Origin of the sequence: Helicobacter cinaedi CCUG 18818 = ATCC BAA-847 (assembly GCF_000155475.1) — a bacterium.
Taxonomy (GTDB): Bacteria; Campylobacterota; Campylobacteria; order Campylobacterales; family Helicobacteraceae; genus Helicobacter_C; species Helicobacter_C cinaedi.
The window spans coordinates 623,201-705,796 of sequence record NZ_DS990392.1; the positions used below are offsets into that span (position 1 = coordinate 623,201).

Annotated in this window: 88 protein-coding genes, 1 tRNA gene and 1 pseudogene; 26 read left to right on the forward strand and 64 right to left on the reverse strand. The window is 39.5% G+C overall.

Annotated features, from left to right (window positions below):
- Positions 1 to 1,055: 1,055 nt before the first annotated feature.
- Positions 1,056 to 1,190 carry a hypothetical protein gene (locus HCCG_RS12840; RefSeq protein WP_268257956.1) on the reverse strand — a complete coding sequence of 45 codons (135 nt, stop codon included), beginning with the start codon at positions 1,188 to 1,190 and terminating at the stop codon, positions 1,056 to 1,058.
- A 52-nt stretch (positions 1,191 to 1,242) separates the two neighbouring features.
- On the opposite strand from HCCG_RS12840, the gene HCCG_RS07455 reads away from it, so the two are divergent.
- The gene (locus HCCG_RS07455) at positions 1,243 to 2,658 is read left to right on the forward strand and encodes an alanine/glycine:cation symporter family protein (protein ID WP_002956870.1); all 1,416 of its coding nucleotides are present in this window, start codon (positions 1,243 to 1,245) and stop codon (positions 2,656 to 2,658) included.
- Positions 2,659 to 2,711: 53 nt separating this feature from the next.
- Here the strand turns inward: HCCG_RS07455 and HCCG_RS07460 are convergent, their stop codons facing one another.
- The 37 genes and pseudogenes from HCCG_RS07460 to HCCG_RS07640 form a co-directional block, all read right to left on the reverse strand.
- Complete coding sequence (locus HCCG_RS07460; RefSeq protein ID WP_014666621.1) at positions 2,712 to 4,346, reverse strand: tetratricopeptide repeat protein; 1,635 nt, start codon at positions 4,344 to 4,346, stop codon at positions 2,712 to 2,714.
- Between the two features lie 112 nt (positions 4,347 to 4,458).
- Positions 4,459 to 5,217, reverse strand: a complete 759-nt coding sequence (locus HCCG_RS07465; protein WP_002956874.1) for a hypothetical protein — start codon at positions 5,215 to 5,217, stop codon at positions 4,459 to 4,461.
- A gap of 90 nt (positions 5,218 to 5,307) precedes the next feature.
- On the reverse strand, positions 5,308 to 6,639 hold the full coding sequence (locus tag HCCG_RS07470; protein ID WP_230197920.1) for an apolipoprotein N-acyltransferase: 1,332 nt from the start codon (positions 6,637 to 6,639) through the stop codon (positions 5,308 to 5,310).
- Between the two features lie 51 nt (positions 6,640 to 6,690).
- On the reverse strand, positions 6,691 to 7,461 hold the full coding sequence (locus HCCG_RS07475) for an enoyl-ACP reductase (RefSeq protein ID WP_372449648.1): 771 nt from the start codon (positions 7,459 to 7,461) through the stop codon (positions 6,691 to 6,693).
- Between the two features lie 26 nt (positions 7,462 to 7,487).
- Positions 7,488 to 8,369 (reverse strand): 4-hydroxy-tetrahydrodipicolinate synthase, encoded by an 882-nt coding sequence (gene dapA, locus HCCG_RS07480; protein ID WP_002956877.1) that lies wholly within the window; start codon positions 8,367 to 8,369, stop codon positions 7,488 to 7,490.
- Between the two features lie 21 nt (positions 8,370 to 8,390).
- Positions 8,391 to 9,686 (reverse strand): M16 family metallopeptidase, encoded by a 1,296-nt coding sequence (locus tag HCCG_RS07485; RefSeq protein ID WP_015453534.1) that lies wholly within the window; start codon positions 9,684 to 9,686, stop codon positions 8,391 to 8,393.
- Positions 9,687 to 10,094: 408 nt separating this feature from the next.
- Positions 10,095 to 11,150, reverse strand: a pseudogene (locus HCCG_RS07490) (quinone-dependent dihydroorotate dehydrogenase); the annotation flags it as partial.
- Positions 11,151 to 11,212: 62 nt separating this feature from the next.
- On the reverse strand, positions 11,213 to 12,139 hold the full coding sequence (locus HCCG_RS07495; protein ID WP_015453535.1) for a glycosyltransferase family 9 protein: 927 nt from the start codon (positions 12,137 to 12,139) through the stop codon (positions 11,213 to 11,215).
- The gene (locus HCCG_RS07500; RefSeq protein ID WP_015453536.1) at positions 12,136 to 13,461 is read right to left on the reverse strand and encodes a TIGR04372 family glycosyltransferase; all 1,326 of its coding nucleotides are present in this window, start codon (positions 13,459 to 13,461) and stop codon (positions 12,136 to 12,138) included. The genes HCCG_RS07495 and HCCG_RS07500 overlap by 4 nt, the downstream gene beginning before the upstream one ends.
- Positions 13,462 to 13,496: 35 nt before the next feature.
- Positions 13,497 to 14,231, reverse strand: coding sequence for an O-methyltransferase (locus HCCG_RS07505; RefSeq protein ID WP_034548281.1), 735 nt, complete (start codon positions 14,229 to 14,231; stop codon positions 13,497 to 13,499).
- A gap of 24 nt (positions 14,232 to 14,255) precedes the next feature.
- Complete coding sequence (locus tag HCCG_RS07510; RefSeq protein ID WP_002956883.1) at positions 14,256 to 14,906, reverse strand: SDR family oxidoreductase; 651 nt, start codon at positions 14,904 to 14,906, stop codon at positions 14,256 to 14,258.
- The gene (locus HCCG_RS12200) at positions 14,878 to 14,991 is read right to left on the reverse strand and encodes an SDR family oxidoreductase (RefSeq protein ID WP_148271589.1); all 114 of its coding nucleotides are present in this window, start codon (positions 14,989 to 14,991) and stop codon (positions 14,878 to 14,880) included. The genes HCCG_RS07510 and HCCG_RS12200 overlap by 29 nt, the downstream gene beginning before the upstream one ends.
- On the reverse strand, positions 14,991 to 16,064 hold the full coding sequence (locus HCCG_RS07515) for a class I SAM-dependent methyltransferase (protein WP_002956884.1): 1,074 nt from the start codon (positions 16,062 to 16,064) through the stop codon (positions 14,991 to 14,993). The genes HCCG_RS12200 and HCCG_RS07515 overlap by 1 nt, the downstream gene beginning before the upstream one ends.
- Positions 16,061 to 17,281: a class I SAM-dependent methyltransferase gene (locus HCCG_RS07520; protein WP_002956885.1), complete on the reverse strand. Its 1,221-nt coding sequence runs from the start codon at positions 17,279 to 17,281 to the stop codon at positions 16,061 to 16,063. The genes HCCG_RS07515 and HCCG_RS07520 overlap by 4 nt, the downstream gene beginning before the upstream one ends.
- On the reverse strand, positions 17,274 to 17,576 hold the full coding sequence (locus HCCG_RS07525; RefSeq protein ID WP_014666611.1) for a hypothetical protein: 303 nt from the start codon (positions 17,574 to 17,576) through the stop codon (positions 17,274 to 17,276). The genes HCCG_RS07520 and HCCG_RS07525 overlap by 8 nt, the downstream gene beginning before the upstream one ends.
- 1 nt (position 17,577) lies before the next feature.
- Positions 17,578 to 18,513 carry a methyltransferase domain-containing protein gene (locus tag HCCG_RS07530; RefSeq protein WP_015453544.1) on the reverse strand — a complete coding sequence of 312 codons (936 nt, stop codon included), beginning with the start codon at positions 18,511 to 18,513 and terminating at the stop codon, positions 17,578 to 17,580.
- 12 nt (positions 18,514 to 18,525) lie between these two features.
- Positions 18,526 to 19,593, reverse strand: coding sequence for a radical SAM protein (locus tag HCCG_RS07535; protein WP_002956887.1), 1,068 nt, complete (start codon positions 19,591 to 19,593; stop codon positions 18,526 to 18,528).
- Positions 19,594 to 19,621: 28 nt separating this feature from the next.
- Positions 19,622 to 20,281 carry a class I SAM-dependent methyltransferase gene (locus HCCG_RS07540; protein WP_002956888.1) on the reverse strand — a complete coding sequence of 220 codons (660 nt, stop codon included), beginning with the start codon at positions 20,279 to 20,281 and terminating at the stop codon, positions 19,622 to 19,624.
- A gap of 33 nt (positions 20,282 to 20,314) precedes the next feature.
- A complete protein-coding gene (locus HCCG_RS07545) occupies positions 20,315 to 21,436 on the reverse strand; it encodes a radical SAM protein (RefSeq protein ID WP_002956889.1) in 1,122 nt (373 codons plus the stop codon).
- A 52-nt stretch (positions 21,437 to 21,488) separates the two neighbouring features.
- Positions 21,489 to 22,343, reverse strand: a complete 855-nt coding sequence (locus HCCG_RS07550) for an SDR family oxidoreductase (protein WP_015453546.1) — start codon at positions 22,341 to 22,343, stop codon at positions 21,489 to 21,491.
- A 17-nt stretch (positions 22,344 to 22,360) separates the two neighbouring features.
- On the reverse strand, positions 22,361 to 23,272 hold the full coding sequence (locus tag HCCG_RS07555; RefSeq protein ID WP_002956891.1) for a transketolase family protein: 912 nt from the start codon (positions 23,270 to 23,272) through the stop codon (positions 22,361 to 22,363).
- Entirely contained in the window at positions 23,269 to 24,204 is a 936-nt protein-coding gene (locus tag HCCG_RS07560; protein WP_002956892.1) for a transketolase, read from the reverse strand. The genes HCCG_RS07555 and HCCG_RS07560 overlap by 4 nt, the downstream gene beginning before the upstream one ends.
- Positions 24,204 to 25,640 (reverse strand): 1-deoxy-D-xylulose-5-phosphate synthase N-terminal domain-containing protein, encoded by a 1,437-nt coding sequence (locus HCCG_RS11530; protein ID WP_002956893.1) that lies wholly within the window; start codon positions 25,638 to 25,640, stop codon positions 24,204 to 24,206. Before HCCG_RS11530 ends, HCCG_RS07560 begins: the two co-directional genes overlap by 1 nt.
- The gene (locus HCCG_RS12590) at positions 25,637 to 25,810 is read right to left on the reverse strand and encodes a hypothetical protein (protein WP_014666604.1); all 174 of its coding nucleotides are present in this window, start codon (positions 25,808 to 25,810) and stop codon (positions 25,637 to 25,639) included. Before HCCG_RS12590 ends, HCCG_RS11530 begins: the two co-directional genes overlap by 4 nt.
- A gap of 47 nt (positions 25,811 to 25,857) precedes the next feature.
- Positions 25,858 to 26,349 (reverse strand): class I SAM-dependent methyltransferase, encoded by a 492-nt coding sequence (locus HCCG_RS07580; protein ID WP_002956894.1) that lies wholly within the window; start codon positions 26,347 to 26,349, stop codon positions 25,858 to 25,860.
- Between the two features lie 10 nt (positions 26,350 to 26,359).
- A complete protein-coding gene (locus tag HCCG_RS07585) occupies positions 26,360 to 26,971 on the reverse strand; it encodes an SPASM domain-containing protein (protein ID WP_002956895.1) in 612 nt (203 codons plus the stop codon).
- Positions 26,968 to 27,444, reverse strand: coding sequence for a radical SAM protein (locus HCCG_RS07590; protein WP_015453551.1), 477 nt, complete (start codon positions 27,442 to 27,444; stop codon positions 26,968 to 26,970). Before HCCG_RS07590 ends, HCCG_RS07585 begins: the two co-directional genes overlap by 4 nt.
- Before the next feature lie 11 nt (positions 27,445 to 27,455).
- Positions 27,456 to 28,547, reverse strand: coding sequence for a radical SAM protein (locus HCCG_RS07595; protein WP_002956896.1), 1,092 nt, complete (start codon positions 28,545 to 28,547; stop codon positions 27,456 to 27,458).
- Positions 28,544 to 29,452, reverse strand: a complete 909-nt coding sequence (locus HCCG_RS07600; RefSeq protein WP_014666602.1) for a radical SAM protein — start codon at positions 29,450 to 29,452, stop codon at positions 28,544 to 28,546. The genes HCCG_RS07595 and HCCG_RS07600 overlap by 4 nt, the downstream gene beginning before the upstream one ends.
- Positions 29,453 to 29,546: 94 nt before the next feature.
- Positions 29,547 to 29,622, reverse strand: a tRNA-Ala gene (locus tag HCCG_RS07605).
- An 84-nt stretch (positions 29,623 to 29,706) separates the two neighbouring features.
- The gene (locus HCCG_RS07610; RefSeq protein ID WP_002956898.1) at positions 29,707 to 30,435 is read right to left on the reverse strand and encodes a 1-acylglycerol-3-phosphate O-acyltransferase; all 729 of its coding nucleotides are present in this window, start codon (positions 30,433 to 30,435) and stop codon (positions 29,707 to 29,709) included.
- Positions 30,419 to 31,513 carry an SH3 domain-containing protein gene (locus tag HCCG_RS07615; RefSeq protein WP_002956899.1) on the reverse strand — a complete coding sequence of 365 codons (1,095 nt, stop codon included), beginning with the start codon at positions 31,511 to 31,513 and terminating at the stop codon, positions 30,419 to 30,421. Before HCCG_RS07615 ends, HCCG_RS07610 begins: the two co-directional genes overlap by 17 nt.
- Before the next feature lie 25 nt (positions 31,514 to 31,538).
- Positions 31,539 to 32,198 (reverse strand): phosphoribosylformylglycinamidine synthase subunit PurQ, encoded by a 660-nt coding sequence (purQ, locus tag HCCG_RS07620; RefSeq protein WP_002956900.1) that lies wholly within the window; start codon positions 32,196 to 32,198, stop codon positions 31,539 to 31,541.
- A complete protein-coding gene (purS, locus tag HCCG_RS07625) occupies positions 32,195 to 32,437 on the reverse strand; it encodes a phosphoribosylformylglycinamidine synthase subunit PurS (RefSeq protein WP_002956901.1) in 243 nt (80 codons plus the stop codon). Before purS ends, purQ begins: the two co-directional genes overlap by 4 nt.
- 18 nt (positions 32,438 to 32,455) lie before the next feature.
- Positions 32,456 to 33,169: a phosphoribosylaminoimidazolesuccinocarboxamide synthase gene (purC, locus tag HCCG_RS07630; protein ID WP_002956902.1), complete on the reverse strand. Its 714-nt coding sequence runs from the start codon at positions 33,167 to 33,169 to the stop codon at positions 32,456 to 32,458.
- 25 nt (positions 33,170 to 33,194) lie between these two features.
- Complete coding sequence (locus HCCG_RS07635) at positions 33,195 to 34,547, reverse strand: S41 family peptidase (protein WP_014666599.1); 1,353 nt, start codon at positions 34,545 to 34,547, stop codon at positions 33,195 to 33,197.
- A gap of 165 nt (positions 34,548 to 34,712) precedes the next feature.
- Positions 34,713 to 35,711 (reverse strand): hypothetical protein, encoded by a 999-nt coding sequence (locus HCCG_RS07640; protein WP_230197921.1) that lies wholly within the window; start codon positions 35,709 to 35,711, stop codon positions 34,713 to 34,715.
- Positions 35,712 to 35,850: 139 nt separating this feature from the next.
- Between HCCG_RS07640 and HCCG_RS07645 the strand changes: the two genes are divergently transcribed.
- The 11 genes from HCCG_RS07645 to HCCG_RS07695 all read left to right on the forward strand — a co-directional run bounded on the left by HCCG_RS07645 (position 35,851) and on the right by HCCG_RS07695 (position 44,428).
- Positions 35,851 to 36,369 (forward strand): peptidylprolyl isomerase, encoded by a 519-nt coding sequence (locus HCCG_RS07645; protein ID WP_002956905.1) that lies wholly within the window; start codon positions 35,851 to 35,853, stop codon positions 36,367 to 36,369.
- Positions 36,370 to 36,414: 45 nt separating this feature from the next.
- A complete protein-coding gene (locus tag HCCG_RS07650; RefSeq protein ID WP_002956906.1) occupies positions 36,415 to 37,743 on the forward strand; it encodes an MFS transporter in 1,329 nt (442 codons plus the stop codon).
- Positions 37,744 to 38,064 (forward strand): hypothetical protein, encoded by a 321-nt coding sequence (locus HCCG_RS07655; RefSeq protein WP_002956907.1) that lies wholly within the window; start codon positions 37,744 to 37,746, stop codon positions 38,062 to 38,064. It begins immediately after the preceding gene.
- Position 38,065: 1 nt separating this feature from the next.
- Entirely contained in the window at positions 38,066 to 38,977 is a 912-nt protein-coding gene (locus HCCG_RS07660; RefSeq protein WP_014666595.1) for a tRNA 2-thiocytidine biosynthesis TtcA family protein, read from the forward strand.
- Between the two features lie 57 nt (positions 38,978 to 39,034).
- Positions 39,035 to 39,295, forward strand: coding sequence for a hypothetical protein (locus HCCG_RS07665; protein WP_002956909.1), 261 nt, complete (start codon positions 39,035 to 39,037; stop codon positions 39,293 to 39,295).
- Complete coding sequence (locus HCCG_RS07670) at positions 39,277 to 39,639, forward strand: CiaD-like domain-containing protein (protein WP_002956910.1); 363 nt, start codon at positions 39,277 to 39,279, stop codon at positions 39,637 to 39,639. The genes HCCG_RS07665 and HCCG_RS07670 overlap by 19 nt, the downstream gene beginning before the upstream one ends.
- Positions 39,640 to 39,986: 347 nt before the next feature.
- Entirely contained in the window at positions 39,987 to 40,667 is a 681-nt protein-coding gene (gene arsR / locus HCCG_RS07675) for an acid response regulator transcription factor ArsR (RefSeq protein ID WP_034548291.1), read from the forward strand.
- 8 nt (positions 40,668 to 40,675) lie between these two features.
- Entirely contained in the window at positions 40,676 to 41,938 is a 1,263-nt protein-coding gene (locus tag HCCG_RS07680; RefSeq protein ID WP_002956912.1) for an ArsS family sensor histidine kinase, read from the forward strand.
- The gene (hemB, locus tag HCCG_RS07685; RefSeq protein ID WP_002956913.1) at positions 41,939 to 42,904 is read left to right on the forward strand and encodes a porphobilinogen synthase; all 966 of its coding nucleotides are present in this window, start codon (positions 41,939 to 41,941) and stop codon (positions 42,902 to 42,904) included.
- 17 nt (positions 42,905 to 42,921) lie between these two features.
- Positions 42,922 to 43,617, forward strand: a complete 696-nt coding sequence (locus tag HCCG_RS07690) for a hypothetical protein (protein WP_015453560.1) — start codon at positions 42,922 to 42,924, stop codon at positions 43,615 to 43,617.
- 88 nt (positions 43,618 to 43,705) lie between these two features.
- Positions 43,706 to 44,428 (forward strand): YebC/PmpR family DNA-binding transcriptional regulator, encoded by a 723-nt coding sequence (locus tag HCCG_RS07695; protein WP_002956915.1) that lies wholly within the window; start codon positions 43,706 to 43,708, stop codon positions 44,426 to 44,428.
- Between the two features lie 149 nt (positions 44,429 to 44,577).
- Here the strand turns inward: HCCG_RS07695 and HCCG_RS12845 are convergent, their stop codons facing one another.
- On the reverse strand, positions 44,578 to 44,712 hold the full coding sequence (locus tag HCCG_RS12845) for a hypothetical protein (protein ID WP_002956916.1): 135 nt from the start codon (positions 44,710 to 44,712) through the stop codon (positions 44,578 to 44,580).
- Positions 44,713 to 44,749: 37 nt separating this feature from the next.
- Positions 44,750 to 46,519, reverse strand: a complete 1,770-nt coding sequence (gene traF, locus HCCG_RS07700; protein WP_230197922.1) for a conjugal transfer protein TraF — start codon at positions 46,517 to 46,519, stop codon at positions 44,750 to 44,752.
- 161 nt (positions 46,520 to 46,680) lie between these two features.
- On the opposite strand from traF, the gene HCCG_RS07705 reads away from it, so the two are divergent.
- The 3 genes from HCCG_RS07705 to HCCG_RS07715 all read left to right on the forward strand — a co-directional run bounded on the left by HCCG_RS07705 (position 46,681) and on the right by HCCG_RS07715 (position 48,497).
- Positions 46,681 to 47,592: a tetratricopeptide repeat protein gene (locus HCCG_RS07705; RefSeq protein ID WP_014667542.1), complete on the forward strand. Its 912-nt coding sequence runs from the start codon at positions 46,681 to 46,683 to the stop codon at positions 47,590 to 47,592.
- Positions 47,592 to 48,200 carry a tetratricopeptide repeat protein gene (locus HCCG_RS07710; RefSeq protein WP_002956921.1) on the forward strand — a complete coding sequence of 203 codons (609 nt, stop codon included), beginning with the start codon at positions 47,592 to 47,594 and terminating at the stop codon, positions 48,198 to 48,200. Before HCCG_RS07705 ends, HCCG_RS07710 begins: the two co-directional genes overlap by 1 nt.
- Positions 48,201 to 48,305: 105 nt before the next feature.
- Entirely contained in the window at positions 48,306 to 48,497 is a 192-nt protein-coding gene (locus HCCG_RS07715; RefSeq protein WP_002956922.1) for a hypothetical protein, read from the forward strand.
- A gap of 108 nt (positions 48,498 to 48,605) precedes the next feature.
- Here HCCG_RS07715 and HCCG_RS07720 read toward each other — a convergent pair whose 3' ends face one another.
- The 8 genes from HCCG_RS07720 to HCCG_RS07755 all read right to left on the reverse strand — a co-directional run bounded on the left by HCCG_RS07720 (position 48,606) and on the right by HCCG_RS07755 (position 53,706).
- The gene (locus HCCG_RS07720; RefSeq protein ID WP_002956923.1) at positions 48,606 to 48,974 is read right to left on the reverse strand and encodes a hypothetical protein; all 369 of its coding nucleotides are present in this window, start codon (positions 48,972 to 48,974) and stop codon (positions 48,606 to 48,608) included.
- A complete protein-coding gene (gene hisG, locus HCCG_RS07725; RefSeq protein WP_002956924.1) occupies positions 48,949 to 49,557 on the reverse strand; it encodes an ATP phosphoribosyltransferase in 609 nt (202 codons plus the stop codon). Before hisG ends, HCCG_RS07720 begins: the two co-directional genes overlap by 26 nt.
- Before the next feature lie 30 nt (positions 49,558 to 49,587).
- Positions 49,588 to 50,208, reverse strand: coding sequence for a type III pantothenate kinase (locus HCCG_RS07730; protein ID WP_002956925.1), 621 nt, complete (start codon positions 50,206 to 50,208; stop codon positions 49,588 to 49,590).
- The gene (locus tag HCCG_RS07735; protein ID WP_002956926.1) at positions 50,208 to 51,212 is read right to left on the reverse strand and encodes a hypothetical protein; all 1,005 of its coding nucleotides are present in this window, start codon (positions 51,210 to 51,212) and stop codon (positions 50,208 to 50,210) included. Before HCCG_RS07735 ends, HCCG_RS07730 begins: the two co-directional genes overlap by 1 nt.
- A gap of 4 nt (positions 51,213 to 51,216) precedes the next feature.
- The gene (locus HCCG_RS07740) at positions 51,217 to 51,930 is read right to left on the reverse strand and encodes a tetratricopeptide repeat protein (protein ID WP_002956927.1); all 714 of its coding nucleotides are present in this window, start codon (positions 51,928 to 51,930) and stop codon (positions 51,217 to 51,219) included.
- A gap of 24 nt (positions 51,931 to 51,954) precedes the next feature.
- Complete coding sequence (dut, locus tag HCCG_RS07745) at positions 51,955 to 52,398, reverse strand: dUTP diphosphatase (protein WP_002956928.1); 444 nt, start codon at positions 52,396 to 52,398, stop codon at positions 51,955 to 51,957.
- A 3-nt stretch (positions 52,399 to 52,401) separates the two neighbouring features.
- A complete protein-coding gene (greA, locus tag HCCG_RS07750) occupies positions 52,402 to 52,890 on the reverse strand; it encodes a transcription elongation factor GreA (RefSeq protein ID WP_002956929.1) in 489 nt (162 codons plus the stop codon).
- A gap of 150 nt (positions 52,891 to 53,040) precedes the next feature.
- A complete protein-coding gene (locus HCCG_RS07755) occupies positions 53,041 to 53,706 on the reverse strand; it encodes an HAD family hydrolase (protein WP_015453564.1) in 666 nt (221 codons plus the stop codon).
- Positions 53,707 to 53,960: 254 nt separating this feature from the next.
- On the opposite strand from HCCG_RS07755, the gene napA reads away from it, so the two are divergent.
- From napA to HCCG_RS07790, 7 genes are all read left to right on the forward strand, one after another.
- Complete coding sequence (gene napA, locus HCCG_RS07760; RefSeq protein ID WP_002956931.1) at positions 53,961 to 56,774, forward strand: nitrate reductase catalytic subunit NapA; 2,814 nt, start codon at positions 53,961 to 53,963, stop codon at positions 56,772 to 56,774.
- Between the two features lie 9 nt (positions 56,775 to 56,783).
- The gene (gene napG, locus HCCG_RS07765) at positions 56,784 to 57,605 is read left to right on the forward strand and encodes a ferredoxin-type protein NapG (RefSeq protein ID WP_002956932.1); all 822 of its coding nucleotides are present in this window, start codon (positions 56,784 to 56,786) and stop codon (positions 57,603 to 57,605) included.
- Entirely contained in the window at positions 57,605 to 58,534 is a 930-nt protein-coding gene (gene napH, locus HCCG_RS07770; RefSeq protein ID WP_002956933.1) for a quinol dehydrogenase ferredoxin subunit NapH, read from the forward strand. Before napG ends, napH begins: the two co-directional genes overlap by 1 nt.
- The gene (locus HCCG_RS07775) at positions 58,531 to 59,070 is read left to right on the forward strand and encodes a nitrate reductase cytochrome c-type subunit (RefSeq protein ID WP_002956934.1); all 540 of its coding nucleotides are present in this window, start codon (positions 58,531 to 58,533) and stop codon (positions 59,068 to 59,070) included. Before napH ends, HCCG_RS07775 begins: the two co-directional genes overlap by 4 nt.
- 2 nt (positions 59,071 to 59,072) lie before the next feature.
- Positions 59,073 to 60,110, forward strand: a complete 1,038-nt coding sequence (locus tag HCCG_RS07780; protein ID WP_015453567.1) for a WD40 repeat domain-containing protein — start codon at positions 59,073 to 59,075, stop codon at positions 60,108 to 60,110.
- A gap of 1 nt (position 60,111) precedes the next feature.
- A complete protein-coding gene (locus HCCG_RS07785) occupies positions 60,112 to 60,471 on the forward strand; it encodes a chaperone NapD (protein ID WP_002956936.1) in 360 nt (119 codons plus the stop codon).
- Positions 60,472 to 60,540: 69 nt separating this feature from the next.
- Positions 60,541 to 61,212: a YiiX/YebB-like N1pC/P60 family cysteine hydrolase gene (locus HCCG_RS07790; RefSeq protein ID WP_014666582.1), complete on the forward strand. Its 672-nt coding sequence runs from the start codon at positions 60,541 to 60,543 to the stop codon at positions 61,210 to 61,212.
- On the opposite strand, the gene HCCG_RS07795 is transcribed toward HCCG_RS07790, so the two are convergent.
- From HCCG_RS07795 to HCCG_RS07805, 3 genes are read right to left on the reverse strand one after another with little or no spacing between them, the layout of a single operon-like run.
- Entirely contained in the window at positions 61,209 to 62,213 is a 1,005-nt protein-coding gene (locus HCCG_RS07795) for an alpha/beta hydrolase (RefSeq protein ID WP_230197923.1), read from the reverse strand. The two genes, HCCG_RS07790 and HCCG_RS07795, sit on opposite strands and share 4 nt — an antisense overlap.
- On the reverse strand, positions 62,158 to 62,562 hold the full coding sequence (locus HCCG_RS07800; protein WP_002956940.1) for a group III truncated hemoglobin: 405 nt from the start codon (positions 62,560 to 62,562) through the stop codon (positions 62,158 to 62,160). The genes HCCG_RS07795 and HCCG_RS07800 overlap by 56 nt, the downstream gene beginning before the upstream one ends.
- Positions 62,563 to 62,587: 25 nt before the next feature.
- Positions 62,588 to 63,025 carry a hypothetical protein gene (locus HCCG_RS07805; protein ID WP_002956941.1) on the reverse strand — a complete coding sequence of 146 codons (438 nt, stop codon included), beginning with the start codon at positions 63,023 to 63,025 and terminating at the stop codon, positions 62,588 to 62,590.
- Between the two features lie 107 nt (positions 63,026 to 63,132).
- On the opposite strand from HCCG_RS07805, the gene HCCG_RS07810 reads away from it, so the two are divergent.
- A complete protein-coding gene (locus HCCG_RS07810) occupies positions 63,133 to 63,705 on the forward strand; it encodes a Crp/Fnr family transcriptional regulator (protein WP_034548297.1) in 573 nt (190 codons plus the stop codon).
- Between the two features lie 72 nt (positions 63,706 to 63,777).
- Here the strand turns inward: HCCG_RS07810 and HCCG_RS07815 are convergent, their stop codons facing one another.
- The 9 genes from HCCG_RS07815 to HCCG_RS07855 all read right to left on the reverse strand — a co-directional run bounded on the left by HCCG_RS07815 (position 63,778) and on the right by HCCG_RS07855 (position 73,711).
- Positions 63,778 to 65,211 (reverse strand): MATE family efflux transporter, encoded by a 1,434-nt coding sequence (locus HCCG_RS07815; protein WP_034548300.1) that lies wholly within the window; start codon positions 65,209 to 65,211, stop codon positions 63,778 to 63,780.
- Between the two features lie 15 nt (positions 65,212 to 65,226).
- Positions 65,227 to 65,955, reverse strand: coding sequence for a 3-deoxy-manno-octulosonate cytidylyltransferase (gene kdsB / locus HCCG_RS07820; RefSeq protein WP_002956944.1), 729 nt, complete (start codon positions 65,953 to 65,955; stop codon positions 65,227 to 65,229).
- A 1-nt stretch (position 65,956) separates the two neighbouring features.
- Positions 65,957 to 66,358, reverse strand: coding sequence for a GtrA family protein (locus tag HCCG_RS07825; RefSeq protein ID WP_230197924.1), 402 nt, complete (start codon positions 66,356 to 66,358; stop codon positions 65,957 to 65,959).
- Between the two features lie 99 nt (positions 66,359 to 66,457).
- On the reverse strand, positions 66,458 to 68,116 hold the full coding sequence (locus tag HCCG_RS07830) for a hypothetical protein (RefSeq protein WP_002956946.1): 1,659 nt from the start codon (positions 68,114 to 68,116) through the stop codon (positions 66,458 to 66,460).
- A gap of 53 nt (positions 68,117 to 68,169) precedes the next feature.
- Complete coding sequence (locus HCCG_RS07835) at positions 68,170 to 69,024, reverse strand: DUF6056 family protein (protein WP_002956947.1); 855 nt, start codon at positions 69,022 to 69,024, stop codon at positions 68,170 to 68,172.
- Entirely contained in the window at positions 69,025 to 70,167 is a 1,143-nt protein-coding gene (locus HCCG_RS07840; protein ID WP_002956948.1) for a methyl-accepting chemotaxis protein, read from the reverse strand.
- 88 nt (positions 70,168 to 70,255) lie between these two features.
- Entirely contained in the window at positions 70,256 to 70,810 is a 555-nt protein-coding gene (locus HCCG_RS07845; RefSeq protein WP_002956949.1) for a glycosyltransferase family 2 protein, read from the reverse strand.
- A gap of 474 nt (positions 70,811 to 71,284) precedes the next feature.
- Positions 71,285 to 72,262: a glycosyltransferase family 2 protein gene (locus HCCG_RS07850; RefSeq protein WP_002956951.1), complete on the reverse strand. Its 978-nt coding sequence runs from the start codon at positions 72,260 to 72,262 to the stop codon at positions 71,285 to 71,287.
- 240 nt (positions 72,263 to 72,502) lie between these two features.
- Positions 72,503 to 73,711, reverse strand: coding sequence for an HD domain-containing protein (locus HCCG_RS07855; protein ID WP_002956952.1), 1,209 nt, complete (start codon positions 73,709 to 73,711; stop codon positions 72,503 to 72,505).
- Positions 73,712 to 73,836: 125 nt separating this feature from the next.
- Here HCCG_RS07855 and HCCG_RS07860 point away from each other — a divergent pair, with 125 nt between their 5' ends.
- The 3 genes from HCCG_RS07860 to gmd all read left to right on the forward strand — a co-directional run bounded on the left by HCCG_RS07860 (position 73,837) and on the right by gmd (position 77,199).
- Positions 73,837 to 74,022, forward strand: a complete 186-nt coding sequence (locus tag HCCG_RS07860; RefSeq protein ID WP_002956954.1) for a hypothetical protein — start codon at positions 73,837 to 73,839, stop codon at positions 74,020 to 74,022.
- Positions 74,023 to 74,024: 2 nt separating this feature from the next.
- On the forward strand, positions 74,025 to 76,013 hold the full coding sequence (locus HCCG_RS07865; protein ID WP_002956955.1) for an FUSC family protein: 1,989 nt from the start codon (positions 74,025 to 74,027) through the stop codon (positions 76,011 to 76,013).
- A gap of 76 nt (positions 76,014 to 76,089) precedes the next feature.
- The gene (gmd, locus tag HCCG_RS07870; protein ID WP_002956956.1) at positions 76,090 to 77,199 is read left to right on the forward strand and encodes a GDP-mannose 4,6-dehydratase; all 1,110 of its coding nucleotides are present in this window, start codon (positions 76,090 to 76,092) and stop codon (positions 77,197 to 77,199) included.
- 54 nt (positions 77,200 to 77,253) lie between these two features.
- Here the strand turns inward: gmd and HCCG_RS07875 are convergent, their stop codons facing one another.
- The 4 genes from HCCG_RS07875 to nikA form a co-directional block, all read right to left on the reverse strand.
- Positions 77,254 to 78,003 carry an ABC transporter ATP-binding protein gene (locus HCCG_RS07875; protein WP_015453574.1) on the reverse strand — a complete coding sequence of 250 codons (750 nt, stop codon included), beginning with the start codon at positions 78,001 to 78,003 and terminating at the stop codon, positions 77,254 to 77,256.
- On the reverse strand, positions 77,997 to 79,790 hold the full coding sequence (gene nikC, locus HCCG_RS07880) for a nickel ABC transporter permease subunit NikC (RefSeq protein ID WP_002956959.1): 1,794 nt from the start codon (positions 79,788 to 79,790) through the stop codon (positions 77,997 to 77,999). The genes HCCG_RS07875 and nikC overlap by 7 nt, the downstream gene beginning before the upstream one ends.
- Entirely contained in the window at positions 79,787 to 80,743 is a 957-nt protein-coding gene (locus HCCG_RS07885) for an ABC transporter permease subunit (RefSeq protein ID WP_230197925.1), read from the reverse strand. The genes nikC and HCCG_RS07885 overlap by 4 nt, the downstream gene beginning before the upstream one ends.
- Before the next feature lie 69 nt (positions 80,744 to 80,812).
- The gene (nikA, locus tag HCCG_RS07890; RefSeq protein ID WP_034548305.1) at positions 80,813 to 82,399 is read right to left on the reverse strand and encodes a nickel ABC transporter substrate-binding protein; all 1,587 of its coding nucleotides are present in this window, start codon (positions 82,397 to 82,399) and stop codon (positions 80,813 to 80,815) included.
- Positions 82,400 to 82,596: the final 197 nt, after the last annotated feature.

An 82,596-nucleotide genomic window follows, 5' to 3' on the forward strand; every position in this document is an offset into this window, starting at 1 on the left:
AAGGGGATTTGTATCACTCTAATGTTTTTACTTGTTGTATCAAAATGTCTATCTTATGTCATTACTAGGGCTTTGCCAAAGTAGCTTTTTTATTCAATACAAAAACTACCAAAAATCACTATGTTAGATTCTAGAATCTGTTTTTTCTTTCTTAGTCTTGTTTGTTGTTTTCTCTCTTTGTCATATTGAGCGTGAGCGAAGTATTTATGTTTTTTTTTAGATTCTAAGTTTTTTATTTTTTTTATAAGGGGGAGAGATTTAAATTTGCAAGTGTGGATTAGTGCTTACGCACGAATGCGAAGTCGGCTCGTAGTCGTGCCACTCGCTCCCCCTTATATATCGTTCGCAATCGTGTCGCTCACCCCTACAACGCTTTTATAGGTTTACATTTCACGCAATTTAATTTAACACGCTTAAAGTCGTACCTTAAGCGTAAAACTAGCTAAACAACATTTTCTCGTAGAGATTCTGCGTTAGCAGAATCTAAAAAATCAATGTTACACACAAAACGTGAATCCTTACTCTCGCCTACTTTGTGGTGCATAAAATCGGATTCAAGGCGGGCAGAAGTGTCCCGCTGCCGATTTTATGCTAGAAGCAGAATAGCGAGGCTCGCCCCTTGATTGCCGATGTAGTCTCGCAAATCCCATAAGGGTAAAAAGCGGAGATTTTTTCGGGGCTAAGGGGTGAGCGGTATATCTGTAAACGGGAGAGGATAAACCTTTTTTCTTTTTGCGGAAGTGATAGAGAATATTTTTTATATTTGTGAATCTTGATAAGTAGATTCTATTGTTTTAATCCACACTTAGAATTTTTATAAAAAAGGGGAATGAGTGGCAAGATGAGCCGACTTCGCATTCGTGCGTAAGCACTAATCCACACTTGCAAATTTAAATCTCTCCCCCTTATAAAAAAACAAAAACTTAGAATCACAAAAAAAATATAGATACTTCGCTGTGGCTCAGTATGACAGAAAAAATAAATAAAAAATCTAAAAGTCAAATATTTCAAGCAAAGACACTTCACCTAACGCTAAAAACGAATATTGCTTCTTTCTATCCTTTTGCCTTGCTTTGATTGTTATATGTTACATTTTGTATCTTATTGATATGTTTAGATTCTAAAAATGATACAAATCGTAGCATATAAGATTCTTTTTTTGTCATTCTACCGCTATGCCACATACGCAAACTACTCTTTTATGAAAAAATACGCTTTTACATTTATTTTCAAAGGATTAGAATGGAAAGTTTTATTGACATTTTTCATAGCATTGTTGATAGCACAAGTGGCTTTCTATACACTTATTGGCTTGTATTTGCACTGATTTTATGTGGTTTATACTTAACTATCCGCACAAGATTCATTCAGCTTCGCTTTCTTAAGGACGCCTTTATGGTGCTAAAAGAAAAAAGCCACGAAAAGCATATCTCGCCATTTGGAGCGTTGATGATTTCTACTGCTTCACGCGTGGGGATTGGCAATATTGTGGGTGTTTCTGTGGCTATCGTCGGCGGTGGCGTGGGAGCTTTATTTTGGATGTGGCTCACTGCCTTAGTGGGTGGGGCAAGTGCATTTGTAGAATCTACTCTCGCTCAAGTATATAAACGAAGTGATGGAGAGCATCGCTACAAAGGCGGTCCAGCTTATTATATAGAAACAGCTCTCAAGTCCCGCGCACTTGGCGTTATCTTTGCTATCTCACTTATTTTGTGCTTTACTTATGGATTCAACGGATTGCAGTCCTATACACTCACTTCCGCATTTGAAATTTTTGTAGGTAGCGAAAGCTTTAATAAAGGCTATTTTACATTTTTTGTAGGCTTTATCCTTGCCGCACTTGTGAGCTTCTTCTTTTTTGGCGGTGGGAAAAGCTCAGCAACCATCTCCACCGTGCTTGTGCCTGTAATGGCATTTGGCTATCTTGTGGTGGCTCTTATTGTCATCGGTATGAATCTTGACAGGCTTCCTGCTATCTTTGGCAATGTTTTACAAGAAGCGTTCAACTTCCAAGCTATCTTTAGTGGTTTCGCAGGAAGTGCCATTGTCATTGGCGTAAAAAGGGGGCTTTTTTCAAATGAAGCCGGTATGGGTTCTGCCCCAAATGCCGCAGCTGCCGCACACACAAGCCACCCCGCCAAACAAGGTATGGTGCAAACACTCTCCGTCTTTATTGATACGCTTATTATTTGCTCGGCAAGTGCGTTTATGGTGCTATGTGCGGATTTAAGCACCTATGCAGACGCAAAAGGTATGGCACTAATGCAAAATGTAATGCAGGGCTATTTTGGCTCTTTTGGTTTGCTTTTTGTGAGTGTGGCTATCGTGCTTTTTGCCTTTACTTCATTGATTGGGAATTATTTTTATGCTGAAGCAAATTTTAAATTCATCACGCACAATAAAACCGCATTACAAATCTTTCGCTTTTCAGCAGTGGCAATGGTCTTTGTAGGTGCACAGCTCAATCTCCAGCTCGCTTGGGACTTGGCAGATGTGTTTATGGGCTTTATGGCGAGTATCAATATTGTGGTAATTTTGCTACTTAGCAATATTGCTACAAAAGTGCTAAAAGACTATGAAAAACAACGCAAAGAAGGTAAGAATCCTGTGTTTAAAGCTGCAGATGTTGGTATCCACGATACAGAGTTTTGGAAATAGCAGAGTTTTTGAAATAACATTGTATGCTAGATTCACCTAGAATCTAGCTAAAGCTAAATATAGCTTCCCAAATATGATTTAAGATTCTGCGTTACATCGCTCCACTGCCCCATTTTGCTTTGTGTCATACACAGCACATTCTCATACCACGGCGTACTTATACCATTACCCCACCGCCAATCATAGCGTTTATTGAGTAAAACAAGCGTATGTTTCCCCATACTCCCACTTAAATGTGCCACAGCAGTATCAATACTAATGACTAAATCTAGCTCTTTGATAATCTCATAAGTTTGTAAAAAATCATTCATTGGCTTTTGGATAATCCCAAATTTATCTAGATTCTCACAATGTGCCTTATTAATGGAGTAAATCTCAACACCCAACCTTTGAGCATCTCGCAACGCACTCATCAGCACTTCAAGGGGAATATTCTTATTCGCAGATTCAGGAAAAGCAGAATCTGTGCTAAAGCAAATGCCGATTTTTTTGACCCCATAGGTTTTGATCTTGTGAGTTTCCATTCTAGGCGTATCGCAAAAAGACAAAGATTCTAGCTCTTGCTTATGGGACACACCTAACGCATAGGGCAAAGATAGAAGGGAGATTGCCACATCATATTCTAAGTCCTGTGCAATGCCACAAACACAAGGCATATGAAACTTTTTAAAAAGTGGCAAAAGCGGCTCTTGTATCAGCACAAGCACATTTTTAGCAACCTTTTGCAATAGTGGCACAAAGCGACTAAACATAATAGAATCTCCAAGCCCCTGCTCGTGATAGATAAGCACATTTTTATCACTCAAACACTCGCCCTTTTCCCAAAGCTTTGTAATGCCCTGTGGAAGCATATTTGGGAGCTTTTTACGCTCTTCATAGATTCTAAATCCATTTACTAAATCTAAATGCTTTAATAAAAAATGTGCGTAGTTAATGCAATACTCGCTTTTTTGTGGATTAAGCCCTATGGCTTGTTGATAGAGTGTTTGCGTATCTTGGGGCAGAGCATTTGCGTAATTTAACGCATTAGCATAGTTAAACAAAAAATCACTATCATCTTTGTAGTATTGATAAATGCCACGATACACCTCCAATGCCTCGCTAAAAAGCCCAATTTGCACATAAGTATTAGCCAGATTCACACCCGCATCAAGATAGCCTTTGCTTAAAGCGTTCAAATACAGCTCAATTGCCTCCCCAAAATGCTTCAAGCTCACTTGTGCGTTGGCGAGATTAAACATCGCTCCCAAATCGTTGGGATCAAGCTTAATAGCGATAGTGTAGTGTTTAATGGAGTTTTGTGAATCTTCAATATCAGAATAGGCTTTTGCAAGGTTAAAATGCAAGGTTGGATTATTTTCCATTACCTTTTCTTGCGTTAAAAGTAAGCTAAGTTCAGCAATACTCGCCTGTGGATTCCCACCGCGGCGGTAGGCTTCTGCGAGATTTATCCTATGGCTAAAGTCATTTGGGGCAAAATTTGAGGCTTGGGTAAAGTATTCCACCGCTTTTTCATACATTTCAAGCTTTAGCATAACAATACCTGCCAAACTCCAAATGTCTGCACGCGTGCAATCTATACCTAAAATCTGAATGCAAATATCCATACACTCGTGATATTGGCTTTCCTCATAAAGCCTAAAGGCTGAATGCACGGCTGAAGCGATATTAAAACTTTGTTGAGACATAGGCTACCTTTAGAAATTTTCCAAAGATATGAAGCAAAAAAAATGCCACCCTCTAGCGAGAGCGGCTACCAAAAGCGATTGTCTTGTAGAGCTTCTCTACAAAAATAGAATCTTAGAACACTACACCAAAGATAATAGACATACGCTGATAGTCGTTTTTAAAGTCTTTGGACCGCACAGAATCTGTGTTGATTGATGGACCCGGTGTGCGTGAAGAGCTTGTCATCTGCCCCATTACATAGCGTAGCCCTACGCTAAATACATTTGACACTTTCACACCCATACCGATACCATAAGTCAAGCCGTGATAGACATTATCGAGCGAAGTGTCATTTTGTGTATCGCTGATATAGAAATTATCCTTTATACTATGATAGGCATAGCCCACCATACCTTGGATATAAAAATATCTTGCTTGCACTCCCACAATCACAGGCACTTGCACACCCCAACCATTAAAACCTAAATCCGTCATTACCTTTGTCCCACCGGGTAAACCTGTATTTTGTCCGGGCCAAAAAGCATTTGAATTCCCAACGGATTTAACATAAATTGGAGCGGTGATTTCAGTCCCAACATACGGACGCAACCCACTTGCAGACTTAATAGATGTGATATACATAGAATAACCCACATCAGCTGAATGCAGATTCAAATCGCCAAGCATTGAATAAGAATAGCCCAAATGCCCCTCGCTAAAAAGATACCAGCGTTGAACATTCCCAGCCTTATTTGAACCATTGAGAATTGACCCACTTGCAAAATTCCCCAACAACTGCTTTTTGATGTCATTATTGTTTTTAGCTGGAGCAGCAAACACCACACCCCCAGCCAAAGCAAGTAACAAGAAAATTCTTTTTACACGAATCATTTTTAACTCCTTATGTTTGATTCTAAAATGCGTATAATAGCATAATAAGTTGATATCGGCTTAAAAACGCAAAACTTTAAACACTTAATTTCAAGGTGTGATAATGGCGGCTTTAGAAAGATTTGTAGCGTGCAAAATCGTGCTATTATGTAATCTCGCATAATATTTCATAAGATTTTTTTGCAAAATAGGTTCAATACTTGGCACAAACCACGCATTATTGCTTGTTACAATTACTAGTCTAGGATTATCCGCATAAAAATCACTATTTGTCCCTTCATAACAAATCGCATTTTTAAACCTAACACCCTTAATGTCAAAATACCCAAACTCACGCCCCGGGCTAAATCCCCCAATGCCTTCAAAAAATACATTCACAATGGGCAGTAAAAATTGTGGCAGACGCTCCCCAAAAGGCACAAGTAGCACTTTATCAAGGAATGTCATCTCACCATTTTCAAACTTATAAGTGCTATTAAAATACAACACTTCACCATTTTCATTTTGCTCTACACGCAACGCCCCAACAATGATGACAATATCCTTACTCATCTGCAGAATCTTGTCAAAGTGGGAAAAATATTTAGAATCCAAAGGCACATAAAAGGCACTTTCAGCTAAAACAACAGCTTCATAGCCTTTATTTTTTGCTATCTCTATTTGCTCTATATAGTTTTGAAAAATACTCTCCATTTGCTCCATACGCCAAGTAATATCCTGACTGACTTCACTTTGTATAAGCTTAATTTTTAGCGGAATATGTGGCGGATTTTCACTAAAAGTTTTAGAATCTAGAGCAAAAACAAGACATAAAATCCCTACAATCTTCCACCAACGCTCATATTTGATAGCAACCCACAGCCCAAGCACAATAAGCCCTAAGCTTAATTTATCCACTCCAAAATAGCTAAAAGCAAATACACTCTCAAGCATAATCCAATCAAACCCAAGGGGTGTAAAAAAGCTTAAAAGCATTATAAAGCCAAACCGCCACAGCAGACATTCACACCATAATCCAACATAAAATACACACGCTATAAGCAAGGCTTCAGCCACCACCACAAGCGGAATAAGCACACTCATATCAAAATATCGTAACCCCAAACTTATCCAATAAAACCACAGCACCCCAACGAAAAATCCCACACTAAAGCGGCGATTTTTAGGTGTGAAAAGCACACTTGCGATACTTAGCAACCCAAAAATAGAAAGCAGAATCTTAGGAGATTCCACATCACAAAGCTCAAAAATCCACTGGATATAAAATGGAGCTACACAAAAACTTGCGAAAATAAAAGAGATAAAAAGCCACATAAAAACTTTTTTGTAGCTTTGTCTATCACGCCAAGAAAAAGGAGTGTAAGGCGTATCAAGCATAGCTTTTATACGCCTAAAAGGATTTGAAACTTGAAGATTCAGCATTTAAAATTTTAGCTTTGAAGACTTGAAAACACCATACCCGTTGGATTTGACTTATTTAAAAGTCGTTCCACCATCAATAACAATAGTCTGCCCAGTCAGCCAAGCACTCTGTGTCTCATCACATAGGAAAAACGCTGCACCCGCCAAGTCTTCAGGCGTCCCCATACGATTAAGTGGGGATTGCTCCTCTACCTTTGCCTTAACTTCCGCATAATCAGGGAAAGCTTTAAGTGCATCAGTATCAATAGGACCGCCACTTACAGCATTGACGCGTATGCCCCATTCGCCAAGCTCCGTTGCCGCATACTTTACCATTGTCTCTACCGCATTTTTAGAATTCCCGTGTCCAGCATAATTTGGCATATATACAAGATTTCCCGTTGAGCTAAGAGAGACAATCGCCCCTCCACCCACTTCTTTCATTCTTTTTGCCGCTTCTTGTGCGCCAACGACAAATGCCAAAACCGTTGCAGTATAAATATTATTTAGCCCCCTAGGTTTTAAACGCATAAATGGTGCAAAGCCACCTGCCACGCTCTTACCATAAATGATCGCATTTGACACAAAAAAGTCAATGCGTGAAAAATCTTCATCAATCTTTTTAAATAACTCAACATACTGCTCTGGCTCAAGCACATTTAAAGGATAGAATCTTGCCTTGATACTAAACTTGGATTCAACATCTTGTGCGATTTTTACCGCCTCTTCCTCATTTTTATTATAGGTAAATGCGATATTCACGCCATTTTGTGCAAATTTATACAAAATCGCTTTACCAATCCCACGCGTAGCACCGCTAATCACAAGCGTTTTGCCCTTCATAAAACTTGTAGTGCAATTTTGATTATTCATTGTTTCACCTCGTATTTTTGTAAGATTTTGTGTATTTTATCCATATTTTCCTTAGAAGGTGCTACTAATGGCAGACGATATTCCAAATTTTTTAATAATCCTGCCAAAAACATCGCCGCTTTTATGGGTATAGGATTACTCTCACAAAACAAAACCTTATTTATTTCATAAAGTTTTGTGTTTATCTCATAGCTTTTTTTCATATCCCCTTGCAATGCGTAATGTGTCAAATCGGCAATTTCTTGTGGCAAAAGGTTGCCTGTAACTGAAATCACACCCCTGCCATTATTGGCAAGAATGGGATAATTAATCGCATCTTCACCACTCAAAAGCATAAGCTCTGGCACTTCCGCACCAAATGCCACTACCCTATCCATAAGTCCAGCAGCTTCTTTAATCGCATAAATATTGCTACACTCTTTATGTAATCTCTTTGCTGTCTCTATCTCAAGATTCACGCCCGTGCGAGAAGGCACATTATAAAGCATAACAGGAATCTCCACCGCATTTGCCACAGCTTTATAATGCTGAAATAAGCCCTCTTGTGTGGGTTTATTATAATAAGGCGTAACACATAACGATGCGTCCGCTCCACATTTTTGTGCAAATTGTGAAAGCTCAATGGCTTCACTTGTAGAGTTGCTCCCTGCCCCAGCAAGCACCTTCACCCCACTCCCTTTGCAAACTTCCACCGCAACTTCAATACATTCCATATGTTCCTTATGTGAAAGCGTGGCAGATTCTCCAGTAGTGCCAACAGGCACACAAGCGTCCATTCCATAAGCGATTTGCCGCCTAATCAAAGATTCATAAGTTTCAAAATCTACTCTCCCCTGCTTAAAAGGTGTGATTAACGCACTCATCGCTCCTTGCACCATTGCCTACTCCTTTATCTCTGCCTACTTAGTATCTTTTAAGATTACCACACTCAGTGAATCTTGCGTAAAATATGTATTTGCCACTTCTTTGATTTTTTCAATACTTAAAGTATTGATTTCCCTTTCATACCGCAAAAGTGGGCTAATATCCCCACGCACAAGATAGCTTCCAAATAGTCCTGCTACATCTCCTGCACTCTCCAAGCTATATATAAAACTCGCACGAGTATTGATTTTAACCTTTTCTAGCTCTTCTTGTGAAATCTCGCCTTTTTTCAACCTATCTAATATCGTATAAATCTCTTTTTCCACAGATTCTGCACTCACACCCTGCCTTGCTGCGGCAACGATTAAAAACACGCTCTCATCTTTTAAATCCATATTATACGCATACGCACTCGTAGCGATTTGTTGTCTGTCTATAAGCTCGGTTTGAAAGATACTTGACTTCCCGCTGCTTAGAATCTCCCCTATGGCACTTAATGCCACTTGATCCTTGCTTAAATAATTTGGAATCTTATAGCCCATTGTGAGATACTCAACTTGTGAATCTTTTTTCACAATCACGCGTCGTTCTCCATCTTGCTTTGGCTCTTTTGCAACAACTTGCGGAATAGAATCTGTCCTATTTTTCAATGCCCCAAAATGTTTTGTAGCACTCTCAAACACTACATTTGGTTCAATATCCCCACTCACAAGCACTATGGCATTTTGTGGCTGATAATAAGTCTCATAAAATGCCCTAATATCCTCAATTTTCCACGCTTTAATATCCTCCATAAAGCCAATGGGCGTCCAATGATAGGGGTGATATACATAAGCCGTATTAAAAAAGCGAAAATACAAATAGCCCATAGGCGAATTATCCGTCCGCCATAATCGCTCTTCAGCCACAACATTCCTTTCAGGCTGAAACTCACTATCTTCCAACGCAAGATTGCTCATAAGCTCGGCAAATAGCTCTAAAGACTTATCCATATTCTCCGCACTTGATTTAATAAAATACCGCGTGTAATCAAAGCTCGTAGAAGCATTATTCACCCCGCCAAAGCCTTTCACAATCTCATCAAACTCCCCAGCCCTAAGATTCTTAGTAGATTTAAAGCTTAGATGTTCCAGCATATGGGCTATGCCACTTTTTCCCATACTCTCATTGCGACTGCCGACTTTGTAAAACACATTTGTCTCAATCACGCCACTTTGATTATGCAGGGGGACAACCACAATTTCTAGCCCATTTTCAAGCATTTTTGTGTAATGCTTAGGCAACACACTTTGTGTTGAAAATGCTGAATTTATGCTCGTTACAACACTCATCAAAACTCCTAAAATTAGAATCTTCACTTGCTATGCTCACTCTTTGGGTGAATTTGCTTTAGAATCTTGCTGTGCTTGTGATGCCTCTATTTGCGATGTTGGCAAATCTTTATCCGCTAGATTTTGTGTAGAATCTAGCTTAGATTCTATTGCTTTTGTGCGAGAAGCTTTACCCTTTGTTCCATTTGTAGAATCCGCCTTTTTTGCCCTTGTTTTTTTAGGCTTAGATTCTGTTTTTTTAGATTCTGTCTTTTTGGGGCTTGGTGTTTTTTGGGTAGATTCTGTGTCCTTACTAGAATCTAGCTTTTTCTTTCTTGTTTGTGTTGGCTTTGTCTTAATGACAATTTTAGAATCCTGCTTATCCTGCGTTTTATCTGCATTTGACTTTTTGCGTGTTTTTGGCTTTGTTTTAATATTCTGCCCTAATGCTTCATATAAATGTGTGAATCCATCTGCTTGGAGGCATTGTAACAAGCCTTCATTAATGCTCCTACACAAGCTTGGTCCTTGAAACACAAGCCCACTATACACCTGCACCAAACTCGCCCCTAGCTTAATACGCTCATAAGCCTCCTGTGCGTTATCAATCCCGCCAACAGAGATGAGAGCTATCTTGCCAAAAAAGCTTTCACTTAAGATTCTTAGAATCTCTTTTGATTTTTGCTTTAACGCCACTCCGCTAATGCCGCCACTATCTTGTGGATTCTGCACGAGCGTGTGATCAATAGTCGTATTTGTTGCGATAATCCCACTTGCACCGTTTTTGATACTTATCTCTACAACTTTTAGCATCTCATCTTTATCCATATCTGGCGAGATTTTCAAAAAAAGTGGCTTTTGCGTATGCGTGTGTGCCATAGCAAAAAGCTCCTGCACGAATGAAACATTTTGCAAATCACGCAAGTTCGGCGTATTTGGCGATGAAAGATTGAAAGTGAAGTAATCCCCAACCTCCAAGCAATCAAGCAAAACATTTTCATAGTTTTTCAAAGAATCGCTTTGAGCGATGATTTTATTCTTGCCAATATTTACGCCAAGCGGGATAGTATAGGGGTAAAATGCTTTTAATCTTTTTGAAATAGCAAGTGAGCCTTGATTATTAAAACCCATAGCATTTTGGAGACTTTGCTCTTGTGTGTGGCGAAAGAGACGCGGTTTTGAATTGCCTTCTTGTGGGGCTTGAGTGATTGTGCCAATCTCCAAAAACCCAAATCCAAGAGTGGTAAGCCCCTTTATCATCGTAGCATTTTTATCAAATCCAGCCGCCAAGCCCACAGGATTATAGAATCTCATACCTGCAACTTCAACGCCTAATGCCTTATCCACCACACAATTTTTCCCTGCCACATAGTCCTGCACCAAAGGCAAAGGTAAGACACGCTTAATAAAAGATTCAGCTAGATTGTGAGCTTTTTCAGCATCAAGTTTGAAAAGATAAGGAGAAAGCATTTGATACAAAGACATAAAAACACCCCGAGAAATTAAATTAGAAAGTTAAGTTGTGTATTGTAGCAAAAAAAATAAATCTATTTTAAAATATACTCCACTATCTTATCAATCTCTATAAAATCCATACAATGAGAATCCATTTCACAATAAGGCTTATAGCAAGGCATACAGGCTAGTTTAGCATTAGGATATAAGGCTATGCCTCTATCATAGAGATATATCTCTTCCCCACTTGTTGGACCAAATAGCACCACCACTCTCTTTTTCATAGCCAATGCCAAATGCACACCCAAGCTATCATTACTTACCAGCACATCACACCCAGCAATCCAATCCATATAATCATAAAGATTATTCATTCCTTGCTGCCAACTATATGTAAGCTTAAGCGTATCTAGCCTTTGAGCTAACTGCTCCCATTTATTCTTTCCCATAGCTTTAGTAGGCCATTTACTTCCCACAAAATGATTCAGCCCCACGACAAAATGCTCTTTTGGCTTTGGCACATAGCCTAGAGAATATTCTTGATTACGCCAAGTGCAGCCTACCATTTCCACAATGATTTTCTGCCAAATATCGTGCGTTTTACTCCCACTTTCCTTATCGCGTATATAGTTCTTAGCGACAAAGCCCTGCATATAAGTGTCATATTCCCCACTTTGTGTATTAAAGCGAAAGCCCACCTTCTCCCAAGCCTGTATTATATCAGCCAACGCACAGATTCCGTGTAATTTTTCAAGATTGACTACCATATCGTATTGCTCTTTCATCAACACAAATGGCACAAACTCATCCCACACAAGCACCCTATCAATATACTTATTCTGTGCCACTAGTGGCAGTGCTTCTTGAGCGACAAGCCAAGTGATATGAGAGTGTGGATATTTCTCTTTAAGTGCCTCTAGCACCACTGAGCAACGCACCACATCACCCAAACTTACAATTTTACTAATCTCAGGATCAAGTGTCTCAGAATAGCCAAGCTTTAGGATTAAAATCTTCACTTGTAATTCTCCAAAAACCAAGGATTTTTTGCTAAAAAGTCCCTGCCGTAAGGATTCTTACATTCTTTTACCGGAAGATAAGTAGCATTAATAGCAAGGTATTTTTCTTGCCTTTTTTTATCCTCATCGCTTTGTGTAAAGCTTCCATCAAGTCGCTCAAACATCTCTTTTGTAAGTTCCAAAATCTCTTCAGGCGTGTTATTGATGATTTCAAGCTCGTTTTTTGCATAAAAACCAGAGTGCCAAATGCTAAGTTGTGTAGGATCTTCATAATCACAGCCATAATGGCGATCTGCTTTTTGTGTCTCAACAAGCTTGATCCACTCTTGTAAGCCTACCATTTTTCCATTATGTTTATGACGATATATTTTTGGAATTTGAATGGCATTTTTGTAGGGTATATTCCAATAAGCAGGTGTATTTACCCCACAATATGGCGTATCAAAAAGCGAACACACATCGGTAGCCCCAGAAGTAGAAGATGATAGGACAAATTTTGCCCTATACTGCAAATAAATATCCATAAAATCACTTCGCCATTTACTTAGAGGATAGTCAATCACTTTGTCGTGTTTATAGCTCATCGCCTTAGCCACAACCTTACCAAGTCGCACTACAAATCCACCACGAGCTAAAATCTCATCAATGGCTAGATTCAAGCTGTCAATATCACTATCGCGGTAGTCGTGATATGACCATCCTCTTTCTCCAGTGTCGTGATTCACAGAGTATTCAAATGTTTGATCCAAATATGCACTATCTCTTGCAAAAACGCAGACAAACCAATCATTTTTGCCTATACCCATTTCCTCCAAGATTCTATCGCCATCTTGTTTCTCAGAATCTGTAAAATAAAAACTGCTCTTTGTGTTGAGATATATGTCATATTCATTGCCCTCATATGGCAACTCAAAAGCATATTTAGATTTGAAAAACAATAATAGAGACAAGCAGCGAACATAAAAAGGATGTTTGGATAAACTAACAACCTCTATTATCTCACTCCACCTTTGTAACAAAAACTCATTGCTCACTGGCAATGGTGCAAGAAAAATTATTCTCTCGTTAGTATCATTTTTTCTTTGTCGCACAAATAAATCCGTATTAAGTGCCAAATGCCCAATCCTACAAGAAATAAGTGTTGTTACCCTTGTGGGTTGTTTGAGATTCAAAACCCACATATACGGCCATACAAATGGAAATAAAATCAACTTCACAGCAAATTTTATATAACCCACACATCTAAAAATCCCTTCACGCAATACACCATACACCGAAGTTGGTAGTATCGCCTTTACTAAATCCTTACACTTTTTAAACATTTTCTTACTCCTTATTATTTTTATATTTCACTTATCTAGCCCTGCTTCAACACAAAGCCAATTCCCACGCCCAAAGGTAAAAGCACAGGAAAAGCCTTATCCTTAACACGCACAGATTCTAAAAACCTTAACACACCCTGTCCCTTTTGTGTGGTAGGCACATCGTTTAAAATATCGCCTTGAAACAGCCCATCATCTACCATTAAGATTCCACCCACACGCAAGAAATCCCATAAAATCTCAAAATAATCCGCATAATGCTCCTTATTCCCATCTAAGAAAATAAAATCAAAGGAAGCAGGTAAAGCTACCCCCCCCCCCGCACTATGGAGCGAAGTTTGCAATATCTCAAATGCATCACCCTCAAGCAATGTGATATTTTTCACACCATTTTTCTCAAAATTTTTCCTAGCAATCTTGGCAAACCTGTCATACTTCTCAATACTCCACACACGCCCATCTTCACCAATAGAGCTAGCCATACTCATCGTAGAAGCCCCCACAAAAGTGCCAATCTCTAGCACATTTTTAGCTTTAATACTCTGCAACATAAGTTGCTGAAATCTCCTTACGATAGGATCTGCTCCCATATACTGCTGTCCGGGAAACTCCTCTGGAAATTCCAAAGAAAACTCTTCAATCTCATCACATCTAGAATACTTATGACATCGCTCAAAGATTCTCTTGTTTATCTCATCTTCACTCGCCTCATAATAATCCAAAATATGATGTGACACCATTCTATCGTGCATTTCAATTTTGTTTAACATTGTGTTCTCCTTTGTTTTTTACTCCTATACACCACCTGTAAGTGTATAGATAGCCCCATTGCAGAGGGGATTATTCATTACAATCAATGAAGCGACAAACTCTCCTATCTCAATAGGATAGGCAAATCTCCCAAGCGGTTGCTCTGCCTTTCTTTGCTCTACATATTGCGGATTTAGTTTTGCTTTATCCTGCCACACTTCACTTTCAATGATACCGGGCATCACGGCAAAAATACGCACATTATCCTTTGCATAAAATCTTGCACTGCTTTTGACATAGGCATTTATCGCCGCCTTTGCGGCAACATAGCCGGGTGCTCCACTGCCATCAATAGCTGCATTTGAACTGATATGACAGATAATACCGCCTTTAGCCTCTGCAAATATGGGGAGTAATATTTCATTCACACGCACACTTATCCCCATATTAAATTCCATACTTTTTCTCCAGCTCTCATAGCTTAAGGCTTGATTATCACAGGCTAATCTCCCTCCAATGTTATGCACAATAACATTAGGAGTATCCTTTAGTAAATACTCTTTTAATTTTTCAAACTCACTCATCACATCAAGGGCTAAAATCTTAAATCCATACTTTTCTTGCAAAACCTTAAGTGTTTTTTCACAACGAGCCACAAGCGTAATATCACACGCATTCACCCCCCCCCCCCCCACTATGTAAAGCCTTAGCTATCTCTAAGCCAATCCCTCTGCTTCCACCAAGTATAAGCACCTTTAGCATTTTGAGATTTATCTGCATTATGACAATCCCACACATTCCACATAAGGATAGCTATTCTGCATTCGTTGGGTAAGTGTATCACCCAAAGGAATGATGCATTTCACATCTTTATAAGCATTTTTAAATCTCTCTTGTGGTGTCATAATAGGCTTATCCAAATGCGTTTTGCCAACCTTGCGTTCATCTTCATCAATAAAACACTCTAGCCTATCGCCCAAAATCCCCCCTATCAAAGTGCTGCGGTTTGTTGTGCCAAAGACACTCAAAGCAGAATCTTCACTTTTGAGATTCTCTAAAACTTGAATATGAGAAAGTAAGCTAGGGATTGAAAGTTTGCATTGAGCCTTTTTACCCACTATGGTAATCTGCCTATCAATCTGCATTTGTGGAATATATACATCAAATCCACAGCTCTCCAGCAACGCCCTTAGCGTAAATGGCGAAAAGTGATGGCAATGATCATAAGTAAAAATATCCCACTTATCTTGGCTCACATCAGGCACTTGAATGAGTAGCACACCATTTTCACTAAGCAATGTCTTTAATCGCAGCAAAATCTCCCTCACATTTATAATATGCTCCAAACAATGAATAAGGCTAATGCAATCAAAACGCTCATTAATAGAATCTAGCTCATCATAAAACGCCACAAACTGCGGAAGATTCTCAAAAATATGCTTATTATGGCTACTCACATCATATGCATATAACGAGCTTTTTGGATAGGCTTGGGATAAGCTATTTAGCATTGCCCCCCCCCCCGCACCATAATCAAGCACTTTCATCTCCTGTGATAAAAAACAAGAGCAGTTTTCTATCACTCTCCTGCTAATGCTTTTTGCACCATCATCGCCAAATTTTACCTGCTCCACATAAGGCAGAATAGAATCTATTTGATAGTTTTTATAAATATGAGATAGCACAGATTCTTTTGGGAATTTCTGTATATGTGTGCAGTCTTTACAAACATATACTTCAATATCTTCATTAACAATCGCATTTTCACTACTCACACTGAACCCATAGCTTGAGTGATATACACTTATTATCTCGCCACCACAAAGCAAACATTTTTGAGATTCCACACTCATATCCTATTCTCCTCTATCCTTTTTACAAAGCTCACATATTGCTGTCCCCTACCCCACGCATTTTTAAAAGTAGGCATAGACGCAATAGATTCTGCATTGAGTTCTGCCACACCATCAGCATAATCTCGCAAAAGCCCCACACATTCATTCACACTTTGTGTAAAAAACTCACCCAAATCTTCATTTTCAGCAATAATAGAATCTAAAATATCACATATCTTTTTTACACTCTCCACACTCTCACTCTCCCTATAAGCCTTAATAAGCTCTCTCAAAGCACTTAATCGCTCTAAAAGCAAAGTATTCTTCCTATCCTCACGCCAGAAGAATCCAAACTCCGTGCAAAGCAAAATATGTCTAAACCGCTCAAAAGATTCTAAAATAACCTCCCCATAAGAGTAGCTCATATCCTTATACCAGCTCAAATTCCCAATCATATTAGGCGAACTTCCTAGCACTTCCAAAGTGGCAGGATTGATAGAGATTTTTTCTTGCACAGAAGGAGAATACCCCCCCCCCGCAACAGAGGCAAACTCTTCTACACAACCTTGAATACTCAAAGGCTTAACATCAGCAGCAGGATTTAAAATATTATCAATTACCCAATCCGCAATAGGACGCGAAGCAAAGCCCAAAGTCTGCAGATGTGAGACAAAAGCCTTGCTTAACATTTCTACTTTTTGTTTAAACTCACTCACCCTACGCACAAGCACAAGCCCTAAAATCCTACGCAAATCTTCTAAGAAAAATGAAAACTCACATTGCGTTGTTACAACAATCCCCGCGTCCTTTTTCGCATAACGCCAAAGCTGTGTGATAATGCCCTTTCTTTGCTTTTTATCCACCCAAGGTAAAAAGCCCTCTGCAATAATAAAGTCATATCTTTCCGCACTATCATAAGATTCTATGGTGCAAGGGTGAATCTTATACTGCTCTTGTGGAATCTTATACTCCGTAAAAAGCTTTATCATCTGCTCTCTTCCCGCAGCATTAGGCTCTACAATATCAACAATCGCTCCAAGCTTTAAAAACAAAAGCGTGTTGTATCCACTCCCCGCTCCCACTTCAAGCATTCTAGCCCCTCTAAAAGCAAAAGGGTGGATATTCACAAGTTCATACAATCGTTTGCGTCTTGCTAAATGCCTTTCAAAATCGCTAATATCCTGACTCACAGGCGAGATATGATGCTCGCCATAAAACTTCAAAAATTCATTCATTGTTTGCTCCTTTATGTAGATTTGATATAGATTGAAGAGATGATGGAGTATAAAGTGGAATATACATCACATCTTTTGGCAAAACATTCCTACATTTACCTAAAATATTCTCCTCATTTTCCTTATAAGTCCCAAGTAGCACAAGCCCCACGCTTTTAGCTTCTACTTGTGAGAGCATATCAAAGCCTATAATCTCCTTGCCACAATCTGGCAAAATATAGCCCTGCTTTTGCCTCTCATCATCAATAACATAATCCACATACTTTTTAGCATAGAGATTAATAAAATCTATCATACTATGCCCCCCCCCCATAAGCTAAAATGCTTCTATTTTGTGCCTTGATACTTTGCATAATTGATAGAAGAGAATCTAGTCTTTTTGTGGCTATGTGTGAAAAGCCCAGAGCCGCTTGTGTATAAGGGGCAAAATGAGAAGTAAAGTCCATAGATTCTATATTTTTAGAATCTCCACTTTCACGCACCCTAGCAAAGCACACCAAGCTCTCCCCACTAAACTCATATTCTCTACTTTCCATAATAGAAAATCCATATTTTTCAAGTGTATATATCAAATGTGCGGGAGTAAAGTAGCTTAAATGCTCTTCCCAAAAAATGCTTATATCGCCAGATTCTATGGCGTTTTGACAATTTGGCACTTCAATCATCACAACACTTTGCTTATGGCAAAGCTTCTTTATCCCCTCTAAAAATGAAGCCAAATCCTCTATATGCTCAAAAACGTGGCGAGAATAAATCACATCAAAGCTTCCATATTGAGAGCAAAGAGAATCTGCTAAAGAGAGATTGAAAAAATCATTTATAACATTAAGCCCCCTATCTTTTGCGAGAGTATAGACATCTTTTGAAGGCTCAATGCCCACTGCCACCTCACTTGCCAACGCACTTTGTAACTCATACAAAAACGCCCCATCATTACAGCCTAGCTCACATATCTTACTACCACTTGGAGCTAACTCACATAGCCGTGCTAGAAGGCTTTTTGCGTGTGGGTGGAGCTTCCACGAAGTGGGAAAAAGATAATTTGCATAAAGCACCTTAGCACTCAAAGGCTCACTGATTTGTAAGAATCCACATTGCTCGCACGCATTTAAACGCATATCCCACTGGCAATATTGCTCTTGCTTTTGTTTAAAAAGCTGCTTACTTGGCGTATGCCCTAACATCTCCCACACGCATTTTATATTCTGCCCTTCGCACACTCTACATTTCATATCCATAGCTCCCTACACAAATCCCAAATGCTCTTTATCTGCATTCAAATATTCTAAAATAACCTTATTTTTATTATCACTCACGCAGTGATGATTACATACCTTACTAGGATTAATCTTAAAAAACGCCTCCTTATTCTCTGCCCACCATTGTTTAAAGCTAATATCCTTTAAACTCCCAAGCAACGCCTCTTCAATGTTATACGCCTTATCCTGACAAGGATAAATCCCCAAATCCGCCCCTATAACCATAAGCATTTGAGAATAAGGACACCAAGTATATGACTTTTCAAAACTCTCAAGCTGATAATGATAAGAATCATAGATCTCTAGCCTAGAGCCAAAATCCGCCTGAGCACGAGCCACCTGCTCTTTTACCTCATTATAAATTTTCGCGTGATAGGCGTTTGTCGCCTCACTCTCATTACTTGTAATCGTAGGCGAGATTTTAAGAGAATCCACACCAATTTCACTTAGAATCTTACTCATCGAATAGATAGCGTGATAATTTTCCTGCCCTACAATAAAGCTCACCCCAAGATAGCATTTCCCGCCAATTTTCTTAAACGCCTCCATATTAGTAATAATCTTATCAAACTCGCCCTTACCTGTTGAGCGGAATTTTTGATAACTTTCATTATCATATCCATCCATACTCACTCTAACCCAAGTGCCGTATTTTGCAAAAAGCTCTGCCACTTCCCCTTTGAGCCTAGCACCATTTGTCAAAGTCGCAAAGGCAATGGGCGTCTCCACGAGCTTACGCAGCGTTTGAGGCATATATTTATACACAAGCGGTTCGCCCCCACCACTAAAAGTAATCGCCTTTACACCCATTTCCGCACAATCATCAATAATCTCAAGCATTTTAGATTCAGGGATAAAATCACGCTCCACCATATCTTTGCCTAACTGCATATTAGAATCCTTATACGCACAAAACCAGCAGTCGTGATTGCAGACATTTGTGGGTTTGATTCGCACATGTAGCGGGGGGGGGGCAGTAACTAATTCTCGTGGGAGAGAATCTATCTTATCCTTAAAATGAAACATTTTGTATTGTGTATAAAGCAATCCCATTATTTTTCTCCTTTTTTATCACTTTTTTTTAAAAATAAATAAATTCATAATCCCCGCTATACCCAAACTCGCCAAAAAGCCAAATCCATTCATCAGGACGGAAAAAACTCTCACAAGTCAAAGCCCAACATTCCAAATTAAACAATTCTTGATTATTACGATACCCCTCTACCATTACAAACTTTTCTTTTCCCACGCGTTGCATTTCTTGCAAAGCGGTTTTGAGATGAAAAATAGGCAGATTATGCAAAGTGCCAAGCGATAAAATAAGATCAAATTCATTATCACCAAAAGGCAAAATATCCTTTGCATCATAGACAAAAAGACTATCTTTAATCTCCTCTTTCGCATTAGCAATGGCATAAGAAGATATATCTAGTCCCACCACTCTTGCTTTAGGCAAAAGCTTTTTTAACTCATAGAGTAAAAATCCTTTTCCACAGCCTATATCAAGGATTGAAGCATTCTCTTTAAGATTATATGTAGAGATTAACGCATCTGCTATGGCTTTTTGCCGTCCATCATAGGCATAGCCCCCATAGCCATACCGCCTATCTCCGTCCCAAAAGTCTTTATCAAACTTTTTGGCAATCTCCATACACTCCACTTTAGAATCCATCATTCGCCCCAAGCAATCTCTTTGCGTGGCTTTATGCAATGAAGTAAAAATATCTCTCATCTTTCCCATATTTTTCTCCCTACGCAACCTTAAGCGGCGTTCTCAAATAAAGTTGATATGCTGCGGGGGGGGGGTGATAGTAGAATTTGGAGCAGATTCCAAGCTCATCTCGCCTTTTTTGAGTTTATCTAAAATCTCATTGCTCTTATGCTGAAGACATAAGCTCCCGCACATACTTCTTGCGTCAAATGCAGAGCTACCCAAAGTCCCCATAACTTCCCAATATCTCTCACTTGCCACAATATCCTTAAAACGCGTTTGCGTGATATTGCCAATATGAAATTTAGAATATTTCTCATTAAAGAGCATTCCACAAGGTGCAACAAGCCCAGTGCCGGAAATCTGCAAATGCAAAGGTGGTCCATAGCATTTAGAATAGCTGCGATTTGCCCCACTTCCAGAAGTGATTTTGCTCCATTTTGCTTTCACAAGATAGTCTTTCGTGCTATAACTCTCCGCCTCTCTTAACAAATCAAAGCACTCCTTATACGCGTCATAATCCACGCCCAAAGCCCCAGATTCATCATCGCTACAATGTTTAATCACAACATAATCTACGCCTAGCTCTTTACCAAGCTTTGCCAAAGGCACAATTTGATCAGAATCCTGAGGTATAAGCACCATTTGCATACCAAGCGTTACTGAAAGATTTCGCTCTTTTTTGATTCTCACAGCTTCTTTGATATTTTCACATACCTTTTCAAAATGTGCGGGAGTAACGCCCATAATCTCCGCATATCTCTGTGCTTCGCCACCAGAAAAATTAAATCGCAAATATGTCAAATGAGGTAAAATCTCATAGAGCGGTTTAGAATCTAGCACATAGCCATTGCTCGCCATAGCCACATCAATGCCATTTTGCTTAATATAGGCAATAACTTCCTTGTAGATGGGATTTGCTGTGCTTTCTCCATCGCTTACCAAAGAGATTGCCTTTACACCCATTTCCGCACAATCATCAACAAAGTCTTTCATCACCTGCATCGTGATTCTATGCGGTTTATTGCGTTGAAGCTGTGCATAGCAAAACTTACAGCTATACTGGCAAGCTTGAGTTAAAGCCATATCTATGGTAATAGGTGCTACCCTTCCTCCATTAAACCACTTTGCTACTCTATCCTTGTGCCACAGCACCTTTGATGCGTCTAAAATAATTTCAGCCATTTTTACTCCTTTGATTTAAGATTAAATGTATTTAAAAATCCAAATGTTCCTACTAAAAACTATCTCCTGCACGGATATAGCCACCACCATTAAGCAAAAACTCCGCTCCACTTGTAAGCATATTTTTAGATTCACAAAGTGAAACTACAAAAGATGCCACCTCTTCTGGCGTGCCAAACTCACCTCTAGCCAAATGAGCTTTGCGTATATGATAGGCTTGTGTATGAGACTTTTTTTCCCAAGCACTCCCTTTAAAATTAATAATGCCGGGCATTACACTTTGAAAGACAATCCCATCTCTGGCATAGAATCTAGCACTACTTTTGACATAGGCATTGATAGCCGCTTTTGCGGCAACATAGCCCGGCGGAGAGTAGCCATCAAGCACACAATCTGATGAAATATGAATGATATGTCCATCACGCTCAGTCTGCATATAAGGGATATAGGCTTCATTTAACGCCACACTTACGCCAAGATTAAGCTGAATAGATTCTATAAGGGCTTCTTGCGATAGGGGCTGTCTATCATTATATGCGTGTCCGCCAAGAGAGTGGATAATGACATTTGGCACAAGTTTGTGTATCTGCAAAAAGTGAGTAAATGCTTTTAAACTCCCATTTTCAAGCAAATCACACGCATATACAAAACAAGACTTTGGATATTGCAAACCTATCTCTTTAAGCTTAGATTCACTTCTTGCTACAAGCACACACACTATCCCCTTTTGTAAGAATCTATAAGCGATAGCCCTGCCTATACCCTTACTTGCACCGGTTATAAGTGCTATCTTAGACATACTTTCTTCTCGCATACGCAACGCCAAATACCACAGAATCTGCCCTTGCCACATTAGATAATGCCAAAAGAGCATAAAAAGATAAAAGTTCATCTTGTGAATCTTCATTTCTTCTCTTTCTCTTTTTATTTACTGCGGGGGGGGGGTGAAGATAGAATCTTATCTCTAATTCCCTCACAGGAAAGCCCAAAATGTGCTCTTCCATATTCTTGATTCCCAATGAGATGGATATAGTCATTTTCTAAACCAATCACCTGCACTTCCCTATTTACTCTCTCTTTTGCCAATCTCTCTTTGAGTAATGTTCCTAGCCCTCCATAGCTATAATGCTCCTCTATCACAACAATGCGTTTATAGCTACCAAGCAGCTCTATAATCTGTGAATTCATAGAATTAATAAAAGGCATACTTACAACACTTGCGTTCAGCTCATCTGCTACTTTTAGCACTTCACTTATGATACTGCTATATGTAACAAGCACCATATCGCTATGAGATTTTCTTAGAATCTGTGCTTGTGTTACATCATCTAAAGGTTTTGTATGAAAAATAGGCTCTCCCGCTTTTGGAATCCTTATGTAGCTTGGATTTAAAGAAGTATAAGCATACTCAAAACACGCCTTTGCCTCTAAGGCATCACAAGGAGAAAAAATATTAAGATGAGGCAAACTTGAAGCTAAAAGTATATCTTCTACCGCATAGTGCGTCATACCACTTGGCATATAGGTAAGCCCACTACCCGTGCCGATAAGTATAACAGGCAATCCTTGATAGCAAATATCATTTCGCACCTGCTCATAAGGACGCATAATGACAAATGGAGCGATATTGTAATACACCACCTTTTTGCCACACATCGCCATACCCGCTGCCATTCCCACACATAAAGCTTCATTAATGCCCGGATTCACATATTGATGTGGATACTCTTGTTGATAAGTATCCCATACGCCAAGCCCCGCATCGCCTGTGATAAGGAAAAAATCTTTATCCACACTCGCTTTTTGTGTGATAGATTCGGCAATAGCATTTCTCATTGCAGCTCCTTTAGGGCATTATGATACACTTCATCACTCACAAGGTAATAATGCCACTCTAATTTATTCTCCATAAATCCCACACCCTTACCCTTTGTCGTATCACAAATCAACACAAGGGGCTTGTGTGTTTGGCTTAGGCAATGTGTCATTATGCTTTCTTTCATCATCTCCATATTATGTCCATCTACCCTTTTGCATTCCCAGCCAAATGCACTCCATTTTTGTTCCAATGGCTCATAGGAAAGCAGCTCACTTGCTCTACCATAGCCTTGTAAATCATTCCTATCAATAAGCACCATAAGATGACTCAGATTCTGTTTTGGGGCAAACATTGCCGCTTCCCACACGCTCCCCTCTTGCACCTCGCCATCTCCCATAAGCACCACAACCTTGCGTTGCTTACCTTGCGCGTTTTTTTGCCCCCTTATACTCATAGCCATACCCACAGCAATAGGCAACCCGTGTCCTAGGCTACCTGCTGACATTTCAATATATGGACTACTTGTTTTATCCGTATGTGCTGGGAGTGTGCCTCCATTGCTATAATAGCCCTCTATCTGCTCCTTACTCATATAGCCATAATGATATAAACTCGCATATAAAGCCATAGCAGAATGTGCTTTAGATAAAAGAAAAATATCTCTGTTTTTAAAGTCCACTTCATTTGCATAAGGCAGATAAAGTATCTCTCCATAAATCAAACTTAATATATCCGCGCAAGAAAGTGCAGAGCCGATATGCGGACTTTTTGCACGATTAGCAATACCAAGAATCTGCTTTCTTATCTCAAGTGCCGCATTACGCATACGCCACCTCCACAGACAAACCCGCAGATAAATCCGCAGAATCCGCAAATGAATTAATGTAAGCAAACTCATTTGCAGCACGAAGTGCTGCGGATTTTTTTGCGTTGTTACATACCCTAGCATTATATGCTCCTGATATACAGCGGGGGGGGGGGCGATGAAAGATTTTTAGCAGAAAAATACCGCTCCAACGCCATTTTTACGCCATTTTCATCTAAAGATACAATTTGAAGTTGTGGCAGTATCTCCATTAATTTTATATCATCACTATCCATACAATGACTCCTTCCCAATGCTTTAAAATAATTATCCGCACCCACACCTATTATAATCACGCCCAAGTAATGCTCACACACATCATATCGTATCTGCTCATAAGCCCTCATACTCAAAAATGGAATCTGCGCATACACAACAGGCTTTAATCCGCTAAGATACATACCCGCTGCCATTCCCACCATAGCTTGCTCGGCAATGCCGACATTAAACACGCGATATGAAAAATGCTCAAAATAAGAATCAAGCACAGCAAAGCCCATATCACCAACAAGCAAGACCATTTTTTCATCATTAGCAAAATACGGATACAAGGCGTCCATAATCTGCTTTTTATTTGCTAGAGTTTGGGGGCCACTGATTGTGGCATTTTGTTTAGCATTTGTGGGAGTGTGAGCCTCAATCCAAGTGGGAGTGGAAGTCTGTGTAGTGTGGCTTTTCTCCTGCTGAGCGATACTTGCCCTACTTATATCCATTGCCTTATCTTGCCATACAAAGCCATCTTGCAAAGGGCAGCGATAGTGATATTTCGCATTAGATTCTATCATTGCTACACCCTTGCCCTTAATCGTGCGTGCAACGATAATACTTAAGCCTTTAGCATCGTCAAAAAAATGCCTATAAGCCTCTCTCAAAGCATTTTCATTATGCCCATCAATATCATAAAAACACTCTTCATCTACATACGCCCTTAAGACGCGTGAAAGCGTATCATTTGGAAGCCCAATATGCTCAAGCCTATCCATCGCACTCAAATCATTTGCATCAATGATGATAAGTAAATTATCAAGCTTAAAGCGATATGCAGATGCCAAGGCTTCAAAGTTACTTCCCTCCTGCATTTCGCCATCGCCTATGATACACACGACTTTATTATTTTTTCCCTGCATTTTAAGGCTTTGAGCCATACCCACAGCAATAGGCAATCCGTGTCCCAAAGAACCCGTTGAAGCTTCAAGCATAAACTCGGGCGTATAGCTCACGCAGCCCTTTAACACACTAGATTCTGTGCCAAAAGAATAAAATACATCATCAGGTATAAATCCCAAAGCATTTAAGATCACATAATACGCATAACAGCCGTGTCCTTTTGAAAACACAAGTCTATCACGCGATGAATCTTGTGGATTTTCCACATTAAAATGTAAAAATTCCCTAAAAAGTGTCGTTAAAATTTCCACACTGGATAACGATGAGGCTAAATGTCCAGCATTATGCCTACAGGAAAATGCTATACTCTCTTCACGCACAAATTGCGAAGTAAGTTTCTCTTTTTTAATCATAACTCTTTTGCTCCCACACATAAAGCTAATAAATAATGTGCCATAGGATAAAAACCTGTATGCACCACTTCATCATTCATACTAAAGACAAAACAATGATGAAAATACTTTTGACAAAACTTTTTCAACTCATCTCCATTTTTACAATTAATATGTTCAAGTTTGCTCATTCTACTTGCATAGACTTGACTTTCAAGACTAGGTATGCCAAATATGGCTATACCCCCCCCCCACCACCAGAAACAGAATCCGCACCATTCTTTTTCAATGCGCGTGTAATATTACGCATAAAGGCATCTTCATCTTTTGGGTGGATATGCTCAAGCACATCAAGAGCATATACCCCATCAAACTCATTCTCACAAGGCTCTTTGGTCAAGTCAAGCACTCTAAGCTCCATATTCTTAGCCCTACCTAGTTCCTTTGCCTGTCCAATAAACAATTCATCAAAATCACTCGCTACAAGTGTGCCAACCCTATCAGCTACGATTTGTGAGTAAAAGGCATCAGCACAGCCAAGCTCTAGCACCTTATCAAGCCCACTCATCATCTTTGAAACAAACTTATAACGAGAAGCACTTATTGCTACACGCACAGGATCGTGCCAATACACATACGATGAGATATAGCCCATATCGCCTTTTTTGCCATCATTATAGGATTCTACGCATTCGTTGAATGTTTTTGTTTTGGATTTAGCGTTTTGCATTTTCACTCCTTTAGATAAAATTAATATGCTTGACTTTTGCTTCTAAAATGTCTTCCAAAAATTCATTAATCGCATTAGGACGACAATTCTTAGGACAAGTCCCAACATCAAGCTTTGTTTCTAAAAAAGTTTTAATTTTGGCTCTTTTCTCACCATTCCATATTTCATAAAAATTCTGCTTATAAATATTGCCATAGACAAATTCCTGCTTATCCCAATAAGGCAGACAAGTCGCCATATCTCCAGCGGAATTTAATGTGGTAATAAAACTGCACCCACGACAATGCTTGTATTGACGCTCTTGATGGGTATTTTCAAAAGCATTCTCTCTAAAAATAACCTTAAAATTATCCGTCTCATATACCTTTGCCCTTGCAACAAGAGAAGCAATCTCTTCAGAATCTAAGTCTTGCTTGGAGCGATATTTTTGTTGCTCATTTTGAAATACAAAAGGCTTAATAGAGATAAAATCCACACCGCATTCCCTAAGTGTCTGCACCCCTTCAAGCAAGGAATCTTTATTTTCTTCAAGCAACACAAACTGCGAACCTAAATCAAGCTCTAGATTCTCTTCTTTGCGTAATTTTGCTGCATAGGCGATATTTTGAATAACTTTACTCATAAGGTTGCCCCCCCCCCCGCATTTGGTTTGTGAATCTTGGCATAAATTTCAGCATTCCCACCATTAAAGCTAAAACGCAAAAACTTTAAATATGGCAACACACCACGGGCTTTCTTTTCGCTTAGCATTTCACCATTACTAAACATACCTGCATCTATACCAAGCTCATTTGTTCTTTGCACAAACTCCCCAATATGCGGGTGCAAGAGTGGCTCTCCCTCTCCTGCGTATAATATACTTTTAATACCTAGTCCAAGTGCCTCATCAAGAAAGCTTAAAAATCTCTCTTTATCCAACTTGCGATTTGGATAGTTAATATAATCATATGCACAAAACACACACCTATGATTACATAAGCCAACAGGAGATACTTCCATATATATGGGGTAACAATCCCCATTTTTTGCATACTCCGCAACGCGTTCAAAATGATAATGCAACTTGTGTGAATCTAAAACAAACTTCTTATTCATCATTCTGCCTTTTAGATAAAATTAATATGAGAATTTGGGTGAGAAAGCTCCCACAAATAACGATTGACGGAATCCATACGGCAATTCACCCTACATTGTGATATATTCAGCTTTTCTCGTATAAATTTTGCATTTTCAGCCCGTCTATCGCCCTGCCAAATAGATTCAAAACTTCCACTATTGATATTTCCATAAGCAAACTTTTCCTGTCCTAAATAACAACTACACCCATACACATCGCCATTTGAAGAAATATATCCCCAAAAATATGGTGTAGAGTAGCATTTCTCATAAGTTTGTTTTGTTTGGAGTTTTTTCATTGTTTGTGCCCTAAACACCACTTGAAATTGCCCATCATTAAGCGTATCAAGCTGCTGCTCCAAAGCAAGATAAGCGGTATAATCAAGCCTTTCATATTCTCTTGTCTTGCTAAATAAATGCTGTGAATAGGGCTTAATCACAAGATAATCAACGCCTATTGCCTTAAGGCGAGAAGCAAGTATAAAAGTGGTATGATAGTTTTGTGGTAAGAGTAGCATTTGTGCTCCAATTGTGCAAGAAGAGCCTTGCTCCTGCCTCAAACGCACAGCCAAGCTCAGATTCTCAAGCACTTTTTCAAAATCCGCCTCTTTAGTGCGATGAATTCTGGCATAGCTTTCTTTGTCCCCAGCATTAAGGCTGACTTTTATCCAACTTGCATATTTAAGTATAGTAGGTAAATTCTTTTCATTTGCCATTACAAAATTTGTAGTGATGCCTACATCAACGCCAGAATCTTTACTTAATGCCACCATTTGCGGTAAATCTTTATGCAAAAATGGCTCTCCCTCCCCAGCAAACATTACACTTTTAACACCAAGTCTCCCCATATCTGCTATTGCCCTAGCATACACATCTACATCAATCTTAATACTCTTATAGCCCATATAATCAACCCCGCAAAAAGTGCAGCGATGATTACAGCCCCCATAGGGTGAGACCTCCACATAAATGGGATAGATAAGCTTTTCTTTTTCCCAATCTCCATACGCCTCTTGCCACTGGCTTACACGCTTAGGATGAAAAAGCAATTTATGAGAATCTATACGAAATTTATCGCTCATTTTTCTATCCCCAAGCCATAATCACCATTTGCAAGGGCATTAGATTCTAAAGGTGTTAAATCCCTTATATGCTTAATATCAACTGAAGTATGACCAAACTCTTGAAAACGATTTGTTTTTACCTTTATATCGCAAGGATTGCAGTGTCCATATACAAAGCAAGGGCGGTATATGTCTTGAATCTGAAACTTTGGATCCAAAATGCTGCCAATAGGTGTGCGAGATTCATATAAATCTGAATGACATCTATACACTCCACCATTTGGGGCGATAAGCAACTCACTTGTTTTGCACTCGCAAAAACGATTGACATTTTGAGAAATTGCCTCTGGATATTTGTATGTCCCGTGCCACTCCTTACCATCAAATCCAAGGTATTCTTTCAACCGAAAATCAATACCTTCTTTTAAACAAATATCTTGAACTTCCTTGATATGTGCAAGATTCTGCGGTGTAGCAACAGAGTAGATTCCTACATAAAACCCAGCGTCACGCATTTTATGATGCTTTTGTATCAAATCTTCTATCTTATTTTGCCCGGGGTGATAACTCACACGAATGGCGGCATATTTTGCATCACGGGTAAATTTTGAAGCTGGAATCTTGTCTATAAATTCATCGACATTAAACATAAAATTTGTAAGTAAATCAAGCTTAAACTTATTTGGAATCCCATTTACAAGCGTATAAAAACCTTTATAGGTGGTAGGCTCTCCACCTTGCAAGGTTAGTGGCATATCCTCACGCCACACTCCATTTTTATCATAAAGCTCTAATCGTGCAATAAAATCCAGCCACTTCTCCGGCTCAATATGATTGCGGATAACACTTTTTCTACTAGAATTCGCTTCGTTGAGATTAATACAATATGGGCAAGAAAGATTACAATGAAGCGTGAGAAACAAAGCTACATAATTGTATGTGGGGGGGGGGGGTAATAATACTTTTATTCTCAAGTTGTATCATAACAAACACCTTTTAAACTAAAAAATAACCTAATGGTGGAGTGTAGGGGGGTCGAACCCCTGACCTCAACGCTGCCAGCGTTGCACTCTCCCAACTGAGCTAACACCCCAAAAAAATAAAGAAACTTTCAAAAAAAACATCGCAAAAAAGGACAAATTTACCAAACAAGCAAAATCTCGCAACCAAAAAGAGACTAACATTGTGCCAAATTGTTGCTTAAATCCATCTTATTTAGCTCGTGGTAGTGTTTAAGATACACTTCCTGCATACTCACTTCAAGCTTTTTATACCAATTTTCATCATCAAAGTCTGGTGTAAAAGCCTCCATAAGCACCACTCTAGCCTTATTTGTTTCAATAGACAAAGGCGAAGTATTATACAACTTACGCGTGTTAATAAGCACCACAGGCTGGATTCTAAGCTTCAACTTAGAAGCTAGAATCCTAGCCCCGGGCTTAAAAGGCAAAAACTTCTCTCCCCCCTTACTTCTCGTGCCTTCTGGAAAAATAGCAATAGGGCGATTTTGTGCTAGTGCCTTCTTAGCTTCTTTTAGCAAAAATACAATCCCATTCTTATCTTCCCTATCAATCAAAATCATATCAGGAGCTTTGAGTGCGTGTCCATAAAGTGGAATCTCGCCAAGCTGTTTTTTAGCTACCCAGCACAAATTAGCCGGATGGAAGCCTTCAAAGTAAATGATATCCGTAACACTTTGATGATTCATCGCCAAAAGCTGTGCATCCTTATCATAGTCCCCCACACGCTCAACCGATAAACCATTTAAGCTAAAAAACCAACGACACTGCCGTCTAGCCCACCTACCATTTTCCTTAAAACGCGTCAAATAAATCTGTGCGATAATAATAGGCAGATACAACGCAATGGAGAGTGTCGCAAAAATCGCTCTAGTTTTTGCCCACATATTCTTTCCTTATCCAGCCAACTTTAGAATCTATAATAATCTTATAATACTCCTCATACTCGCCTATAATATCCACTTTTGTGGGTGTTTTGACCACTTCCATAATCGTAGAATTATGCGATGGGATAATGCTAATATTCGCCCCAGTTTGCACCACACCTGAAGTCGCACTAAAAAAGATATTGTATGCCAACAATAAAAGAAGCGCAACAAGCACAACGAGACTTATCTTACGGATTTTTTTAAACACAACCCACACTAAAACCACAAAAACAATAAGCCCACCAAGCAATAGATTCTTAAACATCAAAAAAGTATTGCGTGGTTTAATATCCCCGCCCTCATCAATGCTGTTACGCGTGAGATTAATAGGCAGAGTGATATTCACAAACTGCTTTTTACTCAAACTAAAATAATCAAACGACAAAGAACGCAAAGCCTTATCTAGCACAACATAATAGATTCCATAAGTTACACCATCAACCACCTTGCTATCTTCCAAGCCCTGCTTGGCATACTGCCCTATTTTCATACTTTGAAATGTGCCGCCTCTGCTTTCAATTTGAAAAATAACTACATTATTTTGCTCATCATATTCTTTCACACGATAATCCACAACTTCCATTGAATCTGCAATGACATTTGCATAGTTTGGATTATTATTTAGCTCCACAGCCTGAAACTTCGCTCCATTAGCGACCACCTCTTCTTCATAGCTCCCATCAGCTGAAGCTACTTTCACACGCAAAGGGGGCAAGATGACATTTTTACCTTTAATCTTATACACATAAGTATTTTGCAAGATTCCATTGCTACCCTCTTGCCAACTCGCGGATTTATTTTTTAGCTCCACATTATTTTTTTGACTAAAATTTAGAAACTCAACACCCACAAGTTTAGCTTGAGAAAGCAGGGTTAGGCTATACTTCACAGCAATATCCTGCCCCACATACAAGCTTGTATCATTACTTGGAAATTCCACATTGAGATAAGCAATTTTTGAAGGCGTATCAGCATAGGCAAAATTTAGTCCAAAAATAAACAACAACACCCATAAAAGATTTTGAAGCCTACCCATTCTCTAACTCCTTAAACTTCTTTGCTTAAACTTTTTGCAAAAGGTTATCAAGCATCGCCACCCCATCACAGCCACCAAGCACCATTTCAATCGCTCTCTCCGGGTGGGGCATAAGCCCAAAGACATTTTTAGCTTCGTCACACACCCCAGCAATTCCGCCAACCGAACCATTAGGATTATCCACATACTCAAGCAGAATCTGCTCATTTGCCCTCAATGCCTCTAAACCACTCTCATCAATAAAATAATTGCCATCGGCGTGTGCAATAGGCAGGGCTATCTCTTGATTTTTAGCATAAGAACGCAGAAAAATATTATTTTTATTCACCACACGCAATGTTTGTATTTTTGAAATAAAGTGCAGATTCTCATTGCGTTTTAAGGCTCCGGGTAGCAATCCTGCTTCGCACAGAATCTGAAAGCCATTGCAGATTCCAAGCACCCTGCCACCTTGCAAAGCATACTCCCTAATCGCTTTCATAATCGGCGAAAATTGTGCAATCGCCCCACAACGCAAATAATCCCCATAGCTAAAGCCACCGGGCACAACCACAAGCTGTGTATCTGCTGGAATCTCACTCTGTTTGTGCCAAAGAATACATACTTCCGCCCCAAGCTTTTCAAAGGCATACTGCGTATCAAACTCGCAATTTGTCCCCGGGAATCTAACCACAGCTACTTTCATTGAACAATCTCAATATTATAATCTTCAATCACAATATTGGTAAGCAACTCTTCACACATATTTTTTGCAATTTCATAGGCTTTATCCGCATTATCTTCCTGCAAATCTAGCAAAATCTCTTTTGAAAGCTTAACACCCTTTAAAGATTCAAATCCGTGTGCATTCAAAGCGTGAAAAATAGCCTTTGCCTGTGGGTCAAGCACCCCATTTTTAAGTGAAACAAGAACTCTAACCTGCATACACTCCCTTTCTTACTCTTAAGATTCTAAAATGCGTTTTAGCACTTCTTCATACGCCACCTTGACACTGCCTAGATTCTGTCTAAATCTATCTTTATCTAGCTTTTGATTTGTCTGCTTATCCCAAAAACGACAGCTATCTGGGCTAATCTCATCAGCCAAAATAATTTTAGAATCTTTATCCCACCCAAATTCAAGCTTAAAATCAACAAGCTTTAAGCCCCTTTTATCAAAAAAATCTCTCAAAATCTCATTTATCTTTCTTGCTTCAGCCTTAAGCACTTCTAGCTCACCTTGCTCTTTGACTAAACCTAGAATCTTACAATGCTCATCATTGATAATAGGATCGCCTAATGCGTCATCTTTATAATAAAACTCCACCAAAGCAAAAGGCAACACACTCCCTTCACTTATGCCTAAACGCTTTGTGAGTGAGCCTGTGGCAATATTTCGCACAACCACTTCAATGGGAATAATACTCACTTTTTTACAAAGCATATCAATGTCATTTAAGCGTTTGATATAGTGGCTCTCCACGCCATTTTTTGATAAAAGCTCAAAAAGCAAAGAGCTAATTTGACAATTTAAAGCACCTTTGCCAGATTCAACACCTTTTTTCTCGGCATTAAAAGCTGTTAAATCATCTTTAAATTCCGCAATCACCACATTTTCATCACTCGTGGCAAAAAGTTTCTTACCCTTTCCTTCATACAACATTGCTTCTTTTTGCATAGTTCTCCTTTGTTTGACTTGATTTTTATTTTGCTTTATTCGTGCCGAAAGTGCCTATAACACCCCACGCCTTTAATACATCAATGGCAGTTTTAAGCTGAATATCTTGGTATATCATACTCTGTGTAACAAGCTTTTTATCATCTTTTGGAGCTTCAGCTTTGTTTGTTTGCTGATTTGTCTTATCCGCATTTGCCTTATCTAGCTCCCCTTGCAAGTGTCGCTTCAAATCAGATTCTTTAATACTAAAGCTATTTTCATTCTCTGGCGCCACACCCGGATATACGACAATATCTGGGGTAACGCCCACCGCCTGAATCGTCCTGCCACTAGGGAGATAGTATTTGGCAGTTGTGAGCTTTAACCCCTCATTTTGATCCAGCTGCATTACCGTTTGCACACTACCTTTTCCAAATGTCTGCTCCCCTATTAGCACCGCTCTTTTATGATCTTGCAACGCCCCTGCGACAATCTCACTTGCACTTGCACTTCCGCCATTTATCAGCACAACCACAGGCACATCTCCATACGATGCACCTTTTGCCTTATATTCAATATTTTCTTGCTTTGTGCGTCCTTTTTGTGAGACAATCACACCACTTTTAATAAACAATCGGCTTAAATCCACCGCTTGATCAAGCACACCACCGGGATTATTACGCAAATCAAGCACAATTCCATCAACTTTCCCCAATTGCTTTAATCCGCTTGTTACATTACGCGTTACATTTTTATCAAATGACGCCACACGCACATACGCAAAGTTACTCTCCTCAATTTTACGCACTTTGACAGAATCTATTTTGATAATATCACGCACGATATTAAACACCAAAGGCTTAGATTCTCCCTTACGAACAATTGTAAGCTCTACCTTTGACTTAGGCGCACCACGCATAAGATTCACCGCATCATCAATACTCATATCAATGGTGCTTTGATCATTTACTTTGATAATCACATCGCCGCTTTTTAGCCCAGCCTTATCGCCGGGTGTATCATCAACAGGTGCAATAACGGTCAATGCACCATCTTTTAACCCAACGGTGATACCAATCCCGCCAAACTCGCCATCGGTATTTGCACGCAAATCATCAAATTTCTTTTTGTTTAAATAGTTTGAATGTGCGTCCAAATTGCTTAAAAGCCCATCAATAGCCTTATCTACAATCTCATCAAAACTCAACTCATCAACATAATATTCCTCCACAATCCCCATAATACGGCGGAGTTTTTTAAAAGATTCTACCTTATTGACTTCTTGCACTTTTGGCTTTGACTTTTGAGCCTCATCGGCTGATAGCCCAACAAATAAAGCCGAACTTATTAGCAATGATGCAATGATACCCGCCAAAACAACACGCGATTTACTCATCATAATTATGCCTTTAGTGATTGATTGTTTTTGGATTTTACAAAAGCTGTATTCTACCCAAAAAAATATATATATTCCTAACAGATTCTACTTTAAGCAAGATCCTCTCCAAAATGCTATCGTTGATTAAGATGTTAAAGACTGGCTTAAACAGAATCTAAGCTAAGCCTAATAAAAGATTGTGCGTCCTTTCATATCAGTAAAAAATCGCTCTCTTTTGTTCCCTAGTTTCTTACACGCATTACGCACAAACTCTTCATTGATAATCTCCTTATCCTGCACATCACATAAAAAATCCTGAATCACATTGCGATTAATAAACACCGGCAAATACCCAACCCCTGCTCTACTCATAATGCCCAAAAACACGCCATTTTTATCATAAAATGCCCTGCCATAGGTAAATTCCTCATAAGAATCCCGCCCCATCTCAAAGCCATACACCTGCTCAACCCTTCTATCAAAGTCATAATATGTTGCAAATTTGGTGAGCTTCAAACTCTGCTGAATAAACACAAATTCATCATCAAGATAAGGATAATATACCTCTGTCTGTAGCTTAATCCTAACACTTGAAGCAAAAACATTTACCCCAAAATGTTTGTAGATTCTATCTTGATAATAGCTCTTTATGGGACGCATTTGACAATAGCTATCCACATATTTTGCCACCTTTAGAAGTGCAAGTCCCGAATCTAAGTCTATTGCCTTAATGCTAAGCTGTGCCACGCACATTATATTTGCATTAAAATCATCTTGCATCTTTGCATAAATCTTTGTGGGGGTAATTGTGCCATCGTAGATGACTTCCGAAGATGTAATATAAAAGCCATTTTTCAGCAATGTCCCCAAACCCTTTTTAAACGACCCATCATTAAAAGAAGATTCAATAATGGCTGTGCTGTAAATCCAATCGGGCAATTTTGGGAGCTTCATATCTCGTGGGGAAATGCCTTGAGATTGTGGATTATGAGATATGGAAAGTGTGTTAGAATGAGAATCTTTGCCACTATGATTTTTTGTATCTTGTGGCATAAAAAGCTTTTGTGGGCTTTCATACCCCTCCATAACTTCTTGCAGAGAATCTTCGGAGCCATAAAGCAAGGTAGGATTCACCATATACATTAAAGCCACAAATATGGTAAAAACAACACTCTGCCTAAACACCGCCAACACCTTTCATTGAAATATTATTAAACTAATATCGGTAAAATCCCCACACTTTCTACATTACAATGTAGAATCTGTATCAAAGCCAATATCGGCTTTCATTCTATAAATCTTAAATAACCTTAAGGAGCAAACAATGTTTAGAGAGGAACTCAAAGTATTTGATGTAAATCAAGATGAGCTAGAAAAGCTACAATATGCTTTCATAGCGGTAAAATCACCAAATGGAGAGGGCAAAGGCACAATGACCTTAAAACTCTTTAATACCGATGCACCACAGAGTGTTACAAATTTCGCCACTCTAGCCCAAAGTGGATTCTACAATGGTTTAACCTTTCATCGTGTGATACAAGGCTTTGTCGCACAGGGCGGTTGTCCTATCGGTAATGGCACAGGCGGACCGGGATATAGAATCAAATGTGAGCTAGATAACAATCCACACAAGCACAAAAAAGGTGTGCTATCAATGGCACACGCTGGTAGAGACACCGGCGGTAGCCAGTTTTTTATCTGCTTTGCCCAGCAACCTCACCTTGATGGAGAGCATACCGTTTTTGGTGGAATTGAAACGGGAGATTTAGAATCTTTTAAAGTGCTTAATAGCATTAAGCAAGGGGATATTATAGAATCTATTAGCATTGCTTCATCACGCTAGATTTTCATCTCTAGCGGCACATTTTAAGACATCATAAGGAATCAAATGAAAGCTGTTTTTCCTCTTGCTTTAATTTCTAGTCTGCGGTTTTTTGGACTTTTTATTGTTTTGCCTATCATTGGGCTTTATACTGATGAGTTTCACACCACGGCGTTTTTGGCTGGACTTGCCGCTGGTGGCTATGCCTTAACGCAAATCATTTTTCAAACACCCTTTGGAATCTGGAGTGATAAATACAACCGCAAACATATCGTAGGTATTGGGTTTTTTATCTTTTTATTTGGCTCTTTGGTTTGTGCGTTTGCGGAAAATATCACTATGCTTATTATTGGACGATTCTTGCAGGGAGCGGGGGCTGTTGGCGGTGTGGTGAGTGCGCAAATTGCCGATTTAGTCAAAGAAGAAGAACGCAACAAAGCAATGGCGATTATGGGAGCTGGGATTTTCATAAGCTTTGTTTTAGCTATGCTTCTAAGCCCCATTGTGGCAAGCACCTTTGGGCTGAATGCCCTATTTCTCATCACAAGTGCCTTTTGTGTGCTGTCCTTGCTTATTTTATATTGGAAAGTCCCTGATACACCAAGTGTAAAATATCACTTCAATGACACGGATACAAGCAATGTGCTAAAGGATAAGAATCTGCTGATTATGAATCTCAGTGCATTTTTGCAGAAGTTTTTAATGATTTTTGCCTTTGTATGTATAAGCCTTGCTTTAACACATCATTTTAATTTAACAGAAGGGGATTTATGGAAAGTCTATGCTCCTGCGGCACTTGTAGGCGTTTTTGCGATGGGTCCTTCATCAATCTTTGCACAAAAAAAGGGGCAGTTTAAAGCCGTTATGCTTTTTGGAATCTTTGCTTTTGTGTTGTCTTACTTCCTTATGGCATTTGCCACACCACAAGAAAACCTTTTGCTTTTTGCTGCAGGGGTTTTAGTCTTTTTTATCGGCTTTGCTATCCACGAGCCTATTATGCAATCCCTTGCTAGTCGCTATCCTAAAGCTCATCAAAAAGGTGCAGCCCTTGGTGTTTTTACCACACTTGGCTATGTGGGTTCAGCCCTTGGCGGAATGTGCGGTGGGTGGCTGTATGAAGAGATAGGATTGTTTCATCTTTCACTTATCATTGCTGCGGTATGTGTGGTATGGGCTGTTATTTTGGCAATATTTCTTACAAATCCTGCAAATCATCAAAATATCTATCTCCCATTAAAAGATTCTATCACTCAAGCACTGCCTAAGCTAGAGCAGATTCAAGGCGTGATTGAATTTTACATTAATGAAAATGAGAATCTTGCTATCATTAAATATGACGCTACACTTACAAATGAAGCACAGATTTTAAAAACTCTTAATGTGGAGCAACCATAAATGGAATTTTATGAAAAAATCATTATCGCTTCAGTGATGGGGACATACCTTTGCTTTCTTATCTATCAAAATAGAGATTATTTCACAAAGAAAAAGTCTAAAACCGATGATGAGCCTATCTATATAAAAGCAGAAGATGGCAGTAAAGATTATATAGAAATAACATTGCCTAAGGATTCACATAAGGTGTTCCTGCGGTATTGGAGAGATGAAGAAAAGAGATTTGAAACGCACACAATGTCTTATGATGAGTTTGTGGAAAAGTGGGGGGATATTCACAAAGAGCATAGGTTGAAAACTCCCCCAAACACAAAGGAATAAAATGTATAACGCTACGCATATCACTAATGCTAAAATCCAAAAATGGAGTGTAGATTCTAGTTTTAGAGCAGAATCTCAAGGGGATTTTGTGAAATCTGCAGATTCCAGTGCGGATTCTAGTGGGGATTGCAAAAAAAGCTCTAAGACGAAAGAAGCACCAAAAATCAGCAAAAAAATCCTAAGCCTTGTAGGCAAGACAAATGCACAATACAATCTCATCAAAGAGGGCGATAAGGTGCTTTTAGGCTTAAGCGGTGGGAAAGATTCTATCCTTTTAGCCACGATTTTAGCCTATATGCAAAGACACGCACCCTTTAAGTTTGAGTTTAAGGCTTTAACCGTGGATTATGGCAGGGGTGGAGAATATGAATATATTTTTGAATATTGTGAAAAGCTAGGCATTCCCTATGAGCTATACCGCACGGATATTTATGAGATTTTAGAGCAGAATAAAAGAGAGGGGACGATTTATTGTAGCTTTTGCTCTCGTATGCGGCGTGGGGCGTTATACAGCAAAGCCTTAGAGTATGGCTATAACAAACTCGCTTTAGCACATCATTTAGATGATGCGGCGGAGAGCTTTTTTATGAATCTCACTTATAATGGAGCTATGCGGTCTATGCCGCCTATTTATCGTGCGGAGAATGGGCTAGAAGTGATACGCCCTTTGATTTTTATGCGTGAGCGGCAGATTATTGATTTTATCGCAAGTAATGGCATCTACATTGCACCTGATTGCAATTGCCCCATTAACTGGCTAGATTCTGATAAAAAGCCTTATGCAAGGGAAGCCACAAAGCAGTTTTTAAAAAATATGGAAAGTGAAAATCCAAACTTTTTCAAATCTCTAAAAAATGCCTTTAGCAACATTCACGCCGGAAGTTTCTGCGACACAAACTATCTTAATATTTAAATTAGCAAAATCATTATACAATGTGGCGTTTCATCTTTTGAAGTAGGAGCAAAGGCTTTGAGTATCAAATCAATTACACTTGCTAGAATCTATGAAATGCACGGACTGAAAGAAGACGCGTTAAAAATCTATCGCGAGATTCTACTCCAAGAGCCGAATAACAAAGACGCACAACAAGCCATAAAATACCTTATGCTTACACAAAATAACTTCCCGCAAGTTAATGAAATGCGTAAAGAGCAATTCCTTAACCCACAATCCCAAGATGAAACAATCCAATTTCAAAGGTGGCTTTTCCAATGGAACTCAAAGATTTAATACTTGAAACGATTAATAAACTCTCACATCCATCTTTCACGCAAGATTCACAAGCTAAACCCATAGAATTAGCAGAAACTTTTCATACCTTTGATAGCCCATTCACTCCACCCCTTGCTGAAAATCCTATTACTGAAATGCCCCACTCCACGCATAAAAGTGCTGAATCCTTAAAAGAAGAATGCGAGTTTTTAGAAGGTTTGCAGGAGCGACTTTTGGTGCTTTTTGAAGGACTAAAGGCAGAGCATAATCAAAATATAGAATCTGCTCTGCGTATCACAACCCACTTCCTTGAACATCAGCTGAATGTGATTCAAGAGCGTTTAGAACTCCTAAAAAAATAATTATATTTTAATTTGTATATTGTTTTTACAAGATTGTTAATCATCATTAAATTATTGTTTAACAATGCCCTTTAGAATTCTCCCAGCCTTTAGCCTGAATGAGATAGGGCGAGGTGATGGATTAACCATTGTGAGCATCATCTCAAAGGAGATTATCCCCCTCCAACTTCCTCCTTGTTTCCCTAGATGCTCACACCGATGACAACTAAACCTTTATTGAGCTGCTCAAGCCCCCACTTGAGCGGTTTCTTTCTCTCCTTTGACAATCCCAAAACAATACTTAAGCTATCTAAAAAGTGTTTTGTTATACAATCCCTAACTTTTTTACCACAATTAAAGGTTACACAATGCTAGAAGTTTTAATGATTGAAGATGATGTAGAATTAGCAGAAATTATCACAGGCTTTTTGAAACAATATGATATGAATGTTACTAATTATGATGAGCCATACACCGGAATGAGTGCGGTTAATGCGAAACATTTTGATGTTTTGCTCCTTGATTTGACTTTGCCTAATCTTGATGGCTTAGAAGTGTGCAAACGCGTAGCAAAGCAAAATAGCATTCCTATTATCGTATCCTCCGCACGAAGCGATGTTGATGATAAGGTTGAAGCCCTTAAAAGCGGTGCAGATGACTATATCTCAAAGCCCTATGACCCAAAGGAGCTAGTGGCTAGAATCCAATCGCTCCTTAGACGCTACAATAAAAAGAGTATTAAAGAGCAAGATAAGGAAAAAGATAGCGTATTTAAGATTGACAAATACAGCCGCCAAGTATTTTTCAAAGACAAAAAGCTAGAGCTTACCCGTGCGGAATATGAGATTCTCACTCTACTTATCAGCAAAAAAGGGCATGTATTTTCACGCGAAGCCATCGCTATTGAATCTGAATCTATTAACCCTGAAAGCTCAAATAAAAGCATTGATGTCATCATAGGACGCCTCCGCTCCAAAATAGAGGAAAACCCAAAGCAACCCCAATACATCATCTCCGTGCGTGGTGTTGGCTACAAGCTTGAAGCATAGGGTATTCTATGCTTTCCTTTCGGCACTCTATCTTTTTTAAAATCATCATTTTATTTCTTTGTGCGTTGCTAAGTTTTTTTGCTATCTCTTACTACTTTATCCAAGATCATATAGAAAATGAGAATCTTTTATCCGAGCTGCGATACTCACAATTCACCACAACAATCAACGAAATAATGCAATATGGTGGCAATATCCAAATCATCAAGCAATATCTTCAAACAATGCAATTTGTGCCGGTGGAAGAAGAAGAGATTAAACGCGTTTTGCAAGAGATTAACAAGCTCCCCACAGACTTTGAAGGCGTATTTGCAAAGGCAATCAACACCCAAAATGGCATTTATATCCTGCTTGAAACGCACAATGAAACTACACTCTATAAAGACAACTCCCGCAAATCTTATGAGGATTTTTACATTATCACGCTTATTGGTATTATCCTTTTAACCTTTGTGTTTTTCATCGTCCTAAAAAGCCTAATGCCCCTTAAGATTCTAAAAGGGCAGATTAAGCAATTTGCCGATGGTGCTTTTACCCCGCAATATAGGCAAAATACAAAAGATGAGATTGGTGAGCTATATTGTGAGTTTCACAAAGCGTCAAATAAAATTAAAAGCTTAAATGAATCTCGCTCCTTACTTTTACGCTCCATTATGCACGAACTAAAAACGCCCATCACAAAAGGGCGAATTGTGGCTGAAATGGTGGAAAATGACAGCCAAAAACAGCAGCTTTGCTCCGCCTTTATGCGTCTTAATGACCTAATCAACGAATTTGCAAAGATTGAGAAAATCAACTCCAAAAGCTACCATATCAACAAGCAAGAGTTTCTCTTATACGATCTTATTCATCACACTGAAGAAATGCTCCTTATCCACGATTCTAGCCCCATTACGCTAGAGAGCGAAAATGCCCTTATCAAAGCGGATTTTGACCTTTTTGCTATTGCATTAAAAAATCTCCTTGATAATGCCATAAAATACAGTGCAGATGGCAAAGTGCGTGTCTATACTAAAAATGACAAGCTCTACACTAGCTCTAAGGGTGAAGCCTTGCAATATCCGCTAGAAGACTACTTCAAGCCCTATTTCAAAAATGAAAAGTCCCCACAATCGCAAGGCTTTGGCTTAGGAATGTATATCATCAAAAATACCCTTGATAATCAAGGCTTTGACTTTAGCTACAAATACGAAGATGGTTGTAATGTTTTCATCATTCATCATTGTGTGGTGGAAAACTACTGCCCCATTAAACCCAAAAAAGGAGATTAAATGTTTAGACGACTAAAACGCACACGCCTAAAAGCCCCTATGCGAGAGCTTGTAAGAGAAACTAGATTACATAAGCAGGATTTTATCTATCCGCTTTTTGTGATTGAAGGGCAAAATGTCAAAAATGAAATCCCCTCTATGCCAGATGTGTTTCAACTAAGCGTTGATAATATCCTTAAAGAATGCGAGGAATTACTCAATATTGGCATATACCATATTCTCCTTTTTGGTTTGCCAAGCCACAAAGATTCTTGTGGAAGCGAGGCTTTGAGTGATAAAAGCATTATCCCACAAGCCATAAAAGCCATAAAAAAACATTTTCCGCAGATGATTATCACACTTGATTTATGCTTTTGTGAATACACAGACCACGGACATTGTGGAATCTTAGATAAGAATCTTAATAGTGTAGATAATGACGCCACACTTGAGATTCTAGGGCAACAAGCCTTAGTCCTTGCAAGTTGCGGTGGGGATATGATAGCCCCAAGTGCGATGATGGACGGAATGGTAAGCACAATACGCACCTATTTAGATAAAGGCGGATTCTCTCATATCCCCATTATGAGCTACTCTACTAAATTTGCAAGTGGCTATTATGGACCATTCCGCGATGTGGCAAACTCCGCTCCAAGCTTTGGCGATAGAAACTCTTATCAGCAAGATAGTGCTAATCGCAGGGAAGCTATTTTAGAGAGCCTAACCGATGAAGCTGAAGGAGCGGATATTTTAATGGTAAAACCAGCCCTAGCCTATTTAGACATTGTGCGTGATATTCGCGACCGCACTTTGCTGCCTTTAGCTGTGTATAATGTTAGCGGGGAGTATGCTATGCTAAAACACGTGCAAAAAGCCAATCTTATTGACTATGAACGCGTTTTATTTGAAACACTCACAGGCTTTAAGCGTGCGGGAGCGGATATTATCATTAGCTATCACACTAAAGAGATAGCTAAACTTCTTTAGAATCTTAAGGGCTTACCTTGCTAGATTCTAGCCCTAATCAATGCCTAGCAGTTTCTACTTCCCCAGCCACATCTCAAACTTTTATACCCGATACTTTTGTACCCGATACTTTTGTACCCGATACTTTTGTGCCAATGTATGCCCTACCCACAGAAATTACTCTTTTCACACAATACGCACTCAAATCCAAAGCCTATATAGAATTTGGCTGTGGCGGTAGCACATTTTTACTCTGTTATCTTACACAAGCACAAATCTTTAGCGTGGAATCTAACCCTGCTTTTATCAATGAGCTATCCCAAAATAGCCTTATCCAAAACGCCCTTGCCCACAATCGCTTGAGATTCTATCCCATTAACATCGGCGAAGTGCAAAAGTGGGGCTTCCCAAAAGATGAGAGCCAAAGACATAGCTTTCCACTCTATTCCCAAAGTATCTTTGTCAGTCTAGATTCTACACTCCGCTCACAGATTGATACGATCTTTATTGATGGGCGGTTTCGCGTGGCGTGTGCTTTGAATGCGATTTTATATTGTCCGCAAAGTATCATTATTATCCACGACTTTTTTAACCGCCCTCATTATCATATCTTGCTTGATTTTTTAGAATGTATAGATTCCGCTAATAACCTTGGAATCTTTCAGGCAAAGCCCACACCAAATAAACAAACCATTTATAAGCTTTTAGAGTATTATCAGTTTGACCCAATGTAAAAGCCTTTAAATTTCCCTAAATATTGAATAATCCGCCAAGCTTTAGCTATAATGCCACCTTTTAGATTCTAAATCCAAAGGATATATTATGGGACGAGCATTTGAATATCGCCGAGCCGCCAAAGAAAAACGATGGGATAAGATGAGTAAAGTCTTCCCTAAACTTGCTAAAGCCATCACCGTTGCTGCCAAAGAGGGCGGATCTGACCCAGCGATGAATGCCAAGCTCCGCACCGCCATTGCCAACGCCAAGGCACAAAATATGCCAAAAGATAATATTGATGCGGCAATCAAACGAGCCAGTGGCAAAGATGGAATCTTTAGTGAAATCACCTATGAGGGCAAGGCAGCCTATGGTGTGCTTATCTTTATAGAATGCACCACAGATAACCCAACCCGCACTATCGCCAATATCAAAAGCTACTTTAACAAAACGCCAAATGCAAGTATTCTTACCAATGGCTCTATTGATTTTATGTTTTCACGCAAAAGTGTCTTTGAGTTCCGCACACAAGATAGCCGCGATATAGAAGAGCTAGAACTCGCCCTTATTGACTATGGACTAGAAGAGCTAGAAAAGCTAAGCGATGAAGAGGGAGAGTATTACATCGCTTATGGGGATTATACGGACTTTGGACGATTGAATGAAGGCTTTGAAAGCTTACAGATTCCAATCTCAAAGGCTACATTACAGAGAATCCCAACCTCCCCAATCACACTTGATGAAACACAACTCCAAGAGATTGAAAAGCTCCTTGATAAAATTGAAGAAGATGATGATGTCCAAGCCGTTTATACAAATATTGAATAACTCCCAAATAACAAGCAGATTCTAGCCTAGCTTAGAATCTGCCCTAAATCTAGCAAATCCCTCTTAGAATCCTAACCTGCTTTATCCCCTATTTTTCTTTCATTAACAGACACTTTTTTGTCATACTGAAGCCTTTGAGGGCGAAGTATCTATAGAATCTCCCTTGCCATACTTTTGTTGAAGCTAGATACTTCGCTCAAGCTCAGTATGACAAGGGTTAGATTTAGTATAACAAAGGCTAGATTTACAGAGATTTTTCGCCTTATATCTCCTGCTATCTGCAAGGATTACGCCTTAGACTCACAAATTGACAAAAGCCTCCTAGAAGCTAAACTGACCGCCTACGCGTAAGCTCATATAGTTTGATACATTTATGCCTTGTATTGTGATATTCTGCCCTAGCCCATACTGCATAGCCACATCTAAGAATCCAAAGAGATTTAGCCCACCGGTTAGGATTAGCCCCTCTCCCGCATTTGAGCGGATATCCTGCATAGCCCCAAGGCGGAAATCCACCTTTTTAAAGTTCGCCATCACCCCACCGCCAAAAAACTGACTTTTGGGGCTTGAGAGTGAGAGTGTCTCATTTGGCAGCACATCTGCATCAAAGGCAAAAGTGAGAAAGTCCATCATCTCATAGCTCACCCCTGCACGCACCTGCGGGTGAAGTGTCGTATCTGCCACACCCGTACGGTTAATGGTGGGGGAATTGACATTCTTAGCCACAAGCCCAAGATGAAGATTCTTCACAAATCTTGGCGAATAGAGCAGTCCAAAGTCAAGTCCAAAGGTTTGAGCCATATCCATTTTATTTTTATCCACACTCACGCTTGGCATATTCCCCACAGCAAAATTAACCTTATCACCATAGCCAATCCCTTGGATAAATTTCACCGCCAAGCCTAGATTCACATCACCCATAGGTGTGAAAATCGTATGCCCATAGCCTATTGGAATCTCCACAAGGGCTAAGGCGTTAGCATACAAAGTATGCTGTGCCTGTGGATTCATAATTGAGCCATTGAGATTACTTTGAGTTGCCAAATACTCAAGCGTTACACTATTACCATTAATACTTGCTTGATAATACCTCCCGCCTAAGTCAAAAATGAGCTTATTATTATTTGGGTCAATCTGTGCGGAAGCATTAGAAAATGCTGAAGCAAATAGCCCTATCCCCACAGCTCCACGCCCCAAATCTATCTCTTGGACATTGATTGTGCCTAAGCTATCGCTCTCCACTCGCCTTGAGCCTTTATCCCCAGCAAACTGAAAGACAAAGCCATTTTGCGTAGCCAGATTCACATCATTGCCCTTTAACGCCCCATCTACCACGCCAAAGTCATTTAAAAGCTTATCAATAACAGAATCTGCCCCTTTTGCAATCGTTATTTTCCCTACTTCTTGTAGCATTTTGTTGGCATCAAATGTCCCGCTTGATACTTCCTCCATAATCTTTGGTAGCTTACTTGGATCGACACCATCAATAATGCTTCCCACAAGTGGAGAGCCTCCCCCTGTGGCTGCATCTGAAAGCTTGTCTTTGAGTTTATTCAAGGCATTTGCATCCTTAATTTCTTCCCAACAATCTTTTGCATTGGTGCAAGTAGCAGGAGTTTGTCCCGTAACCTCCGTTACCAGATTCTTTACAGCATTAGTGTCAATGTTGCCACCACTATTTGGAAAAAGAGCATTAAGCATTCCACCCAACGCACCATCAACATCTTTTCCGTCAATCTTAACACTTGTGCCGCCACTACTTGGACCGGTGAGCTGATTTGTAAGCGTTTGTGGGAGATTTTTGAGATTATCCACATCAATGGTGGCAAGCTGCAAGAGATTTTGCTCTTTAAAAGCAATCCCAAAGCTATAACCCATTTTCGTGCGTCTATCTGCTCCTAGCAATGCGGGATTATAGTATAGCCCCCACGCAGAATCACGCACAGCCACACCAGCCCCACCCATACCAGCAGAGACCTGCCCCTGTGATCCAAACTCTAAGCCAAAGCCACTTACTCCCGCACACATCGCTAGTGCCATTACTTTATGTCTCATTGTCCTATGTCCCATTTTCTTGTGTTTTGGTCGCATACGCACCTCTATAAACATTTATTAGAATCTTCAAGTAAAAAAAATCGTGCCATTTTACAGACTTTCGCATAAAAGTTTTTAAAATTTTTGCTAGAATCTTAAAAAAAAGGAACACTTTTAGCTATTTTTAAATAAAATTCTATTCGCAGAAGGGAATAATGATGACACCACAGAAGGCGAGATTGTATGTCATAGGTTTGGTTATGGGCTTGGGCGTGGCGACAAGCCTTATTGGCGGTGAGGGCGATATGGTGAGTCCTAGCTCACTTAGCCCAACGCCAAATAGCGAGTATATCGCTCCACAGATTGAGAAAAGCTCCGCACTTGTGGATTCTACACCTGCAGATTCTACACCAGATTCTACGCTAAATAAAGCTCAACTGCCGATACTAGAACTTCCACTTGAATCTATGCAAACTACTCCACAGCCTGAAGAAATCACGCCCCCTAAAGCCTTAACACCACAAGCACAAGCCTCGTATAATGCTAATGCACAGCCCTCGCGTGAATTACAAGAAGCATATAATGCGTGGCTTAATGGGGAGTTTAGCACTGCTATAAGGCTCTATGAAAATGCGTGCTATGATGGGGATTTGGGAGCGTGCCACGCTATTGGGACGCTTTACTTTCAAGGGAGCGGTGTAGCACAAAACTATGCAATGAGTGCGAGTTATTATTACAAAGCGTGTGATGGGGGCTTTGGGCAGAGCTGTAGCTCACTTGGAATCTTGTATCATTATGGGCTAGGTGTGCGGCAGGACTATGAAGTCGCACTCAATCTCTATCACAAATCCTGCCAAGCCGGATACCCTAGGGGCTGTAATAATCTAGGCGTGATGTTTGAAGAAGGGCTTGGGATAAAGCGAGATTATAAACAAGCGGGGTTGTATTATAGCGATGCGTGTTTGGCACGAGATGATAGGGCGTGTTTTAATATCGCGGAAATGCTTTTTACGGGTAAGGGGCTAAAAAAAGATAAGAAAAAAGCGATGGAGTATTATGGGCTATCTTGTGATTTGGGATTCCAAGAGGGGTGCGAAGAATACAAAGCCCTTAAGCTAAAGGAGAAATAATGAGAATCTTGCTGACACTAGGTGTGATGTGTGCTGTTGCGTTTGGGGCGTATTTAGCTGATGAAAATATGAATAACTATGAAAGTGCAGATATGAAAAAGAAAGTGGCGGAGTATCTACAAAACTGCAATGAAGGCAGCTCTAGTGATTGCTACTTTGTCGCACACGAATATATGAAGGGTGAAAATGGGCTGCAGTGGTATAGCAAGGCTGCTTATTTTTATAAAAAAGCTTGTGATGGTGGGGTGCTAAAAGCGTGTAGCAACCTTGGAATCTTATATCAAAATGGGCTAGGTGTGAAGCAAAACTATGGCGTGGCGTTGCAACTCTATAAATTCTCCTGCTCACGCTTTGAGCCTGATGGGTGTAATAATCTAGGGGTGCTTTCACAAGAGGGGATTTTTGTAAGTAAAAACTATGCGGACGCGCTGAATCTTTATGAAAGGGCTTGTGCTGGTGGGAGCGTGGCAGGGTGTGTGAATCTAGGCGATATGTATGCTAAGGGCATAGGCGTGGCAAAAAGCAGACAGGCGGCTTTAAGCTTCTACGGACAAGCTTGTTATTTAGGCTATCAGCAAGGCTGTGATTTATATAGAGAGATGAATTAGGCTTTGGGCAGATTCTGTGAGTGGGTTCTAGCTTTGGGGTTTGTGTTTTTATATGGATTGCTAAAGAAGCTACGCTTTGTCACGACTTCCTGCGGAAGTCTCGCAATGACGGAGAAAGCCGTAGAATCTCAAGCCAATTCAGCAACCACCGCAGTGGCAAGGCACGCCCTTGCCACGCATAAAATCAATGGTGGCGTTTCACTGCGTGAATCGCCTACCTTGAAAGTGTCGTCGGAGTGGGGGATTGCTAAGGGGGAGAGAGCGACTTCACAATTCAAGCCTCTCCCCCTTAGCTAAAAAAGAATTTTAAAGAATGTAGATACTTCGCCTACAGCTCAGTATGACAAGATTCTAGCAAAGCAAGATTTTAGTAAAGCACAAGCACAAAATAGCAGAATCTAAGCCCTACTCAATAGCAGCATTAAGCATATCTTGGGATTTTTTCAACGCGTTTAACTGCATATCTTTGAGTCTCTCTGCTTCACTTGAATCTTTAGGGGTTTGGGGCGTTTGTGGGGATTGAGATATGGAGCTTTGGCGAGGGTTTCTCACTTCATTTGGTTGCATACCACGGGGCATTTTGACAAACACATCTTCATAGTTTTTTTCCCCATTTGATGACGGATATAAATCTCGCCTGTATTTGTGGAATAGACATAAGTATCCTTGCCATCGAAAAACATCTCCCATTCCCCAGCCCATACACCTACGCTTAAACATAAAAACAGAATCTTTTTCATTTTGCCCCTTATAGTGTGCTTTTAAGATTATCATACAACGCTAGAATCTGCTCTTTTTTCCCATAAAAGCTATTTGTATTGGCGATCAAATACGCACTAGATTCCATAATCACTTCATCAATTTTAAGATTATTTTGCTTCATCGTACTACCTGTCTCCACAATATCCACAATAGCATCACTTAGCCCAACAAGCGGGGCTAACTCAATGGAGCCATAGAGCTTAAGTGTCTCAATAGATAAGGCTTTATTAGCAAAATATTTACGCGTGATATTTGGCATTTTTGTAGCGATTTTTAGCTGTGGCTTTTGAAGATCAAGGCTTTTTCCACAAGGAGAGCCTACGACAACCTTGCACCGCCCAATTTGCAGATTCAAAAGCTTTATGACTTCAAGCTGTTGCTCTTCTATCACATCAAGCCCTACAATCCCCACATCTGCCGCCCTATGAGCCACATAAGTAGGCACATCTTGGCTTCTTACAAGCATAAAGGTAAAGTCCGTATGCTCTAAAATCAGCTTCCTATCATCAAAGGCAAATCCCGCCCCATACAACCGCTCAAACAATGCTAAGCTTTCCTTAGCAATGCGACCTTTTGGCAAAGCGACTTTTATCATTTTGGCCCCCTTAGATTTCCTTAGATTCTGCTAGATATGCTTTTGCAGGGCTTTTTGCATACCCTTAAACACAAGCGTATTATCATAAATGGCATTTTCAAAAAATCGTGCAAAAAACTTGCCATCGCCCCCTGTGAAAAATATCTTTTTTGTGCGAGTGGTGTTTTTTATCATTAAAATCACACTTTTTATCGCCCCAAAGCTTAACGCATCACTTGTATTTTGCGGTAGGGCGGAGAGATTCACACTTGGCTCTATTTTTATATCAAGCACAGGGGAGATATCAGCACACATTTTTCTATACGCACCAAGTCCGGGCATAATGTAGCCGCCAAGGTGGATTCCATTTTGCATAATATCCGCAGTAATGGCACTTCCCGCATCAATTATCACGCCATCTTGCACTGCCTTACACGCTGCACGCCTATCTACGCCTAGCCCCTTATACTCGCTCTCTATCTCAATATACTCGCCAATATTCACACAATATGGGTGCGAAGCAAGCAAACATCGCTCAAAGCGTTCATTGACACTGATATAATATATAGGCAGATTCTCTTTTTTCTTGCTTAGGGCATAGGGCTTTTCTTTCCAAATCTTACCATTATGATAGAAATGTAAAAAAGTATTCCCCACATCGCACAATAGCATTACTCAAACCTTTTATAAACCTTATCGTAGAATATACTATCCTTGGTGTAAAAAAGGCTTTTTTTCTTGGAAAGATTGCTTTTATACACTAATGGTGCAAAGTCTTTGAGACTTAAAGCTATCACATAGCCGCCCTTTTCAAGCGTATAAAGGGTGTCATTTTGTATGACAATCCCACTTAGCACCGCAAAAGGCAATCGCACCTTACGCAACAGCTTCAAAGTATGATCAAGCTCCAAAATCTCCCCATCAATGCCTAGCACATACACTTTATCATTATAAAACTTCACATCACGCAAATCCACATCATACTTAAAGCTCTTATCATTGATAATCGCACTCACACGCTTTGCAGTCGCCCCAAGCAGGTATTCACCCTTGGCGTGAAGATAAATGACATTATTAAAAAACTTATCGCTACTGACTAAAATATCCTTTACAATCTTATTTTGAGCGATACTATAAATAAGAATCTTACCCTCCAAATCCGGATAAATCACATACTGATCATTCATCAAAGGTGAAGCAAGGTAAGAGTTTATCGCACTGACATTTGGGTATTTTTGCGAAAAAATCTCTTTTTGCTTGGCTATGTCATAATACACAAGCGTGTTGTCAATAAGCACCATAGCCAACTTATCGCCCTTTAAACTCGCAGTTAGCACACAGGAGCTAAAAGGCACTTTATGGAGATTCTCATTTCCATTCCGCACAATAAGAATCTCATCGCATTGCTTTTGTATCGCATAACTATCCCCATCTTGTGCCAAAAACCTATAACCCTTTTCTAGCACAATGGGCGTTATACCATTTTCCAAAGTAATAAGCGTATTATCCTTTAAAATAGCTCCCTGCCTTGAAACGCTTTGTATGGGCGAACTTAGCTTGTCTTTAAACTCCATTTTGCCACTTATGAGCTTTGGCTCAAAATGCTTTTTAGAGCTACACCCAGCAAAGATAGCAAGGCTACAAACACACACCAACAAAAAAACTTTTTCATACAAATCCTTAGGGCTTAGACTGTGAATCTGTGGCTTGAGATTCTGTATTTGCGACTTGAGATTGTGAATCTAGGGCATTTTTAGCCGAATCTTCAAACCCATAATGCTTCAATATCATCGCTTCTGCGGCAAAAGGCGAATTTTCAGCAATAAGCATTAGCTTTTGATGAGCTTCAGCAATCTTATCTTGTTGAAATAACACATAAGCTTCTTGCAAAATCGCTAAATCCCTTAATGCCTTGTATTCCACATTTTCTAAAGACTTAAACTCCCCTGTAAAATCCGTATTTTTTATGGCGTCTTTATCTTGGATTTTTTCACTTAGATTCAAAGTAGCCACTTCGTATTTAGCAAGATTTTTAATAAGCTTATTTTGCGAGTTTGCCAACTTCTCATAGTTTGTCTTATCGCCATTAGCGTTAAAATACATATACATATCATAGAGATTTGGACTTGCTTTTTGTAAAGATTCTAAAGCCTCTTTATTTTCTGAATCCTGCATAAGCACCGCATACGCCGCACTTGCTTCTTGTGCTTTTTGAGCCTGTATATACGAGCTTATACCAAACCAGCCTAGTCCCACAGCTCCGCAAACCACAGCCACATACACATACTTGCGATACCGCCTCCATAAAATCTCCAAGCGAAACGCATTTTCTAGTAGCTTCTCATCACTTTTAAATTCTTCTTTTACGCCCTTTAAATTAGACTGCAAACTCATAAAACTCCTTTTATTTCTATCAATTTATTTGCTAACACCTGAAGAGCCAAAGCCAGATTCTCCCCTTTGACTTTCACTTAGCTTTTCCACTTCAGCAAAGACTGCTTGAGTTATCTCATTGATCACACCTTGTGCGATTCTATCGCCCTTGCGTATGATAAAATCCTCCTGCGAGTGATTGACTAAAATCACTTTAATCTCCCCGCGATAATCGCTATCAATCGTGCCGGGCGTATTTAGCACACTTATGCCATTTTTTAACGCCAAGCCACTTCTAGGACGCACCTGCACTTCAAAGCCAGATTCTATCTCAAAGGCTAAGCCTGTGCTGACTACCGCCCTATCCCCAGCTTTCAACACAATCTCATCAATGGAATGCAAATCAAATCCAGCCGCCTCTACACTTTGATACTTTGGAATCTCCGCGTCCTTATGGAGTTTTTTAATCTTAATACGAGCCTGTTTCATAGCCTAATCCCCAAACACAATCTCTTTATAAAACACTTCTAAAATCTCAAATTCATTTTCTCCACTAGGTAGCATAATGCTCACCTCATCGCCCTGCTTTTTTCCCATTAACGCCTTGGCAATAGGCGAAGAAACCGAAATTAGCCCTTTAGATGGGTTGCTCTCCATTGAGCCTACAAGCGTATAGACAAACTCCTTATCGGTATCAAGGTTTAGAATCTTCACACTTGAGCCAAAGCTCACCTTATTGTGCTTTAAACTCGCAGGATCAATCACTTGCGCTTGTGAGAGCATAAGCCCTAGCTCATTAATCCTAGCTTCAATAAAGGCTTGTTTCTCCCTTGCGGCGTGGTATTCTGCATTTTCTTTCAAGTCTCCGTGAGAGCGCGCTACATCTATTTCTACCACAATCTTTGGACGCTCCACTTCTTTGAGATTCTTTAGCTCCGCACAGAGCTTTTCATAGCCATAGTTTGTCATTGGTTCTGCCATTATTTTCCCCACAATTTAAGATTCTATTTTCTTTGTATTTTTTATTTTACATTTTGGCTATAACGCCCTTTTGAAAATGTTTTGAAAATATTTAAAAAAGCAAAATCATAGCCAAACTTCGTTAAATAAATATAAATTAAACCCTACAACTTAAGATAAAGCCTTTTGCCTAATCCACTCTACTGCTTCAAGTGTGTTTTCACATAAAGGTGCTTGAGATTCTTGCATTGCTTCCTTTTTGCCAAAGCCACACAGCACCCCAACAGCCTGAATCTTAGCATTTTTTGCCGCTTGTATATCAAGGATTGTATCACCTATCATATAGATTCTATCTCTTTGAATCTCCTTATCCTTATCCAACATTTCCAAAACTTTAAGTATCGGCTCTGCGTGGGGCTTTGGGCTACTCACAGATTCTATACCAACAATACTGCTAAAATACTCCCACACGCCAAGCTTATCAAGCAGAATTTGGGAAAAATCCCCCCGCTTTGTCGTTACCACGCCAAGTGTCGCAAAACTATGGGCTAAGATTATGGCTTCTTTTGCGTTAGGCAGTAGATGAGTGCCTTGCTCCATTAGCCCACGATACGCCACTCTATAATGCTTCACATACTCATCTACACTTTGCTTTTTGACACCATTTTGTAAAAACATAGATTCTAAAGTATGTCCTATGCCCAATTTGACTTGCTCTAGGCTTGGAGGCGTGTCATTCATCGCTAGATAGGCTTGAGAGAAACTCGCATAAATAGCCTGTGTAGAATCTACAAGCGTCCCATCTAAATCAAAAAGCACGATATATTCTTTTTTCATCTTTATTCCTTAAACAGCGAAAATATGTATTGTAAGGGATTTTACAAATCAAGCTTATCTATTATGTCAAAGATTCTGCACACATTGCTAAATAGAAATATATTTATAAGTATAAAGATAGAGTGATTAAAAGTAAAATTTTTATTAACTCACATTGACTTTCATCAAGTAGTAAAATGAGAATCTAAGTTTAGAATCTTGCCTCAAACATTTGGATTCCCCAAATGTCAAACAACATTGTTTAAGGAGGTTTTATGACAAAGAAAATGCAAGAGCATAAGCCCACACTTTCACGCCGAGAGTTTATCAAAAGTGCGGCAGCAGCTTCAGCAGCAGCAAGTGTGGGGCTAAGTATCCCTAGTGCAATGAGTGCAGAGGCACAAAATGCACAAAAACTTTGGAAATGGGATAAAGCGGTATGTAGATTCTGTGGAACAGGCTGTGGCATTATGGTCGCTACCCAAAAAGATAGTAGCGGACAAGCCAAAATCGTGGCTGTCAAAGGCGACCCAGAAGCTCCTGTAAATAGAGGGCTAAACTGCATTAAGGGCTATTTCTGTGCCAAGATTATGTATGGAGCAGATAGACTTACAAAACCTCTTTTGCGTGTGAATAGCAATGGTGAGTTTGATAAAAAAGGTAAGTTTGCACCGGTGAGCTGGAAGCGTGCTTTTGATGAAATGGAAAAGCAGTTTAAAAAAGCTTACAACGAGCTTGGACCAACGGGTGTGGCAGTCTTTGGCTCTGGGCAATATACGATTCAAGAAGGTTATGCTGCGGTAAAACTTGTCAAAGGCGGCTTTAGAAGTAATAATATTGACCCAAATGCACGACATTGTATGGCAAGTGCGGTTGTGGGCTTTATAGAAACTTTTGGGATTGATGAGCCTGCTGGCTGTTATGATGATATTGAACTAACCGATACTATCGTTACTTGGGGGGCAAATATGGCAGAAATGCACCCTGTGCTTTGGAGTCGTGTGAGCGATAGAAAGCTAAGCAATAGCAATGTCAAGGTGATTAATCTCTCAACTTTTGCGAATAGAACTTCGGATTTAGCAGATATGGAAATCATCTTTAAGCCACATACAGATTTAGCGATTTGGAACTACATCGCACGCGAGATTATTAATCGCAACGCCGTAGATTCTACATTTGTCAAAGAAAACTGCGTCTTTAGCACCGGCTTTGTCAATATCGGCTATGGTATGAGAAATAACCCAAATCACGCTAGGTTTAAAGCTGAAGAAAAAGACATTGTCGCTAAAGAAGTATCAAAAGTGGTGAGCGAAGAAGAAGGTGTTACCTTACAATATCTTGGAATCAAAGCCGGAGATACTATGAAAATGGATAAGGCGGATGCGGCTGGAAACCACTGGGGTATTAGCTTTGAAGACTTCAAAAAAGGCTTAGAGCCTTATAGCCTTGATTTTGTAGCAAAACTCTCAAAAGGCAATCCTGATGAAGACATAGAATCTTATAAGAAAAAACTTCAAACCTTAGCGGATTATTACATTGATAAAAATCGCAAGATTGTGAGCTTTTGGACAATGGGTATGAATCAACACCAAAGAGGCACTTGGGTCAATGAACAAAGCTATATGGTGCATATGCTTTTAGGCAAACAAGCCAAACCCGGTAGTGGTGCTTTCTCACTCACAGGACAGCCAAGTGCGTGTGGCACGGCTCGTGAAGTTGGGACATTTACTCATAGGCTACCTGCGGATATGGTTGTTGCTAATCCAAAACATCGTGAAATCACTGAAAAAATTTGGAATCTCCCAAGCGGAACGCTTAATGGCAAGGTAGGTTCACCTTATCTTAAAATTATGCGGGATTTAGAAGATGGCAAGATTAAATGGGCGTGGGTGCAAGTGAATAATCCTTGGCAAAACACAGCCAATGCTAATCACTGGATTGCCGCAGCTAGAGAGCTTGATAACTTTATTGTTGTGAGTGAATGCTATCCAGGCGTGAGTGCAAAGGTAGCCGATCTTATTTTGCCAACGGCAATGATTTATGAAAAATGGGGTTCTTACGGGAATGCAGAGAGACGCACACAGCACTGGAAACAGCAAGTTATAGCTCCGGGTGAGGCTATGCCTGATATTTGGCAAATGACGGAATTTGCTAAACGATTCACACTTGCTGAAGTATGGGGCAAAGAGTATGCTAACCTTGACCTTAAGCCTGTTTTAGAATCTGCTAAAGCTATGGGGTATAAAGAGAGTGATACGCTCTATGATGTGCTTTTTGCAAATAAAAATGCAAAGGGCTTTAGCATCAATGATCCTTTGCTTAAAAATGGGCTAAACACTGAAGTGTTTGGGGATAATCGTGCTATTAAAGATGGTAATGATGAAGACTTTAAGGGCTATGGATTTTTTATCCACAAATACCTTTGGGAAGAGTATCGCCAATTTGGCTTAGGACACGCTCACGATTTAGCTGATTTTGACACTTATCATCGTGTGAGAGGATTGCGTTGGCCTGTTGTTAATGGCAAAGAAACACAATGGAGATTTAACGCTAAATACGACTTCTACGCTCAAAAACTCGGTAATGGCAAGGCATTTGCATTCTATGGTAATAAAGATAAGAGTATGCCATCTGGCTCACTCAATGCCCCAAGCGATGCAAAAGTAAGTATTGATAATAAGGCAAAGATTTTCCTTCGCCCTTATATGGATCCTTGCGAAATGCCTGATAAAGATTATCCACTTTGGCTTTGCACTGGGCGTGTGCTAGAGCATTGGCATTCTGGCACGATGACTATGCGTGTGCCTGAACTCTATCGTGCTGTGCCTGAAGCACTTTGCTATATGCACCCAGATGATGCGGCTAAGCAAAATCTCGCACAAAATCAAATCGTATGGGTAGAATCTCGCCGTGGTAAAGTCAAGGCAAAACTTGACTTACGCGGTAGGAATCGTCCTCCAAAGGGGCTTATCTATGTGCCTTGGTTTGATGAAAATGTATTCATCAATAAGGTATGTCTTGACGCGACTTGCCCCATTTCAAAGCAGACAGACTTTAAAAAATGTGCGGTAAAAATCTATAAGGCATAAGGATTCTAAGTGAATACACAGCAACCAAGCAATCCCAAAAGGAGACAAGCCTTAATTAAAATAGGACAAAATGCAGGTTTTGCCCTATTTGGTGCGTTTGTATGGGGTGCGTATGTGAATGTCGCAAAAGCTGGTAATGGGAATATTTTGCGTCCTCCGGGGGCAAGTAAAAATGATGCGGAGTTTATCGCAAGCTGTATTAAATGTGGGCTTTGTGTAGAAGCTTGTCCATTTTATACGCTTAGACTTGCTACACCAAATGATGATACCACGCTTGGCACACCTTTTTTTCAACCACGAAAAGTGCCTTGCTATATGTGTAGAGATATTCCTTGCACGGAGGCTTGTCCCACTGATGCTTTGGACTTAAAGCGTTTATATCAGCCAAAAAAACAAGAAGCAAACGCTTTAGAATACAAAGAGCCTGATATTAATAATGCGACAATGGGCGTGGCGATTGTAGATTCTAAACATTGCGTGGCGTATGCTGGGATTCAATGTGATGCGTGCTATCGTGCGTGTCCCTTGCTTGATAAAGCAATTAATCTTGAATACAAACGCAATGAACGCACAGGCAAACACGGATTCTTACTTCCTGTGGTGGATAGTGATTACTGCACAGGCTGTGGAATGTGTGAAAAAGCTTGTGTAACAGAGCTTCCAACTATTATTGTCTTGCCTCGCAGTGTGGCTCTAGGCAAAATGGGGACAAACTACATAAAAGGCTGGGATAAAGCTGATGAAAATCGTCTTTTTGAAATCAAAGAGCAAAAAGACAAAAAGCAAAAAGCAAGTGGTAGCCTAGATTATCTCAATGATGGAGACATATAATGAAGTTTGCAAAAATCAAATATCTGCTACTAAGACGCATTTGCCAAGTGAGCATTCTCGTGCTTTTTATCTTAGGAAACTACTCTATTGCCACGCTTAAAAATGTGCAATACAAGCAGGAAGTGGGTATTTTTGGAGGCAATATAGAATCTCTAATGGGTAATTCTAGCTCTGTCCTTGCTAAAGAGCCAAGTATCTTTAGCCATATCGTGCAGGGTAATCTTAGCCATTCTAGCTGGTTTGGTGGAATCTTTAGTCTAACCGATCCTTTAAGCGTTATGCAAATTTTTCTAGCTGGTGGTGGATTAGCCCTTGATGTGTTGCTTGGGGCATTGCTTGTGGCAGCTATTTATGGGATATTTTTAGGCAGGGTGTATTGTGCATTTGTCTGCCCGATTAATCTTGTAACCGATTTTGCAAACTTCCTGCGTGATAAGCTTGGGTTTAACACCGCTCAACGCAAACTTTTTATCTCACGCTCAACGCGTTTTGTGATTTTGGGGCTAGGATTATTACTAAGTGCCTTATTTGGCGTGGCTGCTTTTGAGCTTATTAGCCCGATTTCTATGCTACATCGTGGTGTGGTTTTTGGTATGGGATTTGGCATTTTTGCTGTGTTGGCTGTGTTTTGCTTTGACTTATTTGTGCTAAAAAATGGTTTTTGTGGGCATATCTGTCCGCTTGGGGCGATGTATTCTTTGCTTGGTAAATTCGCACTTTTGCGTGTCAAACACACACTTTCAAACTGCACAAAGTGTATGGAATGTGTGCGAGTTTGCCCTGAACCAGAGGTGCTAAAGCCCATTGGCAAACAAGATGGAAACTTAAAAACAATGACTTGTTTGCGTTGCGGAAGATGTATTGAGGCGTGCGATGATAATGCGTTGCATTTTAGTATTTTACATTTCACACAAAAGGAAAAAAAATGAAAAAATGGCTTCAAGGTTTAATGGTAGGATTGCTTGGATTGGCGTTCTTTGCGTGTTCAGATTCACAAGAGACACAAAAAGGTGAAGCTCTTACAGACACAGAGATTGGTTTGCGTAAGGTGGATTTACAAGATGAAAAAGATGTGAAGTTGCCAGAATATGAGTATTCTAAACTAGAGGCGGGGGAAAGCACAAAGATTGAACGCTCTTATGAGAATGCACCGCCTATGATTCCGCATAATGTTGAGGATATGTTGCCTATCACGCAGGATAATAATCAATGTTTAGCCTGCCACGATCCAGCCATAGCCGCTGATGTAGGTGCTGTGGCAGTCCCCACTTCACACACACACGACTTACGCACAAATAAAGATTTGGGGCAGGTCTCTCACGCTCGTTTTAACTGCGTACTTTGCCACACACCACAGGCAAATATCAATCCCGCAGTTGCAAACACCTTTACACCTGATTTTCGCAATATTGAAAGCAAAAATTCATCAAATCTGCTTGATGTGCTAAATGAGGGCGTCAAGTAACAATGTGTCTTTGTATGTTTGCTTCATATTGGCGTATTTTTCTGCGATTTGGCTTATCTGTGGGGCTTGTTTTTTTTACTCAAGCCTTACAAGCAGAGCCTACTAAGCTTACAAATAAAAATGCTCAAATTATACAAATAGATGAGATTCTTACCCATATCAGCACATTTGGGAATATGATTTTTGTGGGGAATGCTGGGGGTAAGATTGATATTTTTGCACTTCAATCTAAAAAAGCTCACAAGATTCAGAATCTCACTCTGCCGCCCATACAAGATTATTTTGGTAACTCCCACGCACCGCGTGTATATGATATAACGACTTTTGATGGCAAAACACTTTTTATCCTAGCAGAAGGTAGCAAAGGCACAAAGCAGATTCTAGAGTTATCCTTGCAATCTCCGCAGAAAATAATGACTATATTACAAACAAGCACTTCACCCAAACGCATCGTGGCTTTTGATAAAGATAAATTAGTTATTGGGTTTTTGAGTAATGAAATTGGACTTTTTGATTTAAAAAGCAAAACTTTTATTTATAAGGCTCACCCTAGCCTTGCAGGTTTTTCGGATTTATGCGTGAATGTGCCTTTTGTTTTTAGCACTGATGAATCTGGCATTGTGAATGTCATTGACATTGCTAGTGGCAAGATTCTAAAACGCCTTGATATGATTAATAAGGACAATAACTACCAAATCGTATCCGCAAAAAATACAATCCTTACAGCAAGTGTGGATAGGAGAATGGCAATTTACACTTTTAAGACAGATACGCATACCCCCTTTACCTTACAAAATGCCACAAAGATTGAGAGTGATTTTCTTATCTATTCGGTTGGAATCTCCCCAAATGGAACACTTGGAGCATATAGCAAAAATGAGCAAAACGACATTGCGATTATAAATCTTGTCACAAAACAGGAGCTTTTCACACTCAAAGGTGCAACCTCGCTCATTAATACGCTTATTTTCTATGATGAGCAGACATTGATTGTTGGCAGTGATGATAAGCATTTTATGATTTGGCATTTAGGAGTGTAAAATGAATATTTCAAGCATTGTGATTAAAACAACACAACCCGCCTTTAGCTCTGTGAAAGAAGCGATTTTAGAAGTGCAAGGCTGTGAAATCTACCTAGAAGATGAGACTTCATCTCAAATCATAGTCGTGCTTGAAGCTACAAGCACACAAGAAGAAGTGGCTATCAACAAGCATTTAGAATCTTTGCCCGGCGTGATTAATGCTAATATGCACTACACCTACCAAGAAGATGAGCTAAAAGCACAGCTTGTATCCCAGCAAGATGGTGTGGTTGAGTTTTTAAATGATGATTCAATTTCGGCTGAAAATATAGCCTATTCAGGTTCAATCGCACATCTTATGGGGAAAAGTAAAAAATAAAGCTAATGCCAAATATGCTAGAATCTACCCTTTCTATCCTAGATTTTATCCCAAATACAAAGGAATATAATGAATTGTTTTCTGCTAAAAATTATTGTAAGTCTTATGCTACTCTCCCTTACCTGCCTAGCAAACTCTAATGGCAATATTAGCGTGAGTAGCCCTGCCCCCTCTCCTTTAGCAAAAAAGCTAGACTTACAGCACGGAGATTTAATCTTTATCAAAACTTCAGAGTCTGCCTTTGACAAAGCCATTAGCCAAGCTACGCAAAAAGATGAAGTGAGCTATACACATATAGGAATCTTTGATTTATACTCAGATTCGGTGCTAGAGGCAGAGCCAAAGCAAGGAGTAGTTCGCAAAAAGCTTGAAATATTTTTAAAAGAGAATCCGCTTTTTGATATTATGCGTCTCACTCCAAAAGTGGCTAAAAATGTGGATATACAAGCAAGTATCAAACGCGCAGAAAAACACTTAGGGGAGCCTTATGACTTTACCTACACAGCAAATAATGGTGCAATGTATTGCAGTGAGCTTGTGTATGAGGCGTTTTTAGATACCAAGGGGCAGCATATTTTCAGTGCAAAGCCTATGAATTTTTACGCACCCGATGGCAGTCTGCCACAATATTGGAAAGAACTTTTTAAGAAATTGCAAAAGCCTATTCCGCAAGGTGAGCTAGGCACAAACCCAAACGATATGGCACGAGACAAGGTGCTTATGCGGGTAAATAAGTCCTAATCTTGTTTCATAAATTCGTATAAACTCCATTTCAGTGCGTAAGGAATTGAGCTACCGTGGGTTTGATTAGCAAATTCTTGATAATTTACCCTGTTGGGAATTTGAATCTTTAACATCTCCACAATCTCATCAATATCCAAATCTTGAGCTTGAAACACTTGATTAGTTTGTGTAGTTTTTTGAGTATGTCTCTCTAAGCTTCCGTATGTTAAAAACAATTTTGCATTCAAGTATTCTGTGGAATTTCTCACATTATTCTTAACAAGCTGTCCTTTATCAATCCATAATGAAGGAGAAGCACTCGCATAATGAGTAAAACCACCTTTTTGATTAAATAATGTATTTAAAACAAACACACCCCCAAAAGAATGGCCAAAAAGTAATTGTTTCTTAGGAGTCCCATATTGTTCCGCTATAAAAGGCAAAACCTGACTTGTTATAAAGTCCAAAAACTGATCTGCCCCACCGGTTTCATCAACCCTTTGCATAAGAGCAGAATCTCTTGGCATAGAAGGCAAATAATCATAGCTTCGCAACACCCTATCAAATGCCAAAGGACTATCGTGTCCAATAGCTACAATAAGAGGAAGCTTATCATACATATCAATATCAGCACTTACAAAATTGAGAATCATAGGAAAAAATACATTGCCATCAAGAGTATAAAATACGCTTTGTGTATCGCTTTTTATTTTCGGCAGAGCAATGTGGATTTGAAACCACCGATGTTGAAGTTCTTTTATAGAATCTAGTTGCTCCACTTCCCCACACAAAGAATTTGACATAAACTCTTTAGCTTTTTTCCTTCCATTACCACTCACGCAAAAAGTCTTAATCTCAAAAAGCTCTGCCACTTCTGTATTTAATGGCTCAATCACTCCACTAGGCTTTGCCCACATACTTATATAAAATAATATGATAAAAGATAAGATTCTATACACAATCCTATCCACGCTCCATATACCCACTCTCATACAGCATAAACATAAATCGCTTAGCAATCATCTCTGCCCTTTCCATAATCATTACAATATGCTCATCTTTTGCATACACAGATTCTAAACTTTGCTTAAAAAGCTCCAACCACACAGCAAAAAGCTCCCTAGGAAAAGGGGGCAAGTCAAGATGAGCTTTCAAAGGGTGCCCGCTATAATCACCACTATTTAAAAGCATACCCTGCCAAAATGTCGCAATCTTTGCCTTATGCTTCTCCCACGCCATATCATCACTGCCAATCTTCGCATTAAACACATCGCCTAGCCCACGCTTATCAAAACGCACCTTATTATAAAAAATCTCCATAAGCCTCATAATAGAATCTTCACTTATCACATCAAATTTTTCCTGCATATTCGCTCCTTTTTAAAAATTAACTTCACATATAAAATGCCATTTTTGCTAACACCACGATGAAAAAGCCAAGCACCAAAGCCACCTTATGAATGCTCTTTGCCAATGGATTTTTTAGTCCCAAAAACTTACACGACAAAGACACAATCACCATACACATAATACACAACGCCAACACAACTTTTATCATCAATAGCATCTGCAAGGGCGAGTCAAAAAATCCTTGTGTTGTGCCTACATAGCGGCTTATCATCGCCCCACCACTAAGCAGCAACAAAAGCAGACAAAGGGGCATTATCTTCACACCCCGCTTTGAGATAATACTAAATATCTTATCTGCCAACTCTTCGCCAAGTACCTTTTTCAGCGGACTAAGTAGCACCACATCAGTAAAAATAAATCCCAAAAATATAATCGCACAAAGCAAATGCAGTGTAAGCATATACGGATAAATTGCTTCCATTATGTATCCTTTCATCAATGATAATAGAATCTCAATGCAATGCTAGACAAAATTACACAAGAAAACATTGATATATGTTAAGATTCTCTATTTTTAAAGGATTATATATGCAAGAGCTTTTTCATATTATGACACAAATGGGCAATAAACGCACATATCAAAATGGCGAGATTTTATTCCTGCAAGGTGCTATGCCTACGCATTTATACCTGCTTCTTAGCGGCAAGGTGAGACTTTATAAGACAAAAGAGCATATCTCAAGTAATCAGCTGACATTACATACGCTTTCATCGCCGCAGTTTATCGCTGAAATGCCCTTTTTTATGCAAAGCCCCTGCCCAGCAAATGCAGAATGTGCTTCAATATGTGAGATTATCACTATAAGCCAAGAGAGTTTCCATACGCATTGTTTGGGGAATAGCGAGATTTGCCTACTTTTTATCACTTCACTATGCAAAAAGATAGAGATTCTAGAATCTCACATTACCCTGCAAAATCAAAGCTTGCAAGAAAAAGTCCTAAGCTATCTCTCACACAACAAAGACAGCCTCCACACACTCACCCAACGACACATTGCAAACGCCCTAAATATCGCACCAGAATCCCTATCCCGCACCCTAAAAACCCTAAAGGCACAGGGCATACTCACTACGCATAAGGGTAAGGTTACACTACTCTAGACTACTTTTATTCTTTATTTTAAAATGCAAAGCTAAATCAAGGTTTTAGATTCTATGAAAAAATAGAAAGTTTTAAGTTTTAGAATCCTTAAACACCCCATAGCGATACTCATACAGCACCACGCCCACCACCACAACGCTTGAGCAAATCAGCGAAAGCGGATAAGACGCCCACACACCAGCCACCCCATACAAATGCGATAATACAAAAAGCAAAGGAATAATAAAAATGAGATTATAAGAAAGTGTGATGACAAATGAGTTTCTAGGGCGTTGAATAGACTGAAAAAATATAGAACTCACAATATTTAGCCCAAGGAAAATATATCCCACATAATACACCTTCATCGCTTCAAGAGTAGGCTCTAAAATCCCCTCCTGTCCGCTTTTCAAAAATAACTTCACAAGATAAGAATCTATTAATAAAAACACCACATACACCAAGATTCCAATCAATGTAGCAAAGCCCACGCCAAAGGCATAGACTTGCTTGACACGCCCCATTTGCTTTGCCCCATAGTTATAGCTCGCCACAGGCTGCACCCCTTGCGCACAGGAAAGTAAAATCGTAAAGCACACCACGCCCACATACATCACAATGCTATAAATAGCCAAATAGCTTACTTTTACACTTTCATTCACCGCAAGGGATACAAACGTATGATTAAACATCACAATAACCACCGCTACGCTTAGTTCGGATATACTTTGTGGGATTCCATTTTTTGCTGAAGCTAACACAGCATTAAAGCTAAAGCGTTTTACAAGATAGATTCGCCCCTTTTTTCTCACAAAATGCATTAAGAGTATGCCCATACCAAGCCCGTGTCCCAAAGCTGTCGCCAGAGCTGAACCAAACATACCCCATTCCCACACAAAAAGAAAAATATAATTTAAAATGATATTTGAAACCGAGCCGATAATCATCGCCATCATCGCAAGGATAGGTCGTTTATCATTAATCACAAATACATCAAGCAATGGGTGCAGGATAATAATTGCCGCACCTAGAAAAATAACCTGCAAATATTCCACAACATAATCTAGCACATCTCCACTCGCCCCAAGAGCAATGCCTACCTCCCTTGCATACACAAAGAGCAAGATTCCAATACACACAGAACTGATTAACGCAAAATAAAAAACAGAGCTAAACATTAGCCTAGCACGATGATCCTGCCCCTTGCCTAAAAAATACGCCGCAATAGCCGCCGCCCCCATACCAAAAAGCAACTCAAATGCGATAAGCACAGGAAACACAGGCCAACATAGCCCAATAGCCGCCAAAGCATCTTCACCCAGCTTTTTACCCACAAAGATTCCATCAATAGTAGAATATGTAGAGAGAGCCAACATCGCACAAAGATTTGGGATAAAAAAGTAGAAAAAAAGCTTGTAAATAGAATCATTACGCATATCTACTTTTTCATTTGTGCTTGAATCCTTTGAATTTAAATCATTGTGCTTTACATTATTTTGGTTTGAATCCACACTTGCTACGCTCATTTTTGCCCTTAGCTATCACTCATTATGTGCCAAATATTGCAATGCTTTTTTATAGTCTTCAAGCGTGTCAATCCCCACGCTTTGTGTCTGCACAACCGCCATTGCAATGCTTTTTTTATGATATATCGCACGAAGTTGCTCTAGCTTTTCTATCTCTTCTAGCGGACTTTTTGGCATGGAGCAAAACTCCTCTAAAGTTTTAGCAAAAAACCCATAAAGCCCTAAATGCCCTAAATATGGCGTATTTTGCAACACTTCACATGCCCCATCTCTACAAAATGGAATAGCAGAGCGAGAGAAGTAAATCGCCTCATCTTTAACATTACACACGACTTTGACAAGATTTGAATCTGTGATTTGCTTTTCATCAATCACCTTAGCAAGACTTGCCATAAAGGGCTGTTGTTCTTTTATTAGATTCTGCAATGTCCTAATCACGCTGTGTTCTAAAAATGGCTCATCTGCCTGAACATTTATCACTATCTCATCTTTTGCTATGCCTAGCTTTTTTACCGCTTCTGCACATCTATCTGTGCCACTAGTATGCTCTTTGCTTGTTAGCACACAAGGGATATTATGCTTTTTACACGCAGATTCTATTTGCTCATCATCACAAGCTACAACCACTTCATCAACCGCCCCCGCGTTTAATGCTGTCCGCACCACCATAGGCAGCCCACCCAAATCACAAAGCACCTTTTGCGGAAAACGCGTAGATTCTAATCGTGCCGGAATGACAATCATTCTATTCTCCTTTTTTATGGCTCACAAACGCCCAATTTCTACTTACAAAAAACCCCACCACAACATACACGCCACTACCTATAATAGTCGCAAGATAAGGATTCATCTCTAACGCGCGATGCAAAGCACTCATACTGCCAAGCTGGGCGATATAAGCTAACCCCATAGCAAACCCAAAGCGGGGCAAATCCTTTTTATGCGAAGCAGGGGAAGCAAAAGTATAGCGTTTATTTAATAAGTAAGAGACAATAAAGCCAACACCATAACCCACAATATTTGCTAGTTCAGGCATTAGCCCACCCCACATAAGAGCAAATATCACACCATAGCCCACAAGGGTATTTACCACCCCCACAGCAAGATATTTTATGCTTTTTTGATATATGTCTTTGATTGTATCCATTCCACTATTCCGCCCATTGTGTAGTTCTAATCGTGTAATTTTAAGCACATATAATGGGCGAATTGTGCCACAATGGATTTAACAGCACACTATGAGAAACTAACGCACACGCATTACATAAAAATGCAAAGGCAGACCATATATATTTTGCCCTAGAATCATATCGTTATCTTTTGTGATTCCAAACCAAACAAATGCGTTTTTCAAAAAGGATTTAAGCCCTAGAAGTGGCACATTATAGCCATAGTCTGCGACAAACAATAGCTCATATTGCTGGGTTAAACTATCTATATTTAGAATCTCAGCAGAAAAAGGTGTGATAATGACAATATCTCCACTTCTTTTTGGCACAATCTCATTGTTTTTAAATACACTCCATTGAGCCTTTGTATTTTCCTCTCGGTAGAATCGCTCATCTACCGCCCTATCACTCATTAAGTCAAAATCCTCTGCCTTATAGTGCAAAAGCCACGCACCAAAGCTATGGTACACCTCCACATTACTTGCCCTATCCACTCCTTCAAGGTAGATTCTTGTGTGTGGATTTTCCTGTGTGTATTGACTAACAAAACCAAGTGTTGATTGAAAATTCACTGGCACAAACTTATAGTGAGCAAAATAATATATAAACATAAAAAGAGTGTTGCTTATAAAAATAATGCTAATAAACCACAAAAACACTTTCCCAACTCTATGCCATCGCCACTTTCCAAGAAAATAGCCAATGACAACAAGAGCAAAAATATATGCTAGCAGTGGATAATGCAAACTGCCTAGCCTTAGCACAATATATTCAAGTAACAAAATGGCACTTGCGACTACACTACTATCTAGCAGGGGATTAAATGCTGATTTTTTCACAAATACCATATAGATTCTATGCAGCAATCCCACAAACACCACGCCATACAAAAAAGGCTCATTCAAAAAGCCTGAAAAAAGCGTTTTTCCAATCATCAATAGGGCATTATAGGGCGTTTCCCCATAGAATCCATCGCCTTGCTTATTGAGCAAAACCACATAATAATACACCACAAGCCACACTATGGAGCTTAAAAGCAAAACTAGGTTAAAGATTCTAATTTGAACGCTAAAATTTCTATACCCACATACCAACATCACAAAGGCAAAAGCTCCTATCATAGCAAACGCAGTCTCTTTATAATACAACGCAATATTAGCACTTATAATGCCACATATAAGGGCAAAAATTGCTTGTTTATGCTTCAAAACATACGCATAGCACATCAAAAATATACTCAAAAATACAAACTCCATACGCTCTGGCACAAATAGCCTAAGCCACGAAGTGCTAAAGGCTGGAGATACTAGCAAAAGGAATAAAACAAAGTAGATGAGATTTATTTTAACGGATAGAGAATGATTTAACGGGGGGGGGGTAGAAACTGGTGAAGCAAGAGATTCGCTATAAGCAATCTCTTGTAAAAATACCCTTAAAGCATATTGCAAACACAAAACAACCACAAACACACACAACGCATTAAACATATAAAACACACTTGCCTTAACGCCAAAAACTGCTGATAAAATATTTAACTCCTGCCCATCAAGTGGGAAAAATCTCCCAATATCTGGAATAATAAACAAAGGAATATCTTTCCCAACAAAAAGCGTTGATAGCAATGTGTGATCATCAATCACGCTAAAATCAGCATTATACGCCACCAAAAAAGCATACACACATACAAAGCCCCAAAATAGCATACTCACACTTTTTTGTGTCAAAATTTTACTCATTTTTACTCCTTTATTTTAGATTTAATTCTTTTAAGCTATTCGTTTGGGGGAGCTTATTTTGCTACAAAAGATTTAACTCCATAATAATGAGCGTAAGTTGTGTTTGGACATACGCTTGGATATTCTCCCGGATTCCCCCAATCACCATATTTACGATAAAAAGACTGAAATGTTTTAGCACTCACCACAATCTCTTCCTTGCCCTGCATTTTTTGCTCCTGTATAGAATCTAGCATTCTCTCCCACTTTAGCCGCCCATCAATATATGCACTCAACACAAACAAGCCATATCCACATAAAAGGGCAAAAATCCACTTATTACATTTCTTAGCTCTACTCTCATTCATCGCACTCCAATGCTGATATACAAATGCCACCATTATTGCAGTGATTAAAATAAACATAAGCCCTGCCCTATCGGGAATCCCCACCTGTATCGTTGTGCCAACAAACACACAAAACAACACAAAAAGCAATAAGATTTTTATAAACAGCCTCTTCATAGATTCATTATGTTCTCTACGATAAAACCACACCGCCGCTAACAATAAAACAAAAAGCACAGAAAAATACAACAACCCACCATAATTCTCTTTAAAATCGGATAAAAATCTTTTATGATTCTTAACAACAACACTTATAGCAATGACACACAGCAATACACCTATACCCCATAGTTTCTTACTCTTAAAATAGCTACAATTCAAAACAAACAATAATGATGGAATAATAAAGAAAAGCAAAGAAGCGGTTGTAAACCCTGCATATCTATCATTTACAAGTCGCAACTTCTCTTCCAAGCTCATAGCCCAAATATCGCTTAAGGTATAGAATCCACCCCAAGATTTAAACAATGCTGCCCTTTTTGCGTGTCCGGGACTAAGTAGCACACATAAACTTAAGCTCATTTATGCGAGATTTTCTACGCTTTTTTTGAGCTCCCCAAAGCTATTTTGGATAGATAAAGATATGCCATGCACATTTTGAGAGGTTGTGAGATTATGTTTGGCAAAATCTAGGATTTTTTTCATATCTTCGTTGATGATTGTGAGATCTTTGCTCATCACATCGCTATGATCGATAAGCTTTTGGGTAGTTTCAAAGCTTTCATTAAAGATATCCTCAAAAGTATCAATCTTGGTGTTTACATCGTTGGTGCGTGAAAGCAGACTTTCTACATTTTCTTTATTTTCTATGATGATTTGTTTGCTTTCATTGACATCTTGAGTCATTGCTTTGACATTACTATCGATTTCACCAAGGCTATGTTGGGTATTTTCTGCTAGTTTTCTTACTTCATCAGCTACCACAGCAAAGCCTCTTCCATGCTCTCCCGCTCTTGCAGCCTCAATAGCGGCATTAAGCGCTAAAAGATTTGTTTGATCAGCAATAGAGCGCACGGTTTCAACGATATTGATAATTGTATTGGTATTGTTTTCTAGAGATTCAAAGTGCGAGATGAGATTGGCATTTTGGCTAAAGATATTTTCTACCAAATTATATACATCTTTAAGGAGTGCTCTAATTTCTTGCATAGCAGCAAACATCGATTCTTGCTCGGATTTGGTTTGCAAAATTTCTTCGTTAAAAGTTTGCAAAAGCGTGCTTGTAGAAACTGCTTTTGTGTTTGTGGATTCTACGATAGCATTCATATCTTGTGAGAGGCTTTCAAGAGAATCTACGATATTGCCAAGTCCGTTGATATCTGTTTGACCACTTTTGACTTTTTCATGTATAGTTTTTACTACGGCTTGTATACGCGCCTTAAAATCATCGATAAGTGCGAGAATCTTACCATTTTCTGTGCTATATGAAGTATTGACCTTGATTTTTGAAGCTAGTGTGATAGATTTTAATTCCTTAGCAATGATTTTTGTCATATTCACACCCCAAGTCTTTTCATCGATATCGTGTATGATAAGTGCGACCACGATGACAAATTGCACAATTTGCCCTATGAGATTCTCAGTAAAGAGCAAGGCATTGGTTGCGAGTATGATGATACCTAGAATGTGAATAATTCGCATACGAAAATAGAGTGATTTAAACATGATAATATCCTTTTTAAAAAAGTGCGTAATTCTAGCGTTAGAATCTTAATGTAAGTGCATAAAATCTAATGGTTTTTCTTTTTACTCTTTAGACAGGGAATATTGTGATAGAGAAACCAAGTAGGATTATTAATACACCAGATTCCAAACGCACATCAGAAATAAAATTGCTTAAGACATAAAAACCCTCGCTTAGTCTCGCACGCAAGAATCCTTCCCCTTTACGCGAAACCCTCCTTGCATACACTATATCCGCTTCATCATTACACCATTTATCAAACATCTCAACAATCATCAAAGGCGGATCTTGTAAATCCGCATCAATAATCACTACACAATCCCCACTGCTTGTTTGTAGCCCCGCATACATCGCCGCTTCCTTACCAAAATTACGCGAAAAATCAACAATAGAGATTGAAATTTTAACTGGGGGGGGGGCAAATGATGATAAGATTTGATTTTCTAAATTTCGCAGTGTCAAAAGTGTTTCATCTTTGCTTCCATCATTGACAAAGACGAGTTCAAAATTTGTATGGGCGTGATGGCAAACTATGGCGGTAAATACTTCTAGCATACTTGTATAAAATGCCATAATATTTTTAGCCTCATTGTAGCAAGGCACGACAACTGAAAGCTTTGCCATTCACACCCTTTAATCTTAAAAAATCATTAAGGCGGGATTATACTTTAAATACCTTTAAGGAAAGTTTATTGCTTTTTATGGAATCTAAAATCTAATCCTTGTCATACTGAGCCTTTAGGCGAAGTATCTAATGTAGAATCTAAACAAGATTTTTCGCCTTTTTTTCAAAGGCTCAAAATGACAAGATTCTAGATTCTAAAAACTCCAAAACGCCCTAAAATTACACCCTAAACTCCGCACCCCCACCCAAATGATTGAGAATTTAGCACATTTCAAAACGCCCTGCGGAAGTATCTTTGAGATAAAATCGTGGTTTTTGCGTTAGCCGGGTTTGACTTCGTCTGCACCAAATGAGCCAACAAGAAGCTTACTAGAAGTAAGTGCTGCAGTTGGCGAATGCAGAATCCGCGATTTTAGCCACTCGTGCAAAGCACTAGTCCAAACCTGCAAAAGAGACAACGCAGAATCTAGAACTTACACAATCTCTTCAACAAAATATCGCGGTCGCCGCTTAGATTCTGCATAAATCTTGCCGACATACTCGCCAATAATCCCAAGACTTAAAAGCTGAATCCCACTAAAAAAGCATAAGGGAATAATCGTAGAAGCCCAGCCATACACCACACCATCGGTAAAAAGCTTCACAAAAAGAGCGTAACAACCAAGCGTAATGGAAAGTATAAAAAACACAATGCCTAGCACACTCACAAGCCTTAAAGGCACGACACTAAAGCTTGTTATGCCATTCCACGCGAAAGATAGCATTTTGCCTAAAGGATACTTTGACTCCCCAGCAAAACGCTCTAGCCTATCATACTCTACTACTGCCGTTTGAAAGCCTAGCAAAGGCACAATACCACGCAAAAATAGATTTACTTCACTAAATCTCAAAAGTGCTTGAATAGCCCTATTTGAGAGTAATCTATAATCAGCGTGATTATAAGTGATTTTTACGCCCATAATCTCCATAAGTCTATAAAAACCAATTGCGGTATGCTTTTTAAAAAAGCTATCTTTCTGCCGCGATTTTCTTACGCCTAAAATGACTTCAGCCCCCATTTTCGCCTTTGCTACAAACTCATCAAATACACTAATATCATCTTGCAAATCACAATCTATACTGATAGCACAATCGCATTTATCCGCCACATATTCTAGCCCTGCTAAAAGGGCGTTTTGATGTCCGCAGTTGCGTGAGAGTTTTAAGGCTTTAGTAGTAATTCTCTGCTTAGAATCCGTGCTTTTGGATTCTGTGTTTTTAGAATCTATACTTAAAGAGCATAAAATATCCCAAGTCCTATCCCTACTCCCATCATCAACAAAGCACAAAAAGCTATTGCGTGAAATCTCGCCTTTATCCATAAGGGCGTGAAGCACCTTACATAATTCTTTGTGCGTATGCTCTAGCACCGCCTCTTCATTGTGAGCGGGGATTACAATGCAAAGCTTCATCGCTCTGCCTTGTGGAAAATCTGCGTCGTCTTCTTTGCAAGTAAGGTATTAATTATACTTTTAACGGGGGGGGGGGGCAATATAAACTCAACAGCTTATTCTCATATCCTCGCATTTTAAGCCTTTTGTTAAAATTGATATTCTTTGTTAAAGCCCAAGATTTTAGAACATTTTGACTTACATATTTCTTAGATTCCACTTACACAAGCCACACATAATAAACCAAACTCACCACAAACCCTACGCAAAATCCCTAAAGAGTTTGCCCACATCAACGCCACATATCACTTTATCCGCACATCTATCATAAATCCCCTTTGCACCATTTACCAAATCATCGCTTGAAATGCCGTGGCTTATGGAAATCTTTGCTTCTAAATATGCGCTTAAGTTATCAAAAATCTTTAGAAACTCGCCATACACGCCATTAAACTCATCTCCATTATAAGTCTGCATTAGGCTTTCACTATCAGCGGTATAGCAAAAATGCTCTATCTTATAGCGATTGCTAAACTCATTTTGCGTAAAATAGCTTATATCTTCTTGTATATTTGGCGGCACAATGGCTAGAATCTTCTCATTCACCGCCTCTTCTTCTATCTTTTTGATAAACTCATCAAGCCCCTTCACACTTCGCTTAATAGGCGAGATAATATCACGCGTTAGAATCTCTGGCAAATCGTGGAATAATCCGCACAAAAAGTGATTAATCCGCATTTGCTTGCAACAGCCTATATCAAAGCTTACCAAATACGCACTCAACGCCACAATAAGCGTATGCCCTAGCACAGAAGTCGCTGGGATTCTAGGCGTTTGACTCCATCGCTTTTGGAATCTTAACTGTCCAAACATCGTTACAAGCTCTCTTACATTTTCATAAAGCATAATCTGCTGCATACCCGCTAGATGATAATGCTCCTCTACTTGCTTGTTAATGATATTGCGGATATTTTGGACATCATACATATAGGGATTAAAATGATAAATAATATCAAACTCCCATTTAGACGCATAGTAGTGAGAAGCTTTTAGAATCTGCCCTTCAATATTGCTTTTATTACTTGTGAGATATTCTCTCATTTGTGGGAAAAACTCATACATACCCAGTTCAGATTCTAGCTGATTGCAGACAAAATTCACAAGCTCCTTATTGTGATGGGCTTGGAGCTTATGAAACACAGGGGGTTTAATGTCCGTTAGCACAATGCGTTCAAAAAACTCAAAGCAAAACTGCAAAATCAACGCTTCCCAATCTATACGCACCCCACACACATACTCTTCATACTTTGCCAAAAGATAAGCAATAACGATTTTATGGGCTTGTTTATCAAGCTCTACAAACTCCACAGGCGTGGCGTGGTCATTCCATCGGCGGATACTTGCTGCGACAAAAATCTTTTTTAATAGCTCCGGGCTTAATCTTGGGGGCTTTGGCATATCACAAGACATAAACGCTCCTTAATTTTTAGAATCTAGCCTATTTAGAATCACTAGATTCTATACTATTTTCTGTAAATCCCACACAAAATGGCATTAAAAATGCTTGATAAACCCAAAAAATTAAGGAGTCTTGTATGAGTCTTAAAAACAATATCAAAGTGGTAATTTGTGTATTGATGATGAGCCTAGCTTTGAGTGCATGTAGTAGCAAAAAGCAGCCGGTAGGGAACTTTCAAAGTGTGGAATGCCGCACGATCTGCACGAATGGAGTTTGCACACAGCAATGTGTTGGTGCTAGTGGGGATTATTACGCAAAATAATTATGCTAAAAACCTTGCATAATCTCATTTTTAGACGCTTTATTTATGTCTATGATGCGGGATATTTTGGACTTATTTATTCTATAAAGGCAATGATTGCCCTAAGCATTAGCGGGGCGATTTGCTATGTTTCACTCGGTGCAGATGTGCTTATCTGGGCTGTGATGATGGCAATGTATGTATTTTTTTTGAATGGCTTTAAAAGCAATAAGGATATGGATTGGAAATATCTTGTGCTTTTTGTGAGCTTTGTGTGTGGGCTTATACCCATTTTTGGCATACTAGATGAGAGCTTGTGGCTGATTCTGCTTTCTTCCTTTCTTGCCTTTAGCATAGGAGTAAGTGAAGTCTATGATAGCGACTTGCCAAAAGTGCTGAATCTTGTTTTAGTCAGTGCGTTAGTGGCGGTTATCTATGTAAGCTCACACCCAAATGTGCCTTTGTGGCACAGCATTTTAGCGGCTTTCATCGGCGGAAGCGTGAGTATATTTGTGAGACTTTTTGTGTCTTTTGGGGAGTATGGACGCTTTATTCAAGTGCAGTTTGCCCTTATCCTTATCTACTTATCAAGTATGAGTAAGTCGCTTGGGAGCAAGGACTATGCGTTGTTTCAATCCACTTTTACTCATCACTTCCCCCTGCTGAAAAGTAAGCTCACCTCACAATCAGCCAAAATCAAAGACACCCATTCTATCAAAAATCACAAACGCGCCCTATTTTATCTCTACAAGCTTGAATCTATCTGCTACACGCTTGATATACTACACGATTATTTTAAGATTCACAATTCTGTCCTGCTTCAATCTTTGCGTGATGAGATTACACAGAATCTAGGGGAGCTTAAGCTTATCTTTTTTGGGAAAAAGCCAAATATCAGCAAAACTTCATTCCTTGAAGCCCACAAGGTGATACAAGATTCTCATTTTCTTAACGCACTAAAGATTTTTTACTCAAAGATAGAATCTTTCACACGCCTTTCATCGCTGCAATCTCAAGCCTTTGTAGAAAATCCCAAAGCAAAAACGCTAAAAAGTATGTATAAAGAGCTTAAGGCAAATCCACTGCCATTTTTCTATGGCATTACTTATGCAAGTGCGATGAGTATTGCGATGTTTATCGCACAATTTTTTCATATCAATCACGGGGCTTGGATTGCCCTTGGGGTGATGACTATGATGAATCAAAATATAGATATGATTAAAACTCTAGGCAAAGATTCTATCCTTGGGAGTTTTATGGGGCTTGTGCTGGGGGTAATTCTAGTGCTTTTTGGGTTTGGGCATACTTGGCTCTATGTGATTTTTATACTCAATCTTTTTTTGGTGATTTATTTTAAATCCTATCCTTTTATGCTTTGGTCTTTGGTGCTTATGCTTGAGCTTGTGCTGATGTTTGCTTTTGTAGATGATAATTTTATTGAGCTTATTTTGTATCGGTTTGGCGATATTTTATTTGGATTTCTTATCGCCTTTTTGACTGCTAAAATTATCTATCCGCGATATAGCGCTGATGAGTTTATCCCTAAGCTCAAAAGCACCCTACAAATCCTAGCCACACTCACACTTGATTTAGAGCAGGATAAGCAGCACATTTTGCAGGAACAAAATCAGCTTATACGCAGTTTTGATGATCTTTCACTCCTTATTCATAAAAATAAAGATAATAACAAACGCTATCCTGCCACCATTTTACAGCAATTTGATAGCTTACAAGAGCATTTTTTGAATCTTAAAAATCTTAGCATTATTTTGTGCGAGAAGATTCAGGCTACACCGCAGGAAAACACCCTACTTCTAAAAAATGACTTAAAAGCCCTGCGTGTGCGGTATGAAATGCTTTGTGCCTTGCTAGATTCTAAGCCATATTATTTTAGCACTGATGAAGATGAGCGATTTTTACTAAAAGATACACAGGTTTATCCTACAATTTTAGCCATTTTTGAATCCCAAAATCACATCTATGAGTTTTTGCATATCGTGGTAAAAAAATAATGATTTAAGCCAAACTTCCCTACAATATGCGACATTTTTGACGCAACATTTGCGATACTTACACAAAAGGATTGTTATGAAAAGAGCATTAATCACAGGGATTACAGGGCAAGATGGAGCATACTTAGCAGAGTTTTTACTCAAAAAGGGCTATGAGGTGCACGGCATCAAACGCCGAAGCTCACTTTTTAACACTGATAGGATAGATCACCTTTACCAAGACCCACACATTGATAATCGTAACTTTTTCTTACACTATGGGGATTTGACAGATTCTATGAATCTTACACGCATTATTGCTGACACAAAACCTGATGAGATTTATAATCTCGCGGCAATGAGCCATGTAGCCGTAAGCTTTGAAACGCCAGAATACACCGCCAACGCCGATGGCATAGGCACACTTAGAATCTTAGAGGCGGTGAGACTACTTGGACTAGCAGAAAAAAGCAAAATCTATCAGGCTTCTACAAGTGAGCTTTATGGGCTAGTGCAGGAGATTCCACAAAGTGAGAAAACGCCCTTTTACCCCCGCTCCCCTTATGCGTGTGCGAAGCTCTATGCGTATTGGATAACGGTGAATTACAGAGAGGCATATAATATTTTTGCGAGTAATGGAATCTTATTTAACCACGAAAGCCCCATACGAGGGGAGACTTTTGTAACGCGAAAAATCACTCGTGCGGTAGCAAAAATCGCCCTAGGACTGCAAGATAAGCTCTATTTAGGGAATCTCTCTGCCAAACGCGATTGGGGACACGCTAAAGATTATGTGCGTATGATGTGGCTTATTTTACAAGCGAGTAAGGCTGAAGATTGGGTTATCGCCACAGGCGTTACCACTGAAGTGCGGGACTTTGTCAAAATGGCATTTAATGAGCTAGGCATTGAGATAGAGTTTAGGGGCGAAGGTGTGAATGAAAAGGGCTATATCAAGGCTTGTAATGGGGAGTTTAAGCTAGAGCTTGGCAAAGAAGTAGTGTGTGTAGATGAACGCTACTTCCGCCCAACTGAAGTGGATTTACTCATCGGTGATGCGAGTAAGGCGAGAGAAAAGCTAGGGTGGATTCCAGAATATGACTTAAACGCCCTTGTGAAAGATATGGTGCAGAGTGATTTGAAGCTTATGCAAAAGGATAAATACCTAAAAGATGGCGGTTATAAGATTCTAAGCTATTTTGAGTAACACATACGCAGAGATGGCTAGAATCTAAATAATAGCGACTATACCCACTCTCCGTCATTGCGAGACTTGCCGCAGGGCAAGGCGTGGCAATGAGCAATTTCTAAGTTTGCCTTGCTCTAGCAAATACACCTTTTCACAAAATCGCAGGGCAATGTTTTCATCGTGGGTAATAAGCACCACAGAAGCCCTACTCTCCCCCTGCCACTCACGCAAAAACGCCAATACCTCATCGCATAGCTCATAATCAAGCCCTGATAAACTCTCATCTAAAATTAAGATTCTAGGATTGAGTAACAAAGCACGGATAAGGCAGATTCTCTGTGCCTCCCCACCAGAAATCATCGCTACGCTTTTGCTTAAAATATCTTTAGGCAAACCTAACTTTTGGCATAGCTCAATTATCCGCTTATCTATCTGCTCTTTTCTCTGTCCCGCTCTTAGATACAAAAGCGGCTCTAATATATTCTCATAGCAACTAAATCGCGGATTCAAACTAGAGATAGAATCTTGAAAAAGCATTTGCACTTGTGAGTAAAAACTCCGCCTTTGACTAAGCTCATTAAACTTAAGAGCTTTGCCATTCAAACGCACCTGCCCCACCTGCCCTAACTCATCAAGGCTAGGAGATAAGATTCCACACATTATTTGTGTCAATGTGCTTTTCCCACAGCCGCTACTCCCCATAATCGCATAAGTTTTCCCACTCTCAATTTTCAAAGAAATATGCGACAAAATCCGCTTTTCACTCTTATAAAACACACGATAAGTGCGATGATAAAAGGATATATTTTCTAGCTCTAGCATAGCTCCCCTTGTGGCAAATCTTTGCGATTTTTATGCGATATGCCTTGAGTTAAGATTCTATTCAAGCGTTGTAATGTCGGGCTTTGCGGCGGATTTATAAAATCCCCCTTAGCATTTGCTACACTCACTTTGCTATGCCCTTTAGTCTCATCTCTTTGAATCTTGCCTCTTTCAATGATTCTGCCTTGAGAGATGACACTCACACGCTCCGCATACTCTGCTACCACTTCCAAATCGTGCGTGATAAGCAAAATCCCTAAAGACTTTTGCTTTTGCAAACTTTTTAAGGTGCTTAGAATCTCCTTTGCTTTTCCTTTATCTAAATCACTGCTAGGCTCATCAGCGATGATAAAAGGTGCTTGTGTCAGCAAAGCAAGGGCTATCATCGCCCTTTGTAGCATTCCCCCACTTAGCTCAAAGGGATAAGATTCTAAATAGGCTACATCTAGCCCAGCTTGTGTAAAACACTCTAGGATAAATGCCTTATTATAAGGCTTTTTTAAGGCTTTTAAGCTCTCTTTGCAATGGGCGTGGAGCGTTAGAAGCGGATTAAAGCAAGTCCTAGGATTTTGCATAATGCTTATAAACGCCCTGCCCCGATACGCCACGGGATTTATCGCTGCATTATTAAGACACACTTCGCCGCTTATTTGCGTGAGATTATTAGCCATAAAGCCCTGCAACGCATAGGCAATAAGCGACTTGCCACTGCCACTTCTGCCAAGCAGTGCTACACATTCCCCACGCTTTAGCTCCAAGTCTATGGAGGATAAAAGCGGAGTGCTAGAATCTAGCATTATAGAATCCTGCGTTTTAGAATCTCGCTTAAGATTCAAATCCCCCTTATAATTGTTTTTGGCAATACTCAAATTCACAACACTCAAACTCTGTATATCGCTTATAGCTAGATTCTCCAAATCTTTACCTACGCCTTTTATGTCATCAAGCCCAACCTTCACTCCAAGCCCATCTCTCAAACTCTCCCCCAAAAGATTACACAACGCCACGCTTATAAACAACGCCAATCCCGGATACATAATCAAATGCGGATAATCCCACATATATTCCTTTGCTTCACTTATCATCACACCCCATTCCGCATTTGGTGGTTGCACCCCAAGCCCCAGAAATGATAGCCCCGCAATATGTAGCATAATATGCCCCACATCCATACTTACTAACACAAGGCATTGACTCATAATAGGCGTAAAAAGATGCCGCTTAAAGCGTTGAAATCCACTTGCTCCAAATGTATAAGATAAAAGGATATATTCCTTATTTTTAAGGCTAAAGACAATTCCACGCACGATTCTTGCATACCACGCCCAATGTGTCAAAACAATGGCAAGGATTACATTTTCTAGCCCAGCTCCTAAGATTCCCACCATAAACAGAGAAAGGGCGATTGTGGGCACACTCATAAAAATATCACAAATCCGCATACACACACTATCAATCCACCCACCTAAAAAGCCGCATAATCCCCCTATGCAAATCCCCAAAGCCATAATCCAAGCTAAAATCACAAAGGTGCTGCCAAGTGAGATTCTAGCGCCATACAATAGCCTAGAGCATATATCTCTGCCCAAATAATCCGTGCCTAAAATATGCTCCACACTACTTGCAAGAAGTCTTGCATCAAGATTTTGCATATCAGGCGGATAGGGGGCGATAAATGGGGCAAAAACTGCCACAGTACATAAAATCATCACTCCACACAAAGCTATTTTTCCATACAAATCCATTTTGCCAACAAGGCTTAGCCCCCTTAGAGAATCTACTCTCATAGAATCTTGCCCTTTTGCTTCTGCATAGTCGCCCTAACGCGTGGGTCAAGCACTCCATAGAGAATATCCACTATCGCATTACACAGCACAAAGCACACACACATCACCACGATAAAGCACTCAATCACCGGATAATCGTGATTAGCAATGCCCTGAATGCTATACAACCCAATGCCGGGCAACGCAAACACGCACTCAATCACAATTGCCCCGCCAATCAGCTCCCCTATGTGCATACCCATTGCCGTAAGAATAGGTAAAAACGCATTGTAAAAAATATGCACGATATGCAATCTCACACCGCGAATATTCCGCATTTTAGCATACACGATATACCGCTCTTTCTGCACTTCTAGCATATTTGCACGGATGAGCCTAGCATTAATACACATAGACATCAAGGCTATACTCATGCTAGGCAAAATAAAGCTTTTGCCCCCCTCCATTCCCACAGCTGGAAGCCACCCAAGATAAACGCTAAAAAACAGCACAAGCAAAAAGGCAAGCCAAAAGTTTGGCATACTCACACCCACAAAGCAAAAAATCCTTATCACAGAATCTAATAACCTATTATGATAATACGCACTTAAAATCCCAAGCAGCAAGGAACAAACAAAGCTTAACACAAACCCACAACACACAAGCATTAAAGTCGTAGGCAAAAAATGTAAAAAATCTTCACTCACACTTCTACCTGTCATATATGAAGTGCCAAAATCAAGCCTTATAGCATCTTTAAGCCACAAGGCATATTGTGTCAAAAGCGATTTATCTAAGCCAAACTCCGCCCTTAGCTCATTTACTAGCTCGGGCGTAGCGGGGAGATTTGATTGTAAAATATAGCTCATCACTGGATCGCTCCCGCCCAAACGCAACAAGCAAAATGCAATAAATGAGCTTATAAGCACAGTGGGGATAATCCACAAAATTCTAGAAATAAATATTGACTTCACGCTTTTTTCTCACTTTTTTTTTACAGAGCCTTTTTATACAGCCACGCACAGCTTGTTTTACCCTGAATCTTACTCATACATTTCCCAAAATGGCACTTCATAGCCCACCACACCCATTTGTATGCCTTTAATCTTTTTATGCGCGATGGCTTTATTTTTTTGTAATGTAAGCGGGAGATACACGCCACTCTCTTCAAGTATATTTAATACTTTGCTTAGCTTACTTTTAAAATCTTTAGATTCTGTATTTGTAGCAATCACATCACGCAAAGCCTTTTCAAGCAAAGGCTTATTCTCTAGCCCCGATTGTGCGGAAAAATCAATATGCCCGGGCATAAGCATAGAATGCAACACACTCAAAGGCTCATAGGGTGCGCCCCAAGTCTCGCTAAAGGCTAAATCAAACTGCCCTTTGAGCAAACGATTTTGATACATACTTGACTCACTTGCCTTAAGCCGCACTTTTATTCCTGCTTTTTGTAAATCACTTTGGACTATTTCAGCCATCATTTTATGGGCTGGATTATCCCCACTAAATAGAATCTCAATCCCTTTTTGAGTGAGATTTTCTAGCGCGGCAGGATTCACGCCACTTGGTATATTTTCTTTATTCAAAAGTGAAAGCACAAAGGCTTTAGAATCCGCCCCATTACCCTGCCCTGTCTTGTTAGCCTGATACTCACAGCTCATAAAACACTCCGCCACTTCTTGCAGCCCCCCATAAACCGCTAAAACAAGCTTTTGCTTATCAATCATAGAGCCTAAGCCTTTGCGTAATTTTTGATTCAGCGTAAAATCCCCAAGCCTGAGATTATGTGAGCTAGAGTTAAATACAAGGCTTGTAGTAGATAGGGGCAAACTCATATAAGTGGCAAACTTTTTGTCATTTTGCATGCTTTTAAATATTTCAAGCGGAATTTGATCATTACCATAAATCAAGTCAATCTGCCCACTTTTAAGGGCGGCAAGTTTGGCATTTGGATCAAAAATAACCTTTAAAACTATCTCATCATAGTAGATTCCATTATATCGCTCCGAGTCCCAATAATGCGGATTTTTCTGCAAGGTATCGCTAATGCCAAGCTTTGAATCTACTAGCATATACGCACCTGTGCCGATGGGCTTTGGATTATATTTAATTAAATCTAAATCTTTTGGAAAAGCACTTGGGGCTAGGAATCTAAATGGACGCACCACGGCTAGTTCATTAAGTGTTGGACTATATGGGGCTTTTAGGGTAAGTTTTATGCTGTAATCATCAAGCTTTTTTACAGATTCAATATGCCCAACCAAACCACTCCAAGAATGACGCACTTTATTTTTAAGGACAGAATTAAAATTGATAAGCACTGCATCGGCATTAAACACCTCTCCATTTGAAAATTTCACCCCCTTACGCAAGATGAAAGTATAAGATAACCCATCTTTGCTTATCTGCCAAGAAGTGGCTAAATGCGGGATAATCCTGCCATTTTTATCCGCACTCACTAAACCTTCATAAATGCTATTTTGAGCAAACATCGCATTGCCCTGATAGCCTTGTGGATTCATCACGCCAATATTACTTGAAACCGCCATAATCAAGGTATTTTTGCCATACAATGTCCCAAATGTGAAACTCATCAAAAATAGAATCTTTACCATATAACCCCGCATACACACTCCATAGATTGAAATTCATAAGAAATTCTATTGTATCATATTTAACGCATAAAAAAATGAAGGAAGTAATACTAAATTAATTAAATTAATATAGAACACTTCATCAGCAGCTTACAAGCCGACACTTACAAAAAAACCTTTTATTATTCTTTTGTAGCTAAAATTGCTGGAAATTTTAGCTACAAAGGCTC

What these genes read in the sequence shown, in the direction of transcription:
- HCCG_RS07455 (WP_002956870.1), top strand. Translation starts at nt 1,243, where the DNA reads ATGGAAAGTTTTATTGACATTTTTCATAGCATTGTTGATAGCACAAGT.
- HCCG_RS07460 (WP_014666621.1), bottom strand. Translation starts at nt 4,346, where the DNA reads ATGTCTCAACAAAGTTTTAATATCGCTTCAGCCGTGCATTCAGCCTTT.
- HCCG_RS07465 (WP_002956874.1), bottom strand. Translation starts at nt 5,217, where the DNA reads ATGATTCGTGTAAAAAGAATTTTCTTGTTACTTGCTTTGGCTGGGGGT.
- HCCG_RS07470 (WP_230197920.1), bottom strand. Translation starts at nt 6,639, where the DNA reads ATGCTGAATCTTCAAGTTTCAAATCCTTTTAGGCGTATAAAAGCTATG.
- HCCG_RS07475 (WP_372449648.1), bottom strand. Translation starts at nt 7,461, where the DNA reads ATGAAGGGCAAAACGCTTGTGATTAGCGGTGCTACGCGTGGGATTGGT.
- dapA (WP_002956877.1), bottom strand. Translation starts at nt 8,369, where the DNA reads ATGGTGCAAGGAGCGATGAGTGCGTTAATCACACCTTTTAAGCAGGGG.
- HCCG_RS07485 (WP_015453534.1), bottom strand. Translation starts at nt 9,686, where the DNA reads ATGAGTGTTGTAACGAGCATAAATTCAGCATTTTCAACACAAAGTGTG.
- HCCG_RS07500 (WP_015453536.1), bottom strand. Translation starts at nt 13,461, where the DNA reads ATGTTTAAAAAGTGTAAGGATTTAGTAAAGGCGATACTACCAACTTCG.
- HCCG_RS07505 (WP_034548281.1), bottom strand. Translation starts at nt 14,231, where the DNA reads ATGTTAAACAAAATTGAAATGCACGATAGAATGGTGTCACATCATATT.
- HCCG_RS12200 (WP_148271589.1), bottom strand. Translation starts at nt 14,991, where the DNA reads ATGCAGATAAATCTCAAAATGCTAAAGGTGCTTATACTTGGTGGAAGC.
- HCCG_RS07515 (WP_002956884.1), bottom strand. Translation starts at nt 16,064, where the DNA reads ATGAGTGTGGAATCTCAAAAATGTTTGCTTTGTGGTGGCGAGATAATA.
- HCCG_RS07520 (WP_002956885.1), bottom strand. Translation starts at nt 17,281, where the DNA reads ATGAATGAATTTTTGAAGTTTTATGGCGAGCATCATATCTCGCCTGTG.
- HCCG_RS07525 (WP_014666611.1), bottom strand. Translation starts at nt 17,576, where the DNA reads ATGATAGATTTTATTAATCTCTATGCTAAAAAGTATGTGGATTATGTT.
- HCCG_RS07530 (WP_015453544.1), bottom strand. Translation starts at nt 18,513, where the DNA reads ATGAAATGTAGAGTGTGCGAAGGGCAGAATATAAAATGCGTGTGGGAG.
- HCCG_RS07535 (WP_002956887.1), bottom strand. Translation starts at nt 19,593, where the DNA reads ATGGGATTGCTTTATACACAATACAAAATGTTTCATTTTAAGGATAAG.
- HCCG_RS07540 (WP_002956888.1), bottom strand. Translation starts at nt 20,281, where the DNA reads ATGGGAAAGATGAGAGATATTTTTACTTCATTGCATAAAGCCACGCAA.
- HCCG_RS07545 (WP_002956889.1), bottom strand. Translation starts at nt 21,436, where the DNA reads ATGGCTGAAATTATTTTAGACGCATCAAAGGTGCTGTGGCACAAGGAT.
- HCCG_RS07550 (WP_015453546.1), bottom strand. Translation starts at nt 22,343, where the DNA reads ATGAAGATTCACAAGATGAACTTTTATCTTTTTATGCTCTTTTGGCAT.
- HCCG_RS07555 (WP_002956891.1), bottom strand. Translation starts at nt 23,272, where the DNA reads ATGAGAAATGCTATTGCCGAATCTATCACACAAAAAGCGAGTGTGGAT.
- HCCG_RS07560 (WP_002956892.1), bottom strand. Translation starts at nt 24,204, where the DNA reads ATGCTAGGGTATGTAACAACGCAAAAAAATCCGCAGCACTTCGTGCTG.
- HCCG_RS11530 (WP_002956893.1), bottom strand. Translation starts at nt 25,640, where the DNA reads ATGATTAAAAAAGAGAAACTTACTTCGCAATTTGTGCGTGAAGAGAGT.
- HCCG_RS12590 (WP_014666604.1), bottom strand. Translation starts at nt 25,810, where the DNA reads ATGAGCAAACTTGAACATATTAATTGTAAAAATGGAGATGAGTTGAAA.
- HCCG_RS07580 (WP_002956894.1), bottom strand. Translation starts at nt 26,349, where the DNA reads ATGCAAAACGCTAAATCCAAAACAAAAACATTCAACGAATGCGTAGAA.
- HCCG_RS07585 (WP_002956895.1), bottom strand. Translation starts at nt 26,971, where the DNA reads ATGAGTAAAGTTATTCAAAATATCGCCTATGCAGCAAAATTACGCAAA.
- HCCG_RS07590 (WP_015453551.1), bottom strand. Translation starts at nt 27,444, where the DNA reads ATGAATAAGAAGTTTGTTTTAGATTCACACAAGTTGCATTATCATTTT.
- HCCG_RS07595 (WP_002956896.1), bottom strand. Translation starts at nt 28,547, where the DNA reads ATGAGCGATAAATTTCGTATAGATTCTCATAAATTGCTTTTTCATCCT.
- HCCG_RS07610 (WP_002956898.1), bottom strand. Translation starts at nt 30,435, where the DNA reads ATGTGGGCAAAAACTAGAGCGATTTTTGCGACACTCTCCATTGCGTTG.
- HCCG_RS07615 (WP_002956899.1), bottom strand. Translation starts at nt 31,513, where the DNA reads ATGGGTAGGCTTCAAAATCTTTTATGGGTGTTGTTGTTTATTTTTGGA.
- purQ (WP_002956900.1), bottom strand. Translation starts at nt 32,198, where the DNA reads ATGAAAGTAGCTGTGGTTAGATTCCCGGGGACAAATTGCGAGTTTGAT.
- purS (WP_002956901.1), bottom strand. Translation starts at nt 32,437, where the DNA reads ATGCAGGTTAGAGTTCTTGTTTCACTTAAAAATGGGGTGCTTGACCCA.
- purC (WP_002956902.1), bottom strand. Translation starts at nt 33,169, where the DNA reads ATGCAAAAAGAAGCAATGTTGTATGAAGGAAAGGGTAAGAAACTTTTT.
- HCCG_RS07635 (WP_014666599.1), bottom strand. Translation starts at nt 34,547, where the DNA reads ATGATGAGTAAATCGCGTGTTGTTTTGGCGGGTATCATTGCATCATTG.
- HCCG_RS07645 (WP_002956905.1), top strand. Translation starts at nt 35,851, where the DNA reads ATGTTTAGAGAGGAACTCAAAGTATTTGATGTAAATCAAGATGAGCTA.
- HCCG_RS07650 (WP_002956906.1), top strand. Translation starts at nt 36,415, where the DNA reads ATGAAAGCTGTTTTTCCTCTTGCTTTAATTTCTAGTCTGCGGTTTTTT.
- HCCG_RS07655 (WP_002956907.1), top strand. Translation starts at nt 37,744, where the DNA reads ATGGAATTTTATGAAAAAATCATTATCGCTTCAGTGATGGGGACATAC.
- HCCG_RS07660 (WP_014666595.1), top strand. Translation starts at nt 38,066, where the DNA reads ATGTATAACGCTACGCATATCACTAATGCTAAAATCCAAAAATGGAGT.
- HCCG_RS07670 (WP_002956910.1), top strand. Translation starts at nt 39,277, where the DNA reads ATGGAACTCAAAGATTTAATACTTGAAACGATTAATAAACTCTCACAT.
- arsR (WP_034548291.1), top strand. Translation starts at nt 39,987, where the DNA reads ATGCTAGAAGTTTTAATGATTGAAGATGATGTAGAATTAGCAGAAATT.
- HCCG_RS07680 (WP_002956912.1), top strand. Translation starts at nt 40,676, where the DNA reads ATGCTTTCCTTTCGGCACTCTATCTTTTTTAAAATCATCATTTTATTT.
- hemB (WP_002956913.1), top strand. Translation starts at nt 41,939, where the DNA reads ATGTTTAGACGACTAAAACGCACACGCCTAAAAGCCCCTATGCGAGAG.
- HCCG_RS07695 (WP_002956915.1), top strand. Translation starts at nt 43,706, where the DNA reads ATGGGACGAGCATTTGAATATCGCCGAGCCGCCAAAGAAAAACGATGG.
- traF (WP_230197922.1), bottom strand. Translation starts at nt 46,519, where the DNA reads ATGCGACCAAAACACAAGAAAATGGGACATAGGACAATGAGACATAAA.
- HCCG_RS07705 (WP_014667542.1), top strand. Translation starts at nt 46,681, where the DNA reads ATGACACCACAGAAGGCGAGATTGTATGTCATAGGTTTGGTTATGGGC.
- HCCG_RS07710 (WP_002956921.1), top strand. Translation starts at nt 47,592, where the DNA reads ATGAGAATCTTGCTGACACTAGGTGTGATGTGTGCTGTTGCGTTTGGG.
- HCCG_RS07715 (WP_002956922.1), top strand. Translation starts at nt 48,306, where the DNA reads ATGACGGAGAAAGCCGTAGAATCTCAAGCCAATTCAGCAACCACCGCA.
- HCCG_RS07720 (WP_002956923.1), bottom strand. Translation starts at nt 48,974, where the DNA reads ATGATAATCTTAAAAGCACACTATAAGGGGCAAAATGAAAAAGATTCT.
- hisG (WP_002956924.1), bottom strand. Translation starts at nt 49,557, where the DNA reads ATGATAAAAGTCGCTTTGCCAAAAGGTCGCATTGCTAAGGAAAGCTTA.
- HCCG_RS07730 (WP_002956925.1), bottom strand. Translation starts at nt 50,208, where the DNA reads ATGCTATTGTGCGATGTGGGGAATACTTTTTTACATTTCTATCATAAT.
- HCCG_RS07740 (WP_002956927.1), bottom strand. Translation starts at nt 51,930, where the DNA reads ATGAGTTTGCAGTCTAATTTAAAGGGCGTAAAAGAAGAATTTAAAAGT.
- dut (WP_002956928.1), bottom strand. Translation starts at nt 52,398, where the DNA reads ATGAAACAGGCTCGTATTAAGATTAAAAAACTCCATAAGGACGCGGAG.
- greA (WP_002956929.1), bottom strand. Translation starts at nt 52,890, where the DNA reads ATGGCAGAACCAATGACAAACTATGGCTATGAAAAGCTCTGTGCGGAG.
- HCCG_RS07755 (WP_015453564.1), bottom strand. Translation starts at nt 53,706, where the DNA reads ATGAAAAAAGAATATATCGTGCTTTTTGATTTAGATGGGACGCTTGTA.
- napA (WP_002956931.1), top strand. Translation starts at nt 53,961, where the DNA reads ATGACAAAGAAAATGCAAGAGCATAAGCCCACACTTTCACGCCGAGAG.
- napH (WP_002956933.1), top strand. Translation starts at nt 57,605, where the DNA reads ATGAAGTTTGCAAAAATCAAATATCTGCTACTAAGACGCATTTGCCAA.
- HCCG_RS07775 (WP_002956934.1), top strand. Translation starts at nt 58,531, where the DNA reads ATGAAAAAATGGCTTCAAGGTTTAATGGTAGGATTGCTTGGATTGGCG.
- HCCG_RS07780 (WP_015453567.1), top strand. Translation starts at nt 59,073, where the DNA reads ATGTGTCTTTGTATGTTTGCTTCATATTGGCGTATTTTTCTGCGATTT.
- HCCG_RS07785 (WP_002956936.1), top strand. Translation starts at nt 60,112, where the DNA reads ATGAATATTTCAAGCATTGTGATTAAAACAACACAACCCGCCTTTAGC.
- HCCG_RS07790 (WP_014666582.1), top strand. Translation starts at nt 60,541, where the DNA reads ATGAATTGTTTTCTGCTAAAAATTATTGTAAGTCTTATGCTACTCTCC.
- HCCG_RS07800 (WP_002956940.1), bottom strand. Translation starts at nt 62,562, where the DNA reads ATGCAGGAAAAATTTGATGTGATAAGTGAAGATTCTATTATGAGGCTT.
- HCCG_RS07805 (WP_002956941.1), bottom strand. Translation starts at nt 63,025, where the DNA reads ATGGAAGCAATTTATCCGTATATGCTTACACTGCATTTGCTTTGTGCG.
- HCCG_RS07810 (WP_034548297.1), top strand. Translation starts at nt 63,133, where the DNA reads ATGCAAGAGCTTTTTCATATTATGACACAAATGGGCAATAAACGCACA.
- HCCG_RS07815 (WP_034548300.1), bottom strand. Translation starts at nt 65,211, where the DNA reads ATGAGCGTAGCAAGTGTGGATTCAAACCAAAATAATGTAAAGCACAAT.
- kdsB (WP_002956944.1), bottom strand. Translation starts at nt 65,955, where the DNA reads ATGATTGTCATTCCGGCACGATTAGAATCTACGCGTTTTCCGCAAAAG.
- HCCG_RS07825 (WP_230197924.1), bottom strand. Translation starts at nt 66,358, where the DNA reads ATGGATACAATCAAAGACATATATCAAAAAAGCATAAAATATCTTGCT.
- HCCG_RS07830 (WP_002956946.1), bottom strand. Translation starts at nt 68,116, where the DNA reads ATGAGTAAAATTTTGACACAAAAAAGTGTGAGTATGCTATTTTGGGGC.
- HCCG_RS07835 (WP_002956947.1), bottom strand. Translation starts at nt 69,024, where the DNA reads ATGAGCTTAAGTTTATGTGTGCTACTTAGTCCCGGACACGCAAAAAGG.
- HCCG_RS07840 (WP_002956948.1), bottom strand. Translation starts at nt 70,167, where the DNA reads ATGTTTAAATCACTCTATTTTCGTATGCGAATTATTCACATTCTAGGT.
- HCCG_RS07845 (WP_002956949.1), bottom strand. Translation starts at nt 70,810, where the DNA reads ATGGCAAAGCTTTCAGTTGTCGTGCCTTGCTACAATGAGGCTAAAAAT.
- HCCG_RS07850 (WP_002956951.1), bottom strand. Translation starts at nt 72,262, where the DNA reads ATGAAGCTTTGCATTGTAATCCCCGCTCACAATGAAGAGGCGGTGCTA.
- HCCG_RS07855 (WP_002956952.1), bottom strand. Translation starts at nt 73,711, where the DNA reads ATGTCTTGTGATATGCCAAAGCCCCCAAGATTAAGCCCGGAGCTATTA.
- HCCG_RS07860 (WP_002956954.1), top strand. Translation starts at nt 73,837, where the DNA reads ATGAGTCTTAAAAACAATATCAAAGTGGTAATTTGTGTATTGATGATG.
- HCCG_RS07865 (WP_002956955.1), top strand. Translation starts at nt 74,025, where the DNA reads ATGCTAAAAACCTTGCATAATCTCATTTTTAGACGCTTTATTTATGTC.
- gmd (WP_002956956.1), top strand. Translation starts at nt 76,090, where the DNA reads ATGAAAAGAGCATTAATCACAGGGATTACAGGGCAAGATGGAGCATAC.
- HCCG_RS07875 (WP_015453574.1), bottom strand. Translation starts at nt 78,003, where the DNA reads ATGCTAGAGCTAGAAAATATATCCTTTTATCATCGCACTTATCGTGTG.
- nikC (WP_002956959.1), bottom strand. Translation starts at nt 79,790, where the DNA reads ATGAGAGTAGATTCTCTAAGGGGGCTAAGCCTTGTTGGCAAAATGGAT.
- nikA (WP_034548305.1), bottom strand. Translation starts at nt 82,399, where the DNA reads ATGCGGGGTTATATGGTAAAGATTCTATTTTTGATGAGTTTCACATTT.